Source organism: Rhizobium sp. NZLR10 (assembly GCF_019685125.1).
Lineage (GTDB): Bacteria > Pseudomonadota > Alphaproteobacteria > Rhizobiales > Rhizobiaceae > Rhizobium.
In genome coordinates, this window is record NZ_JABDWE010000011.1 from 113779 (window position 1) to 229017 (window position 115239).

At 60.2% G+C, this 115239-nt stretch carries 95 protein-coding genes and 1 tRNA gene (1 of these 96 only partly in view); 50 read left to right on the top strand and 46 right to left on the bottom strand.

Annotated features, from left to right (window positions below; genetic code table 11):
* The 4 genes in view from HJB82_RS17950 to HJB82_RS17965 are tightly spaced (at most 4 nt apart) and all read right to left on the bottom strand, a layout consistent with a single transcriptional unit that may run on beyond the window.
* Positions 1 to 689, bottom strand: partial view of an ABC transporter ATP-binding protein gene (locus HJB82_RS17950; RefSeq protein WP_221132318.1) — the 5' portion only. The gene continues 55 nt to the left of window position 1, outside the view; only the first 689 of its 744 coding nucleotides appear in the window; its start codon is at positions 687 to 689; the stop codon falls past the left edge of the window.
* Positions 689 to 1564 (bottom strand): ABC transporter ATP-binding protein, encoded by an 876-nt coding sequence (locus HJB82_RS17955; RefSeq protein ID WP_207581536.1) that lies wholly within the window; start codon positions 1562 to 1564, stop codon positions 689 to 691. The genes HJB82_RS17950 and HJB82_RS17955 overlap by 1 nt, the downstream gene beginning before the upstream one ends.
* Positions 1564 to 2955 (bottom strand): high-affinity branched-chain amino acid ABC transporter permease LivM, encoded by a 1392-nt coding sequence (gene livM / locus HJB82_RS17960; protein ID WP_164014065.1) that lies wholly within the window; start codon positions 2953 to 2955, stop codon positions 1564 to 1566. Before livM ends, HJB82_RS17955 begins: the two co-directional genes overlap by 1 nt.
* Before the next feature lie 4 nt (positions 2956 to 2959).
* Positions 2960 to 3862: a branched-chain amino acid ABC transporter permease gene (locus HJB82_RS17965; protein WP_207581537.1), complete on the bottom strand. Its 903-nt coding sequence runs from the start codon at positions 3860 to 3862 to the stop codon at positions 2960 to 2962.
* 535 nt (positions 3863 to 4397) lie between these two features.
* Between HJB82_RS17965 and cysQ the strand changes: the two genes are divergently transcribed.
* On the top strand, positions 4398 to 5195 hold the full coding sequence (gene cysQ, locus HJB82_RS17970) for a 3'(2'),5'-bisphosphate nucleotidase CysQ (RefSeq protein WP_209882495.1): 798 nt from the start codon (positions 4398 to 4400) through the stop codon (positions 5193 to 5195).
* A 734-nt stretch (positions 5196 to 5929) separates the two neighbouring features.
* The gene (locus HJB82_RS17975) at positions 5930 to 6655 is read left to right on the top strand and encodes a sugar transferase (protein ID WP_164014068.1); all 726 of its coding nucleotides are present in this window, start codon (positions 5930 to 5932) and stop codon (positions 6653 to 6655) included.
* A 452-nt stretch (positions 6656 to 7107) separates the two neighbouring features.
* Here HJB82_RS17975 and HJB82_RS31645 read toward each other — a convergent pair whose 3' ends face one another.
* A complete protein-coding gene (locus HJB82_RS31645) occupies positions 7108 to 7380 on the bottom strand; it encodes a hypothetical protein (protein WP_259669530.1) in 273 nt (90 codons plus the stop codon).
* A gap of 414 nt (positions 7381 to 7794) precedes the next feature.
* Here HJB82_RS31645 and HJB82_RS17985 point away from each other — a divergent pair, with 414 nt between their 5' ends.
* Complete coding sequence (locus HJB82_RS17985) at positions 7795 to 8070, top strand: DUF1153 domain-containing protein (protein WP_007533628.1); 276 nt, start codon at positions 7795 to 7797, stop codon at positions 8068 to 8070.
* Between the two features lie 20 nt (positions 8071 to 8090).
* Here HJB82_RS17985 and HJB82_RS17990 read toward each other — a convergent pair whose 3' ends face one another.
* Positions 8091 to 8558, bottom strand: a complete 468-nt coding sequence (locus HJB82_RS17990; protein ID WP_221116553.1) for a paraquat-inducible protein A — start codon at positions 8556 to 8558, stop codon at positions 8091 to 8093.
* A gap of 133 nt (positions 8559 to 8691) precedes the next feature.
* Here HJB82_RS17990 and HJB82_RS17995 point away from each other — a divergent pair, with 133 nt between their 5' ends.
* Entirely contained in the window at positions 8692 to 8970 is a 279-nt protein-coding gene (locus tag HJB82_RS17995) for a GNAT family N-acetyltransferase (RefSeq protein WP_207581540.1), read from the top strand.
* A gap of 259 nt (positions 8971 to 9229) precedes the next feature.
* On the opposite strand, the gene HJB82_RS18000 is transcribed toward HJB82_RS17995, so the two are convergent.
* The gene (locus HJB82_RS18000; protein WP_026188505.1) at positions 9230 to 9580 is read right to left on the bottom strand and encodes a hypothetical protein; all 351 of its coding nucleotides are present in this window, start codon (positions 9578 to 9580) and stop codon (positions 9230 to 9232) included.
* A 435-nt stretch (positions 9581 to 10015) separates the two neighbouring features.
* Between HJB82_RS18000 and ctrA the strand changes: the two genes are divergently transcribed.
* The gene (gene ctrA / locus HJB82_RS18005) at positions 10016 to 10717 is read left to right on the top strand and encodes a response regulator transcription factor CtrA (RefSeq protein ID WP_003542362.1); all 702 of its coding nucleotides are present in this window, start codon (positions 10016 to 10018) and stop codon (positions 10715 to 10717) included.
* A 182-nt stretch (positions 10718 to 10899) separates the two neighbouring features.
* Here ctrA and HJB82_RS18010 read toward each other — a convergent pair whose 3' ends face one another.
* Together HJB82_RS18010 and chpT are read right to left on the bottom strand one after the other, a co-directional pair.
* Positions 10900 to 11262, bottom strand: coding sequence for a response regulator (locus HJB82_RS18010; protein ID WP_010069020.1), 363 nt, complete (start codon positions 11260 to 11262; stop codon positions 10900 to 10902).
* 120 nt (positions 11263 to 11382) lie between these two features.
* Positions 11383 to 12030 carry a histidine phosphotransferase ChpT gene (chpT, locus tag HJB82_RS18015; protein ID WP_207581542.1) on the bottom strand — a complete coding sequence of 216 codons (648 nt, stop codon included), beginning with the start codon at positions 12028 to 12030 and terminating at the stop codon, positions 11383 to 11385.
* Between the two features lie 194 nt (positions 12031 to 12224).
* Between chpT and HJB82_RS18020 the strand changes: the two genes are divergently transcribed.
* Positions 12225 to 12812, top strand: a complete 588-nt coding sequence (locus HJB82_RS18020) for a DUF1134 domain-containing protein (RefSeq protein ID WP_221132316.1) — start codon at positions 12225 to 12227, stop codon at positions 12810 to 12812.
* A gap of 116 nt (positions 12813 to 12928) precedes the next feature.
* Positions 12929 to 14089, top strand: a complete 1161-nt coding sequence (locus HJB82_RS18025) for a hypothetical protein (RefSeq protein ID WP_207581544.1) — start codon at positions 12929 to 12931, stop codon at positions 14087 to 14089.
* A 59-nt stretch (positions 14090 to 14148) separates the two neighbouring features.
* Here the strand turns inward: HJB82_RS18025 and HJB82_RS18030 are convergent, their stop codons facing one another.
* A complete protein-coding gene (locus HJB82_RS18030; RefSeq protein ID WP_221140867.1) occupies positions 14149 to 14973 on the bottom strand; it encodes an RNA methyltransferase in 825 nt (274 codons plus the stop codon).
* A 7-nt stretch (positions 14974 to 14980) separates the two neighbouring features.
* A complete protein-coding gene (locus tag HJB82_RS18035; RefSeq protein WP_221140869.1) occupies positions 14981 to 15367 on the bottom strand; it encodes a hypothetical protein in 387 nt (128 codons plus the stop codon).
* Positions 15368 to 15408: 41 nt separating this feature from the next.
* Between HJB82_RS18035 and HJB82_RS18040 the strand changes: the two genes are divergently transcribed.
* Both HJB82_RS18040 and rpoH read left to right on the top strand, forming a co-directional pair.
* The gene (locus HJB82_RS18040; RefSeq protein ID WP_221140870.1) at positions 15409 to 16434 is read left to right on the top strand and encodes an RluA family pseudouridine synthase; all 1026 of its coding nucleotides are present in this window, start codon (positions 15409 to 15411) and stop codon (positions 16432 to 16434) included.
* 180 nt (positions 16435 to 16614) lie between these two features.
* Positions 16615 to 17523 (top strand): RNA polymerase sigma factor RpoH, encoded by a 909-nt coding sequence (gene rpoH / locus HJB82_RS18045; RefSeq protein ID WP_007630673.1) that lies wholly within the window; start codon positions 16615 to 16617, stop codon positions 17521 to 17523.
* A 208-nt stretch (positions 17524 to 17731) separates the two neighbouring features.
* Here the strand turns inward: rpoH and HJB82_RS18050 are convergent, their stop codons facing one another.
* Together HJB82_RS18050 and HJB82_RS18055 are read right to left on the bottom strand one after the other, a co-directional pair.
* On the bottom strand, positions 17732 to 20236 hold the full coding sequence (locus tag HJB82_RS18050; protein ID WP_221140872.1) for a hypothetical protein: 2505 nt from the start codon (positions 20234 to 20236) through the stop codon (positions 17732 to 17734).
* Positions 20237 to 20296: 60 nt separating this feature from the next.
* Complete coding sequence (locus tag HJB82_RS18055; protein ID WP_207581549.1) at positions 20297 to 21595, bottom strand: adenylosuccinate synthase; 1299 nt, start codon at positions 21593 to 21595, stop codon at positions 20297 to 20299.
* A 191-nt stretch (positions 21596 to 21786) separates the two neighbouring features.
* Here HJB82_RS18055 and HJB82_RS18060 point away from each other — a divergent pair, with 191 nt between their 5' ends.
* Positions 21787 to 22704 carry a DMT family transporter gene (locus HJB82_RS18060; protein WP_207581550.1) on the top strand — a complete coding sequence of 306 codons (918 nt, stop codon included), beginning with the start codon at positions 21787 to 21789 and terminating at the stop codon, positions 22702 to 22704.
* Positions 22705 to 22786: 82 nt separating this feature from the next.
* Here HJB82_RS18060 and HJB82_RS18065 read toward each other — a convergent pair whose 3' ends face one another.
* From HJB82_RS18065 to HJB82_RS18095, 7 genes are all read right to left on the bottom strand, one after another.
* A complete protein-coding gene (locus HJB82_RS18065) occupies positions 22787 to 23635 on the bottom strand; it encodes a GNAT family N-acetyltransferase (protein ID WP_207581551.1) in 849 nt (282 codons plus the stop codon).
* A gap of 372 nt (positions 23636 to 24007) precedes the next feature.
* Positions 24008 to 25834 (bottom strand): bifunctional diguanylate cyclase/phosphodiesterase, encoded by a 1827-nt coding sequence (locus HJB82_RS18070; protein ID WP_221140875.1) that lies wholly within the window; start codon positions 25832 to 25834, stop codon positions 24008 to 24010.
* Positions 25835 to 25966: 132 nt separating this feature from the next.
* A complete protein-coding gene (locus tag HJB82_RS18075; protein ID WP_221116548.1) occupies positions 25967 to 27751 on the bottom strand; it encodes an IlvD/Edd family dehydratase in 1785 nt (594 codons plus the stop codon).
* Positions 27748 to 28659: an NAD(P)-dependent oxidoreductase gene (locus HJB82_RS18080; protein ID WP_207581554.1), complete on the bottom strand. Its 912-nt coding sequence runs from the start codon at positions 28657 to 28659 to the stop codon at positions 27748 to 27750. The genes HJB82_RS18075 and HJB82_RS18080 overlap by 4 nt, the downstream gene beginning before the upstream one ends.
* A gap of 144 nt (positions 28660 to 28803) precedes the next feature.
* A complete protein-coding gene (locus tag HJB82_RS18085; protein ID WP_207581555.1) occupies positions 28804 to 32004 on the bottom strand; it encodes an efflux RND transporter permease subunit in 3201 nt (1066 codons plus the stop codon).
* 141 nt (positions 32005 to 32145) lie between these two features.
* Complete coding sequence (locus HJB82_RS18090) at positions 32146 to 33336, bottom strand: efflux RND transporter periplasmic adaptor subunit (RefSeq protein WP_221116547.1); 1191 nt, start codon at positions 33334 to 33336, stop codon at positions 32146 to 32148.
* A 46-nt stretch (positions 33337 to 33382) separates the two neighbouring features.
* Positions 33383 to 34195, bottom strand: coding sequence for an alpha/beta hydrolase fold domain-containing protein (locus tag HJB82_RS18095; protein WP_221140877.1), 813 nt, complete (start codon positions 34193 to 34195; stop codon positions 33383 to 33385).
* A 164-nt stretch (positions 34196 to 34359) separates the two neighbouring features.
* On the opposite strand from HJB82_RS18095, the gene HJB82_RS18100 reads away from it, so the two are divergent.
* Positions 34360 to 35271, top strand: coding sequence for a LysR family transcriptional regulator (locus HJB82_RS18100; protein ID WP_207581558.1), 912 nt, complete (start codon positions 34360 to 34362; stop codon positions 35269 to 35271).
* Between the two features lie 325 nt (positions 35272 to 35596).
* Here the strand turns inward: HJB82_RS18100 and HJB82_RS18105 are convergent, their stop codons facing one another.
* The gene (locus HJB82_RS18105) at positions 35597 to 36340 is read right to left on the bottom strand and encodes an SDR family oxidoreductase (RefSeq protein ID WP_221140879.1); all 744 of its coding nucleotides are present in this window, start codon (positions 36338 to 36340) and stop codon (positions 35597 to 35599) included.
* 119 nt (positions 36341 to 36459) lie between these two features.
* Here HJB82_RS18105 and HJB82_RS18110 point away from each other — a divergent pair, with 119 nt between their 5' ends.
* The 3 genes from HJB82_RS18110 to HJB82_RS18120 all read left to right on the top strand — a co-directional run bounded on the left by HJB82_RS18110 (position 36460) and on the right by HJB82_RS18120 (position 38492).
* Positions 36460 to 37383, top strand: a complete 924-nt coding sequence (locus tag HJB82_RS18110; RefSeq protein ID WP_207581560.1) for a LysR family transcriptional regulator — start codon at positions 36460 to 36462, stop codon at positions 37381 to 37383.
* 124 nt (positions 37384 to 37507) lie between these two features.
* A complete protein-coding gene (locus HJB82_RS18115) occupies positions 37508 to 37822 on the top strand; it encodes a hypothetical protein (protein WP_207581561.1) in 315 nt (104 codons plus the stop codon).
* 52 nt (positions 37823 to 37874) lie between these two features.
* Entirely contained in the window at positions 37875 to 38492 is a 618-nt protein-coding gene (locus HJB82_RS18120; protein ID WP_207581562.1) for a DNA-3-methyladenine glycosylase, read from the top strand.
* Here HJB82_RS18120 and HJB82_RS18125 read toward each other — a convergent pair whose 3' ends face one another.
* From HJB82_RS18125 to HJB82_RS18135, 3 genes are read right to left on the bottom strand one after another with little or no spacing between them, the layout of a single operon-like run.
* Positions 38493 to 40034 carry a DHA2 family efflux MFS transporter permease subunit gene (locus HJB82_RS18125; RefSeq protein ID WP_221140881.1) on the bottom strand — a complete coding sequence of 514 codons (1542 nt, stop codon included), beginning with the start codon at positions 40032 to 40034 and terminating at the stop codon, positions 38493 to 38495.
* Positions 40027 to 41250, bottom strand: coding sequence for an HlyD family secretion protein (locus tag HJB82_RS18130; protein ID WP_207581564.1), 1224 nt, complete (start codon positions 41248 to 41250; stop codon positions 40027 to 40029). Before HJB82_RS18130 ends, HJB82_RS18125 begins: the two co-directional genes overlap by 8 nt.
* Entirely contained in the window at positions 41243 to 41707 is a 465-nt protein-coding gene (locus HJB82_RS18135) for a MarR family winged helix-turn-helix transcriptional regulator (protein ID WP_207581565.1), read from the bottom strand. Before HJB82_RS18135 ends, HJB82_RS18130 begins: the two co-directional genes overlap by 8 nt.
* A gap of 243 nt (positions 41708 to 41950) precedes the next feature.
* On the opposite strand from HJB82_RS18135, the gene HJB82_RS18140 reads away from it, so the two are divergent.
* The 3 genes from HJB82_RS18140 to HJB82_RS18150 all read left to right on the top strand — a co-directional run bounded on the left by HJB82_RS18140 (position 41951) and on the right by HJB82_RS18150 (position 48116).
* On the top strand, positions 41951 to 43495 hold the full coding sequence (locus HJB82_RS18140; RefSeq protein WP_221140882.1) for a sodium:proton antiporter: 1545 nt from the start codon (positions 41951 to 41953) through the stop codon (positions 43493 to 43495).
* A gap of 260 nt (positions 43496 to 43755) precedes the next feature.
* Complete coding sequence (locus tag HJB82_RS18145) at positions 43756 to 44934, top strand: efflux RND transporter periplasmic adaptor subunit (protein WP_207581567.1); 1179 nt, start codon at positions 43756 to 43758, stop codon at positions 44932 to 44934.
* On the top strand, positions 44931 to 48116 hold the full coding sequence (locus tag HJB82_RS18150; protein ID WP_221140883.1) for an efflux RND transporter permease subunit: 3186 nt from the start codon (positions 44931 to 44933) through the stop codon (positions 48114 to 48116). Before HJB82_RS18145 ends, HJB82_RS18150 begins: the two co-directional genes overlap by 4 nt.
* Before the next feature lie 33 nt (positions 48117 to 48149).
* On the opposite strand, the gene HJB82_RS18155 is transcribed toward HJB82_RS18150, so the two are convergent.
* Positions 48150 to 48926, bottom strand: coding sequence for a metallophosphoesterase family protein (locus HJB82_RS18155; RefSeq protein ID WP_207581569.1), 777 nt, complete (start codon positions 48924 to 48926; stop codon positions 48150 to 48152).
* 262 nt (positions 48927 to 49188) lie between these two features.
* Here HJB82_RS18155 and HJB82_RS18160 point away from each other — a divergent pair, with 262 nt between their 5' ends.
* Positions 49189 to 50313: a monooxygenase gene (locus HJB82_RS18160; RefSeq protein ID WP_221140884.1), complete on the top strand. Its 1125-nt coding sequence runs from the start codon at positions 49189 to 49191 to the stop codon at positions 50311 to 50313.
* 1 nt (position 50314) lies between these two features.
* Here the strand turns inward: HJB82_RS18160 and HJB82_RS18165 are convergent, their stop codons facing one another.
* Positions 50315 to 50779 (bottom strand): Rrf2 family transcriptional regulator, encoded by a 465-nt coding sequence (locus HJB82_RS18165; protein WP_207581571.1) that lies wholly within the window; start codon positions 50777 to 50779, stop codon positions 50315 to 50317.
* A 174-nt stretch (positions 50780 to 50953) separates the two neighbouring features.
* Complete coding sequence (locus HJB82_RS18170; RefSeq protein WP_207581572.1) at positions 50954 to 51742, bottom strand: SDR family NAD(P)-dependent oxidoreductase; 789 nt, start codon at positions 51740 to 51742, stop codon at positions 50954 to 50956.
* Positions 51743 to 51885: 143 nt separating this feature from the next.
* Here HJB82_RS18170 and HJB82_RS18175 point away from each other — a divergent pair, with 143 nt between their 5' ends.
* Positions 51886 to 52656, top strand: coding sequence for a TIM barrel protein (locus HJB82_RS18175; RefSeq protein ID WP_207581573.1), 771 nt, complete (start codon positions 51886 to 51888; stop codon positions 52654 to 52656).
* Here HJB82_RS18175 and HJB82_RS18180 read toward each other — a convergent pair.
* A complete protein-coding gene (locus HJB82_RS18180) occupies positions 52653 to 53672 on the bottom strand; it encodes a LacI family DNA-binding transcriptional regulator (RefSeq protein ID WP_207581574.1) in 1020 nt (339 codons plus the stop codon). The genes HJB82_RS18175 and HJB82_RS18180 overlap by 4 nt on opposite strands.
* Before the next feature lie 167 nt (positions 53673 to 53839).
* Between HJB82_RS18180 and HJB82_RS18185 the strand changes: the two genes are divergently transcribed.
* From HJB82_RS18185 to HJB82_RS18220, 8 genes are all read left to right on the top strand, one after another.
* Complete coding sequence (locus tag HJB82_RS18185) at positions 53840 to 55765, top strand: ABC transporter substrate-binding protein (protein WP_207581575.1); 1926 nt, start codon at positions 53840 to 53842, stop codon at positions 55763 to 55765.
* 188 nt (positions 55766 to 55953) lie between these two features.
* A complete protein-coding gene (locus HJB82_RS18190; protein ID WP_207581576.1) occupies positions 55954 to 58062 on the top strand; it encodes a family 10 glycosylhydrolase in 2109 nt (702 codons plus the stop codon).
* Between the two features lie 101 nt (positions 58063 to 58163).
* Positions 58164 to 59150: an ABC transporter permease gene (locus tag HJB82_RS18195; protein ID WP_170278817.1), complete on the top strand. Its 987-nt coding sequence runs from the start codon at positions 58164 to 58166 to the stop codon at positions 59148 to 59150.
* A 10-nt stretch (positions 59151 to 59160) separates the two neighbouring features.
* Entirely contained in the window at positions 59161 to 60351 is a 1191-nt protein-coding gene (locus tag HJB82_RS18200) for an ABC transporter permease (RefSeq protein ID WP_221116538.1), read from the top strand.
* Positions 60352 to 60361: 10 nt separating this feature from the next.
* Positions 60362 to 62086: an ABC transporter ATP-binding protein gene (locus tag HJB82_RS18205; RefSeq protein WP_207581578.1), complete on the top strand. Its 1725-nt coding sequence runs from the start codon at positions 60362 to 60364 to the stop codon at positions 62084 to 62086.
* A 10-nt stretch (positions 62087 to 62096) separates the two neighbouring features.
* On the top strand, positions 62097 to 62891 hold the full coding sequence (otnI, locus tag HJB82_RS18210) for a 2-oxo-tetronate isomerase (RefSeq protein ID WP_207581579.1): 795 nt from the start codon (positions 62097 to 62099) through the stop codon (positions 62889 to 62891).
* Positions 62888 to 63763, top strand: coding sequence for a 2-hydroxy-3-oxopropionate reductase (locus tag HJB82_RS18215; RefSeq protein ID WP_207581580.1), 876 nt, complete (start codon positions 62888 to 62890; stop codon positions 63761 to 63763). Before otnI ends, HJB82_RS18215 begins: the two co-directional genes overlap by 4 nt.
* A 109-nt stretch (positions 63764 to 63872) precedes the next feature.
* Entirely contained in the window at positions 63873 to 65975 is a 2103-nt protein-coding gene (locus HJB82_RS18220; protein ID WP_221140885.1) for a beta-galactosidase, read from the top strand.
* Between the two features lie 3 nt (positions 65976 to 65978).
* Here the strand turns inward: HJB82_RS18220 and HJB82_RS18225 are convergent, their stop codons facing one another.
* Positions 65979 to 66521: a hypothetical protein gene (locus tag HJB82_RS18225; RefSeq protein WP_207581582.1), complete on the bottom strand. Its 543-nt coding sequence runs from the start codon at positions 66519 to 66521 to the stop codon at positions 65979 to 65981.
* 174 nt (positions 66522 to 66695) lie between these two features.
* On the opposite strand from HJB82_RS18225, the gene HJB82_RS18230 reads away from it, so the two are divergent.
* Positions 66696 to 67169, top strand: a complete 474-nt coding sequence (locus HJB82_RS18230) for a cupin domain-containing protein (protein ID WP_207581583.1) — start codon at positions 66696 to 66698, stop codon at positions 67167 to 67169.
* Positions 67170 to 67217: 48 nt separating this feature from the next.
* Here HJB82_RS18230 and HJB82_RS18235 read toward each other — a convergent pair whose 3' ends face one another.
* From HJB82_RS18235 to HJB82_RS18255, 5 genes are all read right to left on the bottom strand, one after another.
* A complete protein-coding gene (locus HJB82_RS18235) occupies positions 67218 to 68327 on the bottom strand; it encodes a sn-glycerol-3-phosphate import ATP-binding protein UgpC (protein ID WP_207581584.1) in 1110 nt (369 codons plus the stop codon).
* Between the two features lie 12 nt (positions 68328 to 68339).
* Positions 68340 to 69254: an ABC transporter permease subunit gene (locus tag HJB82_RS18240; protein WP_164016154.1), complete on the bottom strand. Its 915-nt coding sequence runs from the start codon at positions 69252 to 69254 to the stop codon at positions 68340 to 68342.
* A gap of 11 nt (positions 69255 to 69265) precedes the next feature.
* Positions 69266 to 70150 carry a carbohydrate ABC transporter permease gene (locus tag HJB82_RS18245; RefSeq protein ID WP_207581585.1) on the bottom strand — a complete coding sequence of 295 codons (885 nt, stop codon included), beginning with the start codon at positions 70148 to 70150 and terminating at the stop codon, positions 69266 to 69268.
* 227 nt (positions 70151 to 70377) lie between these two features.
* Positions 70378 to 71733 carry an extracellular solute-binding protein gene (locus tag HJB82_RS18250; RefSeq protein WP_221116534.1) on the bottom strand — a complete coding sequence of 452 codons (1356 nt, stop codon included), beginning with the start codon at positions 71731 to 71733 and terminating at the stop codon, positions 70378 to 70380.
* 362 nt (positions 71734 to 72095) lie between these two features.
* Complete coding sequence (locus tag HJB82_RS18255; RefSeq protein ID WP_221116533.1) at positions 72096 to 73301, bottom strand: ROK family transcriptional regulator; 1206 nt, start codon at positions 73299 to 73301, stop codon at positions 72096 to 72098.
* A 193-nt stretch (positions 73302 to 73494) separates the two neighbouring features.
* Here HJB82_RS18255 and HJB82_RS18260 point away from each other — a divergent pair, with 193 nt between their 5' ends.
* From HJB82_RS18260 to HJB82_RS18285, 6 genes are all read left to right on the top strand, one after another.
* On the top strand, positions 73495 to 74733 hold the full coding sequence (locus tag HJB82_RS18260) for an extracellular solute-binding protein (protein ID WP_207581588.1): 1239 nt from the start codon (positions 73495 to 73497) through the stop codon (positions 74731 to 74733).
* A 75-nt stretch (positions 74734 to 74808) separates the two neighbouring features.
* Positions 74809 to 75693, top strand: a complete 885-nt coding sequence (locus HJB82_RS18265) for a carbohydrate ABC transporter permease (RefSeq protein ID WP_207581589.1) — start codon at positions 74809 to 74811, stop codon at positions 75691 to 75693.
* Positions 75693 to 76538, top strand: coding sequence for a carbohydrate ABC transporter permease (locus HJB82_RS18270; protein ID WP_207581590.1), 846 nt, complete (start codon positions 75693 to 75695; stop codon positions 76536 to 76538). Before HJB82_RS18265 ends, HJB82_RS18270 begins: the two co-directional genes overlap by 1 nt.
* Positions 76535 to 77557, top strand: a complete 1023-nt coding sequence (locus tag HJB82_RS18275; protein WP_221140886.1) for an SIS domain-containing protein — start codon at positions 76535 to 76537, stop codon at positions 77555 to 77557. Before HJB82_RS18270 ends, HJB82_RS18275 begins: the two co-directional genes overlap by 4 nt.
* On the top strand, positions 77558 to 78487 hold the full coding sequence (locus HJB82_RS18280; protein WP_221140887.1) for a PfkB family carbohydrate kinase: 930 nt from the start codon (positions 77558 to 77560) through the stop codon (positions 78485 to 78487).
* Complete coding sequence (locus tag HJB82_RS18285; protein ID WP_207581593.1) at positions 78484 to 79563, top strand: ABC transporter ATP-binding protein; 1080 nt, start codon at positions 78484 to 78486, stop codon at positions 79561 to 79563. The genes HJB82_RS18280 and HJB82_RS18285 overlap by 4 nt, the downstream gene beginning before the upstream one ends.
* 27 nt (positions 79564 to 79590) lie before the next feature.
* Here HJB82_RS18285 and HJB82_RS18290 read toward each other — a convergent pair whose 3' ends face one another.
* The 5 genes from HJB82_RS18290 to HJB82_RS18310 all read right to left on the bottom strand — a co-directional run bounded on the left by HJB82_RS18290 (position 79591) and on the right by HJB82_RS18310 (position 85360).
* Positions 79591 to 80418 carry a glycoside hydrolase family 16 protein gene (locus HJB82_RS18290; RefSeq protein ID WP_221140888.1) on the bottom strand — a complete coding sequence of 276 codons (828 nt, stop codon included), beginning with the start codon at positions 80416 to 80418 and terminating at the stop codon, positions 79591 to 79593.
* Between the two features lie 51 nt (positions 80419 to 80469).
* Entirely contained in the window at positions 80470 to 81951 is a 1482-nt protein-coding gene (locus tag HJB82_RS18295) for a lipopolysaccharide biosynthesis protein (protein ID WP_221116528.1), read from the bottom strand.
* Positions 81952 to 82035: 84 nt separating this feature from the next.
* Positions 82036 to 83280 carry a glycosyltransferase family 4 protein gene (locus tag HJB82_RS18300; RefSeq protein WP_207581596.1) on the bottom strand — a complete coding sequence of 415 codons (1245 nt, stop codon included), beginning with the start codon at positions 83278 to 83280 and terminating at the stop codon, positions 82036 to 82038.
* On the bottom strand, positions 83277 to 84623 hold the full coding sequence (locus HJB82_RS18305) for a glycosyltransferase family 4 protein (protein WP_221116527.1): 1347 nt from the start codon (positions 84621 to 84623) through the stop codon (positions 83277 to 83279). The genes HJB82_RS18300 and HJB82_RS18305 overlap by 4 nt, the downstream gene beginning before the upstream one ends.
* Positions 84623 to 85360, bottom strand: coding sequence for a Crp/Fnr family transcriptional regulator (locus HJB82_RS18310; RefSeq protein ID WP_207581598.1), 738 nt, complete (start codon positions 85358 to 85360; stop codon positions 84623 to 84625). Before HJB82_RS18310 ends, HJB82_RS18305 begins: the two co-directional genes overlap by 1 nt.
* 471 nt (positions 85361 to 85831) lie before the next feature.
* On the opposite strand from HJB82_RS18310, the gene HJB82_RS18315 reads away from it, so the two are divergent.
* From HJB82_RS18315 to HJB82_RS18335, 5 genes are all read left to right on the top strand, one after another.
* Positions 85832 to 86533 (top strand): sugar transferase, encoded by a 702-nt coding sequence (locus tag HJB82_RS18315; RefSeq protein ID WP_207581599.1) that lies wholly within the window; start codon positions 85832 to 85834, stop codon positions 86531 to 86533.
* Between the two features lie 133 nt (positions 86534 to 86666).
* Entirely contained in the window at positions 86667 to 88421 is a 1755-nt protein-coding gene (locus HJB82_RS18320) for a GNVR domain-containing protein (RefSeq protein WP_221132292.1), read from the top strand.
* Positions 88418 to 89440, top strand: a complete 1023-nt coding sequence (locus tag HJB82_RS18325; protein WP_221140889.1) for a glycosyltransferase family 2 protein — start codon at positions 88418 to 88420, stop codon at positions 89438 to 89440. Before HJB82_RS18320 ends, HJB82_RS18325 begins: the two co-directional genes overlap by 4 nt.
* 4 nt (positions 89441 to 89444) lie before the next feature.
* A complete protein-coding gene (locus tag HJB82_RS18330) occupies positions 89445 to 90824 on the top strand; it encodes a polysaccharide biosynthesis/export family protein (RefSeq protein ID WP_207581602.1) in 1380 nt (459 codons plus the stop codon).
* A 125-nt stretch (positions 90825 to 90949) separates the two neighbouring features.
* Positions 90950 to 92419: a hypothetical protein gene (locus HJB82_RS18335; protein ID WP_221140890.1), complete on the top strand. Its 1470-nt coding sequence runs from the start codon at positions 90950 to 90952 to the stop codon at positions 92417 to 92419.
* A gap of 104 nt (positions 92420 to 92523) precedes the next feature.
* On the opposite strand, the gene HJB82_RS18340 is transcribed toward HJB82_RS18335, so the two are convergent.
* The gene (locus HJB82_RS18340) at positions 92524 to 92823 is read right to left on the bottom strand and encodes a hypothetical protein (RefSeq protein ID WP_246762687.1); all 300 of its coding nucleotides are present in this window, start codon (positions 92821 to 92823) and stop codon (positions 92524 to 92526) included.
* Between the two features lie 305 nt (positions 92824 to 93128).
* Between HJB82_RS18340 and HJB82_RS18345 the strand changes: the two genes are divergently transcribed.
* Together HJB82_RS18345 and HJB82_RS18350 are read left to right on the top strand one after the other, a co-directional pair.
* Positions 93129 to 94040 carry a glycosyltransferase gene (locus tag HJB82_RS18345; RefSeq protein WP_207581605.1) on the top strand — a complete coding sequence of 304 codons (912 nt, stop codon included), beginning with the start codon at positions 93129 to 93131 and terminating at the stop codon, positions 94038 to 94040.
* Positions 94041 to 94175: 135 nt separating this feature from the next.
* Positions 94176 to 95198 (top strand): glycosyltransferase family 2 protein, encoded by a 1023-nt coding sequence (locus HJB82_RS18350; protein ID WP_207581606.1) that lies wholly within the window; start codon positions 94176 to 94178, stop codon positions 95196 to 95198.
* Positions 95199 to 95246: 48 nt separating this feature from the next.
* Here the strand turns inward: HJB82_RS18350 and HJB82_RS18355 are convergent, their stop codons facing one another.
* The gene (locus HJB82_RS18355; RefSeq protein ID WP_221140892.1) at positions 95247 to 95999 is read right to left on the bottom strand and encodes a Crp/Fnr family transcriptional regulator; all 753 of its coding nucleotides are present in this window, start codon (positions 95997 to 95999) and stop codon (positions 95247 to 95249) included.
* Positions 96000 to 96449: 450 nt separating this feature from the next.
* Here HJB82_RS18355 and HJB82_RS18360 point away from each other — a divergent pair, with 450 nt between their 5' ends.
* Positions 96450 to 97100, top strand: a complete 651-nt coding sequence (locus tag HJB82_RS18360; RefSeq protein WP_221140894.1) for a sugar transferase — start codon at positions 96450 to 96452, stop codon at positions 97098 to 97100.
* 214 nt (positions 97101 to 97314) lie between these two features.
* Here the strand turns inward: HJB82_RS18360 and HJB82_RS18365 are convergent, their stop codons facing one another.
* Positions 97315 to 97614: a hypothetical protein gene (locus tag HJB82_RS18365; protein ID WP_221116520.1), complete on the bottom strand. Its 300-nt coding sequence runs from the start codon at positions 97612 to 97614 to the stop codon at positions 97315 to 97317.
* 592 nt (positions 97615 to 98206) lie between these two features.
* Positions 98207 to 99316, bottom strand: a complete 1110-nt coding sequence (locus tag HJB82_RS18370; RefSeq protein ID WP_221140918.1) for an acyltransferase — start codon at positions 99314 to 99316, stop codon at positions 98207 to 98209.
* Positions 99317 to 99570: 254 nt separating this feature from the next.
* Between HJB82_RS18370 and HJB82_RS18375 the strand changes: the two genes are divergently transcribed.
* From HJB82_RS18375 to HJB82_RS18385, 3 genes are all read left to right on the top strand, one after another.
* Positions 99571 to 101889, top strand: coding sequence for a membrane-bound PQQ-dependent dehydrogenase, glucose/quinate/shikimate family (locus tag HJB82_RS18375; protein WP_221140895.1), 2319 nt, complete (start codon positions 99571 to 99573; stop codon positions 101887 to 101889).
* Between the two features lie 143 nt (positions 101890 to 102032).
* The gene (locus HJB82_RS18380) at positions 102033 to 103826 is read left to right on the top strand and encodes an adenylate/guanylate cyclase domain-containing protein (protein WP_221140897.1); all 1794 of its coding nucleotides are present in this window, start codon (positions 102033 to 102035) and stop codon (positions 103824 to 103826) included.
* 70 nt (positions 103827 to 103896) lie between these two features.
* Positions 103897 to 105585, top strand: coding sequence for an ABC transporter ATP-binding protein/permease (locus HJB82_RS18385; protein ID WP_221140899.1), 1689 nt, complete (start codon positions 103897 to 103899; stop codon positions 105583 to 105585).
* A 68-nt stretch (positions 105586 to 105653) separates the two neighbouring features.
* Here HJB82_RS18385 and HJB82_RS18390 read toward each other — a convergent pair whose 3' ends face one another.
* Together HJB82_RS18390 and HJB82_RS18395 are read right to left on the bottom strand one after the other, a co-directional pair.
* Positions 105654 to 106826, bottom strand: coding sequence for an acetate/propionate family kinase (locus HJB82_RS18390; protein ID WP_221140900.1), 1173 nt, complete (start codon positions 106824 to 106826; stop codon positions 105654 to 105656).
* 4 nt (positions 106827 to 106830) lie between these two features.
* Complete coding sequence (locus tag HJB82_RS18395) at positions 106831 to 107796, bottom strand: phosphate acetyltransferase (protein ID WP_221116515.1); 966 nt, start codon at positions 107794 to 107796, stop codon at positions 106831 to 106833.
* A gap of 465 nt (positions 107797 to 108261) precedes the next feature.
* On the opposite strand from HJB82_RS18395, the gene HJB82_RS18400 reads away from it, so the two are divergent.
* The 5 genes from HJB82_RS18400 (at position 108262) to HJB82_RS18420 (ending at position 114701) form a co-directional block, all read left to right on the top strand.
* Positions 108262 to 108930 carry a CBS domain-containing protein gene (locus tag HJB82_RS18400; protein WP_221140902.1) on the top strand — a complete coding sequence of 223 codons (669 nt, stop codon included), beginning with the start codon at positions 108262 to 108264 and terminating at the stop codon, positions 108928 to 108930.
* Between the two features lie 78 nt (positions 108931 to 109008).
* Positions 109009 to 110037 (top strand): alcohol dehydrogenase AdhP, encoded by a 1029-nt coding sequence (gene adhP / locus HJB82_RS18405; RefSeq protein WP_207581616.1) that lies wholly within the window; start codon positions 109009 to 109011, stop codon positions 110035 to 110037.
* Between the two features lie 69 nt (positions 110038 to 110106).
* On the top strand, positions 110107 to 112569 hold the full coding sequence (locus HJB82_RS18410; RefSeq protein WP_221140904.1) for a phosphoketolase family protein: 2463 nt from the start codon (positions 110107 to 110109) through the stop codon (positions 112567 to 112569).
* Positions 112570 to 112632: 63 nt separating this feature from the next.
* Complete coding sequence (locus tag HJB82_RS32015; protein ID WP_246762688.1) at positions 112633 to 113385, top strand: hypothetical protein; 753 nt, start codon at positions 112633 to 112635, stop codon at positions 113383 to 113385.
* Positions 113382 to 114701, top strand: a complete 1320-nt coding sequence (locus tag HJB82_RS18420) for a glucoamylase family protein (RefSeq protein WP_221116511.1) — start codon at positions 113382 to 113384, stop codon at positions 114699 to 114701. The genes HJB82_RS32015 and HJB82_RS18420 overlap by 4 nt, the downstream gene beginning before the upstream one ends.
* A gap of 430 nt (positions 114702 to 115131) precedes the next feature.
* Here HJB82_RS18420 and HJB82_RS18425 read toward each other — a convergent pair.
* Positions 115132 to 115208: transfer RNA gene (locus HJB82_RS18425), tRNA-Met, on the bottom strand.
* Between the last annotated feature and the right edge of the window lie 31 nt (positions 115209 to 115239).

Below are 115239 nucleotides of genomic sequence, written 5' to 3' on the forward strand. Positions count from 1 at the left end.
TCCTTGCCGGAGCCGCTCATCGTTACCTTGCCGTTCACCATCACGTAAGCGCGGTGCGAAAGCCTGAGGGCGGCAAATGCGTTCTGTTCGACAAGAAACACCGTCAACCCTTCCTGTTCATTAAGCTTCCGAATCGCCTCGAAGATGCCCTTGACGATCAGCGGCGCCAGACCAAGCGAGGGTTCGTCGAGAAGCAGCAGCTTCGGGCGCGCCATCAGCGCGCGGCCGATCGACAGCATCTGCTGCTCGCCCCCCGAAAGGGTGCCGCCGCGCTGGGCATGGCGTTCCTTGAGACGTGGGAAGAGCGTGAATATCTTCTCGACGTCCTCGGCGAAGTATTTGAGATTGTCGAGGCCGGCGCCCATCTGAAGGTTCTCCAGAACCGTCATGCGTGGAAAGATGCGGCGACCTTCCGGCGACTGCGCGATGCGCAGGCGGGCGATTTCATGGGTCGGAAGCTTGGTGATGTCGCGGCCCTCGAAGACGACCGAACCGACACGGGCCTGCGGGCTGCCGCAGACTGTCATCATCAGCGTCGACTTGCCGGCGCCGTTGGCGCCGATCAGGCTGACGATCTCGCCCTTGTTGACCTGGACATCGACGCCGGCCAGCGCACGGATATTGCCATAATAGGTTTCGACGCCATTCACCTGAAGGAGCGGTTGACCCGTCATTACTTCATCGCCCATCAGTTTGCGCCTCCTTCGAGCTGCTCGACGGTTGCGATCACCTCTTCCACTTCTTCATCCTCGACACCGAGATAGGCCGCGATGACCTTCGGATCGTTCTTCACGTGATCCGGCGTGCCATCTGAAATCTTCTGGCCGTATTCGAGGACGACGACGTGGTCGGAGATTTCCATGACCACCGACATGTCGTGCTCGATGAGCAGGATAGATGTTCCGGTTTCAGCGCGGATGCTCTGCAGCAGCGCGTTGAGCGTAGCCGATTCCCGCGGGTTCAGGCCGGCGGCCGGTTCGTCTAGGCATAGCAGCTCCGGGCCGGTGCACATGGCACGGGCGATCTCTAGACGCCGCTGGGCGCCGTAGGGCAGATCGCCTGCCGGATCGTCGGCGCGGTCGATCAGATCGGCCTTCTCCAGCCAATAGCGCGCAAGCTCGATTGATGCGGCCGCCTCCCGTTTGTAGGGACCGATGCCGATGAGGCCGAGGATCGTATAACCCGACGCCTTCATCAGCTTGTTGTGCTGGGCGACGAGCAGATTCTCGAGAACCGTCAGGCCGGAGAATAGCCGGATGTTCTGGAAGGTGCGCGCCACCTTGGCTTCTTTAGTGATGCGAAAGTCCGGCAAACGCTCCAGCAGGTGCTGCTTGCCGCTCTTCTGGTTGAGCGTGATCATCCCCATCGTCGGCTTGTAGAAGCCGGTGATGCAGTTGAAGACGGTGGTCTTGCCGGCACCGTTCGGCCCGATCAGCGCGGTGATATCGCCGCGCTTGGCTTCGAAGGAGAAGTCGTTGATGGCCATAAGACCGCCGAACTTCATCGACAGGTGTTCGACCTTGAGAAGCGTATCGCTGGACATGGTGTTGGTGACGGGGCTCATCAACCATGGCCCTCCTTGATGAAGCTTCCGGATATTGCCTTGCGCGCCTTGAGGAAGGCGGTCGGTTCACGCGAACCGACGAAACCGCGCGGCTTGAACAGCATGACCACGACCATGGCGAGGCCGAAGATCAGCATACGATACAATTCTGGCGTGAAAGTCGGCCCGAAGATCACTTTCAGGAAGTCCATTTCGCGCAGCAACTCGGTGCCGCCGACCATGACGATTGCGGCGATCGCAATGCCGGTCAGAGAACCCATGCCGCCGAGGACGACGATGGCGAGGATGACGGCCGATTCCAAGAAGACGAAGGATTCCGGCGAAACGAAGCCCTGACGGGCAGCAAAGAAGGACCCGGCGAAACCGGCAAACATCGCTCCCGTCGCAAAGGCCGTGAGTTTGGTCGTCACCGTATTGATGCCGAGCGAACGGCAGGCGATCTCGTCTTCGCGCAACGCTTCCCAGGCGCGCCCGATCGGCATGCGGCGCAGTCGGATGGTCACGTAGGCGGTCAGCATGCAGAGCGCCAGGATAAGGTAAAAAAGGAAGATCTTGTAGTAAGCTGAGGACATCGGCAGGTGAAAGAGCTTGGCGAAGCCGCCGGCCGTCGCATCGAAGGGAATGCCGAAGAGCGTCACCTTGGGAATGCTCGAGATACCGAAAGTCCCCTTGGTGACATCCGTCCAGTTGATGATGACGAGGCGGATGATTTCGCCGAAGGCGAGCGTCACGATGGCGAGGTAGTCGCCGCGCAGGCGCAGCACCGGGAAGCCGAGGATGACGCCCCAGAGTGCGGCGAAAATGCCGGAAAGCGGCAGGAGAACCCAGAAGGACAGGCCGAAATGGCTCGAAAGCAGCGCATAAGAATAGGCGCCGACTGCGTAGAAGGCGACATAGCCGAGATCGAGAAGACCGGCGAGGCCGACGACGATGTTCAGCCCCCAGGCAAGCATCACATAGATCAGGATCTGGATGCCGAAATTGTCGACATATGTCAGCGAGCCCTGAGGCCCTTTGATCGCCACCACCACCATGGGATAAAGCAGCAGCGCGATCAGCGCGATCTTTAGGAAATGCCGGTGGAAGAAGCTCTTCTCGGTTGAGATGGCGAGTTCACCCTGTCTCGCCTTTGCCAGCTTGCGGCTGTCGAGATGCGGCCGCAGGAAAACCACCGTGGCGAAGCGGCCGATCGCGGCGACAGCGACGAAGATCGCAAGCAGCCCCCAGCGCTGGACGATGATCAACTCGTTGTTGATGTTCTGGTCGGTCTTGAGGCCGACATACAAAACGAACATGCCGAACGACAGGATGGCGGCGAAAAGAGCTTCGGTAAGGCCTTTACGGACAAGTCCTGCATCGGGCTTGCCTGCGGAATTATCAATGTTTGCCATGACGTTACACCTTCTCGACTTCCGGCCGTCCAAGAATACCCGTCGGCTTGAAGATCAGCACGAAAGCGAGGATGGCGAACGTCGCGACATCCTTGTACGCGATGGTGAAATAGGCCGACCACAGCGATTCGATCAGGCCTATCATCAATCCGCCGAGAACCGCGCCCGGCAATGAGCCGATGCCGCCGAGAACGGCTGCCGTAAATGCCTTGACACCCGGCGTGAAGCCGTCGGCGAACGAGGCGACACCATAATACATCAGGTACATCGTGCCGGCGACGGCGGCCAGTGCCGCACCCATGACGAAGGTGATCGAAATCGTCTGGTCGACATTGACGCCCAGCAGCGCCGCCATCTTGCGGTCCTGCTCCGTGGCGCGCTGGGCACGGCCGAGTGCGGTACGATTGACGATGTACCAAAAGACGGCGAGCAGCACGACCGTGATCACGATGATGACGATCTGTTTCAGCGACACCGAGACGTTGCCGAACTGATAGACCGAGCTGATCATCGGCGGGATCGGCTTGTTGCGCGGACCCTGCGTCACCTGGATGAAATTGGACAGCACGATCGACATGCCGATGGCGGTGATCAGCGGCGCCAGGCGGAAGGAACCGCGCAACGGACGGTATGCGACTCGCTCGATCGTCCAATTCCACAAACTCGTCATCAGCATCGCGACGACAAGCATCGCCAGCAGCAGAACCGCCACCGGAAGACCTGCGAAGATGGATGTGAGGACGAGAAAGACGATAAGAGCGGCGAAGCCACCGAGCATGAAAATGTCGCCATGGGCGAAATTGATCATGCCGATAATGCCGTAAACCATCGTATAGCCAATAGCCACAAGGCCATAGATGGATCCGAGCGTCAGCCCATTGAAGAGCTGCTGGACGAAATACTCCATATGTCGTTTTCCCCTGGATACGAGCCCAACAGGCTGCATCTCTTTTTGGTTCTTTGGTTCCCCGTTTCAGAGAACCTCATAGGCCGAATGCATACCGGTTTCGTTGGAAATGTGAAGACAAAAAGGATTTACTCCGACAAATTCTTGTCCGAACAGGCCTAACTGGCGCATTTTGAACCAAAGTCCACAGAAAATCGGCAAGGAAGGACCTATTTTTGGTCATAAACTGCCAGCGAGTTAACGATCCGAAGATGTCGCCGTCGATTTTCTACGCCGTTCGTCGCACAAGCTATTCCATAGAATTGGAAGATGGCGCAAATTCAAACCCCAACCCAGGTTCTTTTACGAATATCATTTCACCAGCAGACGCCCGATCTTCGTCTGACATCACTGAAAACTTATGGTAGCATCGTGGAACTGCGGTATCGGGGATGCAGCGCGCGACGGGAAGCACCATATCAAGCATGTGGTGAAAGGGATGGTTTGCGGATGAGCGACCGTGGGTGCTCGCCGCATGGCGAACGGCAAAAGGACAATGCTGAGGACATTTGAACGGGCGGCGCTCGAAGCCGGCAAGGCCATTATCACGGTCTTGCGCAATGGCTTCCCGGTCGCCATGAAAGCGGATGCAAGTCCAGTGACGGTCGCCGACGAGGAGGCCGAACGCATCATCCTCGCTCATCTCGCCAGAGATTATCCCGAAATACCCGTCGTGGCGGAAGAATCCGTCGCCGCCGGAAAGGTGCCCGACATCGCCGGCCGAGGCTTCTTCCTGGTCGACCCTCTCGACGGCACGCGCGAATTCGTCGATGGGCGGCAGGAATTCACCGTCAACATCGCCTATATCGAGAACGGCGCCCCGGTGGCCGGCATCGTCTATGCGCCGGCGCTCGGCCTTGCCTTCTCGGGAGAACGGGGGCGGGCGCAAAGGCTCGTCGTGACCGATGATTTCGCGGTTGGCGCACGCGCCGCAATCGCCGTGCGCGAACAGCCGGACGACAGGCTGGCGCTTGCAAGCCTTCGTCACAACAGCCCGGAGACCGGAAACTTCCTCGCCCACCACGCGATCTCCAAATGCACGAATATCGGCTCCTCGCTGAAATTCTGCCTGCTGGCCGAAGGCAAGGCCGACGTCTATCCGCGCTTCACGCGTACTATGGAATGGGACACAGCGGCTGGCGATGCGGTGCTGCGCGCCGCTGGCGGTTCGACGGTGACGCTGGACGGCGCACCGCTGACCTACGGCAAGACCGGAACTGCCGCCGATTTCGACTTTGCCAACCCGAACTTCATCTCCTGGGGCGGCACCAAACGCGTCCTCGAACCGGTGTAGCCACCCGCAGCAATCCCTGAACGTCGGGCAGCGGCGCGATTTCTCGCACCGTGACGATTTCTGCACCTGCCGCGGCAGTCGCAACCGGCCTCAGCTTGGAGCCCGTCCCTTCTCTCCTAATGTCTGCCGGAAGTGTGCAGCGGTTCCGGGACAACAACACGCGCTTGGGAAGCGGGCGCCACGTGATCCAGGTCATATCGTCTTGTCATGATCGAGCGGCTGTCCACGGGACCGGACCGCTGGCAGCGGTCTGAGAGTGATTCGCAAACGGCGTGCGCGGATCAGGTGATTCTGGGGTGCGACGCCGTTTTTCCATCGTTCCGACGCCAGATCGTGACCCGTTCCGCCTTGATTTTGTCATATTCCGACACAGTTTGAGAATGATCGAGCAGCCTCGCTAAAAAGTTTTCGCGTCGGCAATCGTTAAAATTACCGTCTGACGACCGTCGGTCGCGTGCCGAAACAGCACGTCGGAACACCCCTGGAAGCCCTCGCCAAAGGCCTAGAAACCTTGACGAAATTCCAATTATTAACGAAATATCATGAGCTTGCCTCAACTTAACGCAAATGCGAAAGATTTGCTGCGATGCGATATTTCTCTGGACACCATTACACAATTGTCGCATTTTTCCGTTTTAGTAGGGTTACCAAGACCTGAGTGCAGCCCTGGTGACAGGGTAAACCATTGATCGCCTATTGCCGCCGCACCCCTCGAAGACAACAGAGTACGATCCTTGAGCATCACGGAACTAAACAACAGCATTTCGACAGAGTCCTTTAGGCCAAGCCGCCGCCAGCAGCCCAGCCCTAAGATCCAGACCCCTGTCATCCATAGCGATGCGCCGCAGGCGCCGTGGATGGATCTCGTCTTGAAGCGGGCGTTCGACATCGTTTCGTCGTTGAGCGCCCTCCTCGTCCTCGCCCCTTTCCTTCTGTTCGTCGCCTTGCTGATCAAGCTCGACAGCCCAGGACCGGTGCTCTTCAAGCAGACCCGCTGGGGCAAGAACTGCAAGACCATCAAGGTCTACAAGTTCCGCTCGATGCGCACCGATCTTTGCGATGTCTCGGGTATTGCCCAGACAGTGAAGAACGATCCGCGCATCACCCGCGTCGGCGCCATTCTTCGCCGCACGAACGTTGATGAGCTGCCGCAGTTGCTGAACGTGCTGATGGGTCACATGTCCGTCGTCGGTCCGCGCTGCCATGCAATCGGCATGCGTGCCGGCGGCATGCTCTACGAAGAGCTGGTTCCGGAATACCATCAACGCCATGCCATGCGTCCCGGCATGACGGGTCTTGCCCAGATGCGCGGCCTGCGCGGCCCGACCGACCGTCCGGCCAAGGCGCGCGCGCGCATCGTCAGCGATCTCTATTACGTCGGGAATTTTTCGATTGTGATGGACATCCGCATCATTGCCGGAACCGTCGTGTCGGAGCTGACCCGCGGAAAAGGTTTCTAAGCTTTATGAAAGGGACCGGCTGCCTCGGCAGCCGGTCCCGCAATGCTCTGGCGCCCGCCTGCATGCGGCTGACCAAGAGCTTGCGCATTGCGCTCCTCAGATAAGTCCCAGCGTGTGTGACGAGAGACCGAAATGATCGTGACTCATCGCTGCCTTTGCCGGCCGCCGACCAGCGCGCGCATTCGATTTCGCGCCGAGTAAGCCTCGCCGACCGGCTGTCGTCCGAACTGCATCGTCGCAAAACCTTGGCCAGAAGTTCCATGCACCTGTGACGCAGCGCCATCGCGTGCTTGGACATGGGCAAGCGCCTGAAAAGGCGTAGATGTATTATTTCAGGTCATCGCCGTGCGAGCGCGAAGGCGAAGGCACTCTTCAGCGCATGCATCTGAAAGAGCGGGTTGAGGCGGCGTCTTTTGGCAACGCCGCCCGCAATCGCCCCTCCTTACAGAAGATTAGGCACGATCGTCCGCTTCGCCACGGTCACCAATCTGATGCAATAGAAGAAATCGGTCGCCCAGCAAAAGCCGGTCAGGCTTCCCTCCGAGTTGCCGGTCAGCCGGACTTCGATGAAAGCCGTGCGGTCGCTTCTCGGGAAAGCCGAGGGCAAGATAAAAATCGAAGTCCGCAAGCTTTGTCATCTCGCCGAGCCGCTCCTTGCCGCCGTTCGGCGCGACCGGTCCGTGAAGGCGAAAATCCAGCATCCTCAATGCAATCGCCGCGCGCACGCTCACTTCTTTTCATCTTCGTACCACGTATGGCCTGCTTCAACCGAACCCCGCCGCTGGCAGCAAAAGGCTCCGAGCCGGGGCGTTGGCAAAGACGACTTTTGCACTGCATCCGACGAACCAGATCACCAAAAGCGCGAGCTGGACTGATACACCAAAAGGAACGGAGACGATGTCTTGCGCTCAGCCCTATACCCAGCGCCACAAAGATCATCCCGGCAAATCAGTCCTATTTCTTCGGCTCGCCCCCTTTTTGCAGCGCTACAAATTGACGGCCTGCAGAAGGCCGTCCCAGGCCACCGGCCGCGCCAGGGCATCTAAATTTGTTATCAAAGTCTTACGATGAGTTTAGGCAATTTTTAAATGTGGCAAGCTAGAGTGGCGTCCGTGGTCTTGCGTTGTGTAGAGAGTCCAATGACCGAAATGATACGTCCCCGAGTTAAATATGTCATCGGCCCCGATGGCAGCCCCCTGACGATCGCGGATCTTCCGCCGCCCAATACGCGGCGCTGGGTGATCCGTCGGAAGGCAGAGGTTGTCGCGGCTGTTCGCGGTGGCCTGTTGAGCTTGGAAGAGGCCTGCGAGCGTTATACGCTCACGGTCGAAGAATTCCTCTCCTGGCAGTCATCGATCAACAGCCATGGCCTTGCCGGCCTGCGCACCACGCGCATCCAGCAATATCGCCACTGATCGCACGCCATCATCGACATCTATTTCGGGCCGGACGCATCTCCCGTCAGGGAATGAAGAAGGCCCGAAATCATTGACGAGGCGGCGTAACACCAGAGGCCGGGCTGGGTGAAGGCGTTTGCCACCCCCGTTGTCTTCGCCGCCGCAATGACGATCGCGACCAGCAGCACGTCCATCATTGACCACTTGGACAGATGCGGCACGACGCGACGATAGAACAGGCTGCCGGCCCCACCGCCGGCGGTCGTCACTTCCGCGGCAATGCCGATCATCTTCAGAAGCGGGAGCAGAATCGAAACCAATGCGACGATCGCCGCCAACAGCCCATCCCCGCCTTGCCACAGCGACATGACGATCTCGATGAGCGAAGGCGTTCTGTCGAAGAAATACAGCGTCTCGAAATGGACCAGCGGCAGGACCAGGCCGAGCGCCAGGAAGAACGGCGCGGCCACCAGAAGAACGGGGCGGATCATCAAAAGCGCTCTCATTGCGCTGAACCCCGCATCGATCCGACATTTTTCATGAACACTTCGTCTCCCAAAGAATCGCCGCACAGGCTTGGCACGGCTGTGTGGCCGTGTCACCGTCGGCTACCACCATATCTGGTTGCAAGGAATGACAATGGACATTCGAAATGAAGATGGCGCCTCCGGGGGCCGCTATGCAGCCGAGGTCGAAGGGCATGCGGCGGAGATGACCTATTCGCGCGCATCGGCGAAGCTTATCATCATCGACCATACGGCTGTACCCGATGCGCTGCGCGGCAAGGGTGTAGGCCAGGCATTGGCGCTTCATGCCGTGGAGGCAGCCCGAACCGGCGGCTGGAAGATCATACCGCTGTGCCCCTTTTTCAAGGCGCAGGCACAGCGCCATCCGGAATGGCAGGATGTGGTGAACTGATTCTGGCCCGAAGGGGCGGTTTTAAGCCGACGACCCTTCAGACGGCGAAAACACCAAAAGCCATGTATGACGGACAGTGCGCCCGTCATACATGGCTTCTCAGTGGCGATCGCCAGGGCGCCGAAGTCGGCGCCCGCGGTTTTCCTTTACGCCCTAGAACAGGATGATTTTAGGCCAGATCGGCCTAAGATCTGAATCCTGTTCTAAATTGAAGAGTAAGAGCATGATGTCGTCCGAAAACCGCTCACACTTTTCGGCATCATGCTCTGGCGCGGGCGCCGCTGTCACGCTCTTCCAGCGCCGTCGCTCTTGCATATTCGGCCTGCATCTCCTCGAGCGCCATTTCCAGCGTCTCTTCCTGCATCTTCAGTTCCTTGATCGAAACCTGCAGGTTATCGGCCCGCTGACGCGCGGCCTTGGCGAAGGTCGGATAGGCAAAGTGATTCGGATCTGAGATACCGGACTTCTTTTCCTCGACGACGATCTGGCTTTCCAGATCCTTCGTCATTCGTTCGAATTCGGACATCATCATCTGCAACTGCTGCAATTGACGTCGTTTTTCGTTCACCTGAAACTCTTTCAGACGAACGAGGCTCTCTCGCGACTTCATACGCATTACTCCCGTGATGCGAGACCCCGGCTCAACTTGAAACCGCCCTGCGCGCCGCTTTGACACGGTTTGCTAAAAAATTTCCTGCGATATTAACAAATACCTACCGCTGGTAACCTTTCGTTTACGGGCATCGTTAATGATAGGCCAGATGATTTAAGGGTCGGTAAATGCCGCGGCATGAAGTTCGAACCTTTTCATTGGCGAGTCGGATGAATCACTTAGCGCCTTTTCCTAATGTCAAAGTTTAGGAACGCCATTTGAGATTCCTATTGGAAAACAGAGAAATGGAAAAAATATTTAATAAATTCGATACTCCTTGCCAGAGTGAATTAGAATTTGTTAACCATTTCGTGGCAGCTTCCAAATCACGTAGCGTGTTCGGTATCGTGTAGGGGGCCAGACCACCTTTCGGCGGCGGTAAAGGGGATAATTATGCGGGTACTTCTCATCGAGGATGATAGCGCGACGGCGCAGAGCATCGAGTTGATGCTGAAATCAGAAAGTTTTAATGTTTATACCACCGATCTCGGTGAAGAAGGCGTCGATCTGGGCAAGCTGTATGATTATGACATCATCCTTCTCGATCTGAACCTGCCCGACATGTCCGGATATGAAGTGCTTCGCACGCTCCGGCTGTCCAAGGTCAAGACACCGATCCTCATTCTGTCGGGCATGGCCGGCATCGAAGACAAGGTTCGCGGCCTCGGCTTCGGCGCCGACGACTACATGACCAAGCCCTTCCACAAGGACGAGCTCGTCGCCCGCATCCATGCCATCGTCCGCCGCTCCAAGGGCCACGCCCAGTCGGTCATCATGACTGGCGAACTGATCGTCAATCTCGACGCCAAGACTGTCGAAGTCGGCGGCCAGCGTGTCCACCTGACGGGCAAGGAATACCAGATGCTGGAGCTGCTTTCGCTCCGTAAAGGCACTACCCTCACCAAGGAAATGTTCCTGAACCACCTTTATGGTGGCATGGACGAGCCGGAACTGAAGATCATCGACGTCTTCATCTGCAAGCTCCGCAAGAAGCTCGCCAACGCCGCCGGCGGCGCCAACTACATCGAGACCGTCTGGGGCCGTGGCTACGTTCTGCGCGAGCCGGATGGTGCCGAATACGCAGAAACCGCCTGATTTTCCGATCCCCCTTATCGGATAACGAAAATCCCGCCCTTTCGGCGGGATTTTTCGTTTCTGCCTGGCAATAAGAAACCGTCCTGAGAGGATCGGGGCTGGATCGGTACAAAGGGAAACAGTGGCTGCGGCCGAACGTGCGTACACCTTCGGCATCATGCTGCATGGAGAGAGGCATGCCATCAGGCAGCGATTGCGCGGTTTCCAAAAACAGCGGTCAAGATCTTGCGATCGAACGGCTTCAGCAGGAAGTCGGTGGCACCGGCCCGTTTGCCCGCCATCAGTTTCTTCAGATCCGCCTCGACGACACAGTAGTAGATCTTGACCTCTTTGCCGCCGTCCATGGCGCGGATGGCGGCGATGAGGTCGAGAGCGCCTTCCATGCCGGAATCGACGATCAGATATTCCGGCAGCTCCGCCTGGCAGCGCTGCAGTGCCTCGCCGGCGTTGGAGGCCTCGCTGACAAGAAAGTCGAGTTCAGAGAGAATGCGCTTGCCGACCTTGCGGACGATATCCGAATTATCGGTGATCATGAACCTTTGCATGGGCGCTCCTTTGCCCCCGCATTCGTCGCAGCAAGAGGCCTCTTACAACCCTGGAGGATAGGTCCATCAGGCTAAGGAATCGTTACCGGACGGGCGCGTACACCCGCCCCTGCTCCGAAATCAGGCAGCGGCGGCTACCGCAGTGAACACCAGCTCTTCTGGGCTGGCGCTGTGATCAAGCGTCATTCCGCACTCCTGCGCCAGAAGCACGGTGTAATAGGGCTGGATCGAATGAGCGTCGATCGCCTCCTCGATGGTGCCGGTCGATATCTCGACGAATTTCGGCGGCAAGCGCATCAGTTTGCCTTTGGCCGTGAGCTTGAACCTTGCATCGAATTCGGGGTTCTCAAGCGTTACTTCGAGGACGCCGCCGCGCGGGATAGCGGAATAAGCAACCAGAAAGAGGTTGAGCAGCAGCTTGACGCGATTCTTGGCGACGATGGCGCGCGGCCCGTTCCAGATCACTTCGGTCTTCTTCTCGGCGACGGCGAAATCTTTGGCTGCTCGCTCGGCCTCGCCGGTGTCGATCGAGGCACCGACAGAACCCGAAGCGCCAAAGGCGAGACGTGCGAATTTCAGGCGGACGGAGGCGTTGAGCGCGCTGGTGCGGATCAGGTCCATCGCATCGGCATCGGCACCACCCTCATCCAGGAGTTCTAGGCCGTTATTGATCGCACCGACCGGTGAGATGACATCGTGGCAAACGCGGCTGCAAAGAAGCGCGGCCAGATCCGGGCCGGCCAAGGTGAGATTAAGGTTCTTGGACATCATCGTCTCCTGAGGGGCAGCAATTTCATTGCGCCCGGGAATATGCTTCATCAAAATTGCGCGAAGTTTGCGATCGTATTCGGTGCCATAATGACACCATATTTGGTAAACCGATTGTTAAGATCATCGGCGCAAAATGCACCAATCGCCGCGAGCGCTTGCCCGCTCCAGCCAAACGACGAACGGATGATACCATGCGCCCTCGATTTCCGCACCGATTCATCGACTTCTACAGGTTGCTTTCGGCCCTCGTCTTCTCCTCGCTGATGGTTGCCGGACCTGCCTCTGCCCAGGACAACGGCCAGTACACGATGCAGGAAATCGTCGACGCCGGCCACTCCTTCTTCGGTTCCGCCAGCGGCGGACTTGCCAAAGTCGTCGAGAGTGCCTTCCAGAAATACGGCCTGCCAAATGGCTACATTCTTGGACAAGAGGGCGGCGGCGCCTTCATCGCCGGTCTCACCTATGGCGAAGGCCAGTTGAACACCAAGAACGCCGGCGAACATAATCTCTACTGGCAAGGTCCCTCGCTCGGCCTCGATTACGGCGGCCAAGGCTCGCGCGTAATGATGCTGGTCTACGACCTGCCCTCCGTCAACGGTATCTATGCCCGGTTCGGCGGCGTCAGCGGCTCTGCCTATGTGATCGCCGGATTCGGCATGACGCTGCTCAAGAACAATGACGTCCTGGTCGTGCCGATCCGCACCGGCGTCGGCGCCCGCCTGGGTATCAATGTCGGCTATCTGAAGATCACCCAGGCACCGACCTGGAACCCCTTCTGAGGCCGCAAGGCCGCTGGAATCCATCCCCGCCGGCATCAGCGGCCTTGCCATGCGTGTCCTGCGTGCTTAATCATCGCGGCTGACCCCGTATCAACCTTCGAATCGATGGCCGCGCCGTGATCGAATATGCTCTCTTGTTCGGATTGGGCTTCCTGACCGCGGCCTTCCTCGTTTTTCTGGTCTCACCCGCCGTTCACCGCCGCATTGTCTGGTATACCGAGAACCGCTTGAAGGCGACCATGCCGCTAAGCCCGCAGGAGGTTCGCGCCCAGAAGGATATGGTGCGCGCGCTCTATGCCGCTGAAAATGCCCGGACCGCCCAGGACCTTCTGCGTGAGCGGGAAAAATCCCTTTCGCTCCAGCTTCGCCACGACGCGCTTGCCGTCGATGCAGGCAGGCTTGCCGCCGATATCGGCGAATTGCAGGCCCAGATCGGCGAGATGCATGTCGAGGCCGCCGAGCAGCGCTCGCATCTGCGCAAGGACGAGAATTATATCAGTCAGTTGAAGACCAATCTGCATATTGCCGAACAGTCCGTTGCCAACAAGGAGAGCGAACTGGCGACGATGAGGACGCGGCTGAGCAAGCTCGGCGAACAGACCGATGGACTGAGGATCGACCTGGCTGCACGCGAAACCGAGGCGGAGAGCCTGAAATTTCGCGCCAACGCCTTGCGCGACGAACGAGACACGTTGCGCCAGGACGTCACCCTGCTGCAGAAGCGTGCCAAGGATGCCGAACAGAAATTGACGCAGCAGCAGCACATGGTGATCCGCCTGGAGGATAAGGCCGCGCGCGACAGCGCGTCGGCCGCCGAAAAAGAAACCCTGGTCACTCGCCGCCAGCAGGAGATCGTCAAGTTGAAGGAACAGTTGAAGGCCGCCAATGCCGAGATCCGCAAGGTCAACCGCGTGCTGCGCGACGCCGGTCTTGCCGGGATGGCCGCGGAGTTGCCGGCGGAGATGGCGGCCGAAGATACGACGACAGTCACGCTCGACGCCGCCGTTGGCACGGCTGAGATAGGCCAGGATGTCCGCAAACGCAGCGCCGCCCTTGCCGAGCGCTTGCAAAACGCAAAGGCCGTACCCGGGCGCGATGGCACGATCCGCGAGGAGATCGCCTCGATCGCCGCCAACATGGTGGCGCTGACCGCACTCAATGAAGGTCCCTCATCGCCGATCCGCACGCTTCTCGCGGAGGCTGCGGAAAAGAGCCCGAACGATCGCGTCAGCCTTGCCGACCGGGCAACGGCGATCATCGCCGATCCCCAGCGCTGAGACCTGCAGCAATTCAATATGCTACGGCGTCCTTCGTGTGTCTAAAAAGACGCTATAATTTAGATCCGACCCATCGCGGAAGCCATGGAAAATAGAGCGATCCCCGTCGCCGTCGCGGCGTTAAGGCTGTCGAGTTCCTCCGACTGTGGAATGCGCGCGCTCTGAAAGCGCGCAAGCAGCGCCTCCGGTAACCCCTCCCCCTCCGTGCCGACGACGAGCGCCATACGCATTGAAGCCGGAATAGCGCGGATATCGGTCTTGCCGTGCGGCGAAAGCGTCCAGATGGCAAAGCCCCGGTCGGCAAGTGCCAGAAGCATATCCAGTGCCTTGCCACCGCGCCGGTGCGGAACGCTCAGCACCGAACCAACCGAGACACGCAGCGCCTTGCGGTAGAGCGGATCACAGCTGGTTTCATCGAGGAGCACTGCATCGGCCCGGAAGGCGGCTGCATTGCGGAACATCGAGCCGGCATTGTCATGATTGGAGATGCCGCAGCCGACGAGAACCAGCGCCCGTTCCGGCAGCGCGTCGAGAAGTGCCGCCTCCCCGCGATCCTCCCGCCGGCCGAGTGCGAGTACGCCGCGATGCAGATGGAAACCGACGACGCCGTTAAGCACATCAGCCTCGGCGACAAAGACCGGCACGTCGGCCGGCAGTCGTTCCAGGATCGGCAGAACGCCGTCGACGCGGTTGCGCAGCAGCAGGATCTTCTCGGCGATAAAGCCGCGGTCTCCCAGGTGCGCCTCGGCGAGCATGCGCAGCACGACAGTGCCTTCGGCGATGAAGCGGTTCTCTCGGCCTGTCAGGTCACGCTCGCGGATGTTGCGGAATTCCGCGACGCGCGGATCGTCGGCGCTGTCGATGGCGATCGGGACGGCGGCCATGCCGACCTCAATTGCCCGAGACAGTGAGATCGGCGACGGAGCGGCCAGTCCTGAGATCGAAGACCAGCGCCTTACTCTTACCCTCGGCCGTCTCGCCGTAAAACAGGATCTGCCCTGCAGAAAACGAAGTGGACTGCACCTTGAAGCCGAGCGGCAGGGAAACCGTCGCCGAAAGCGGCGCATCCGAGGGCACGCCGGAGGCGGAAACCGTCGCCGCCGTGTCCTTCGGTTCGCTGTGCATCGTCTTGTAGACAACCGCCCCGAAGACCGCCATAAGGCTCACGAACATGATGGCGCCGGAAACGATCTGCAGGCGGACCATCTTGCGCCGGACACTTTCCATCGCCGGATCAAGGGGCTTCTCTTCCTGATCGTCTGGCTCGATAGCTGTCATCTGTGCGTCCCATTCTAAAAATACGTCGGAGAAGAAGCGTCTTGAGCGACCCCTTTAAACAAGCAGCCGGCAATAGAAAAGTCCTGACCGCCGACGAAACCGCAGAAGGCCGGCTCGACACCTGGCTGACGGCACAGGTCGCCGAGGAATTTTCGCGCAGCCGCATCAAGGCGCTGATCAAGGACGGCCAGGTTCTTCTGCGCGGCGAACCCGTCACCGACCCCCAGCGCAAGGTGCGCAATGGCGACAGTTTCGAGATCACGCTTCCCGAGCCGGAAGACCCGACGCCGCAAGGCGAGGATATTCCTCTCGATATCCTCCATGAGGACGAAGACGTCATCGTCATCTCCAAGCCTTCCGGTCTCGTCGTCCATCCCGGGCCTGGCAACTGGACGGGGACGCTGGTCAACGCGCTGATCTATCATTGCGGCGATACGCTCTCCGGCATCGGTGGCGTGCGCCGGCCTGGAATCGTCCACCGTCTAGACAAAGACACGACAGGGGTTATGGTCGTCGCCAAGAACGACATTGCCCATCGCCACCTCTCGCTCCAATTTGCCGACCATGGCCGCAGCATGCCGCTCGAGCGCGCCTATCAGGCCGTCGTCTGGGGCCGGCCCCGCACGCTGACGGGCACGGTCGACGCGCCGCTTGGCCGCGCCACCGGCGATCGCACGCGCCGCGCCGTCAAGCGCCCCGACAGTCATGACGCAGACGAGGCGATCACCCATTACGAGGTGGTCGAGCGCTTCCAAGAAAAACCCGACGCGACCGCGCTTGCCTCACTGGTCGAGTGCCACCTCGAAACCGGCCGCACCCATCAGATCCGTGTCCATATGGCCCATATCGGCCATCCGCTGCTTGGTGACACGGTTTACGGCGCTGGCTTCAAGACCAAGGCCAATATCCTGCCCGAAGAAATCCGCAAGGTCGTCAACGGTTTCGGCCGCCAGGCGCTGCATGCCTTCATGTTGCAGTTCGAGCATCCCCGCACCGGCGAAATCATGCGTTTCGAAGTGCCGCTACCGGATGATATGGTAGAACTGGTCGAGTCATTGCGAGGATAGAGGCGTCTTCGACCCCATCTCACACCTGCGTGAGCGGCACCTTGAACCGCCGTTTCGCCACACTTATCTGTATGTTGACTTAGTGCGGGCTTGCAGTAGAGCCGCATGTCCCGGTTTGCCTTTTTTAACGCGAGAACGCGTTGCCAACGGGAGCCGGAACCCATTTTAGGAGGGTGCACTATGGCCCGAAATACCTTGCCGTCCATTACCGCCGGCGAAGCCGGTCTCAATCGTTACCTCGATGAAATCCGCAAGTTTCCGATGCTTGAGCCGCAGCAAGAATATATGCTCGCCAAGCGTTATGCCGAGCACGGTGATCGCGACGCCGCCCACCAACTCGTTACCAGCCATCTTCGCCTCGTCGCAAAGATCGCGATGGGTTATCGCGGCTACGGCCTGCCGATCGGCGAAGTCGTCTCCGAGGGCAATGTCGGTCTGATGCAAGCCGTCAAGAAATTCGATGCCGAACGCGGCTTCCGCCTTGCCACCTATGCTATGTGGTGGATCAAGGCCTCGATCCAGGAATATATTCTGCGTTCATGGTCGCTCGTGAAGATGGGCACGACCGCCAACCAGAAGCGCTTGTTTTTCAACCTGCGCCGGCTGAAAGGCCGTATCCAGGCAATTGATGACGGCGACTTGAAGCCGGAGCACGTCTCCGAAATCGCCACCAAGCTGAAAGTCTCGGAGGAGGAGGTCATTTCGATGAACCGCCGGCTGTCCGGCGACGCTTCGCTGAACGCGCCGATCAAGGCGGCCGAAGGTGACGGCGGCCAATGGCAGGATTGGCTGGTGGACGACCATGACAGCCAGGAAGACGTGCTGATCGAACAGGATGAGCTCGATACCCGTCGGCGTATGCTGGCGAAAGCGATGAGCGTGCTGAACGAGCGCGAACGCCGTATCTTCGAGGCTCGTCGCCTCGCCGAGGATCCGGTGACCCTGGAAGACCTTTCGACCGAATTCGACATCAGCCGCGAACGCGTCCGTCAGATCGAGGTCCGCGCCTTCGAAAAGGTGCAGGATGCTGTCCGCAAGGAAGCCCAGGAACGCGCCAAGGCCGTCCGCGTCGTCGAAGCAACGGCATAGACCTGCCGCGTGAGAATGCATGTCGCCCGGAAGTGCGTAGTGGTTCCGGAATAACGACATTAGAATGCGCCCGATAAATCGCGTTTTGATGCGACGCGCTTTAGAATTGAAGAAGGCGGGTCCTTGCGGCCCGCCTTTCTGTTTCATTCTCTTTTCGCAGCCTCGGCACCCTGTCAAAGGCCGGGAAAGCTGGCATTGCGGACGACCATCACTGACTCGTCGACACATCCCCGAGCGCAGTCCATTCCTTGATCGCGGTATTGAAGGCGTCCGTTCCCGTGCCCCCCTTTTCCATCGTCAGTAGCGCGCGGCGACCGTTGCGGTAGGTGACTGGGATATCGATCCAGCTACGGGTCGCCATCAGATCGAGATTGGCCTTGCGCGCATCGGGATAGTCGTTGAGCGCGATCATGTGGAAATCGTCGGTGATCTTGGCCGGAACCGCGATCAGCGCGTCGCCGCGGTCCTGCTCTGTGCGCTTCATCGAGATGCGCTGGACGCTGTCGATGCTGCCGCCTTCGAAATTCGGCGGCACCGAGAAAACGATCTCGACCAGATGACTTGCCGGCAGCGACGGATCGGAATTGCGTTTGAAAGTGACGAGTGCCGAGAGATTGCGTTCCGGCACGGTGACGTTGCCTTGTACCGTCGCCTCCTGGCGGCCGTCCTGACCGGCCTCGTGCTGCACACTCCAGACGACGGATCCCTCGATCGCGGTTGGCGAGCTTTGGCCGATACGTTCCTCATAGAGGAACATCTTTTGCGACGAACCGACGGGGGCGGTCTGCTGCGGAGATGCCGCCGGGCCGTTCGGCGTCAGCGTTTCGGCTGGTGCGACATCGCCCTGGGCGCTGGCAGGCGGCGTATCGGCTGCAGCGACATTCTGTTCGGCGACCGATTTTCCTTCCGCGGTCGGCGTTCCCGGCACCGTCGCCGGTCCGCTGTCGACCTCGGTTCCATCCATCAGCAGCCGCTGAGTGAATTTCGAATTGGCCACGGCGCCGTCATTGTTCAATGACGCCACCTGCGGGTTCGGCTGGGCCGGCGCCACTGGGGTATTCTGTGCTCCTGGCGTGGTCGGCTGAGCTGGCGCCACCGCGCCCGGCTGGGCAGGCGTCGCGGAGTTAGCCGGCGGCGGCGTCTCGTTCTTGGTCGCCTGCGACGGTGCCGAACTGACGAGCCCGTCGACCATCGCCACCAGCGCCTCTCTGTTCATCCAGCCGGCATAGGCGCCGCCACCGATCAAGATGAGTGCGAAGATGAGTGTGATCACGGTGCCGATGCCGAAGCGGCGGCGCTTCGGCTCCATCCGGAAATTCTTGCCCTGCAGCTTGGAAGCGACGATCCGATCGATATCCATCGCCGGATTGGCGTCATCATCGTCAGTGGCGACCGAGCCGCGGCGGTCGTAGCCGCGCAGCGCCTTCGCCTCGCGCCATTCCTCGCTCGGCGCGCCGCTTGCAGGCGCCGGCTTGCCGTTGTGCACTTCCGCGAAGATATCGACATCGTCGAAATGCGAGGCCACCGGCGTCTTCTTGCTGCTGCCGGCGTCGATCGGCGGCAGATCGTCGAAGGCTGCGGTCTCCCAGGAGAAACTTTCCTTGGCCGTCGGCATGACGGCCGCAGGCGCGACTTTTTCGAGGCTCGAAATCACCTCTTCGAAGGCGCGTGCCGAGACGTCGGCGGTGACTGGCGCCGTTTCCGAATATTGCCGGAGTTCCTCTTGCGCCCATTCGGTCTCGGCATCCTTCGGCGCCGGAGCCGGCGTTTCGGCGGCGGGCTCGCTCCAGACGGGATCGAAATGCGCTGCGGCATCGGCCTGCAGCGGCTCCTCGCGGCTGTGCTCCACGAATTCCTGCGGACGATCGAACTCTGCAACCGGCTCCACCAGCCGATGGGCAGCATGGTCTAGGCCGCGCGCGACGCGTTGGGAGGCGTCGATAGGCTCGTACGCCTTCTCGGCAGCCGGCTCCTCGCTTTCCACCGTCGCCGGTTCGGCCGCGAGTTCTTCGGCCTCTGCGGGATGCTGCTCGTCGGGATGATATTCGCCGGATTCCTCGTTGCGATTCTCGGCAGGCGGCTCCCAGCGCTCATCATCTGCAGGCCAAGCCTCGGCAGCGATGTCGCGCCCCTCGCTGGAATGCCATTCCTCGGCCGGCGCTTCCTCTTCATGCGAGGGATGCCAGTATGTTTCGGTAGGAACGGGTGTCTCTGCCTGCGCGGGAGCGGTGGCCTCGGCCGCAACAGACGTCTCCGGGAGGCTGCGCGCTTGCTCGGAGAGAGGTTCCTCGTCCGCCAGCTTTTCCTGGGGCTCCTGCGGCGCGGCTGCCTCCAGGTGATCCGGCTCGTCGGCGGGCTCAACCGCCTGCGGTTCCGCAGAGGCTTCGTAGGTCGGCTCTTCGACGACAGGCGCAGGTGTTGGTTCGCTTTCGTCGTGAACCGTTTGTTCTTCCGAAGATTCCGGCGCGGGGACCGCGGCAACCGCCGCCTCGAGCGGCAGCGCTTCGGAGTGTTCGCCTTCCACTTCGCGGATGGCGGCCTCGAGCTTTTCGAGCTGGCGTTGCAGCATGGCTTCCGGCGGACGCGGCTTCATGTTCTCGAGCTGCCGCTGCACTGCGCCGCGGGCACGTTCGTAGACTTTCACCCGCATCTCGGGGGTATTTTCAGCCAGGCCGTCGACGGCCCGCCGAATAACTGCAATAAAATCCGCCATCAGTACTTTCTCAAGAAGTCCGGCACCCTACCGAACTATCCTCCACAGTGACCCGTGAGCTTAATCCTCAAACGGATCGGTCACAAGTATCGTGTCATCCCGCTCCGGGCTCGTGGAAAGGAGCGCGACGGGCGCCCCGATCAGTTCCTCGACCTGGCGAACATATTTGATCGCCTGCGCCGGCAGATCCGCCCAACTGCGGGCGCCGACGGTCGATTCTTTCCACCCCTCCAGCGTGATGTAGATCGGTTCGACCCTAGCTTGCGCTCCCTGGCTTGCCGGAAGATGATCAATCTGTTCGCCGTCGAGCATGTAGCCGACGCAGATCTTCAATTCCTCGAGGCCGTCGAGCACGTCGAGCTTAGTCAGCGCGATACCCGTGATGCCGTTGGTGGCGATCGATTGGCGCACGAGTGCGGCATCGAACCAGCCGCAGCGCCGCTTGCGCCCGGTCACCACGCCGAACTCATGACCTTTTTCGCCAAGGAACTCACCGATGGCGTCCTTCAGCTCGGTCGGAAACGGACCTTCGCCGACGCGCGTCGTATAGGCCTTGGTGATGCCAAGAATATAGCCGAGCGAGCCCGGTCCCATGCCGGAACCGGCCGCGGCCTGGCCGGCCACGGTGTTAGACGAGGTCACGAAAGGATAGGTGCCGTGATCGATATCGAGCAGGGTGCCCTGCGCGCCCTCGAAGAGGATACGGGAGCCCTTGCGGCGCTCCTTGTCGAGGAAGAGCCAGACGGTATCACGGAACGGCAGCACCCGATCGGCGACCGAGGTCAGTTCATCCATGATCGTCTGGTGGCTGACTTCGGCGACGCCGAGGCCGCGGCGAAGCGCATTGTGATGCGTCAGAATACGGTCGACCTTGCCGGCAAGACTGTCGAGATCGGCAAGATCCATCACCCGGATGGCGCGGCGGCCGACCTTGTCTTCATAGGCCGGACCGATGCCGCGGCGTGTCGTGCCGATCTTGGTGCCGCTGTTAGATGCCGCATCCTCGCGCATCGCATCGAGCTCGCGGTGCAGCGACAAGATGAGCGTCGCATTGTCGGCAATGCGCAGATTATCAGGCGTCACCGTCACGCCCTGGGCCTCCAGTCGACCGATCTCGGCGATCAGCGCATGCGGGTCGACGACGACGCCGTTGCCGATCACCGCCATCTTGCCCGGGCGCACGACACCGGACGGCAGCAGCGACAGCTTGTAGCTCGTGCCGTCGATGACGAGCGTGTGGCCGGCATTGTGTCCGCCCTGATAGCGCACGACAATATCCGCACGCTCCGAAAGCCAGTCGACAATTTTGCCCTTGCCCTCGTCACCCCATTGCGAACCGACCACGACTACGTTCGTCATCCAACTCTTCCTGTTACCGGCGGAAAACCGCACACCTGCTCAAACCCGCGCATCTATAAAGCTTTGTTTTTGGGAAAGCGACCCTGTTGTCACAGGTGATTGGGCTTTTTACGTGACAAATCAGCAGCCGGCAGGTTATTGCCCGTCACAAAACGCCGCGCGGCGATCGCGGAAAGATGGGAAGAACGCTTTTGCAAGCCAGGGCCTACATCTGCCTCGTTATCGCCACCCTCTGCTGGGGCGGCAACTCCGTCGCCGGCAAGCTCGCACTCGGGCATATCAGCCCGATGATGCTGACCTTCCTGCGCTGGTTTATCGCCGTGGCGCTGATCGCCCTGATCTCGGTGCCCCAGCTCAAGAGGGACTGGCCGGTGGTCAGGAAGAACCTGCCGTTGCTCTTTTTCTACGGCGTCATCGGCTACACGCTTTTCAACGCCATGCTTTATTCGGCCGTGCAATATACGACGGCAATCAATGTCGCCATCGAGCAGGCCGGCATCCCGATGCTGATCTTCCTGCTGAATTTCATGTTCTTCCGCACTGGCATTTCGCTGGCCCAATGTCTCGGCTTCGGCTTGACGCTGATCGGCGTCGCTCTGACCGCCGCTCATGGCGACCTGACAACGCTGCTGCAATTAAGCCTCAACCGCGGTGATGGGCTGATGCTGATCGCCATTGCCGCCTATTCGGTCTACACGATCTTCCTGCGCTGGAAACCGCCGCTCGACTGGCGCACGCTGATGGCGATCCCGGCATTTGCAGCCATGCTGACCTCGGTGCCGCTGCTCCTTTGGGAAGCCGGCCGCGATGCCGCGCAATGGCCGGACCATGCTGGCTGGATCATCACGCTCTACACGGCGATCTTTCCCTCGCTGGTGGCGCAGATCCTCTATATCAAGGGTGTCGTGGCTATCGGCGCCAACAGGGCCGGCCTGTTCATCAATCTCGTGCCGGTGTTCGGAACGCTGCTCTCCGTCGTCCTGATCGGCGAGACGCTGCAGTCCTTCCATGTGATCGCGCTGGTGTTGACCTTGGGCGGCATCGCGATCGCCGAAAAAGGCCGGCCGAAAGCTTCGGCCGCGACTGTTCCCGCCTCACCGGTGGATTGATGCATGTCAGGAAGTGCGCGGCGGTTCAACAAAAGAACCAAAGCGCCTCGGATGAATCAAGTTTGACGCGACGCGCTTTGGTCTATCCAAGCTCCAGAGTCGTCACGCCGAAGACATGCTTTAGTGGGATGGCCGGCGCCGGCCCGCGATACATGCGTGTCGTCTCGAACACCGGTTGAAGGCCGAGGCTTTCGGCAAGCGCGACCGCCTCGTGGTTCTCCGCGGGGATATCGATGAAGATCGAAGCCCCCTTCGCCTCGGGGATCAATTCGGCAAGCAGTGCTGCGGCGCTGTCGGCATCATTGGCAAAAAGCGGGCCGATCTTGTAGCCCTCGTAGCAGCGGCGGATCGTGCCGTAACCGCGGATCTTGCCGCTTTTGCGTACCACTACTGAGCGGCGACCCTTGCGACCGGTGCACCAGGCCGCGAGGAAGGCATCGCGCGGCTGCGGAAAGATCGCCGAATCATAACGCTGCAGGCCTTCCAGGCGCGAATCCAGCACCGGCTGCGCGGCAAGCGTCGAGACCGGCAAGGAGGTGACGACGCCGCCGTAGCGAAGGGTGGAGTAGGCGGGTTCGAAGCCGGCCTTGCGGTAGTTATCCTGCTGTGCGGCGACGCCGTCAAGGCCGATCGTGCGATCGTGTGCGCTGGCGATGCCCGCCTCCCAGATCGTCCTGCCATAACCCTTGCCGCGGAAATCGGGATGAACGATGTAGAGGCCGAGGAAGGCGAAACTCTCGCCATATTTGACGACCGAGATCGAACCGACGGGGACTTCACCGATGGCGCCGACGAAGAATCCGGACGAATCGGCCTCCATGAATGCAAGCGAATCATCGAGGCCTGGGTTCCAGCCCTCCTGACGCGCCCATTCGAGCACGAGTTCCAGTTCGCCGGGCCGCATCGAACGAACGGCAAATTCCGAATTCATGCGACTTTCCCAGATTGCATGTCCCGCAAGTCCATCCCGGCAATGTCAAAGTAATTGTCAGGTCCCCGACTCCCCGATTGCACCTGCGAATGATGGAGAGCCGCGTTGATGGACGTGACGACGCGTATAATCATTTTTCGAGGCAATGCAGAAAGCTTGGTTTCCGCATTACCATGAAACAATGCCGATGCAAGCTCAAGAAAATTACTTGCGCGCCAATTATCCTCCTGCGAGCGCGAATAAAACGCCGCGCCGAAAAGATATCGCCTGGCCGTTCCGAAAAAGAGGAAAGCATTTCGGCCGAAATCACTTCCGCAAGCCGGGAAAACCGCTGTTGAAACCGGGCGCGGCGGCGGTCGCCGCGCCGACGGATCACCGGGCCGTTCCGCTCATCACGGTCTTCTGCTTTTCGATCCCGCTCGCCATCGGCGAGAAAAGACGCGCTGTCTCGGCCGCCGGTGCGGGATAACCAAACGCGTAACCCTGCAGGCCATCACAGCCGAGTTGCGCCAACACGACGGCATGCGCCTCGGTCTCGATGCCCTCGGCGATCACCTCGACGTCGAGCGCCTTGGCGATTTCCACGATCGAACCCACCACGCGCCGCTGCTCGGCGGAGCTGACAACCTCGGCGATGAGCTGCCGGTCGATCTTCAACCGTTTCGGCCGCAGCTTAACGAGACCGATGAGCGAGGCATGGCCCGATCCGAAATCATCGATCTCGATGTCGATACCCATCTGTTTGATATCGCCGATATGATCGAGCAGTCTTTCGTCGCTGTCGTCGAGGAAAATCGTCTCGACCAGTTCGAAGACGATCGCGGCGGGCGGAATATCGAGCTTCCTCAGCTTGCCGAGCAATGTCGGATCGGCAAGGCGCGACCCCGAGATGTTGACGGCGATGCGTGGAACCGCAAGGCCGCGAGACAGCCAGGACAGCCGGTCTTCGAGAACGCTCTTGAGGATCGCCGCATCGATCTCCGCCGCAAGCCCGTGCTCGTCGGCGATCTTCAGGAAAATCCCTGGGGCGAGCACGCCCTTGCCGGGATGTTTCCAGCGCGCCAGCGCCTCAAAGCCGATGACTTCCCGGGTCCGGGCGTCAAGCTGCACCTGATAGTAGGGAACGATCTCGCCGCGCTCCAGCCCCAGCTTGAGCTCTTCGGCGAGGCGGCGCTTGGCGCGCAGATCCTCCTGTAGTTGCCGCGTGAAGAATTCGACGCGGTTGCGCCCGAGCTTCTTCGCCTGGTAGAGCGCCAGATCGGATTCGGCAAGCAGGTTGCGCGCCCGCCGATCGCCGCTCCAGGAAACACCGATCGAGGCGCCGGATTGCAGCATCTCGTGGCCGAAGCGGATCTTCTTGCGCAGCCGACGCTGAAGATCCTCGGTGATCAGCTTCAGCTCAGTGAGATCGCTGAAATTGACCAGTACGATGACGAATTCATCACCGCCAACGCGGGCGACCATGCCATTTGCGGGAATGGCGGCGGTGATGCGAAGCGCTGCGGCCCTGAGCACGGCGTCGCCTGCCGCATGGCCGTGACTGTCATTGATCTGCTTGAACTGGTCGAGGTCGAGATGCAGGACGCCAAGCGTCGTGATGCTCTTGTCAACCGGCAGTTCGGTGAGCCGCTTGTCGAGAAGCCGCCGGTTCGGCAAGCCAGTGAGATAATCGTGATCGGCGACGTGCTCGATGCGCGCATTGCTTTCCTCGAGCGCCACCGCCTTCGCCTCGGCCACCATTTTCTGTCGCGCGAGCTCGGCATTGAGCACTATGTCGGCAGTCACATCCCATTCGGCGCCGATGAACGAGGGAAGCCCCTCTGCATCCACATAGAAATGCGCGCGTGAACGCAGATAGCGGATTTCGCCGCTCGGCAGTACGATCCGGAATTGCGAATTATAGGCGCCGCGTGTTGCAATCGCCTGGTCGAAGTCGCGTTCGGCCTGCTCACGATCGTCGGGATGGATCGCATTCGACCATAACCATGCCGGCACGTCCCGACATGTCTCGCCGGTCTCGTAGAGACGGTGCATCTGCGCATCCCACAGGATCCCGCCCTTTGCGATGCTGTGTTCCCAGACACCGATCCGGGATGCATCGAGAGCGAGTTCGAGCCGGCGCAGAAGATCCTGGAACTCTTGTTCGGATCGTGTGGGTCTATTTTCTGGCAACGCGGTCTCAGCCTTAGGAGCTTCCATAATTGCAATATGGTCTCAAGCCGGCATTAATGAAGCCTTGTGCCGATGATCGAACTAGTCACTAGGTGAACCGTCCGTTACGACTTTCCCCTTTTGGATCAGAGAACTTGCAGTCCACGGCGCCCTTCAGGATCAGTGGTTGTGCCGCGGCGGTCTTTTGGCGATCTGACGAAATTCCGCCGCTCCCTCCAGAACTGCGCCGTCGGACAACTGCGTGACCGAGCGGCGGTAGATCTGCTGCCATGGCGTCGCGTCCGCCGGCACCGGCGGAATTCCCTCTGCCTTGCGCCGTTCGATTTCAGTCTCGTCGACCAGCATGTTGCAGCGCCCCTGATTGAAGTCGATGCAGATGACATCGCCGGTGCGAAGCCAGGCGAGGCCGCCGCCGGCAGCACTTTCCGGCGAAGCATTGAGGATCGAGGGGCTGTCGGCCGTGCCCGATTGGCGGCCATCGCCGATCGTCGGCAGGCTGCTTATGCCGCGTTTCAGCAGGTGATCCGGCGGCTGCATGTTGACGACCTCAGCCGAACCCGGCCAGCCGAGCGGCCCGGCGCCGCGGATGACAAGGATGGTATTTTCGTCAATGTCGAGTTCAGGATCGTTGATGCGCTTGTGATAGTCCTCCGACCCGTCAAAAACCACCGCCCGGCCCTCGAAGACGCCCTCGCGCCCCGGCTCCTGAAGGTAGCGCCGGCGGAAATCCTCCGAGACGACACTCATCTTCATGATCGCGAAATCGAAGAGATTGCCCTTGAGAACAAGGAAGCCGGCTCGCTCCTTCAGCGGTTCAGCGAATGGCCGGATAACCTCGCGGTCGCGCGCCTCCTTGCCCTGCAGGTTTTCGGCCATCGTCCTGCCCGTCACCGTGCGACAGTCGCCATCGAGCTTTCCGGCCTGCAGCAATTCCCACATGATCGCCGGCGTGCCGCCGGCGCGATGAAAACGCTCGCCGAGATAGGCGCCCGCCGGTTGGACATTGGCCAGCAGCGGGATATCGAAGCCGTGCACCTGCCAGTCGTCGGGATGAAGTTCGACGCCGGCGTGTTTCGCCATTGCCGCCAGATGCGGCTGTGCGTTGGTGGAACCGCCGATCGCCGAATTGGTGCGGATGGCATTGAGGAAAGCCTCGCGGGTCAGGATATCCGACGGCTTCAGATCCTCGAAGACGATTTCGACGGCGCGCCGCCCGGTACGATAGGCCATCTGGCCGCGTTCGCGATATGCGGCCGGAATGGCGCCGCAACCGGTCAGCGAAAGGCCGAGTGCCTCGGCAAGGGCGTTCATCGTCGAAGCCGTGCCCATCGTATTGCAGTGGCCGACTGATGGCGCTGAATCGAGCGCCGCCTGCAGGAATTCTTCCCGATCGATCTCGCCTGCCGCATATTTTCGCCGCATCCGCCAGATCACCGTGCCGGAACCCGCCAGTTCCCCCTCGTGCCAGCCGTCGAGCATCGGACCGCCGGAAAGCACGATCGCCGGAATATCGACCGTCGACGCAGCCATGATCGCCGAAGGCGTGGTCTTGTCGCAGCCGGTCGTCAGCACGACGCCGTCGAGCGGATAGCCGTAGAGGATTTCAACGAGGCCGAGATAGGCGAGATTGCGGTCGAGCGCAGCCGTCGGGCGCTTGCAGTTCTCGAAGATCGGATGCGTCGGAAACTCGATCGGAATGCCGCCGGCATCGCGAATGCCGTCGCGCACGCGCGTGGCAAGCTCGACATGAACCCTGTTGCAGGGCGTGAGATCGCTGCCGCTCTGGGCAATCCCGATGATCGGCTTGCCGGATCGCAATTCTTCCGGCGTGATGCCGTAGTTCATGAAACGCTCAAGATAGAGCGCTGCCATGTCGATGTGGTCGGGATTGTCGAACCAATCCTGGGAACGCAGGCGCCGCTTCGGAGAATGGCTGTCAGTCACCTCTTTCCTCCCGGCAGGGCATTCTTCTCTTCGAGATGGAGGAGCAGGGCGCTATGATCTTTTTCGCCATTGCCGTTTGCGACGAATTCGCTGAATTCGGCGTGCACCGTCGCAGTCAGGGGCAGCGTCAGCGACAAGGTGTCGGCCGTCTCCATGGCGGCGTTCAGATCTTTCAACTGGTTGCTCGACGAACCGCCTGGAGTAAACTGCCTTTCGACCATGCGCTTGCCGTGCAGTTCAAGGATACGGCTCTCGGCAAAGCCGCCGCGAATGGCGTCGCGAAAGGCTGCCGGCGAGCCGCCGCCGGCTGTAATCAACATCATCGCTTCGGCAACGGCGCCGATCGTTACCGCGACGATCTGCTGGTTGGCAAGCTTGGCAAGCTGGCCTGCTCCGCTTGGGCCGACGCGGGTCACGCGCCCCATCGGCGCAAAGACATCTGTAAGCGCATCGACGACGTCCTTGTCGCCGCCGGCCATGATGGCCAGCGTACCGGCATCCGCCCCGACGACGCCGCCGGACACCGGCGCATCGACATGAGCGATACCGCGTTCGGAAAGCCTGGCAGAATGGTCGCGGGCGAAATGCGGGGCGATCGAACTCATATCGATAACGACGGCGCCTGATGTCATCGCATCGACCGCTCCGCGGTTAAACAGCACGTCCTTCACCGCCTCGGCGTTGGTCAGCATGGTGATGACGACATCAGCGCCTGAAACGGCATCTGCGGGTGTTTCCGCGCAGATCGCGCCGTCTCCTGCGAGGGCCTCGGCCTTGCTGGGATCACGATTCCAGACGGCGACGGCAAAACCCGCGCCAAGCAGCCGACGCGCCATCGGCGCTCCCATCAGGCCGGTGCCGAGAAAGGCGATCCGCCTCCCGTCATGACCTTTGCTCGAACCTGTCATTCAGTCCTCCCAACTGTTGTTCGTCTTTGATAACCCGCTCACCCGCCGTTGCAACTATTTTGGTGATGCATCGGCCTGAAAACGATACGGGCGGGAACCGAAGTTCCCGCCCGATTTACTCGACAAAGGAAGGTTGAATTCTGTTTATTCCGCCGCGAGCCGGATGACCTCCGCCTCTTCTTCCTTGTGCTCGTCCGGCTTGTGCTGGACGAGCGGACGGTTGCCCGTCAACCGCCGTAGCAGCACGTAGAAGACGGGCGTCATGAAGATGCCGAAGAAGGTCACCCCGATCATGCCCGAGAAAACCGCGACACCCATGGCCGCGCGCATCTCCGCGCCGGCGCCCGTGGAGACGACGAGCGGCACGACACCCATGATGAACGCCAGGGAGGTCATCAGGATCGGGCGAAGACGAAGGCGGCTGGCCTCGATCGCGGCCTCCCGCGGTGTCCTTCCCTCGAACTCCAGTTCGCGGGCGAATTCCACGATCAGGATCGCGTTCTTCGCCGATAGACCGACAAGCACCACAAGGCCGATCTGGGTGAAGATATTGTTGTCTCCACCGGTGAGCCAGACTCCTGTCAGCGCGGCCAGTACACCCATCGGCACGATCATGATGATCGCAAGCGGCAGCGTCAGACTTTCATACTGGGCGGCAAGCACCAGGAAGACGAGCAACAGTGCCAGCGGGAAGACGACGATACTGGAGTTACCGGCAAGGATCTGCTGATAGGTCAGATCCGTCCATTCGAAGTCGATACCCGCAGGCAGGGTCTCGTGAAGGATCTTCTCGATAGCGGCCTGCGCCTGGCCGGACGAGAAGCCCGGCGCCGGACCGCCGTTGATATCGGCAGCGAGGAAGCCGTTGTAGCGGTTCGCGCGCTCCGGACCGGTGCTCGGCTCAACCTTCAGCAGGGCTGAAAGCGGGATCATCTCACCCGATGCCGAACGGACCTTCAACTGGCCGATATCTTCCGGCTGAGCGCGGAATTTGGCATCGGCCTGCACACGGACGCTGTAGGTGCGGCCGAAGGCATTGAAGTCGTTCACATAGAGCGAACCGAGATAGATCTGCAGTGTCTGGAAGACGTCGGTGACGGAAACCCCGAGCTGCTCGGCCTTGGCGCGGTCGAGATCGGCATAGAGCTGCGGCACGTTGATCTGGAAGCTGGAGAACAGCCCGGCGAGCTCAGGCGTCTGATAGGCTTTCGCAAGAACTGCCTTGGTGGCCTCGTCGAGCGCCTGGTTGCCAAGGCCTGCACGATCCTCGATCTGCAGCTTGAAGCCGCCCGTCGTGCCGAGACCGTTGACCGGCGGCGGCGGGAACATGGCGATGAAGGCATCCTGAATGGAGCCGAACTTCTGGTTCAGCGCCATAGCGATGGCGCCCCCGGAGAGATCAGGCGTCTTGCGCTCCTCGAAATCCTTCAGCGTCACGAAGACGATGCCGGCATTCGAAGAGTTGGTGAAGCCGTTGATCGACAGGCCCGGGAAGGCGATCGCATTGGCAACGCCCGGCTGCGCCAGCGCGATGTCGGTCATGCGCTTGATGACATTTTCCGTGCGGTCGAGGCTTGCGGCGTCCGGCAACTGGGCGAAACCGATCAGATACTGCTTATCCTGAGACGGCACGAAGCCGCCGGGGACCGTACTGAATAGGCTATAGGTCGCACCGACCAGCGCCAGATAGATCACCATGACGATGCTCTTGCGCGACAGCAATCCGCCCACGCCCTTGCCGTAGGCATTCGAGCCCGCGCCGAAGACACGGTTGAAGCCACGGAAGAACCAGCCGAAGATGGCGTCCATGAAGCGCGTCAGCCAGTCCTTCGGCTCATGATGGCCCTTCAGCAGAAGGGCTGCCAGCGCTGGCGAGAGGGTGAGCGAGTTGAAGGCCGAGATGACGGTCGAGATGGCGATCGTCAGTGCGAACTGACGATAGAACTGACCCGAAAGGCCGGAGATGAAGGCCAGCGGAACGAAGACCGCGACGAGGACCAGCGCGATCGCGACGATCGGACCGGAGACTTCCTTCATCGCCTTGTAGGTGGCGGCCCGTGGCGACAGCCCCTGTTCGATATTGCGCTCGACGTTTTCGACCACCACGATCGCGTCGTCGACGACGATACCGATCGCGAGCACCAGCCCGAACAGACTGAGCGCGTTGATCGAGAAGCCGAAGACATACATCACCGCAAAGGTGCCGATGATCGATACCGGAACCGCGATCAGCGGAATGATCGAGGCGCGCCATGTCTGCAAGAACAGGATGACGACGAGAACAACAAGCGCAATGGCTTCGAGCAGCGTGTCGATGACCTTCTCGATCGAGGCACGCACGAATTTCGTCGTATCGTAGACGATCTCGTATTTAACGCCCTCGGGCATGGCGAGCTGCAGCTGATCCATGGTGGCGTGCACATTGTCGGCGATTTCGATCGCATTCGAACCGGGCGCCTGAAGCACGGCAACGGCAACGGCCGGCTTGCCGTCGAGCAGCGAACGCAGCGTATAGTCCGCGGCACCGAGTTCGATGCGGGCGACATCGCGCAGGCGGGTGATCTCGCCACTGGCGCCCGTCTTAACGATGATGCTGCCGAACTCCTCGGGTGTGCGTAGGCGGCCCTGAGCATTCACGTTGAGCTGCAGATCCACACCCGGCTGGCTCGGCGATGCGCCGATGATGCCGGCGGCGGCCTGGACGTTCTGGGAACTGATGGCGTTGCTGATGTCGCTCGCGGCGAGATTATGCTCGGCAGCCTTCTGTGGGTCGATCCAGACCCGCATGGAATAATCGCCAGCGCCGAAGACCTGCACCTGACCGACGCCGGCGATGCGGGCAAGCCGATCCTTGATATTCAGAGTCGCGTAATTGCGAAGATAGGTGATGTCGTGATTGTCACCGTCGGAGACGAGGTTGACGACCATGATGAAGTTGGGCGAACTCTTGACCGTCGTGATGCCGAGCGAACGGACTTCCGCCGGCAGCCGCGGTTCGGCCTGCGAAACGCGGTTCTGCACCAACTGCTGCGCCTTGTCGGCGTCGGTGCCGAGCTTGAAGGTGACGGTCACGTTGAGCACGCCGTCGGATGTCGCCTGGCTGGACATGTAGAGCATGCCCTCGACGCCGTTGATCTGCTCTTCGAGCGGCGTCGCCACGGTTTCGGCGATGACCGACGGGTTGGCGCCGGGATAGGTGGCGCGCACGACAATCGACGGCGGCACCACCTCCGGATATTCGGAAATCGGCAGCGAGCGCAGGCCGATCAGGCCGGCAACCACGATGAGGACCGAAAGAACGCCGGCAAAGACCGGGCGGTCGACAAAGAATCTGGAGATGTTCATATCAAAGCCCTCTCCGGGGTGAACATGGATGCAAAGTCCCTCTCCGGCGGTTTGGAAGCCGCCGGCGGGTCATATCATTTCGGGTATTGGCCTTCCCAGAAGCGAAGGCATCGCCCTCCCCCGGGAGGGGCAGGCGATGTGTTATTGAGCGGTCGCGACCTTCTCTTCCATCTGGGGTGCTACGACTGCCCCTGGACGGATGCGCTGCAAACCGTTGACGACAATCGTCTCGCCGGCGTTCAGGCCGCTTTCGACCACCCGCTGGCCATCGGAAAGTGTGCCGAGCTGGACCTGCCGGTAGGCGACCTTGTTTTCGGCATCGACGACGAAGACGAATTTCTTGTCCTGGTCGGTGCCGACGGCGCGGTCGCTGATGACGATCTTGTTCTCGGCCTTCGGCTGGCCCATACGCACCCGCACGAACTGGCCGGGGATGAGACGCCCGCCCGGATTGTCAAACACGGCGCGCACGCCGATCGTGCCGCTTGAGGCATCGACCTCATTGTCGATCAGCTGCAGCTTGCCCTTGATCGGCGTACCGCTGTCGGTCAGCGTGCCGACCTCGACCGGGATCTGCTCGACCGGAGGCAGGGCGCTGTCGGTCTGCGGAAGCTGGGCAAGCGCCCGCGTCACCATCTCTTCGCTGGCGTTGAAACTCGCATAGATCGGATCGACCGAAACAAGCGTCGTCAGCGCCGGCGAGGTCGAGCCGGCTGCGACAAGGTTACCGGCGGTAACCTCGATCTTGCCGATGCGGCCGGAAACCGGAGCCCGCACCTGCGTATAATCGAGATCCAGCTGGGCCGACTGCAGCGCAGCCTGTGCCGACCGCAGCCCCGCCTGAGCCTCGGTCAGTGCGCTCTGGCGCTGATCGAGATCGCTCTGGGAGATGGTGCGATTATCGGAAAGCCTGTGGCCACGATCGAGTTCGGTTTGCGCCAGGCTGACCCTGGCCTCGGCCGAAGCGACCTGGCCTTGCGCCTGGGCTACGGTTGCCTGGTAGGGAGCCGGGTCGATGGTGAAGAGCAGGTCGCCCTGCTTCACCAGCGCCCCTTCGCGGAAAGCCACCGCCAGGATGGCGCCGGCGACGCGGGAACGCACCTGCACCCGGTCGACGGCTTCTAGACGGCCGGAGAAACTCTCCCAGGCCGTCACGTCGCGCGCCGCAACGACGGCGACCGTCACCGGCACAGCGGGAGCCTGTGCGGGGGCGGAAGCAGCCGTGGCGGTCGTGCTCATCGGCAGCTCGAAAAACAATGCAGCGCCGGAAACGGACGCAATAAGGCCTAAGCCGGCGCCCACCAGGGCCCAGCGCTTCTTTCTGGACGTCATCAGTGCTCTCCTTGCGGCTACGAGCCGCCGAAATATCAGATCTTCTTCAATGCAATTGCGTTTGGACGCTTACGTCCCGAAGGAAGCTTCCGAAATGGCGGCTGACGTTTTCCTGCCAGTCGGGCGCTCCGTCGGATTTCCCACCATAAATCGAAGGCCAGCCCGTCCCGGCGGGAAGGACATGCTGGCGCACACCGACGCCGGCCGTTTTCAGGCGGGCACCGTAACCAATTGTCTCGTCGTGCAGAGGATCGTCCTCCGCAGTGAGTATCAGCGCCGGCGCGACGCCTGAAATACGCGAACAGAGACAAGGCGCTGCATAAGGGTGACAACCGCCACCGCTTAGATAGTGGCTCCAGCCTTCCGTCCAGCGCCGGCGCATGCCGATGGCATCGGCCTTGCGGATCGAGGACGTGCCCATGAACGGATCGAGCAGCGGCGAAATCAGCACCTGACCGTCGAGCGCATCCGGCATCTGGTCGCGCGCCTTCAGCGCCACGCCGGCGGCAATATTGCCACCCGCCTCTTCGCCGGCGACGAAGAGCAGCGATTTGCGGTCACCGAGGCCAGCGCGTTTGTTGGCGAGATAGCTGAAGACGGAGAAGGAGACTTCCAACACCCTCGGAAAAATATTATCGGAAAGGCTGCTGTAATCAGCGGCGACAACAATGGCGCCCGCCTTGGCGAGACTCATTGCCACCGGCCGGTCGACGTTCTTGTCGCTGTCGAGAAACGCGCCGCCATGCAGGTAAAGCACGATTGGCGGACCCTTGCCGTAATCGGCGCCCTGGTAGATACGTGCGGAAACGGGGCCGATGGCCACCTTATCCAGCATCATATCTTTCCATTCCACCGTCATGCGTCCGGTCTCTTTTGCGTCAGCCAGAAGCAGACAACGCCTGCCGCTTGCATTTTGTACAAAAAAGATATTGTTATTCCAACCGAGGAATAAGAAGCTATATCGCGATAACACTGTTCCAGATCTCGAACAATGGTGCAACGCAAACCGCGGATTTCAAACCGATGGATCAGCTTTCGGCAATGCGCGTCTTCATTCGCGTGGTGGAGACGGGCAATTTCACCCGTGCCGCCGACATGCTCGCCATGCCCAAGGCGACGGTAACCAATCTCATCCAGGGCCTGGAGGCGCATTTGCGCACCAAGCTTTTGAATCGTACCACGCGCCGGGTGATGGTGACCACGGACGGCGCGCTTTATTACGAACGCGCCGCCCAGATTATTTCGGAGCTGGAGGAACTCGATGGCAGCCTCTCCAATTCGCAGAGCCTGCCGAGCGGGCGGCTGCGTGTCGAGATGGCCGGCGCTTTCGCCGATTGGATCGTCGTTCCCGCGCTCTACGATTTCTATCAGCGTTATCCCGATATCCGCATCGATCTCGGGGTCGGCGACCGCACGGTCGATTATCTTGCAGAAAATGTCGACTGCGCGCTACGGGCCGGCACGCCGGCCGATCAGTCGCTGATTGCGCGGCGTGTCTCCGAAGTCGAGATGATCACCTGTGCTTCGCCGAACTATATCCAAAAATTCGGCATGCCCGAGCGGCCGGAGGATCTGGAGGCCGATCATTACTCCGTCAATTATTTCCGCGCTCAGAACAACCGAACGCTGCCCTTTGAATTTCGCCGGCACAACGAGGTGATCGAAACCAGTCCACGTTACATCGCCTCGGTTAACGATAGCCGCACCTATCTGACAGCTGCGTTGACGGGGCTCGGCGTCGCGCAGGTGCCGATTTTCATGGCGCGTGAGCCGATGGCAAGGGGTGAACTCGTCCGCGTGCTCCCGGACTGGCGCCGCGATCCGCTGCCGCTCTACGTCGTCTACCCCCCGAACCGCCACCTCAGCAACAAGGTCCGTGTCTTTGTCGACTGGCTGGTAAAGCTTCTGGTAGAGGCGAGACTGAACGACGGCTGAGCGCCAAAACAAGTACGGCCCGGAAGGCAGGGGAAACCTTCGACGGGCCGCACTGTGCAACTTTGAACATCAAGCCTGTCGCACCGCAGGAAGAGAGCGGCAGGCTCTGGAGTTTCGGAAAAGAACGGTAGGGAATTCCACTCTCTCCCGATAGAACAAACATAGGTACTCCCCGCAGGATTGTAAGGGGAAATTCCGCAAGCCCGTTCACATAATCGCGATGACGGCTTGGCTCATGTACCCCCGTCGGCGGGCCGGGTTTCAGTTCTCGACGGCCGGCTTCAGCAAATCGTCGATGCCATAGGGCATCGGCCGCTTGCCTTCGTCAGATCATTCCGCCATTGGCGCGCAGCGTCTGGCCGTTGATCCAGCCGCCGTCGGGGCCGGCGAGGAAGGCCACCGCGGCGGCGATGTCTTCAGGTGTGCCCAGGCGCTCCAGCGGGTTCATCTTGGCCATCCGGGCAATCAGCTCGTCCGACTTGCCGTTGAGGAAAAGGTCCGTGGCAACAGGACCAGGTGCGATGGCGTTGACGGTGATGTTGCGGCCGCGCATCTCCTTGGCCATGATCGCTGTCAGCGTTTCGACCGCAGCCTTGGTGGCGGCATAGACTCCGTAGGTTTCGAGCTTCAGCCCGACGACCGAGGTCGAGAAATTGATGATCCGGCCGCCGTCGCGCATCTGCTTGGCCGCTTCGCGTAGCGTATTGAAGGTGCCCTTGAGATTGACGCTGACTTGGCGGTCGAAATGGGCATCATCGGCCTCAGCCAGCGAGGACAGCATCATGATGCCGGCATTATTGACGAGGACGTCGACACCGCCGAAGGCAGTTTCCGCAGCATCGAACATGCGACGGACGGCTTGCGCATCGCTGACATCGGCTTTCTCAGTCAGCGCCTTGCCGCCGGCCTGCTCGATCTCCCGGGCGAGTTCCTCGGCCGGGGTGGCGTTGCCGGAGTAATTGATGACGACGGTGAAACCGTCCTTGGCGAGGCGTCGGGCGACTGCCGCGCCGATGCCGCGGGAAGCGCCGGTGACCAGCGCCACCTTGCCGTTTTCTTGGGAAGCCATGGTCCGTCTCCTTCATCCTGCGCCGCAGCGCGTTTTCGATGAGGAGAAGATGCGCCTTTTCCTTCCGCGGATAATCAGGCATTCTTCGGCATCACTATCCGGGAATGGCGAACAAAAAGATGGACAGATTCGATGCCATGCGGGTGCTTTGCCGCGTCGTGGAACGCCGCAGCTTCACGCTTGCCGCCGAAGACACCGGCCTGCCGCGCTCGACCGTCACCGATGCGGTGAAGCAGCTCGAGGCCCGCCTCGGCGTGCGCCTGCTCCAGCGCACCACACGCCATGTCAGCCCAACGCTCGACGGCGAAGCGTATTACCAGCGCTGCCTGTCGATCCTTGCCGATATCGAAGATGCCGAAGGCGGCTTTGCCGGCGCCAAGCCGAAGGGTCTGCTGCGCGTCGATGTGCATGGCACACTCGCCCGCCATTTCGTGCTGCCGAGCCTGCCGTCTTTTCTCCAGACCTATCCTGAGATCGAATTTTACATGAGCGAAGGCGACCGGCTGGTCGATCTGGTGCGCGAGGGCATCGACTGCGTGCTGCGCGTTGGCACGCCTGGGGATAGCGACATGATCGCCCGGCGCGTTGCCATGCTGGATGAGATCACGCTCGCCTCACCTGGCTATGTCGCCACCCATGGCCTGCCGCAGCATCCAGACGGGCTTGCCGGCCACCGCATGGTCGGCTTCCGCTCCAGCAGTACAGGCAGCCTGTTACCGCTCGAATTCATCGTCGACAGCGCGGTGCGTCACATCACCATTCCCGCTACCGTCGCCGTCAACGCCGCCGAAAGCTACATTTCAGCGGCGAGGATGGGCCTCGGCATGATCCAGATCCCACGCTATCACGCCGAAAAAGACTTGGCCGAAGGAACGCTTATTCATGTCCTCAAGGATTTTCCGCTGACCCCGACACCGGTTTCCCTGCTCTATCCGCGCAACCGCCAGCTTACGCCGCGCGTGCGCGTCTTCATCGACTGGCTGGTGAAGGTCTTCGCACGACAAAATTCGGAAAACGCGTTTATTACAGCACCGCGCGTCTGAAAAGACGCGCAAAGGATGCTGTAACACTCTGAATCGCTGCATAATTCCCTAAATCGATTCCGATTTAGGGAATTATGCAGTAAAACGCACCTTGCTAATATGAGCGTTCTTTGGGGAAACGGCCATGGCACTCAATGATATCACCGTCTACCAGACGGAAGACGGCTTTGTCGTCGAATTCGGCGGCGAAGGCGAAGACAGGATTGCCGCGACACTGCGGAGTACGCCCGAGCTGACCCTGGAAACCGCCGTCTTGCGGGCCAAGACCCTGCTTGCGGCAGCGATCGAACCTGCCCATAACGACGGCGCGCGCAGCAAGGACCCAGCTTTGCTCGAAGAAGAGCTGGAGGAAGGTCTGGAAGGCTCCTTCCCGGCGAGCGACCCGGTCTCGGTCACCGTCTCCTCAATCCCGATGCGCGATCCGAATGCCGGCCGCTGATGCCGGTGGCTGAAAGCATGAAGCGGTTTTGGGATGACGGCGGGTGCGATGAATGTTATCTGCGTCGGCCATGACCGATGGTGGAACGATAACTGGCGCGATCGGCGCTGGCGCGCTCACCGGCGAAAACCTCAGGGCGTTTTTCGAGCGCGACGCGATCACCGTCTCTCGCGACCTGCTCGGCTGCCATCTCACTGTCGATGGCGTCGGCGGCCGGATCACCGAGACCGAAGCCTATTTCCCCGATGACGAGGCCTCGCACAGTTTCCGCGGCCCGACCAAGCGGAACGGCGCCATGTACGGCCGCCCCGGCAATGTCTACATTTACCGCATTTACGGCATGTACTGGTGCCTGAACTTCGTTTGCCATCCGGGCTCGGCCGCGCTCATTCGCGCGCTGGAGCCGGAAACGGGAATCCCTCTGATGATCGAGCGGCGCGGCACCGAGAGACTGACCGCGCTCTGCAGCGGTCCCGGCAAACTCTGCCAGGGGCTCGGCATCGATATTCAGATCAACGACCGTCTGCTCGACCGCCCGCCCTATGCGATCGCGCCGTCAGCACCGGTGCCGATCATCTCGGGAAAACGCATCGGCATCACCAAAAATGCCGAAGCACCGTGGCGCTTCGGCATTCAGGGCTCGCGTTATCTCAGCAAACCTTTCCGCTGATTATTCCATGACCGCACTATGGTCGACGGCGGGCGCTGCTTTCGGCTTGCGCAGCAGCAGCACCAGCGGAATGACCGCGAGCGACATCACCATCAGCAGCTTGAAATCGTCCATGTAGGCGATGATCGTCGATTGCAGGGTGATGATCTCGTTGAGCGAAGCGCGCCCCGCCGCCGTCAGCGGACTGAGCCCCTGCGCCGCCACGGCATTGAAGGCGTGGTTGAATGGCGTCACATAGGCCGCGATCGATTCATGATTGCTCTGCGTGTTCTCGACGATCAGCGCCGCGACGATCGAAATGCCGACCGAGGAGCCGATGTTGCGCGACAGGTTGTAGAGCCCGGTGCCGTCGCCGCGCATATGGGCGGGCAGCGTGGCGAAAGCGATGGTTGTCAGTGGCACGAACAGGAAACCGAGGCCGGCGCCCTGTATGAAGCCGACCGAGACGATCGTCCATTGCGAGACGTCGGGCGTCCAACCGGTCATGTCGTGCATCGCCCAGGCAGTCAGGCCGAGGCCGAGCACCAGCAGCCAACGCGTATCGACCTTGCCGATCAGACGCCCGACGATGAACATGCAGAGCATGGTGCCGAGCCCGCGCGGCCCCATGACGATGCCGGCGGTGATGACGGGATAGCCCATCAGCGTCTGCAGGTATGGTGTCATCAGCGCCAGCGAGGCGAGATAAGTGATACCGATCACGAAGATGAAGATCATGCTGATGGTAAAATTCTGGTCGAGAAACAGCTTCGGATTGACGAAGGATTTCTCCGCCGTCAGCGTATGCACGATCAGCAGATAGAAAGCGGAAGCGCAGATCAGCGCCTCGAGGATTATCTCGCCGGAGGAGAACCAGTCGAGCTGCTCGCCGCGGTCGAGGAAGAGCTGCAGCGAGGCGATGCCGAGACTCATCATCCCGAACCCGAACCAATCCAGTTTGGCGAGGAAATCTCTCTTGGTCTCGGTGACGAAGATGACGATGCCGGCGAAGGCAAGCGCGCCGATCGGAATGTTGATGTAGAACACCCAGCGCCAGCTGATGTTATCAGTCAGCCAGCCGCCGATGACGGGACCGAGCACCGGCCCGACCATGACCGAGACGCCGAAGAGGGCCATGGCCGACCCGCGCTCCTCGACGGTATAGATGTCGAGAAGGATCCCCTGCGAAAGCGGCACCAGCGATGCGCCGAACAGACCCTGCAGCAGGCGGAAGGCGACGATCTGATTCAGCGATTGCGCCAGGCCGCATAGGATCGAGGCGGCCACGAAGCCGGCGATAGCGACGAGCAGCACGCGCTTGCGGCCGAACTTGGCGGCAAGGAAGCCTGACGGCGGCGTCATGATCGCCGCCGCGACGATGTAAGAGGTCAGGACCCAGTTGATCTGGTCGGCAGAAGCCGACACGCTGCCCTGAATATAGGGCAGCGCCACGTTGGCGATCGTCGTGTCCAGCGCCTGCATGATGACGGCGAGGATGACGCAGGCCGTGATTGCGCCGCGATTGGCAACCGGGGTCGCCGGGGAAGCGGAAGCGCTACTCATGATCCTTGCCCTGAGGCCGACCCAGAAGCTTGTTGACGAAATCGGGCAGGCCGCGGGCATGACCGGTCTCGACATCGACCACCGTGCTCATGCCGACGCGAAGCGGCGGCTTGCCTTCGGTGTCTTCGATGCTGACGCGCATCGGAATGCGCTGGACGACCTTCACCCAGTTGCCCGTGGTGTTCTGCGCCGGCAGCAGCGAGAAGCTGGAGCCTGAGGCCGGGCTAATGCTCTCGACCTTGCCCTTCCACGTCACGCCAGGATAGGTGTCGACGTAGATCTCGGCCGTCTGGCCTGGCTTGACGTAGGTAAGCTCGGTTTCCTTCGGGCTGGCGGCGATCCACAGATGATCGGTGGCAACGAGCGAGAAGGCCTGTTGCGAAGCCTGCAGGTAGGAGCCGACCTGCAGCGCGTTGACATTGGTGACGATGCCGTCGAACGGCGCCTTGACGACGCTGTGGTCGAGTTCGCGCTGGGCATTGTCGACATTCGACTTTGCCTGCAGGTAGAGCGGGTTCAGCTCGATCGGCTGATCGGCCGAACCGCCGAGCTGGGCAAGCGTGGTTGCGGCTTCCGCCTTGGCGACGGTCACCTTCTGCTCAGCAGCCTCGAGATTATGCTTGGCTTCGTCATAGGCCGATTGCGTCGCGCTGCCGTTGTTGACCAGGTTCTGCTGCCGGTCGAATTGATCCTGGTAATAAGGCAGATCGGCTTGCGCCTGGGTAATCTCGGCCAGCGACTGCTGGTAGCTCGCCTTGAGATTCATGATCTGGTTGCGCTGCACGCCGAGCTGCGCCTTGGCGCCGTCGAGCGCGATCTTGAAGGAATCGGCTCTGAGGCTGAAGAGCACCTGCCCCGCCTTGACCGCCTCGTTCTCGTGCACTTTGATCTGCTCGACGATACCCGAGACATCGGTGGTAAGCCCGACCATGTCGGCCTGGAGATAAGCGTTGTCGGTCGACATCACCTGGCCGCCATTGACGTAATAATAACCGCCGACAACGAGTGCCACCGGCAGCAGGGCGAACAGGATCGGCCGAGTGAGACTGCGCCGGCGGCGGACCTTGATGCCGCCGGGCGCAGCCACGGCGGCAGCCGGCGCTGAATTGGATGAAGGCGCTTCGGCTACCGTTTCCTGCTGTTTCGTTTGGTTGTCTTCGACAGATGTCTTGGTATTGGCGTCAGCAACGACGCGGAGGGGGGATTGATCAGCCATCGTTCGTCTCGTTCTCGTCAACCGGGGTCCGGCATGCCTGAACCAGGTTCGTCTTCATTACGGATAGGGTGTGGAAAAGCTGCTCGCGCTGCTCGGCTGAAACGCTTTGCAGCGCTTCCGCGCGGGTGGTGTCGCCAATCTCGCGCATTTCGGCGAGCAGCGGATGCGCCTCTTCGCGCATGTAGAGCAACCAGATGCGCCGGTCGGTCGGGTGCTGACGGCGCTCGATCAACCCGCGTTCGGCGAGTTTGTCGAGGATGCGCACCAGCGTAATTGGCTCGACCTCGAGGATTTCGGCAAGCCCGCTTTGATGGATGCCTTCATTGTTCGAGAGATAGGCAAGCGTCTGCCATTGCGATCGGGTCAGCCCAAGGCACTTCGCACGCTGCTCGAACCGCTTGCGCAGCAGCCGCGCGACGTCGTGGAGAAGGAAACCGAGGGTAGGAGTGGCGTTCATGAAAACCTGTGACTGTTATTTATAAGCATACTTATAATATGGGTAGATATATTGAGCTTGTGCGCTGCACAAGGGTATGGAAGACAGATTCGGCCGCCGCGGTGAAAATGCCGCAGCCGGCCGAGCCTATCCTGGGTTCCCCTCTATCGCCCTTTCGAGACGCCAGACGGTAGCCGCGGCCCGGCTCCGCCCTAGTTCCGAGACAGGAGCAGCCTCCGTCGGAGGCGCGCATTGGGGAGCTCGATGGCGTTCTTCGAAAGCATGTTGACGCTGCTGCTGGTGGCAATCGTCTTTCTGCAATTCTCCAGGAAGTTCAAAATTCCATATCCGACCATGCTGGCGATCGCCGGCGTCATTGTCGCCGCCGTGCCCTGGGCGCCCGAGGTCGCGATCGATCCCGAACTTGCACTTGCGCTGCTGGTGGCACCCGTGCTCTTCGACGCCGCCTATGATCTGCCGCCGAGAACGTTGCGACGAAACTGGCTGCCGCTCTTCTCGCTCGCCGCCATCGCCGTGATCCTAACGGCCGCCGCGGTCGCCACCGTCAGCGTGACGATGGCCGGCCTGCCGCTTGCCGCTGCCGTCGCACTCGGCGCCATCGTCGCGCCGCCGGATGCCGCGGCGGCGACCGCCATGCTCGACCGTTTCACCCTCCCGCGCCAAACCTATGTGATCCTGAAGGGCGAAAGCCTGCTCAACGACGCCGTCGCGCTGCTGATCTTCAGCGCCGCGGTTGCCGCGGCGGCGAGCCCCACCTTCTTCGCCGGCGTTCTGGCGCAACTGGCGCTCGCCGTGCCTGGCGGCCTCATCCTCGGTTACCTCATGGGCCGCCTGTACATGATCGTCGGTCTGAGGCTGGCCGGCACGCTTGGCGGCACCTTGCTCGAATTCGTCGCCACCTTTGGCACGTGGATCATCGCCGAGCGGCTGCACCTTTCGGCCATTCTGGCGATCGTCGTCTATGCCATGGTGATCGCCCGATACATGCCCGAGCGGCAGACCGCCCGCCACCGCATTCATTCGTATTCGGTCTGGGAAGCAGCAGTTTTCCTGCTCAACGTGCTCGCCTTCCTGCTGATGGGCCTGCAGGTCCGGCAGATCGTTCTCGACCTCGATCTCGGTCGCCTGAGTTTCGCCATCACCTTAGCCGCCGCGGTCTTCATCACCGTTATCGTCGTCCGCCTGGCCTGGGTACTCTTCTATAATCGCGTGGTGAACTTTCTCGCCGCGCGCGGACAAACGACACAAGCGGCTCCGACATTCGCGACCAGCCTGCTTGCCGGCTGGTGCGGCATGCGCGGTCTCGTCACGCTGGCGACAGCACTTGCTCTGCCAATCGACTTTCCGGATCGCGATATCATCCTGCTCAGCGCGCTGGCCGTCGTTCTCGGCACGCTCATCATCCAAGGCCTGACGCTCGGACCGCTGATCCGTTTCCTGAAATTCGACCCCGACACCTCGCTGGACCGCGACCTCGTCAGAGCTCGCGTCGCGTTGATCGATGCAGCGCTTGCCGAGCTTGCCGACGACGAGGATAAATCCGCGCGCATCCTGCGCGAGGTCTATACCTCCGAACGCGAGATCGCCGCCGACGGAAAACACCCACGCGAGGTCAGCAAGTTGGACAAGCAGCGCCGCAACGTCATCGCCGCCAAACGCCGCAGACTGGCGGCGATGCGTCGTGCCGACGAGATCGACGACGATGTTTTTCACATGCTGGAACAGGAGCTCGATTGGGCCGAACTCGCCGTCCTGCCGCCCGGCCGCGACGAGATCGTCGAGAGCTGACGCCATCCATGACGTTTTGATGGATTTCGAAACCGCAGCCAATTGGCATTTGCTATTTTTCGCCGCTGCCGTTTATATCCGGTTCCATAGGTTACGATTTTTCCGATTTGCATTGTATGCCGGCCTTCCCTCCCATGGATTGAACGCCGGGGGAAATCACGAGGGCCGAGGCCTTCGTTCAAAGCAGCAAGACGTGAATAGCATCACCTAATCTTAGGTTCGGCGGCAGTCTATCAGCCGTCGCGATTGGAGGGACCGGTATGAGTTACGTGCTTCGACGGATATTGATGCTCGGCTGCATCACCACGTTCATGCCTCTGGCGGCGATGGCGCAGGGCGCACCGTCTGCCCCTCCTCCGGTCACCGTCGCCAAGCCGGTCGTTCGTGATGTCATCGACAGTGACGAATTCATCGGCCGCTTCGAGCCGGTCGACGAAGTCTCCGTTCGCTCGCGCGTTGGTGGATACCTGCAGGAAATCCATTTCCAGGACGGTGCATTGGTCAAGCAGGGCGACCTGCTCTTCGTCATCGACCAGAGGCCCTTCGTCACCGCGCTCAGCCAGGCAAAGGCGACGCTCGAAGCGTCGCAATCGGCTCTGGTCTTTGCCGATGCGCAGTATAAGCGCGCGCAATCGCTTGCCGCGAGCGGCAGCCAGTCGGCGCAGACACTGGATGATCGCCGCCGCGAATTCGATTCGGCCGAGGCCAATGTCCGCGGCGCGCAGGCCGCAGCCGATCGCGCTTCTCTCGACATGGAATATACCGAAATCAAGGCGCCGCTCAGCGGCCGCATCGACCGCCGACTGATCTCGGCCGGCAACCTTGTGCAGACCGACCAGACCGTCCTAACGACCATCGTTTCGCTCGACCCGATCGATTTCTATTTCGACGTCGATGAGCGCCGCCTGCTGAATTTCGCCGACACGGCGCGCAAAGTGGGCAAGGAACTCCAGTTGGGCGGTGGCGGGCTGGATGTATCCGTCACGATCTCGGATCCCTCTGCCAAACCATTTAAGGGAAAGCTCGATTTCGCTGAGAACCGGGTCGACAATCAGAGCGGCACCATTCGTCTCCGCGCCCGCTTTCCCAACCCCGATCTCGTCCTTCAGCCCGGCCTATTCGGCCGCATTCAGGTTGAAGCCTCCAACACCTACCAGGCCATTCTCGTCCCCGACGAGGCAATCGGTTCGGATCAGAATGAGCGTGTCGTTTATGTCGTCGCAACGGACGGCACGGTTTCGACCAAGCCGGTGCGAGCCGGACCGCGGCTTTACGGTTACCGCGTGATACGCGAGGGCCTCGACGGCACCGAGACGATCATCGTCAACGGCCTGATGCGCGCCCGACCGGGTTCAAAGATCACGCCTCAGATGACCGAATTGCCGCAGGAGCGGCAGGATACTGCGCCCGAAACTGCCGGCGCGGAGAACGGACAATGAGATTTGCTCATTTTTTCGTCGACCGGCCGATCTTTGCGGCGGTCATCTCGATCCTTTTTCTCGTCGTCGGCGGCATTGCCTACACGCAATTGCCGGTATCCCAGTATCCGGAGATAGCGCCGCCGACCATCGTCGTGCGCACCTCCTATCCCGGCGCCGACCCGCAGACGATCGCCGATACCGTTTCGACGCCGCTTGAACAACAGATCAACGGCGTCGAAGACATGCTTTACATGTCCTCGTACTCCAGCGCCGATGGCGCCATGTCGTTGACCATCACCTTCAAGCTCGGCACCGATCTCGACAAGGTCCAGGTGCTTGTCCAGAACCGGGTTTCCATCGCCCTCCCCCGTCTTCCCGAGGAAGTTCAGCGGCTTGGGGTGACCACCGACAAAAGCTCACCTGATCTGATGATGGTGGTGCACCTGCTGTCGCCGTCGCACCGCTATGACCAGCTTTACGTCTCGAACTACGCCCGCAACCGCATTCGCGACGTTCTCGTGCGCCTCGACGGTGTCGGCGACGTGCAGATCTTCGGCGAACGCCAATATTCGATGCGAATCTGGCTGGATCCGGAAAAGCTCTCCGCCTATGGCATGACGTCAGACGATGTCGTCTCCGCCCTGAGAGACCAAAACGTCCAGGTATCGGGCGGCAAGATCGGTGCCCCGCCGGTAACCGGCAAGAATGCATTCGAATATACGGTACGAACGGAAGGCCGCTTCTCCGATGCGCGAGAGTTCCGTTATGTCATCGTGAAATCGACGACAGCGGGGCGACTTGTTCAGTTGCAGGACGTCGCCCGTATCGAACTCGGCGCGCAGGACTACGTCACCAACAGTTATCTCAACAACGACCCCGCAGTTGCTCTCGGCATCTTCGCCCGGCCGGGAAGCAACGCGCTCGACACGGCCCATCAGATCCAGACGCTCATGAAGGACGTCTCGCAGAATTTCCCGCCGGGCCTGGAATATCGCATTGTATATGACACGACCGAATTCATCTCGGATTCGATCACCGAGGTATACAGGACCATCGCCGAGGCGGCCATCCTTGTGGCGATCGTCGTTCTTGTCTTCCTGCAATCCTGGCGAACCGCAATCATTCCGATCATCGCCATCCCTGTATCGCTGATTGGCACCTTCGCCGTCCTGCTGGCATTCGGCTTCTCGCTCAACATGCTCACCTTGTTCGGTCTGGTGCTGGCGATCGGCATCGTCGTCGACGACGCGATCGTGGTGGTGGAAAACGTCGAGCGCAATCTGGCCCGCGGCATGACGCCGAAGCAGGCTTCCCATGTCACGATGGACGAAGTCGGAACCGCCGTCGTCGCCATCTCGCTGGTGCTGATCGCCGTGTTCGTGCCGACAGCCTTCATCCCGGGCATATCCGGCCAGTTTTACAGGCAGTTCGCCGTGACGATCTCGGTCACCACCGCGATATCGGCGTTGAATTCACTGACACTGTCGCCCGCCCTTGCGGGGATATTGCTGAAAACCCATGACCATGAAACCAAGCCCACGAATGTTGCATCACGCCTGGGAAGAGGTCTTGCAAATGGCTTCAATCATGGGTTCGATCGGCTGAGCTCCGGCTATTCATGGACCATTCGGCATCTGGTCGGCAGTTGGGTCGGCCTGACCGCGGCGATGGTCGCCTTCGTCTGCCTGCTCGGAGCAACCTGGTACATGAGCACCCGCGTTCCCGCGGGCTTCATCCCGACCATGGACCAGGGCTACGCGATCATCGTCATACAGCTTCCCGATGGTGCCTCGCTTGCGCGTACCGACGCCGTGGTCAAACAGGTGGGCGATATCGCCCGTACTGTGCCCGGTGTCGGCAACGCCGTACAGTTTGCCGGCTTCAGCGGCGCGACATTCACCAATGCCTCGAATGCCGGCGTCGTCTTCGTGCCCTTCAAATCCTTTGCTGAACGTGAAGAAGGCGGAGAGAACGCCAACAAGATCATCGGCGAGCTTTACGGCAAACTGCAAAGCATCCAGGAAGCCTTCATCATCGCCATCCCGCCGCCATCCGTGCGTGGCGTCGGCAATTCCGGTGGTTTCAAGATGCAGATTTCCGATCTTGAAAACGCCGACATGACGCGCGTGCTCGGTCTCGCCCGCCAGATGATGGGTGCGGCAGCCACGACCGAGGGACTGACCGGCGTCTTTACGACATTCTCCGATGCAAGCCCGCAATACTTCCTGGCGATCGACCGTGACAAGGCGCGGTTCTTGAACGTGCCGATCCCCAATATCTTCAACGCGCTTTCCATCAATCTCGGCGTCGCCTACGTTAACGATTTCAATGCGTTCGGCCGCGTCTACCAGGTCCGTGCCCAGGCCGACCGGCAATATCGCATGGACAGGGAAGACATCCTCGCCCTGAAGGTTCGATCGGCGACCGGCGCGCTGGTTCCGCTTGGAACGTTGATGGATATCCAAGATGCCAGCGGCCCGGCGCTTGTCCAGCGCTACAACATGTATGTCTCGGTGCCGCTTCAGGGCAATCCGACGCCGGGGACATCGACGGGCGATGCCATCGCGAAGATGGAAGCGCTGGCGGCGAAGATCCTGCCGCAAGGGACAACCTTCGAATGGACCGAACTCGCTTACCAGGAGACCCATACCGGCAACACGGCCGTTTACATCTTCGCCCTGTCTGTCGTCTTCGTCTTCCTGGCGCTGGCGGCACAATATGAGAGCTGGGTTCTGCCCTTGGCGATCATTCTCATCGTTCCGCTTGCGGTGCTCGCGGCGTTGATCGGGGTCTCGCTGAGAGGAATGGACAACAACGTCCTGACGCAGATCGGCCTGATCGTGCTGATCGGCCTTGCGGCCAAGAACGCCATTCTGATCGTCGAGTTTGCCAGGCAAGCGGAAGATGAGGGCAAGTCGCCGGTGGAGGCGGCCATCGGGGCCAGCCATCTCCGCCTGCGCCCGATCCTGATGACGGCATTCGCCTTCATCTTCGGCGTTCTGCCGCTTGCCATCGCCACCGGCCCCGGCGCCGAAATGCGCCAGTCGCTCGGCACCGCCGTCTTTTCGGGCATGCTTGGTGTGACGATCTTCGGCCTGTTCCTGACGCCGGTCTTCTACGTCGTGCTGCGCGGTTGGCGCCGCAACCGTCCGGCTGAGAAGGCGGTCGAGACCGTCCCGGTTGAGAGCGAGACGGCTTGATCCGCTTCGACAGGCGGCTGATAAGGCGAGAAATCAGGTTGAAAACAGATGCACCTCGCCCTGCCACAGGCGGGCGACGGTGAGCTTGCCGCTGCGATAGGCGCGCGTATCGAGATTGAGCCGTTTCGACCGTATGTCGGGCTCGTCATTCGGCGTATGGCCGTGAACGACGAGCTTCGGCAACGGCACCCGGCTTTCGAGAAAACGCTGACGGATGATGACCAGATCCTCATCCGTCTGCTCGCCCAGCGACAGCTTCGGATTGATGCCGGCATGCACGAAAATTACGCTTGGAGTCTCCAGCATGACAGGCATCGCCCGCATGAAATCGATATGCGTGTGTGGCAGCGACTGGCGGATAAAGGCATCGAGCTTTGCGCCGGAGGGAAAGACTAGCGGCAGATGCTCCGGATCGAGTCCATAAGATTTGAGCGACTCTGCCGAACCCATCCCCATCCACTCGTCATAGGAGATCCAGCCATCGATGTAGTCGAGCATGGCAATTTCGTGATTGCCGGTAAGGCAGATGCGATCGAAATCATCAGGCGGCGGCTCCATGAGATGCGTGATGACCCGGGCCGAATCCGGCCCACGGTCGATATAGTCGCCAAGCGTGACGATCAGCTTGCGACCCGGCAATCGAGCGGCATCGCGCAGGATCGCCTCTTCTGCTTTCACAAGCAGATCGTACCGCCCATGGATGTCGCCGATCGCATAGGTTGGGATAGCGGCAATATCCAGCCTCAGACGCGGTCTCGGCTGGCGTGCCATTTTCGAAACCTCGCCGTTGCGAGCAAGAGTGTCGCCCATCATGTTTCTCGATCAAGGAAGCCCCACTTCACCGTAAATAGAGTGGAGCACAAGGCAATCAAGCTGGTAAGAAAATTCAAAGCCTTCGGGTTTTGTAGAAAAACCGGCCTTATCATTCGTGGGCCAATCCTTCACTCCTGTATCTCTCGCATCGGCCCGAAAATCGGAGCGATTTTCGGAAGACACGATACGCGGAGTCAACGTGTTGCAGCGTCCGTTGCGCGTCTGAAAAGACGCGCGGCGCTGTAGGAAAGAGTGACCGATGGGAACGGTATCGCAGTTTCAGGATAAAGTGAGGCCTCCCGCACATCGCATCGAAAGTGAAGAGGAGGCGATATCCACGGCCCGCAGCCTCGCCGCCGCATTCCGGCATCGGGCGAGCGAACGCGATATCAACCGCGTGCTGCCCTTTGCTGAACTCGATGCGCTGTCGGTCTCGGGACTGACGGCGATCACCGTTCCGCCCGACTATCAGGGGCTCGACGTGTCGAACGCGCTGCTCGCCGAAATCGTTGCAATCATTGCCGAGGCCGATGCCTCGATCGGCGAGGCGCTGCAAAACCATTATTGCGTCCTGGAAACACTCCGCACCCATGCCGGCGAGGATTTGAAGGTATCGCTGTTTACCCGTGCGCTGCTCGGCGACCGCTTTGCGGGCGCCGGCCTCTCCGAAGGGGCCGAGCTTACCGCCGAAGGTCCAGGCTACCGCCTGAGCGGGCGAACTCGGCAGACGCCCGGCATTCTATTCGCCGACTGGATCGCGGCTGCCGCCACCGCGCCGCCCAGCCGCCCAGTGACACTCTACCTCGCATGCGATGCGGTAGGCCTGCAGGTGATCGACGATTGGGACGGTTTTGGCCAACGCACCAATGGCTCGGGAACGGCGATCATAGGCAGGCTACACGTCAATGCCGATGCGATAGCGCCTTCCCCCTCCTCCGGAAATCCGACCGGCATCTCGCTCGGCCTGCTGCTCAAGGCCAGCGTCAGCCTCGGCATCGCGCGGGCCGCATGGACCGACCTCACGACCGCGATTGACGATTGCACCGCCGTCCTTGCGCAGCTCGGCGAACGCGCCGTCCGCATCGAAGCGACGGCGGCAGCCTTGGAACGGGCTGGCCGCAAACTCGATATTGCCCAGGTCAACCCTGTGGAGGCCGCGATGGCGGACGCGCATTTCTCTGCCTCGGCGGCCGCGATCCTTGCAGGGGAAACGGCAATCGACACCGCAAACGCGCTGTTCGAACTTGTAGGGGAAACATCCGCCGGCATCGGGCTCAATCTCGACCGGCATTGGCGCAATGCCCGCATTCACGCTCTATCGCTGCCACGGGACAAGCTGGTGCGTTCCGCAGGCGAATATAGGTCGAAGCCCGGCGACGCCTAATTCAGCTGGCAGCGGAGACCGGGAATTGTTCCTCGGGGCCTTCGATGCCGCCGCCATCGGCGACGAATTGCTCGAGGCTCATATTGTCGAGAATGGCGGCGATCGCGTCACGAACATCGGTCATCGAGCGCCGCACCTGACAGGTTTCCGGATCGGCGCAGTCGTCGCAGGCCTCGTAAGCCGTACGGCTGGCACAGCGAATCGGCGCCAGCGGCCCATCGAGCGTGCGGATGACATGGCCGATGCGGATTTCGGAAGCCGGCCGCGACAGGGAATAGCCGCCGCCCGGCCCCTTCTTCGACCGCAGGATGCCGACATTGCGCAGTTCGAGCAGGATCGTATCGAGGAATTTCTTCGGGATATTATTGCGGCTTGCGATGTCATTGATGAAGGCGGTCTCACCCGGCGCCAGCCGCGCCAGATCCACCAGCGCCTTAAGCCCGTATTTGCCCTTTTTCGTCAGCATCGTCTTTGCCCTGTAGAAAACGCAGTATTTATCCTGCCAATAGCAGGCAAATAGCGTCAAAAGCGTGAACATACAACAAAATAGCTATTATTTATAGCTTATATCGGCAACGTCCACAGGCCCGCCCGGCAGTCTTGAGAAGAACCGACTTGCCGAGCCATTGACAGCCTTTGGTCAGATCGTCTTCAGCATGCCGCCATCGACGAAATAGGTGGAGCCGATGCAATAGCTCGCGCGTTCCGAACTCAGGAAGACGAAGACGTTTGCCAGTTCCTCGGGAGTGCCGAACCGTTTGGAGGCGGCGTGTTCGTTGGCGACACCCTGCAGATAGCCCTCCCAGTTCCCGCCGGTTTCGGCCGTCAACTGCTTGGCGGTCTTGATCCAGTCGGGCGTCAGGATCAGGCCGGCATTGACGCAGTTGACGCGGATATTGTCCTTGATGAGCTCAGTCGAAAGCGTCTTCGAAAACATCATCAGTGCCGACTTGCTGACATTGTAGATCGGCTCGTACCAGAGCGGCTGGACAGCGCAGATCGAGGCATTGTGCAGGATCACACCGCCACCGCGTTCCTTCATCTGCGGCGCAATTCCGCGCGCCAGCCGCACGGCGGCCATCACATGCAGGTCCCAATAGGTCTGCCACTTTTCGTCGGGCGCCTCCATCACCGTCTCGTTCGAACCGGTGCCGGCATTGTTGATGAGGATATCGGCGCCGCCTTTTTCGGCCGCCGCTGCAATGATCGCCTCGGTTCCCGCAACCGTCGCGACATCGGCGACAATAGCGGCGGCGCTGACGCCATACTTCTCGGCGATCCGGGCGGCTTCCGCCTCGAGCCGTTCGCCGCCACGGGCCGCCAGCACCAGATTGGAGCCCTCAGCCGCCAGCCCCTCGGCGATCGCCAACCCAATCCCGACAGAGGCGCCGGTTATGACGGCGGTCTTTCCCTTAAGTCCGAGATCCATATTTTCCTCCGCGCAAGCGGCCGGCGGTTCCGGCCTGATGTGCCGAGTGTTCCGTCAATGAAACCGGGCGTCAAGCACCCAAACGCCTCTTGCGGCAGTCACCGATCTGTCGCAGCCTGCATCCACACATAAGAGGAGTTTTCATGCGACGTTATTCAGCCTGTATAGAGTGGCTGTTTGCCGAAGAAGGCGACCGCTTTCCCGATCGCATCGGCCGCGCTCGTGCCAGCGGCCTGACGGCGATCGAATTCTGGCGCTGGACCGACAAGGATCTGGATGCGATCGAGGCGGCGCTGAAGGAAAGCGGCCTTGCCGTCACCAGCCTCGTTGCCGAACCGATGATCGCGCTGACCGATGCCGCCAACCGGCAGGCCTGGCTGAAAGGTCTTGCCGAATCCGTCGCCGTGGCAAAACGTCTCGGCGCGCCGGTCCTGATTGCCCAGGCGGGCAACGATCTTCCAAACGTGCCCCGCGAGGAGCAGCGCCGGGCGCTCACCGAAACGCTGAAAGCCGGCGCCGATATTCTTGCCGGCAGCGGTGTGCGCCTCGGCGTCGAGCCGCTCAACATCCGCATCGATCATGTCGGCTATTTCCTCCATTCGACCCGCGAGGGCCTCGACATCATCGATGACGTCGCCCGCCCGGAGATCGGCATCGTCTACGACATCTACCATTCCGCCGTGATGGACGAGCGCACAGAAGAGGTGCTGAAGGGCCGTCTCGACCGCGTCATCCACGTCCATGTCGCCGATCATCCCGGCCGCAACGAACCGGGCTCCGGCGGCATCGACCTTGCCCACCGCCTCGGCTGGATTTTCGCCAACGGCTACGACGGTTCGGTCGGCCTGGAGTACCGACCGACCAGGCCCGGTGCGGACGCAGTCAGAGCTGCGATCGCCTCGCTCGGCGGTTAAGCTTGAGCGACGTCAGCGCTCGGCGCCACCTTGCATGGGCCGGCCGAGCGGCGCTCGACGATGCGGGAGGCAATCATGACACGCCGCGCCGGCATACCGGGCAGGCGTGGATTCTCGATGCGTTCGAGCAGGAGCCGCAGGCCGACCGCCCCGCATTCCTGCCCTTCCATCCTCACCGTCGTTAGCGCAGGCGAAATCTGCGTCGCCGGCGAAAAATCGCCGAAACCGACGACCGAAATATCATCGGGAATGCGATATCCTTGGCCGAGAAGCTCGGAAACCACGGTCAGCGCCAAGCCGTCATGTGCGCAGAAAAAGGCCGTCGGCCGGATATCTTTTTCTGCCAACGCCCGGAAGGCTGCGCCGAAGCCGGCTTGTTCGTCGAAATGCATAACATGCAGCGCAACATTGCCATAACGTTCTGCGATCTCCCGGGCGCCGTAGTAACGCTCCTGGCGCCCCCTGAACCCCGGCGTGCCATAGACATAGACGATGGAACGGTGTCCAAGATCTACCAGATATTGGATCACCGCCTGCCCCGCCTCGTGGTCCGTTCCGGTCACTTGGTCGGCCTGTTCCAGCGGATCGACCCAGCCGAAACGCACGATCGGAACGCCCGTCGCACTCACCGCCACCATTGCCTCGCGGTCGTGAGGCCCAACGATGATCAGCCCGTCGCAAGCGCGCGCAAGTTCCTCCAACTGTCCGGCATTGTGCGTCCAACGCACGCGCAACGTCATGCCGAGCCGGTGCGCCTCGCGCTGCACCCCGTTCTGCACCTGCATATAGAGCTCGCTATTGACCGCATCGAGATCATGAAAGACGACTGCGACTTCACCAGCGCCCCCCTGTCCCGCGGGCCTGGTATAACCGAGACGCTGTGCCGTCTCGCGAATCAGCGTGCGCGTTTCCTCGCTGACACCACTCTTGCCGGCAAGCGAGCGTGACACGGCATATTTCGAGAGGCCGACCTCCCGCGCGATCGTCTGCAACGTAACCCGGCCCCTACTTCCCACCTGACACCTCGCTCTTCGACTGATCGGCGCTATCGCGCTCGCAAGCCAAAATATTGCACTAACAGAACATAACGCTTTACCTAACAATATCCAAATGTAATCTTTCCTACATCCCAAGCCCGACGGCAAAATTAAGAACAAGGGCGCGGTTTTCGGAGGAGACCCCTATGATCAAGCTGAAACGTCGTGCGTTTCTGGCCGGGACGTCGGCCGCACTCATATTGCCGGCGCTGCCGGTTTTCGCCGCCGACTTCAAGGAAGCGGATATTCTGAAAGCGAAAGTTTCAAGCGGCGCCCTGCCGGCCCTCAAGGACCGGCTTCCAGAAAATCCGCTCGTCGTCAAGCCGGTCGAGAGCGTCGGCAAACACGGCGGCGACTGGAACATGGCGCTGGTCGGCGGCGGCTCGCTGTCGATGCTGTTCCGCTACCAGGCCTATGAGCCGCTGCTGCGCTATACGCCCGATTGGTCCGGCGTGACGCTGAATGTTGCAGAGTCCTTCGAGGGCGACGCCGACTCCAAGGTCTACACGATCCGCCTGCGCAAGGGCATGAAATGGTCTGACGGCCATCCCTACACCACTGAGGACATCAAGTTCTGGTACGACACTGTCTTCACCGACAAGCGTGTCGCCTTCGTCGGCCAGGATCACTGGAAGTCTGGCGGCAAGCCGGCCAAGCTCGAAATCGTCGACGAACAGACCTTCAAGGTCACTTTCGACAGGCCGAACGGCCTGTTCCCGCTGCAGGTCGCCTGGGCCAACAGCGACCAGACGACGCGCACGCCGAAGCACTATCTCGAGCAATTCCACATCGACTACAATCCGAAGGCCGATGAGCTCGCCAAGCAGCGCGGCTTCGAAAGCTGGATCGCCTCCTTCCAGGCGGCCGCCGGTTTCCAGGACGACAATGCCTTCTTCCTGAACTCCTCGAAGAAGCCCTGCGTCCACGCCTGGATGTTCACCGTAGCACCCGGCGAAAACACCGAGCGCGCCGTCGCCGAACGCAATCCCTACTATTGGAAGGTCGATACCGAAGGCAACCAGCTGCCCTACATGGACCGCATCGTCTACCAGATGGTCGCCGACCCGCAGGTTCTGCTGCTGAAGGCCATGCAGGGCGAAGTCGACCTAATGGATCAGTATATCGCCACTCCGAACAACAAGTCGGTGCTCTACGATGCGCGTGAGCAGGGCGGCTATGATTTCTACACGTTGACCTCGACCGAAGCCAATGTGATGAATTTCATCTTCAACCTGAACCACAATGACGAGACCAAGCGGAAACTCTTCCAGAACAAGGATTTCCGTGCGGCACTCTCCACCGCACTCGACCGGCAGGCGCTGATCGATGCCGTGCTCGTCGGCCAGGGTACGCCCGCCCAGCCCTCGATCAAGAAGGAAGATCCGCTCTACAACGAGCAGCTCGCCACGCAATTCACGGCCTATGACGTCGACAAGGCGAATGCCATGCTCGACCAGCTCGTGCCGAAGCGCGACGACCAGAACTTCCGCCTCGATGAGAAGGGTCGCCGCCTCACGATCATCTTCGAGATCGACCAGGCCCGAGCCGTCTTCCTCGATCTCTTCCAACTGGTCATCCCGATGTTCCAGGCGGTCGGCATCGATGCGCAGATGCGCTCGATGGACCGGTCGCTCTGGGAAACCCGCGTCCGCCAGGGCCGCGATTTCGATGCGACGGCGCACCAGTTCGGCGCCAATGGCGGCGTCGCCGCCATGCTGGACCCGCGCTACTACGTGCCGACCGATGCCAATGCCATGTACGCACCGGCCTGGCAGCTCTGGTACCGCGACCGCGGCAACGCCAATGCCGAGGAGCCGCCGGAAGGCACGAAGAGCCAGCTTGCTCTTTATGACAAGCTGAAAGCGACCTCCGACGCTGCCGGCCAGCACGAGATCATGAAGCAGCTCCTTCAGGGTGCCGCCGACAACTTCTATGTCTTCGGCATCTCGCTGCCGCCGGATGGCTACGGCATCGTCAAGAACAACATGAAGAACATCACGAAGACCATGCCGAACTCCTTCGGCTGGCCGACGCCCGCTCCGACGATGCCGGAGCAGTTCTACAAGGTCTGATGGCCTTTTCCAATGATGCATGTCAGGCGCCGGCTTCACCGGCCGGCGCCAGCGCATAGCCCCGAAAATCGGAATCGATTTTCGGAAAGGATTATACGCAAATTCAAAGTGTTAGAGCGTCACTAACGCGTCCTTTTCGACGCGCGCCGCTCTAAGCCCCTTCTTTTGCCAATGATTGGATGAAGACGATGCTCGACGCCAGGAAACAGAACACCGATACGTTGAGGACGCCGGAGTGGTTCAAGACCGCGACCCGCTGGACCCAGCTGACCTTCGTGGAGGATGACCCGGAAAAATATGACCCGGCCTTCTGGATCGATGTCTTCAAGCGCACCAAATCGAATGCGGTCTGTCTCAGCGCCGGCGGCTATATCGCCTATTATCCGAGCGATGTGCCCTACCACTATGTGAGCAAATATCTCGGCGACAAGGATATCTTCGGCGCGCTCGTCGACGCCGCCCGCAAGCTCGACATGCATGTCATGGCCCGCGTCGACCCGCATGCGATCCACGACGACGCAGCCAAGGCCCATCCGGAATGGGTGATGATCAATGCCGACGGCACGCCGCGCCGCCACTGGGCCTATCCCGATGTCTGGGTGACCAATGCCTATGGCGATTATAACACCGTTTTCATGCCGGAAGTGGTCAAGGAGATCGTCCGCAAATACGATATCGACGCGATCTTCGCCAATCGCTGGCAGGGCCACGGCGTCGATTACAGCGAAGACAGCGCTCGCCGCTTCAAGGACATGTCTGGCCATCACCTGCCGAAGAAGCCCGATGCCGAGGATCCGGCCTGGCAGGCCTGGGTGCAGTGGCGCCGCCGTGTGCTGACGGACATGATCGCCCAGTGGGACGATGCCGTGAAGGCGATCCGCCCGCATGCGAGCTTCATCCCGAACATGGGCGGCGCTTCGCTGATGGAGTTCGACCTCTCGGTCATCGCCAGGCATTGCCCCTTCCTCGTCGTCGACCATCAGGGCCGCAAGGGCCTTGAACTCGGCTGGTCGGCCGGGCGCAACGGCAAGCGCATCCGCGCCACCTTCCCCGACCGCCCGGTCGTGCTGATCACCTCGATCGGCCCGGAGGAGGAATATCGCTGGAAGGACGCCGTCACCTCGGGTGAGGAGATGCAGCTCTGGATCAATGACGGCACGGCCCACGGCCTCTACGCCTGGTTCACCAAGTTCAACGGCGTCGTGCCCGACAAGCGCTGGGTCGAGCCTGTGGCCGACGCCTTCGGTCTGCAGGCAGCCGTCGAGCCGGTACTGGAAAGCATGAAGCCGACCGCAGAAATCGCCGTCGTCGATCCCTCGACGACGCTGCGTCACTGGGCGCCGGAAGAGCGGCACTTTGCCGAGAAGCACGATCTCGGTCTCTATCACGCCCTCGTCGAAGCCCGTCTGCCCTTCGAACTGCTTTCGGATCAGGTGCTGACCGAGGACAACCTCGACCGTTTCAAGCTGATCATTCTCGCCAATGCCTCCTGCCTCTCGGATGTGCAAAACGCGGCGATCCGCGCCTATGTCGATCGCGGCGGCAGCGTCATCGCTTCCTATGAGACATCGCTGCGGGACGAGTTCGGCAAGAAACGTCCGGACTTCGGCCTTGCCGACGTGCTCGGTGCAAAATTCATCGCCGGCCCGCGCGGCATCGTCAAGAATACCTATATCGCCCTTTCCGGCGATCATCCGATCAACCAGGGTTATGAAGACGCCGAGCGCATCATGGGCGGCACCCGCCTCATCCACGCCGAGCCGTATGCCGATGCGAAGACACCCTTCCTCTACGTTCCCGATTTCCCGGATCTGCCGATGGAAGAGGTCTATCCGCGTGAGGACCCGAAAGGAGCGGCCGTCATCGCCCGCGAAACCGGCAAGGGCGGACGCACAGTCTATATCCCCTGGAATATCGGCGAGATCTTCTGGGAAGTCTTTGCTGTCGACCACGCCCGCCTGCTTGCCAATGCCGTCCACTGGGCGCTCGGCAAGACGCCGCGCATCACCGTCAAGGGCAAGGGCGTCGTCGATCTGGCGCTTCGAGAAAACGATCATGGCCTAGCACTTAGCCTCTTCAACCTCACCAACCCGATGATGATGAAAGGTCCGATCCGCGAGAATTACCCTCTGGCTACACAGACCGTTTCGGTGGAGATTCCAGAGGGCCGATCGATGGCGAAGGCGTGGCTTGTCGTTGCCGACCGCGCCGCAAGCTTCACCCTCGGGAATGGCCGCGCACAGGTGGAGGTGCCGAGCATTGATCGGCTGGAGGTGCTGCACCTCACCTGGAAATGAGGTGATACGCGAGGAGCGCTTTTGGCCTGGAGGGGCCGAAAGCGGATGGAGATCCGGGGGAAGCACCTCACGGTGTTCCCGACGGGAGGAGAAACATTCCGATGCTTGGCTATATCTTCAAGCGCGTGCTCTACATGATCCCGACCTTGTTCGGCATGTCGCTGATCTCGTTCCTGATCATCCAGCTGCCGCCGGGTGACTACCTGACCTCGATGATCGCCACCATGAGCGACAGCGGCCAGACCGTCGATCCCGCGCAGATCGAGCGCCTCAAGGAAATTTATGGCTTCGACGACCCCTTCTATGTCCAATACCTGAAATGGATCTGGGGCATCGTCAGCCGCGGCGACTTCGGCTACTCCTTCGAATGGGGCCAGCCGGTCTCCGGCCTGATCTGGGCCCGCATGGGCTCGACGCTGGTGATCTCGCTCTTGAGCTTGCTCTTCGTCTGGATCGTCGCTTTGCCGATCGGCATCTATTCCGCCGTCCGCCGCCACTCCGTCGGCGATCACGTCTTCACGTTCCTCGGCTTCATCGGCCTGGCGGTGCCGAACTTCATCCTCGCGCTGACGCTGATGTACATCGCCTATAAATATCTCGGCCAGAGCGTCGGCGGGCTGATCTCGCCGGAATATGCCGAAGCGCCGTGGAGCCTTGCCAAGGTCGGCGACTTCCTCGCCCATCTCTGGATCCCGATTATCATCATCGGCGCATCGGGAACGGCGGCGATGATCCGCATCCTGCGCGCCAACCTGACGGATGAACTGCACAAGCCTTATGTGGTCACCGCCCGCGCCAAGGGCTTGCCGGAGTACAAGGTCATCCTCAAATATCCTGTCAGAATCGCGCTCAATCCCTTCGTCTCGGCAATTGGCTGGGTATTGCCGCACCTCGTCTCCGGCGTCACCATCACCGCCATCGTGCTGAACCTGCCGACCGCCGGCCCGCTGCTTTTTCGCGCGCTGATCTCACAGGATATGTATCTCGCCGGCAGCTTCATCCTGCTTTTGAGCGCCCTCACCCTCGTCGGCATGCTGCTGTCGGATCTGCTGCTGGCGCTGCTCGATCCGCGCATCCGGTTCAATTGAGGGGAATGCGATGAGCACGCACGAAACCTTCGGAACCCATGCAGGCCCGCTCCATGCCGTCGCCGACGGTCCCTCGATCAGCCCGCTGAAACAGGGCAAGACCGTCTCGACCGCCGCGATTGGCCCCTGGCGGCTGGTCGCGGGCAAGCTGGTCCGCCAAAAGGTGGCGATGGTAGCCGGCGCAATCATTCTCTTCCTCTATCTGGTCGGCCTCTTCGCCGAATTTCTGGCGCCCGCCTTACCGACGACCTCGCGGCCGCAATACACCTATGCCCCACCGCAGGGCTTCAGCTTCTTCGTCGAAAAACCGGACGGCAGCTCGGAATTCAATTTCCACGTGAAGGGCTACAAGGTCGAGATCGACAAGGTGGCGCTGCGCCGCACCTTCGTCGTCGACGACACCAAGGTGGTGCCGATCGGCTTCTTCGTCAAAGGCGCCGCCTATGATCTCTGGGGCTTGATCCCGATGAACAGGCACCTGATCGGCCCTCTCAACCAGAACGACCCGATGTATCTGCTCGGCGCCGACCGTCTCGGCCGCGACGTCTTCTCGCGCCTCGTCTACGGCACCCGAGTCTCTATGTCGATCGGCCTCGTCGGCGTCGCCATGTCGCTGATCCTGGGTGTCGTACTCGGTTCGATCTCGGGCTTCTACGGCGGCTGGGTGGATACCCTGATGCAGCGGCTCATCGAGGTCGTCAGCGCCATGCCGACCATCCCGCTCTGGCTGGGTCTGGCGGCGGCGATCCCGCTGACATGGTCGCCGGTCAACGTCTATTTCGTCATAACGATCATCGTCTCCTTGCTCGGCTGGACCAGCCTCGCCCGCGAGGTGCGCGGCCGGTTTCTTGCGCTACGCAGCGAGGATTTCGTCGTTGCCGCCAGACTCGACGGATCGAGCGAAGCGCGGCTGATCTTCCGCCACATCCTGCCGTCGCTGACGAGCCACATCCTCGCGGTCGTCACCCTTGCCGTGCCGACCATGATCGTCGCCGAGACGTCGCTCTCCTTCCTCGGCATCGGCTTGAAGCCGCCGGTCGTCAGCTGGGGCGTGCTGTTGCAGGACGCGCAGAACATTCGCACGGTCGCCACCGCGCCATGGCTGCTGATCTGGCCGTCGCTCGCGGTCGTCGTCGCCGTGCTGTCCTTCAATTTCTTCGGCGACGGCCTTCGCGATGCCGCCGACCCCTATGAGAGCTGAGGAGGAAATCGTGACCGATCTTTCCGAAGACGTTGTTCTCTCCGTCGAAAACCTCTCGATCGATTTCAGGCTGCGCACCCACATCCTGCACGCGGTCGAAAATGTCAGTTTCGAGCTGAAACGCGGCCAAACGCTCTGCCTCGTCGGCGAAAGCGGCTCCGGCAAGAGCGTCACCGCCCGCTCGCTGCTGCAGATCGTCGACAGCCCCGGCAGCATCGTTTCCGGCCGCATCCTGCTGCGCAACGGCGACGAGGTCACCGGGGGTAACGGGGTCACCGATATCGCCGCCCTGAAGCCGTCGGATCGGGCGATGCGCGCCATCCGCGGCCGCCGCATCGGCCTGATCTTCCAGGAGCCGATGAGCTCGCTGTCGCCGGTCCATACCATCGGTTCGCAGATCATCGAGGCCGTGCGCCTGCACAGCGATCTCGACAAGCGCGCCGCCCGCGAAAGAACCGTCGAACTGCTGCGCCAGGTCGAAATCCCCGATCCCGACAGGATGGCGGACCGCTACACCTTCGAATTTTCCGGCGGCATGCGCCAGCGCGCTATGATCGCCATGGCGCTTGCCGGCAATCCCGATATTCTCATCGCCGACGAACCGACCACGGCGCTCGATGTCACCACCCAGGCCGAAATCCTCGACCTGATCAAGCGCCTGCAGGTCGAACGCGGCATGGCCATGCTGCTCATCACCCACGATATGGGCATCGTCGCCGAAGTGGCCGACGACGTCGCCGTCATGCGCTTCGGCCGCATCGTCGAACGGGGTCCGGTCGACGCGATCTATCACGCCGCCGAGCATCCCTATACCCGCCAGCTGCTCGCCTCAACGGTGAAACTGACCCACCATGTCGAAGACAAGCTGCCATCCGTGGCGCCGTCGCCGCAGGCGCCGAAGCCGATCCTTTCCGTCCGCAACCTCGGCAAGATTTACGGCTGGCAGGGCCAGGCCAACACGCTACGCGCGGTCGACGACGCCAGTTTCGATCTTTATCCGGGCGAAAACCTCGGCATCGTCGGCGAAAGCGGCTCCGGCAAAACGACGTTGGGCCGGCTCATCCTGCGCACCATCGAGCCAACATCGGGCAGCATCAGCTATCGCAACCGGGAGGGCCGTGAGATCGACGTCACCAAGCTGACGAAACGCGAGCTGCGCACCTTCCACCGCGAAGTCCGCCTCGTCTTCCAGGATCCGTTCGCCTCGCTCAATCCGCGCATGACCGTCAAGGAGGTGATCGGCGATCCCCTCATCGTCAACGGCCTCGCCAAGGGCAAGGCGCTGGAGGACCGCGTCGCCGAGCTGATGCGGCTCGTCGGCCTCGATCCGATGGGCATGGAGCGTTACCCCCATGCCTTCTCCGGCGGCCAGCGCCAGCGTATCGGCATCGGCCGCGCGCTTGCGCTCGATCCGCGCATCATCATCGCCGACGAGGCGACCTCTGCGCTCGACGTCTCGATCCGCAGCCAGATTCTCGATCTGCTGCTCGATATCCGCCAGCGGCTGAACCTTAGCTTCATCTTCATCTCGCACGACATTTCAGTCGTGCGTTATTTCTGCGATCGGGTCGCCGTCATGCATCGCGGCAAAATCGTCGAACTCGGCGAGGCCGAGCAGATCTGCACCGCTCCCAAGGAGGCCTATACCAAGAGCCTCATATCAGCCGTTCCCAATCCTGACCCCCGCGACAAGCGCATGCTGCATCGGCATCGTTTCGTCGCGCCCGCCATCTAAGGACTGTCCAGTGCCGAAATTCTCCGCCAACCTTTCCTTCCTCTATCAGGACCTACCGTTCCTCGATCGTTTCGCCGCTGCCGCACGGGACGGTTTCGGCGCGCTCGAATATCTCGGCCCCTATGCCGAGCCGAAGGAGAAGGTCGCCGAGACGCTGAAGGCAAGTGGCCTGAAACAGGCGCTCTTCAACGTGCCATCAGGAGACTGGGCCGGCGGTGAGCGCGGCATTGCCTGCCTGCCGGATCGCGTGCAGGAATTCCGCGATGGTGTGACCCAGGCGCTCGATTATGCCAAGGCGCTCAATTGCCGGCAGGTCAACGTCATCTCCGGCCTGGTGCCGAAGGGTGCGGACCTCGAAACGCTGGAAACGGTGCTGGTCGACAATCTGAAATATGCAGCAAAGCGCGCCGCCGATGCCGGCGTCAGGCTGCTGATCGAGCCGATCAACCTGCGCGATATTCCGGGTTTCTTCCTGTCGAGCACCGCCCATGTCGAACGCATCCTCGACAGGGTCGGCTCCGACAATCTCTATATCCAGTATGATTTCTATCACATGCAGATCATGCAGGGCGATCTGATGCCGACCTTCACAAGGCTGCAGGAGAAGATCGCCCATGTGCAGATCGCCGACAATCCCGGCCGCAACGAACCCGGCACCGGCGAGATCAATTACCGCTTCATCCTCTCTGAACTCGACCGCCTTGGCTACGACGGCTGGGTCGGCTGTGAATACAAGCCGAAATCAGGCACCAGCGAGGGCCTCGGCTGGATGAAACCCTACCGGAAGCAAGCGAGAACAGCATGAATATAGGATTCATCGGACTGGGCGTCATGGGTCGCCCGATGGCGGAACACCTCATCGATTCCGGCCACACGCTGCATCTCCACCGTGTCAAGGAGGTCTCGCAGCATCTCGTCGACAAGGGCGGCAAGGCGGCGTTAGGCGCCAAGGCTGTGGCCGAAGCCTCGGACATCATCGTGCTGATGCTGCCGGATACGCCTGACGTCGAGACGGTTCTCTTCAGCGAGAACGGCGTCGCCTCGGGCTTGTCCGAGGGCAAGCTTGTCATCGATATGAGCTCGATCTCGCCGGTGGCGACGAAGAGCTTCGCCAAGCGCGTCGAGGCCCTCGGCTGCGATTATCTCGATGCTCCGGTTTCCGGCGGCGAAGTTGGCGCCAAGGCCGCCTCGCTGACGATCATGGTCGGTGGCAAGGAGCAGGCTTTCGAGCGCGCCAGACCGCTCTTCGAAAAGATGGGCAAGAACATCACCCATGTCGGCGGCAGTGGCGACGGCCAGACCGCCAAGGTCGCCAACCAGATCATCGTCGGGCTGACGATCGAAGCGGTTGCCGAAGCGCTGCTGTTTGCCAGGAAGGCCGGCGCCGACCCGGCCAAGGTGCGCGCCGCACTGATGGGCGGCTTTGCCGCCTCGCGCATCCTCGAGGTGCATGGAGAGCGCATGGTCAAGGAGACCTTCGAGCCCGGCTTCCGCATCCGCCTGCATCGCAAGGACATGACACTTGCCGTCGATGCAGCCCGCGCGCTCGATCTGTCGCTGCCGAACACCGCCGCGACGCAGCAACTGATGAATGCCGCCATCGCCATTGGCGACGGCGAACGCGACCATTCCGCCCTCATCCGCACGCTCGAACTCCTCGCCGGAGGGCCGCGCTAGAAGAAACGCTTTTTAAAATAGCCGGACGACATCCTCGATTGCCTATTGCCGGAGCCTCTTCTCCGGACGGCGAAGCCATGTCCGGACATCGATAGAAAAGGACAAGACAATGCTCAATAAAGATATCCAACTGCCCTACGGCGCCGTCTATTTTCGCAAATCAAATCCGCCCCGCGACGATTGGGAGCGCGACTACGCGACCGCTGGGCAAGACGGCCTCAACATCTTCCGCCACTGGTTCATGTGGGGCGCGATCGAGACAGCACCCGGCGTTTACGACTGGGAAGAATATGACCGCCAGTTGGACCTTGCCGCCGCAAACGGCATCAAGACAGTCATCGCCGAACTGATCCATGCCGTGCCCGACTGGGCCGTTCGCAAATACGCCCATGCGCTGCAGGTCAATGCCGACGGCAACAAGCTCGGTTCCTATATGGGCGTCTCGGCGGCGACCGGCGGCTTCTCCAATAATGGCGGCGGTGCCGGCGCCCTGACGCTGAACTGCCCGGAGGTCAAGGAAGCTGCCGGCAAGTTCCTGACCGCGCTCGCCACCCGCTACAAGGATCACCCGGCAATCTATGGCTACGACGTCTGGAACGAGTGCAACTATTCCGCCGATGTCGATTACAGCAGCTACGCCAAATCAGCCTTCCGCAAGTGGCTGGAGAAGAAATACGGGAGCCTGAAGGCCCTGGCGACAGCCTGGCACCGCTACAGCTACGCCGAATGGGAGGATATCGAGCCGCCGGTCCACATGGCGCCCTATCCCGAATGCATCGACTGGCTGCAGTTCAAGCGCGACAACTTCTACGACCAGATGCAGTGGCGCATCGACACACTCCGCGCCGTCGATCTGAAGAACACCATCGTTGCCCACGGCATATCGGGCGCAATTCCCAACATGGCGGCCAACGGCTGCGACGACTGGCTCGCCGCTTCCAAGGTCGAAGTCTACGGCTTCACCTGGATCCAAGCGCGCAAGGGCTCGGAAGCCTGGAAGAACTGGTACGGCGTCGATATCAACCGCGCCGCCGCCCGCGGCAAGCCTTTCTGGCATGCCGAGCGCCAGGGCGGCCCCCTTTGGCTGCAGCCGCAGGTGATCGGCCGCGACAAGGAGGATGGCCGTGTCGCCGAGCCCGAGGATATCCGCCTCTGGAGCATGACCTCGCTTGCCGGCGGCGCCCGCGGCGTCCTAAACCTTCGCTGGCGCCCACTGCTTGACGGCCCCCTTTTCGGCGCCTTCGGCTCCTACGGCATGGACGGCTCGCGCACGCCGCGCTCCGACATGGCGAGCGCCATGGCAAAGTGGGCAAACGACACGGCGCAAGGTCCCCTCTGGGAGGCAAAGCCGGTGCGCGGCGAGGTCGGCATCCTGGTTATCCGCGAAACACAGGAGTTCGATTACCTCCTGAACCACGATCGTAAGGAAAAGCCCTATCCCGAAGCAATGTGGGGCGCCTATCGCGCCTTCCTCGAACAGGGCGCGCAGCCGGACTGGGTGCATATCGACGATATCGACCCCTATGATTTCCTCTATTTCCCCTACCCGATCATGTTCACATCAGAACAGGCAAAACGCCTGAAAGCCTGGGTCGAAAACGGCGGCACGCTGATTGCCGAAGCATGCCCCGGCTATTTCGGCGATCGTGGCCATGTCGGCACCGTGCAGCCGAACATGGGCCTCGACGAGGTCTTCGGTGCGCGCGAGGAAGAAGTCGAATTCATGCCCGATATCGGCGACCGCATCCATTTCGATCTCGACGGCGCAGCTGTCGACGGCGGCGGTTTCCTGCAGTCCTACCGGCTGGCGGGCGGCGCGGCACGTGGGCATTTCACCGACGGCCGTCTTGCCGTCGTCGAAAATACCTTTGGCAACGGCCGCACGCTGCTAATTGGCACCAATCCCTCCGTCGCCTATTACCGCACGCAGGGAAAGGCGAACGGGGCTTTCTTCGCCGAACTAATAACATGGAGCGGCAAGAAGCGGCATGCGACGCTTTCGAATGGCGCGCTCTTCCCGCGCATTCACGTCGGGGAGAAAGGCAGCTTTCTCTGGCTCGTCAACCCGACGAGAACTGCACAGAAAACAGAGGTGACGCTTGCCCGCGGAATGTTGGCGCGAGGCCAACCCGTCTGGCCGATCGACCATATGGACAATGGCGGCATCGAGGTGCCGGCGCGCGATGTGCTGATCCTGCCGCTCGATCGTTGAGTTTCAGGATGCCGGTGAATCGGCGCTTTCGGCAAAGGCTTCAAGCTCGGGGTCGAAATCGACCTCGACGACATTGTTGAAGACGGCGGTAGCCAGCATGATGCCGGCGAAAGCGACGAGATCGACCAGCACCCGCGTCTCGTAGCGCTCTTTCAGCTTCGCCCAGAGTTCGGCGGGAACGGCATTGGAATCGGCGACGGTCGCCTTGCCGAAGGCCTCGAGCAGCGCTTCCTCCTCGGAAAGTTCGAGCGCGTCGGGATTGAAACCTTTGTTGATCAAAGCCCGGCGAAAGAAGGTGACGGCGATCTTCGATTTCGCCGCCTTCGAGATTGCATGCGAGAAGATCCAGATCGCCCGGTCGCCGATAGCAGGATCGAGTTCTGCCCGCAGCGTGAACCATTCGGCATAGATGCGATGGGCGGCCGGCGAATGCAGCAGCGTGCGCTTCATGTTGGTCATGCGTCCGCGCAGCCTGACTTCCTCGTCATGCGCCGCACGAACCTCTTGCGAAGCAGTGTCGTAGTCGATCTGTGGGAGGTGGCTCATCGGGTCCGCTCTTTCGTTTTGCGCAGACGTTATCGATGCACCGGCATAGTGTGCAACCCAACTTCGTTCAGCTTTTCGTTTCGATCAGATATTCCGGCCCGCGTGACCGGCAAATCCACTTGGCCCTCGCGCCGCCTCCGCCTAGATTGATCTCATCGAAGGTGGAGGCAAGGCATGAGCGACGATCACGAGCATCATCACGTCGACTGGCGGGAACATGGCGTCAAGGTCATTCCCGGCAATTCGCTCGATCCGAACACCGCGCAGACGCCGGGCATGAACCGCGCCGCCGCGATCAACAATGCGCGTGCCGGGGCCGAGAAAATCTGGGCCGGCACGGTGACGATCCATGCCAACGCCAAGACCGGCGCCCATCATCACGGTGACCTCGAAAGCATCATCTACGTGGTCAAGGGCAAAGCCCGCATGCGCTGGGGCGAGCATCTGGAATATACCGCCGAGGCCGGTCCCGGCGACTTCATCTATGTTCCCCCCTATGTGCCGCACCAGGAGATCAACGCCAGCCGCGACGAGACGCTGGAATGCGTGCTCGTCCGTTCAGGCCAGGAGCCGGTCGTCGTCAATCTCGACATCGAGCCGATCGAGAAACCGGAAGACGTGCCCTGGATCGACCCGATCCATCGCTGATGCATGCCGCCACGCCCGCTGGAAAGAAAGCAACCTCGGCGCGTCCCCTCACGCGTGAACGGCGCCAGCGCTGCTCATCACAGGGTTCTCGATGATCCGGCCGGTATCGGCGGCATAGAGATGGATCGCGTTATAGTCGATCGCGATGCCGATCGGATCGCCGGACTTCACCTTCACGGCTTCGGTCAGCGCCACGGCAAAGGGCAGCCCGTCGAAATCGGCGTGAACGACACGGCTCGCGCCGAGTTCTTCGATGAAATCGGCCGTTGCAGTGAGAGCACCGGGCGCATCCGGGGCCACCAGCCGGGCCGCTTCGGCGCGCATGCCGAGCACGACGCGTTTGCCTTTCAGCGGTGCTGCGCGCTCGCGCGGCAGCGCGATCTTGCGGCTCTGGTCGTAGACGAAGACACCCTCGTCATTGATTGTGCCTTCAAGCAGGTTCATCGCCGGCGTGCCGACGAAGCCGGCAACGAAACGCGACACCGGATGATGATAGACTTCTTCCGGGGTGCCGACCTGCTCGACCCTGCCGCCGTTCATCACCACCAGCCGGTCAGCCAGCGTCATGGCCTCGGTCTGGTCATGCGTGACGAAGATCGAAGTGGCGCCAAGGCGGCGATGCAGCCGGCGGATTTCGGCGCGCATGGCGATGCGCAGCTTGGCGTCGAGGTTCGAAAGCGGCTCGTCGAAGAGGAACACTTTCGGTTCGCGGATCATCGCACGGCCCATGGCGACGCGCTGGCGCTGCCCGCCGGAAAGGGCGGCGGGCCGGCGGTCGAGGAAGGGTTCCAGGCTGAGCGCCTTGGCGACTTCGGCGATGCGGCGCTCACGCTCCACCTTGGAGACGCCGGCCACTTTAAGGGCATAACCGATATTCTCGGCGACGCTCATATGCGGATAGAGCGCATAGTTCTGAAACACCATGGCGCAGCCGCGCTCGCGCGGCTCAAGCCGGTTGACGACGCGCCCATCGATTGCGATTTCGCCGCCGCTGATTTCCTCCAGGCCGGCGATCATGCGCAACAGTGTGGACTTGCCGCAGCCGGACGGGCCGAGGATGACGATGAACTCACCGGACTGGATTTCGAGATCGACGCCGTGAACGACGGGATTCTTGCCGTAGCTCTTCTTCACATCACGGATTGAGATAGGTGCCACAGGACTATTCCTTCATTTCTCGGTAGAGATAAGGCCGCGCACGAACCAACGCTGCATCAGGATGACGAGCACCAGCGGCGGCGACATGATGATAAGTGTACCTGCCATGGCGACGTTCCAGTCTGGCAGGCCGAATTCGGAGGGAATGAGGGTCTTGAGCTGCGTCACAGCAATGCCGAAATTCGGATCGGTAGTAATCAGCAGCGGCCAGAGATACTGGTTCCATGCCCAGACGAACATGATCGTGAACAGTGCGATCATGTTTGGCCGCGAAAGCGGCACCAGAATGTCCCAGAAAAACCGGACAGGACCCGATCCGTCCATCTTCGAGGCCTCGGCAAGTTCGTCCGGAACCGTCAGGTAAAACTGCCGGTAAAGGAAAGTGCCGGTCGCCGTTGCGACCAACGGCAGAACGAGACCGGGATAGGAATTCAGCAGGCCCCATTCGAGCTTGATCTGGATGCCGGTGATCTGCGCCACGAGCCAGCTTATGCCGAGGACATCAAGGATCGTCTGGAACGGCTGCAGCGCATTGGCCGCGATCGAATAGGTCGGCACGATGCGGACCTCCAGCGGCAGCATCAGCGTGATGAAGATGATCCAGAAAATCACATACCGGCCGCGGAAGCGGAAGTAGACGATCGAGAAGGCTGCCATGGCAGAAAGGATCACTTTGCCGGCGCCGACCGCCGCGGCGAAGATGATACTGTGAAACAGCTTGTTGCCGAGATCGGCACGGACCCAGGCGGTCTGGACGTTTTCCCAGAAATGCGAGCCCGGCGTGAGCGGCAGCGGCACACGATTGACCGTCTCCAGATCGAGGGTCGACGCGATGATGACAATGGCGAAAGGCAGGAGCGCGATGACCATGCCGAGCGCGAGAAGCGTATAGCAGATGAAATTGAATATTGGGGTGCGTTCGATCATGTGCAGGGGCCTTACTTGTAGTGCACGCGCCGCTCGATAAAGCGGAACTGAAAGATGGTAAGAAGAACAACGAGCACCATCAGAATGATCGACTGGGCTGCGGCGCCCGAATAATCGAGGCCCCTAAAGCCGTCGAAATAGATCTTGTAAACCATGAGGTCCGTCGCGCGCGCCGGCCCCCCCTGCGTCATGACGTCGACGATGCCGAAGGAATCCTGGAAGCTCTCGGTGATGTTGATGACGAGCAGGAAGAACAGCGTCGGCGTCAGCAAGGGCAGCTGAATATCCCAGATACGGCGCATCGGCCCCGAACCGTCCATTGCGGCGGCCTCGATCAGCGAACGCGGAATGCCTTGCAGCGCCGAGAGGAAGAAGATGAAATTGTAGCCGATATATTTCCAGGAGAATGCAACGATGACGGCGATCATCGCATCCTTGCCGTCGAGCGCCGGATTCCAGAGACCGGGCCAGACGTGATTGATGACCGACAGAAGGCCTGCCTCCGGCGCCAGGATGAAGCGGAAGGCGAGACCGAGAGCGGGCGCGGCAATCGCGTAGGGCCAGATGAAGACCGACCGGTAGATCTTATGGCCGCGCAGTTCACGATCTGTCAAAAGCGCTAGGATGAGCGCCAGACCCATGGCAATGGCCGTCGAACTGAAGCCGAAGATCATGCTGCGGGAAATCGAGTCCCAATAGACCGGGTCGGTAAGCAGCTGTTTGAAATTGTCGAAACCGACCCAGGCATTGCCGCCGCCCCATGGCTGCTCGAGCGTGAACGCCCAATAGAGCGCCTGGGCGCTAGGCCAATAGAAGAATACGAAGATCAGCAGCAGCATCGGAAATGCAAAGAGCAGTCCGATCGTCGTCGAGGAGAAAGTGACGCGCTTTTCCATGAGTGGTCGTTTTCGCCCTGGTTTGACCCACAGCGCCGCGCCTCTTTCAGACGCGCAAAGGACGCTGCAGCTTTTGAATTGCTGCATAATTTATCCCTAAATCGATTCCGATTTAAGGGATTATGCAGTAGGCGCGGGCGGCGAGTTCGCATCCGCGTCCGATTGAAGAACCTGCAAAACGCACCCAGCGCGCCAAACGCGGGCTGGGTGCGGCTCATATCGGATGATCAGGGAAGCTGAACGTTCTTGTAGGTCTGCTGGAAGCGACGCAGGAGCTGGTTGCCGCGTTCGGCCGCGCCGTCGAGCGAAGCCTGGACGTCAGCGTTGTTGACAAAGATTGCCTGCAGGCTGTTTGCGATTTCGGTGCGAACCTGCAGCAGGCCGCCGAGGCGGATGCCGTGCGCAGCCGTGTCGTCAGCAGGCGATGCGGTCAGGCTCTGAATGGCGAGTTCGCGGCCGGCATAGGGAGCCTTGTCGTAGAAGCCCTGCTTCTTCAGGTATTCGAAACCGGAGTTGCGAACCGGGATATAGCCGGTAACAGTCGACCAGGTGAGAGCTTCTTCCGGCTTTGCGATGAAGTTGAAGAAGGCAGCAGCAGCCTTGTATTCGGCGTCGGAGTGACCCTTCAGAACCCAGAGCGAAGCGCCGCCGACGTAGGAGCTGTGGCGGGTTGCGTTGCCGTAGGTGGGGAGCATGGCAACGCCCCAGTTCATGCCCTGCTTGGCGGTGCGGCCAACATTGCCATGGTCGCCGACCGAGGTCAGGATGACCTGGCAATCGCCGGCGGCGAAAGCCTCGACGAAAGTCTGGCCGACGGCCTTGTTCTTGATGAAGGCAAGCTTGTTGTCGTACCAGGACTTGAGGTCCTTGACATAGCTGACGAGCAGCGGGTTCTTGTTGAACGCCAGCTCGGCGTCGAGGCCTTCAAAGCCGTTCTTCTTCGTCGCGATCGCTTCGCCGTTGACGGCTTCGAACTGCTCGATGTACTGCCAGACTTCGTTGTTGGAGATGTCGAAGGCGAGCGGGCAAGCATAGCCGGCGTTCTTCAGAGCCTTGAAGTCTTCGCCGGCTTCCTGCCAGGTGGCGGGAGCATGGTCTTTGCCGATCTTGGCGAAGGCATCCTTGTTCCAATAGAGCAGAGCGGTCGAGGAATTGAAGGGGAACGAATACATCTCGCCCTTCGACGTCGCATAATAGTTTGCGATGCCGGAGAAGTAATCTTTCCAGTCGACATTGTAGCCCATGTCGGTCATCAGCTTGTTGGCCGGGTAGTAGGCGCCGGAAAGCATGATGTCGAGCGTGCCGGCGTCGGAGACCTGGGCGATGGTCGGCTGCTTGCCGGCGCGGAAGGCGGCGATGGTGTTCTGCAGGGAAGCGTCGTAGCTGCCCTGGCTGGTGCAGACGACTTCATAATCGGCCTGCGACTGGTTGAACCGATCGCACTGTTCCTGGACCCGCTTTGCGATGTCACCGGAATTGCCGAACCAGAAGTCAATCTTGGTCTTATCGGCGGCGGCAGCGGGACCAGCAAGAAACGCTGTAGCGAGAAGGGCGCCTACGGCGCCGAGAAGCTTGGCTTGCATGAGAACCTCGAACGTAAAAGAGACGCGCACTTTCAGCGCACGCCCTATTAGCTGGTTCAAATTGCTGCGGCTAATGAATATTACATGACATGAAACGATCGAAATCGTGCCGTCACAAAACCTTCATTCGGATGTTATTTGCCGCAGCCGAGGCTATATTTAGAGAAGCCTCGCCAGCCTCCCCAGCGCACTGCCGAACAGTTATATTCATATTCGAATAATTATAATTATCAAGGGTTTTCAATATTTGCCTATATTGCGACAGAGCATCCTTATTCGGGGATACCGTCACATGAAACTGGCAGAAACGGCTATCTTTCTGCCACTGCACTCGTGTGCAACGTCTGGTTTTAGCCTTGAAATCAAAGGGAATCCTTCAAAATTGCAGCAAAACGCGGATCGAACGCGTGGCTGATCGGCCCGGCGGCAGCACCGAGTGCGACCGACCAGGGATCGGCCATACCGGGCTGCAGGCGCGGCAGTATGCGACCGCGACGTTCGGCGATCGAGGGCAGCAACCGGCCGATTGCCGCAATCAACTTGTTCACCAGCGCTTCCGGCGCGCTGCCGCAAAGGATAACGGTTTGCGGATCGAACAGGGTCTCGATGAGATGGATGCTCCAGCGCAGGTCGACCGCCGCCGCCTCGACCCAGGCGTCGATGCTTTGATCGCCGCTCAAGGTAAGGTCGTTGATGCGTGCGTGGAGGTCGGGATCGGCGGGATCGGCCGAGAGATGCTGATAGAGCGAGGCGAGGGAGGCACGATGTTCGAGCGGCGTCGATTTGCCGTCGGCAAACAGCAGCGCCATGCCGATCTCGCCGGCATTGCCGTTCGCGCCGCGGTAGAGCTCGCCATTCAGGATGAGCCCGGCACCGATGCCATAGCCGACGAAGAGGCAGATGGCATGGTCGAGCCCATGGGCCGCCCCCACCATGCGCTCGGCGGTCGCCGCCGCCGCCGCATCGTTCTGCAGGTCGACATCGAGCCCGGTGCCGGCAGTCAGCGTTTCCAACAGCGGAAACTTCTGCCAAGCCTCCATCATCCACGGATCGTCGCCGCTACCGGCGACGCCGAAGGGCCCAGGCATGGCCGCGCCGAGGCCGACAAGCCGCTTTTCCGACTGCCGGACGACGCCGGCAAGCTTCGAACGCACGCTGGCGACAAGATTGAGGATCACCTTCGCCCCCTGCGACGGACCTCCAGGTGGGAGCCCGGCCTCGTCGCGCACGAGAACGCTACCGACAAGATCGACCGCAACCGCACGCGTCACATGCCGGTCGATCTGCAGGCCGATCGCAAAGGCGCCTTCCGGCACGAGCCGATAGGGCGTCGAGGGCTGGCCCCTGCCCTTCCTCACCGCCTCCTGCGAACTGACGAGACCGTCGCGTTCGAGTTCCTCAATGATATTGGACACCGTCTGCTTGGTCAGCCGCGTCGCCCGCGCCAGATCGGCGCGGGAAAGCGCACCGTTGATTCTCAGGGCATCGATCATCACGCGCCGGTTATGGGCACTGGTGCCCCCGTGGTTGGTGCCGCTCTTGGCCCGGATCGGACGGCTGTCATTCATGTGCAATTGCCTCTTGACTCCAATAGAATGTTGAAGAAGTAATAAGTCAAGACACTTGACTTAATAAGGGACCGGAGAGTTCCAGGGAACGCAGGACGCCGACAAGGGCTCCGACGACGCTCCGAGACGACTTCTCGAACACCGATGGCGGAAGCCCTCGGCAATGCGTAAATGTCAAAAACTGGAGGCTGCAATGCTGAAATCCTTTAACAAGACGCTTCTCGGTGCGGCCTTGATCGGCGCATCTCTTGCACCGCACGCTTTCGCCGAGACGACGCTGAACGCGCTTTTCATGGCGCAGGCCGCCTATAGCGAGGCCGACGTGCGGGCCATGACCGATGCCTTCGCCAAGGCGAACCCCGATATCAAGGTCAATCTCGAATTCGTTCCCTATGAAGGCCTGCACGACAAGACGGTGCTGGCGCAGGGTTCCGGCGGCGGCTATGACGTCGTCCTCTTCGATGTTATCTGGCCGGCGGAATACGCCACCAACAAGGTGCTGGTCGACGTCTCCTCGCACATCACCGACGAGATGAAGAAAGGCGTGCTGCCGGGCGCCTGGACCACCGTGCAGTATGACGGCAAATATTTCGGCATGCCGTGGATCCTCGATACCAAATACCTGTTCTACAACAAGGAGATCCTTGAAAAGGCCGGCATCAAGGCTCCACCGAAAACCTGGGACGAGCTGACCGAGCAGGCAAAGACGATCAAGGACAAGGGCCTGCTCGCTACGCCGATCGCCTGGAGCTGGTCGCAGGCCGAAGCGGCAATCTGCGACTATACAACGCTCGTCAGCGCCTATGGCGGCGATTTCCTCAAGGAGGGCAAGCCCGCCTTCCAGACCGGCGGCGGTCTTGATGCGCTGAAATATATGGTCTCCAGCTATTCCTCCGGCCTGACCAATCCGAACTCCAAGGAATTCCTGGAAGAGGACGTCCGCAAGGTCTTCGAAAACGGCGATGCCGCCTTCGCGCTGAACTGGACCTATATGTACAATATGGCCAACGATCCGAAGGACAGCAAGGTCGCGGGCAAGGTCGGCGTTGTCCCGGCACCGGGTGTGGCCGGCAAGAGCGCGGCTTCGGCCGTCAACGGTTCGATGGGCCTCGGCATCACCTCGGCCAGCCAGCATCCGGATGAGGCCTGGAAATACATCACCTTCATGACCTCGCAGGCGACGCAGAATGCCTATGCCAAGCTCAGCCTGCCGATCTGGGCCTCCTCCTATGAGGACCCGGCCGTCACCAAGGGTCAGGAAGAGCTGATCTCCGCTGCCAAGGTCGGCCTCGCCGCCATGTATCCGCGTCCGACGACACCGAAATATCAGGAGCTTTCGACCGCCCTGCAGCAGGCGATACAGGAATCGTTGCTTGGCCAGTCCTCTCCCGAGAACGCGCTGAAATCGGCGGCCGATAATAGCGGTCTCTGATCCAGCTCAGAACCCCGGGCGGCGCCTGCCGTCGCCCGGTTTCCAAAAACTTAAGAATGAAGAAGGGTCGCCTTGATGTCGGGCACTTGGCTGACAACCCGCGCGTGGCTTTTGATGCTGCCGCTTCTCGTGGTCATGATATCGGTCATCGGCTGGCCCCTGATCGATACTGTCGGCCTCTCCTTCACCGATGCCAAGCTCGTCGGCACCGAAGGAAGTTTCGTCGGTATCGGCAATTACGCGAAGATGATCTCCGGCTCGAATTTTCAACGCACCCTCATCACCACCGCATGGTTCGCGATCGTCTCGGTTGCCGCCGAAATGGTGATCGGCGTTCTCGCCGCCCTATTACTGAACCAGCAATTCCGCGGCCGCGCCGCGCTTCGCGCCCTGATGATCCTGCCCTGGGCGCTGCCGACCGTCGTCAATGCCACGCTCTGGCGGCTGATCTACAACCCGGAATATGGCGCGCTGAACGCGGCGCTGACCCAGCTCGGCCTGCTTGATGCCTACCGCTCCTGGCTCGGCGAACCGGGCACGGCGTTGGCAGCCCTCATCGTCGCCGATTGCTGGAAGAATTTCCCGCTGGTGGCGCTGATCGCGCTGGCCGCACTCCAGGCCGTGCCGCGCGACATCACCGCCGCCTCGCTCGTCGACGGCGCCGGCGCTTTCGCCCGCTTCCGCTTCGTCATACTGCCCTATCTCGCCGGCCCGCTGATGGTGGCCCTGGTGCTGCGCACGATCGAAGCCTTCAAGGTGTTCGACATCATCTGGGTCATGACCCGCGGTGGCCCGGCCAATAGCACGCGCACGCTGTCGATCCTCGTCTATCAGGAAGCCTTCTCCTTCCAGCGAGCCGGCTCCGGCGCATCGCTGGCGTTGATAGTGACGCTGCTGGTGACGCTGCTTGCCGCCGGCTACGCCGCCCTGGTGCGCAAGACCGCCGGGAGTGCGGCCTGATGGAACGCCAAAGCCCAATCTTTACCGCCTTCATCTATGTCTGCGCGCTGCTTCTTGCCGCCGTCATCCTGGCGCCGATCCTGTGGCTGTTCATCATGAGCATCTCGCCCGCCGCCGACCTTGCGGCGAAGCCATTGCGCTGGTGGCCGCAAACGGCGGATTTCTCTCGCTACGCCGTGCTGCTCTCGACGATCGAAAACAGCGCCGGCGCCGCCTTCACCTCGTCGCTGCGCAACAGCATCGAGGTGGCTGGCATGGCGACGATCGCGTCGATCGCGCTCGCCATTCCGGCCGGCTGGGCGGTGTCGCGCACGCCTTCTGTGGGATGGTCGCTGTCGATGGTGATCGGCACCTATATGCTGCCGCCGGTGGCGCTTGCGGTGCCGCTCTATATGGGTCTCTCCCATCTCGGCATGCTGAACAACGTCTTCGGCCTGGCCCTCGTCTATCTCAGCATCCTGGCGCCCTTCACCACCTGGCTGATGAAATCGGGCTTCGATTCCATCCCACGCGAAATCGAATCCGCCGCAATGATCGACGGCGCCGGCCTGTTCCAGACGCTGAGGATCATTACGCTGCCGCTCGCCGGCCCCGTGGTCGCGACGTCAAGCCTGTTTGCATTCCTGCTTGCCTGGGACGAATTCTTCTATGCGCTGCTTTTCACCTCCGACCAGCGCGCCAAAACGCTGACCGTCGCCATCGCGGATCTCGCCGGTGGCCGCGTTTCCGATTACGGACTGATCGCCACGGCAGGCGTGCTCGCCGCCCTGCCTCCGGTGCTGATTGGTCTCATCATGCAACGTGCCCTGGTTTCAGGGCTCACCAGCGGCGGCGTCAAGGGATGAACATGACAACAGAAACAATCCGGCCGGCCGGACTTGCCGCGATCGATCGCGAGATGGCGCGCCAGCATGCCGATGCGATCGCCTCCTATGAAGTTGCCGGGCCGAGCGCGACAAGAGCCGCCGTCTCGCTGAAGAAAACCGGCCGGCTGCTCCTGCTCGGCATGGGCGGCTCGCATGCCGTCAACCGCGCCGTCGAGCCGCTCTATCGGGCCCTCGGCATCGATGCCGTCGCCTTGCCACTGTCTGAGCAGCTTGGCCAGCCGCTACCGGTTGCTGGCAGGACGATCTTCGTCACCTCGCAATCAGGTGAGAGCGCCGAGGTGGTGCGTTGGTTCGATGAGACCGGTGGCACAGAGGAGACCTTCGGCCTGACGCTGGAAGCAAGTTCCTTCCTCGCAAGAACCGCCCCGTCGCTGGTCGGCGTTGGCGGCACCGAGCTGGCCTTTGCCGCGACCCGCAGCCTGACGGTAACCTTCGCCCTGCATCTGGCAATCCTCGCCGCCCTCGGCGAAGATCCCGAGGCCGCACTTGCCATCCTCAACGCGCCTGAAGTCCATGACGTCGCCGCCGCCCTCACCGCGCTCGAAGACGTCGCAACGGTCGTCACCTCAGGCCGCCGGCTGCAGGGCATCGCCGAGGCATTGGCGCTCGGATTGACCGAATTGTCGCGCCGCCCCTGCTTCTCGCTTGAAGGCGGCCAGTTGCGCCATGGGCCGATGGAGATGCTGGGGCCGGAAATCGGCGTCGTGCTGTTCCGCGGCTTGGACGAGACATCCGGCTTGGTGACCGCAATGGCGATCTCCGCCGTCGAGACCGGCGCCCCCGTCATCCTGTTCGACGCATCCGGGCAAGCGCCGGTCGCCGGCGCGGTGACAATCCGCTTTACCCCGGTAACGGGCCTTGCCGCGATCTTCGCCATGCTGCCGGTTGCCCAGCGGCTGATGATCGCCTTTGCCGACGCCCGTGTGGAGAATGCCGGAACGCCGGTTCGATCCACCAAGATCACCCGGAGTGAATGAATGCGGCCGCTTGCAGTCATCGGCAACGTCAACGTCGACCTGATCCTTGGGCCGGCAGCCGCCTGGCCGAAGGCCGGGACGGAAATCATCGTCGATCACGACGAACTACGGGTCGGCGGAGCCGCCGGCAACAGCGCACTCACCTGGCAGGCGCTTGGCGTCGAATTCGAGATCGCCGCCAATATCGGCAGTGACCAATTCGGCCGCTGGCTGAGCGAAGCCTTCGGCCACCGTTCCGAGAAGTGGCCCATACGTCCTGAGAAAACGACGCTCTCCGTCGGCATCATCCATCCGGACGGCGAGCGCACCTTCTTCACGACCAAAGGCCATCTGCCGCGTTTCAGTCTGGCCGATGTCTTCGCGGTCCTCGACGCAGCGCGCCTTAGCAGCGGTTACGCCCTCCTTTGCGGCTCGTTCCTGACCGACGATCTGACCGAGCAATACGACCCCTTTTTCGACTGGGCCGACAGCCATGACGTTACCGTCGCACTCGACACCGGCTGGCCGCTCGACGGTTGGACGCAGCGGAATTGCGCGGCGACACGCGCCTGGCTGTCTCGCAGCGGCATCGCGCTGTTGAACGAAATCGAGGCGACGACGCTTGCCGGCATCGTCGATCCGATCGAGGCCGCACGTCACATCAGGCTGCATATGCCGCAGGATGCGATCGTCGTTGTTAAGCGTGGCCCGGACGGCGCGATCGCGATCGGGCCGGAGGGCGTGTTGGTTTCGGTGGGCGCACCCGTTGTCGAAGTTGTCGATACGATCGGTGCCGGTGATGTCTTCAACGCCGCTTTCCTCGCGGCTCTCGCTGGCGATGCGCCGCTGCTTTCCTGCCTGATAGCCGGAACGGAGGTTGCCTCGCGCGCCATCTCAACCCTTCCCCGCAATTATGGCGGCCCGACAACTCTTCAGGAGCCGTTGCGATGAGTGCGCTCGAAATCCAGACCATCCGCAAGTCCTATGGTGATGTCGAGACCCTGAAAGGCATCGACATCTCGCTGGAAAGCGGTGAATTTCTCGTTTTGCTCGGCTCGTCCGGCTGCGGCAAGTCTACGCTCTTGAACATCATCGCCGGACTTGCCGAGGCAACGAGCGGCGATGTCAGGATCGGTGGGCGCTCGGTGCTCGGCGTGCATCCGAAGGACCGTGACATCGCCATGGTCTTTCAATCCTACGCGCTCTATCCTAATCTGACGGTGCACAGGAACATCGGCTTCGGGCTGGAAATGCGCAAAGTGCCGGCGGACGACCGCGACAAGGCCGTTCGCGATGCGGCAAAGCTCCTGCAGATCGAAAACCTCCTCGACCGCAAGCCGAGTCAGCTTTCCGGCGGCCAGCGTCAGCGCGTCGCGATCGGCCGTGCGCTGGTGCGCAAACCTGAGGTGTTTCTGTTCGACGAGCCGCTCTCCAACCTTGACGCCAAGCTGCGAATGGAGATGCGCACCGAGATCAAGCGGCTGCACCAGATGCTGAAGACGACGGTCGTCTATGTCACCCATGACCAGATCGAGGCGATGACGCTGGCAAGCCGCATCGCCGTTATGCGCGACGGCCGTATCGAGCAGCTCGGCACGCCGGAGGAGATCTACAACCACCCGGCAACGCTTTACGTCGCCACTTTTGTCGGCGCGCCGCCGATGAACCTTTTGAAGGCCACCGTTCGGGACAACCGGCTGGTGCTTTCAGGCTCCGACACTGGCCTACCCCTGCCCGCCCGTTTCCGCGATACGGCCGGCAATGGCCGCGACCTCGTCCTCGGCATCCGCCCCGAGGCGCTTCGCACAGACGGCCCCGGCCCGTCGATCGAGGCCACCGCTGAGGTCGCAGAGCTGACCGGCCCGGAACTCGTCGTCACCGCCCTTGCCGGAAATCAGCGTCTGATGGCCTGCCTGCCGCCGCGCACGCCGATCCGCGACAACGAAAAGCTGACCCTCTTCTTCGACGAGGAGGCAATGCATCTCTTCGACCCTGAAACCGGTCTCAGCTGCCTCCGCGAGCAATAGGCCGGTCACGCACCACGAGCCACTCGTTCAATTCGCTGCGTCGGCAGGCTTCCTCTTGTAAACATGGATATAGTCGACGAGCAGAATGGAAGGGTTCGGCGTTTCATCGATCGGCCAACCCGAGCCAAGCGCCAAGTTTACCAACGGATAAAATGGCATGTGGAACTCTTTCGGCGTGTCGAAGCTCCAAATGAACTGACGATCGAAGTAAAAACTCGTCTTGTCAGCTTGGATATCGACGCCGTAGGTGTGATATTCGCTGTTCAAAATTCCGTGCTGGACGCTTTGCCAATGGCCACCGGTGCTGTTCTGGCCGCCCTGGCTCTGACGCCAGACATGAAAGCCCATGCTGAATTCGTAGGGCGCGCGTCCATAATATTCCAGCACGTCGATTTCGGAGGTGTATTTCGACCGATCGAGCCCGATGAGCCAGAATGCCGGCCAGACTCCCTTGCCCGGCGGCAGCTTCATTCGTGCTTCGAAATAGCCGAACTGCTGCGAGAAACCTTCACCCTTCGGGTTCACCGACGAAAGCAAGCCCGAGCGCCAGGTGCCGTCGGCCTCCTTGCGCGCCTCGATCTTCAGAATTCCCTGATCGGTGGTGAATGGAAAGCCGGGGGCCGGATCGGTGAAACGGGCATCACCGAAATCACCGTTCCAGGGCGTATGGGCGATCCAGCGGGAGCTTTTCTCTCCCCAGGCCGAAACGTCAAGGCTGTCAAAACTCTCCTCGAACGTCAGCTGGTATGCATCGATATTGAGTGGTTCCTGGGCCACGCTGGGCTGGCCCCGCAACGCGCCCAGACCGAGGACGAGGAGCAAACCGAGCCCCTTAGCAGATATCCCGTAACGCATTGCTACTCCTCTGGAAACGCCGAACCAATCATTGGGATGCACTCTTCTCGATCATGAGGTGAAGACCTCGTTTCGTCGTGGCATGAGCCTTTGGACGATGATGGTCTCGATGCCGTCGGGCCTTCCGATCATCTGCCACAACAGCAACGCGACAGCCCAGAAAATCCCCGCTGCCGCCCCGCCGAAAAGCGCGACGCCGACGATAAGATTGAGACCGACAGGCATGGCGACAAGCATCGGCTCTGCCCAGAGCAGGAAAGCGATCATCGGCAAGCTCGCGAGAAGAGGCCGGAAAAAGGACATCAATTGCGCGGCAAAACTCGCGCCGATCAGACGCCTTGTGATGACCAGCGATGCGCCATAGGCGACGAGGACTGCCACGAACCGCGCCCCCAGCGCGCCCGCCACCTGGAAATAGGCGATAGCCAGAATGGTAACCGGAGCCCTGACGGCGAACTCGACAAACATCCTGAGAGCGACATAGCGGGTATTGTTCATGACCATGGCCAATGGCGGCATCATGTTCGTGGGAAGACCGAGCAGGCTGACAAGGCACAGCCATTGCAGGATCGGTGCGGACGATGCCCATTTTTCGCCGACGAGGATGCGCACGGTCGGCTCTGCGAGGAGGGCAAGCGCGATGAGAATGGGTGCCGCGACGAAGGTGATCGCATTCGTCGCCTTTAGATAGGCGGCGACCAGGTTGCGGCGGTCTTCGACGGTGGAGAATGCCGCCATCAGCGGGCGTAGCAACGGTCCGACGAAGGTCTGGTACGGAATGCCCGCGATATTGTCGGCGACGCTGAAGGCGCCGAACGTCGACAAGCCCGTAAAACGCGGCAGAAGCAGCCGGTCCAGCTGCCAATTGATCGAATTCAGCACCTGCGACACGGTATTCCAGCTGATCATGTCCTGAAAATGCTTCCATTCGGAAAGGCTGAACGTCGGTCGCATCGGCGCAAAGACATAGGACGTGATCATCGCCGCCGTCGGGCCGGCGACCGCTCCGATCGCCAGCCCCCAGTAGCTGCCTGTTGCCACAGCCACACCCACCCCGAACAACAATGTCGATCCCTTGGCAATAAGATCGAGCGCGAACTCACGCTTGAAATCGAACCGCTGCATGAAAAGAACCATACGCGGGCTGATCATGCTGCGCATGGCAGGCGCGATCGATAGAACGGCGACAAGGGCGAAAAGCCGCGGATCGGCGTAGACCAGCGCCATTGGCCAGGAGATGATCATCATCAGCAGGCTGATAGCCAGCCCTCTCAGCAGGCTGAGGGTGAAGGCCGTGGCGAACATCTCGTCCGAAGGCGACGATTGGCGCATCAGGGCCTGCGTCAACGGCAGGTCCAGGATCGCCTCGACGATGACCAAGACCGACGTTGCGATGGCGACCAGGCCGAAATCCTCAGGGCTCAGCAGCCTTGCCAGGACAAGGAGGCTGACGAAATCGAGCATCCGCGCGAGGAATTTTCCGCTGATGGTCCAGATGCTCGCCGTCGCCGTCCTCTGAGATACGCTTGACATGATCTGTTTATCTATTCCTCGTCGGGGGCTTGAGGCGGATTCGGGCGGGGCGCGGCAAGGCAGGCAGCTCCGTTCCTTCCCCCCTCAACCGTGCCGTCTTCTGAAGACGTCGGCAGATCCGTCTCCATGGCTGGACAACTGTCGCTCGATCAGGCTGGACAGACGATCGCGGAATACGGCGGCGGAGAATTTCAGCGAGTGCGCGCGGATTGCATGCGGATCGATATCGTCCTCGACCGCTTCGAATGCTGCCATCGTTTCCAAAAGGGCTTCCGTCGTCTGTTGCGCGAAGCGAAAGCCGACCTGTGGCGCGGATACGGTTTCCCGGGCGCCGCCCGCGTCGAAAGCCAGAACCGGCCGCCCCGATGCCATGGCTTCCACCGGCAGGATGCCGAAATCCTCCGTGCCCGGAAACAACAGCGCGCGGCATCGCGACAGATGGTCGCGCAGCACGTTGAAAGGCTGATGGCCGAGAAACTCAACGGTCGGGCCGGCGATCGACTTCAGATAAGATAATTGTTCTCCCTCGCCGATGACGACCAGCTTCCGGCCGGCCTCGGTGCAGGCGCGCACCGCGATATCCGGCCGCTTGTAGGTGGTCAGCTGTCCCGCATAAAGGTAAAATTCGCCTTTCCCCTTCCCCACCGCAAAATCGTCGGTCGCAACGGGCGGATGAATGACGACGGAGTCCCGGTCGTAGAAGCGGCGGATGCGGCTTGCGACATAATCGGAGTTGGCGACGAACACATCGACGCGCGAGGACGTCGTCACGTCCCAGGCGCGCAGCATCGGCGCGGTAATCGACATTAAGGCGCGTCCCAGCCAGGGAAGGCCATGGCGATAGACATGGAACTGATCCCAGATATAGCGCATCGGCGAATGGCAGTAACAGACATGGAGAGCGTCGGCGCGCGTGATGATGCCTTTGGCGGGGCCGGATTCGCTCGACAGGACCAGGTCATAATCCTGCAGATCGAACTGCTCGAGCGCGAAGGGCATCAGCGGCAGCATCTTGGTATAATGCCGCTGCGCGCCAGGGATCTTCTGCAGGAAAGAGGTGCGGATGTTCCGCGTCTTCAGAAAATCGCTGATGCGATCCCGGTTACAGACGAGGGTGAAGATATCGGCCTGCGGAAACATGCGGCACAGCTCTTCAAGGACCTTTTCGCCGCCGCGCATCGAAACGAGCCAGTAATGCACGATGGCGACCCGAAGTTGCCCGGTTTCGCTTGTGCTTCCGCCCTCGGTGACGCGCCTTTTCGCCATGACAGGTGCATCGGTAAGAAAAGCCCTCGCGTCGGGAAGAGAGGTTGTTGCTTTAAGGGTCAACTCAATACTCCTTGTATCGCCACACCGTCTGTCAGCTCGGAAACCGTATTCGTCGAAATCAGGCTATGGTATTCGGCAAGAAGCGCATCGCGCCATTCCTCGTGTGTCGAGGCGAGATCCGGCGACAGCCGGAAAGCCCGCTCGCTCATGGCGCGGACCTCTTGCTTGGGCATTTGGCTAAATCTCGCCAGAGTGTCGGCAAAGGCACTTTGATCGGCCGTATCGCAGGCAAGTGCCATGCCGGCTCTTTCCATTTCCTCGGCGAGAAAGGCGCTGCGCGACATGATCACGGGCAGACCGCTCCTGGCCGCTTCGATAGCGACGAGACCGAACGGCTCGGGATAACGCGAGGGCATCAACAGCGCACGCGCCTTGCGGATGGTCGGGCCGATCTCCGCATGCGACTGCCAGCCGACGGCCCTGACGTGATTTCCTGACGCGGCGACCAGCGGCATCAGCGGCCCGTCCCCGATCACGCAGAGCCGGACGCCGGCTCTGCGCGTGGCGGCTAGGGCGTCCTCCACGCCTTTCTCCTCGTCCAACCGTCCGATGAACACGAACTCGTCGTTGGCCTCTGCCACGATCCGTTTGATGGAAAGTGGAGCGACGGGATTGCGGATCGTCGTCAGCCTTTCGGGCCGATAGCCGGCGCCGACGAGAAAGCTCGCCATCTTCTCGTGCAGCAGAATTATCCGGCCGAAATTGGCCTGATCCTTCAAGAGCCGGAGGATATTCGAGCCTCGGGCGACACGCCACAATTTGTGCGAATAACTTCTCTTGTCGCAAGCCGTCGCAATGCAGCCTCCGCCGAGCGGGCGTCGCAGGCAGATCTCCTGCGCCTGATAGTCGAAGAAGGCGCCGTTCGGGCAAGCCGTGAAGAAATCATGCGCGTGAACCACGCATCGTCTGGCGACCGGCACCAACGCCCTGAAAATCGCGGGGGACAGGATCTGGTGCCAGCCATGCACATGGTAGATGGTGTTGGCGGTATCGTTTGCAGCAATCCAGTTCGCGACCATGCGGACGGCGGCGCCATTGTGAATGCCGGTCACGAACGCCTTCGCACGCTCGGCACTGAGCAGGTCGCGGCTTTTCAGTCCGACCATCGAGACTCCGAGCGCGGCAAGCTCCGCATTGGCGGCGTTATCTCCGCAAATATAGGTCACCGGAATGCCGAGCCCGCGAAAAAGCTTGGCAGACAGCACCGCCAGGCCTGTCGCCCCGCCTCTGGCCACCGAGTAGTCGTCGATAATGACCACGCGATCGATCTTTGTCGTGCCAGGGCCGAGAAACCGGCCGACGCGTGCGGTGGATCGGCTGGCCTCGCAAGGCGACAGGCGCATCATTTCACCGAAACCGCACCGTTGGCACAGGCTTCCAGCGCCTTTCGGTTAAGAATACGGATCTTGCCCTGCCCCCCGTCGATGATCTTGCCTTCACGCAGGCGCCGCAGGCATTGATTGACCTTCTCGCGGGACGCCGGCAGCGTCGCGGCCAGATCATTTTGCGAAATGATCAGTTCGTCCCCGCTGTTTGCCGCATCTTTTCCATAAACGGCGGAGAGCCGCAGCAGTGTGCTGGCCAGCCTCGACTGCAGGCTCGACGCCGCATTCGCAATGATCCGGAGTTCGAGCTCCGAAATACGCGCCAGCGCCCTGGAGAAGACCTTTTCGCGAAAGCTAGGATCGCTGGCATACATGTCGCGCAGCAGGCGGCCTTCGAAGAAGTGCAACTCGCAGTTGGAACCGGCTCGGTATTCTAGGCTCAACGTCTGTCTGCGCAAAACCTCGAGTTCGCCGATCAGGCCCGATTTTGGGATGATCTCAACGATAAATTCTCTGCCGTCGGGCAACATCGTGCTTGCGCTGACCACTCCCGAATGTACGCGAGCGAACATATCGATCAGGACGCCGGCCCCGGCGATGACCTCGCCGCGCCGGAAACGCCGAACGCTCGACCGGCACGAAAGGAATTCGTCGTCGAGCACTATGCGGCTGCCGAGATGAATGCCGCCACTAGCCGATATCGCCGCCTTGCCGACCCCGGCCCTGCGATCTGATGCGTGAGTCACCCCGTCCATGCGCATACTCCAGTACTCGAATAACGATAGGCAATGCTGCACCGCATCATTTATATTACCTTAATACCCAAGTCAAATAACATCCCCGATAGACAGCGTAAAGATTAAGACTACATTTGGGTGAAAAACAAAAATACACCATCATCGACAATCGAAAACTCGGCGTAACCGAAGAACGATTGTATGATTGGAAAGAGGTGCTCATTAAAAAGTCTTTCTAGTTAAAAAAAAGTCATAATCGAAAAGGTGATATCAAAAATATAATTGAATTTCAGTGAATTAATCACCTTTAAGTATGTTAGATTGCTCTTTAGAATGAAAATAATTCGCCCAAAGGTACAATCGGAGTTCTCTTCTGCCGTCTAGTAGCATAAAGAATTTATTAAGGATTATGACCTTGGTAACAGACAACAAGAGTGCGGCGCAGCAAACTTTGAACGGTTCTTAATCGGAAAGTTTTGGAGACCCCCTATGGCATGGGATGCACATAGTTTCGAAGCATGGTCGCGTGTCGGAAGGTCTGCGAAAGGCGGCGATCTGAATGCGTCCCGGCCTCGTGCAGCAGGCAGATCGTCCAAGCGCGCACTCGACCTTCTGATGGCGATCACCGCCCTGTTCCTGCTTTCCCCGCTTCTTTTGGTCGTCGCCTTGATCGTAAAGGTCTCCGACCGCGGCCCGGTCTTCTACTCCCATACGCGCATCGGCTTCAGCGGCGCGCCGTTCGGATGCCTCAAATTTCGCACGATGAAGACCGATGCGAGTGCTCAGCTTGCCGAATTGCTCGAAAACAACCCAGTTGCACGAACCGAGTGGGAGGCGACCCACAAGCTGAAGGACGATCCGAGGATTACGGCCGTCGGCGACATCCTGAGGCGGTCGAGCATCGACGAGCTTCCCCAGCTGTTCAATGTCCTGCGTGGCGAAATGAGCCTCGTCGGCCCTCGGCCAATCACCGTCGAGGAATTGCCGCGCTACGGCGAGCATATCTGGGCGTACATGGCAGTCCGCCCCGGCCTGACAGGCCACTGGCAAACCAGCGGGCGCAACGATGTCAGCTATGAGCACCGGGTTTCCCTCGACGTTCACTATCTCGATAACTGGTCGCTAGGCCGGGACTTAATCATCATTGCCAAGACCATTCCCGCACTGTTTTCGCAGCGGGGCTCGTACTGAGCAATTAGGAGAGAGCTGCCGATCATGCCTGAAATCGGAAGACATACACCTCCTCCGTCCCCTCCAAGCTGCAGGCACCTGGTCACCCGATACCTGGTTACTCCTTGATATCGCCATTTTGGATTAGGACGACATGACCTCGAGCACGATCTTCAGCGGCGTTTCTTCGATACCTCTGCCTGCCGCAACGACTGGGGCGAATTCACCGCTGACTTTGCGGGATATGCTTTTCTTTCTTAGAATGCGCTGGCTGTGGATTGCGGCGACGACGATAGCCTTCCTCGTAATGGCGGGGAGCTATGTACTGACCGCCGAGCCGACATTCGTTGCCAGCACGCAACTTTTGATCTTTCCCCAGGTGAGCGGCTCCGAAACACAGAGGGCCTTTGCGGAAGACGCATTCATAGAGGGACAGCTGGAAATCGCCAGATCCAGCGACGTCGTCGGCGGAACGGTAACGGCGCTGGATCTCGACACCGATCCGGAATTCGTCGATCAGGCGCCTTCGCTGCAGGACAGGGCAAAGAATTGGCTGACGGGCTTTTCTTCGCAACTGGATACGCCATCGCAGGAAGCGACGGGCAAGGGAACGAGAGAAGCGCAGCCGGAGGGGGAGCGGCTCCATGACTGGGCGACCGCCACCCTGCTGAACATGATGGAAATACGCCGGATCGGAAGTTCGACGGTCATCGAGATATCGGCCGCGGCAACGACCCCTCAGAAAGCCGTCGATATCGCCGACACGCTCGCCAGGCAGTATATCCAGAAGAATATCTCCATGAAGGCCAGCGCCGCCCGCCAATACAGCGACTGGCTGGCGAAGTTCATAACCGAGCAACAGCGAGGACTTGCCGAAGCTGCTAGCGCTTTGGCTGGCTTTACGAGCAATCCGCGCGATCAGTTCAAGCTTGCGGAGCTGCAAAGCGCGACGGACGCCCGCCGCACCCTTTATGAAAGCACCTTGAACCAGCTTACCGAAGCCAAGCAGCGCATCACCTACCCGGTGTCCGATGCCACGATCGTTTCGCGGGCCACGCTGCCTCTTTCGAAGGCCAGGCCACGCAGCACGCTTATCCTCGCCTTTGCGGCGGCGGTCGGTCTTGGTCTCGGCCTGGCACTTGCCATGATAAGGCACGCCGGTGATCGCCGGATCATCCGTCCCCATCAGATCGCGGAGGCCGCTGGACTGCCCTTCGTCACTCTGCTGGCGACATCGAAGAGGGCCAGCAATCGACACCCTGCGCGTTTCCTTGCGGCCGGCACTGATAGCAGCACTGCAGCCGCCTATCCTGATATCCCAGGCATGGCGGAACTGAGCGCGACGGTCGTCGGTCTTCGGCGCAAACGCCGGGTTGTGATTGGAATCGTCGCTATCGATCCCGGCAGCGGGGCATCGACCATTGCGTGTGAACTTGCCGTGCTGTCGTCGATATCAGGAGCTCGGACGCTGTTGATCGATGCGGCTGCACAGAAATCGTCGCTCAGCAAATCGATCGCGCCCTATAGTTCCACCGGCCTCGTCGATGTCCTCGACAATGGAGAACTGATTCAGACGGCGGCATTGCCCCTCACCCCGACGCTGAAGTTCCTTCCCCTCGGCGATGTCGAAGCGGTGACGCCGGCCATTCGCCTGAGCTCCCGTCGCACGCAGTTGAGCTTCGCCGATCTGAAAAAGGAATTCGACGCCATATTCGTCGACATTTCCGCATTCTCCGCTTCTCCGGATGCCAATGCGATCGCGCCGGAACTGGACGGCGTCCTCGTCGTCACCTCGCACGGCCGCACCTCGATCGACGATACCATGCGCATCATCGACACGATGCGGAACGTCGGCGCGGAGATCCTCGGCGCGATCATCAACCATGCACCGAAGAGAATGCAGTCATGACCTCATCTTCGGCAGGAGCAACCAGGCAGGACGGGCCAATCGCGCCGGCGCCTGGTCCTTACGGCACTGAAGCCGCGTCAGGGGCCGCGAGCCGCCCATTGCGGATTGCCATCGGGATTGCTTCGGCAGGCCGCCCCTCGATCCTGCGGGAGACGATCGATTATCTCACCACCATGCCCGGTCAGGCTGAGCGGTTGATCGTCTGCGTGCCTTCGATCGACGATGCCACCGGGCTTGCCGACCGCATCGACGTGGACGTCATCATCGGCAGCCGTGGCCTGACCTCTCAGCGCAACAGGATCATCGAGGCCGCCGCGGCCGATACGGATATTCTGATATTCCTGGACGACGACTTCATTCCCGCAGCAACCTTCCTGTCGCGGATTGCGGCGGTCTTTACGCTAAGGCCCGACGTCGCGATCGCCACTGGCGAAGTCCTGGCTGACGGCATCCTCGATGGCGGCCTTAGCATGTCAAAGGCCCTGCAGGTTCTTGAAACGGCCGGCGAAGCGGCCGAACAGGTGACGGAGGTCTATAACGCCTACGGATGCAACATGGCGGTTCGCCTTTCATCCGTTGTCGAGCATGCGCTGACTTTTGACGAGCAGCTGCCACTCTACGGCTGGCTCGAGGATGTCGATTTCAGCAGGTCCATCGCCCGCTACGGCAGGTCCGTGCATGTCGAAGGCGCCCGCGGCGTGCATCTCGGCGTCAGATCCGGGCGCCAGCCCGGCCGAAGACTCGGCTATTCGCAGGTTGCCAATCCTGTTTATCTGATCCGCAAGGGCACGATGTCGAGGGCCCGCGCAATCGCACAAATCGGCCGCAACATCCTGGCGAACGCCTCGGGCCTATTGTTCAAAGACCGCTTGATTGACCGTTGGGGACGTTTGAATGGCAATTTGCTGGCGCTTTCCGATCTTCTTGTCGGCCGCGCCTCTCCGTCCCGCATTCTCGAACTCGGCAATCCGTCGCCGCGCGAGATGCCTTCGCCGTCGATCGCAACGAAACGGAGATAGATCAATGCAGCCTACATCCTTGTCCGATCGCCTCATCTCCGCGGCACTCTCCTTGCTGGCCTTCTGCTGCCTGACCGGCTGGAGCGTCGCCCATGCGCAGACATTCACCCTCGTACCGGAAGACAAGGTAAGACTGCGCGTCGTCGAATGGCGCTCGTCGGATTCGCGCTATGCCAGCTGGGAGGCTCTCGACGGCGTCTATACCGTCGATGATACCGGCGACCTGTCGATCCCGATCGCCGGTCACGTGCAGGCGACCGGAAAGACGACTGAAGAGCTCGCCGATGCTATCGCCGGCGCGCTGGCCGAAAAGGCGGAACTCCCGGGCAAGCCGTACATCGCCTTGGAGATTGCCGAGCATGCGCCGATCTTCGTCACCGGAACCGTGCAAACTCCCGGGCGCTATCCTTTTGAACCCAACATGACCGTCATGAAGGTGGTCAGCATCGCTGGTGGTTTCCTGCGGGAACGCGAGGATAATACCTACTTCGAACGCGACCGGATCCAGGCTGCCGGCGCCTACCGAACGGCCGTTCTCAACCGGCGCGATCTCTTGATGCGGCAGGCGCGGCTGCGCGCGGAGATCGCTGGCGAGCAGAGTTTTGAAATTCCTGACGAACTTGTGGGAACGCCCGATATAGACAAGCTGAAGGCACAGGAATTGAACCTGATGCGGCTGCGGCGCGTCGATATCGACAGCCAGATCGAAGCGGCGAATGATCTCACCCGCCTCTATGGCCAGCAGGTCGAGTCGCTTGCGGCCAAGATCAATTCGCAAAAACGGCAGATCGATCTTGCCCAAAAAGAATTGGACAATGTCAACAGCCTGGTCAGCAAAGGCCTGGTCAGCAATTCCCGTCAGGTCTCGGTCGATCGCGGGGTCGCGGATGCACAGGGCACCCTGATCGATCTCGAAGTTGCCCTGACCACGGCTCGTCAGGGCCTCAGCGAAGCTGACCGTTCCAAGATCAACATCGTCAACAGGCAGAACAGCGAAAACCAGGACCTGCTCAATCAGGTCAATCTTGCGATCGGCAGGGCGGCGATCGATATCCAGGTGGCCCAGCTTCTTGGCGAACAGGCCGGCTACGACGCTCAACTCGCCCAGATCAGCACGGACGCACCGGGTCTCGGCAGAGCGCAGAAGAACTACAGGATCGTGCGCCGCAATGACGACGGAACCTATCACAACATCGTGGCGGATGAGCAAACCGCATTGCTGCCGCACGATCTGGTCGAGGTCGGTTTAGACACGGCTCTTCAGGGCTCATCCCAGTCGCCGCAGACCGCGCCGCAGAAACAGAGCTCGACGGTCTCGTCGTCCGATGTGGCCGGGGACAGTCGGCCGGCCCCCGGCTGGGTATCTCAGGCGGGATCGAATTAGGTGGCGGTTGTGATCCTCGACGACAGCGGGCAGCTTTCGCCTCGAGCATCATGCCGAGAGACGGATGCCGGTTGTCGGCAAAAGCGGGGTCTTGGCCGCTTACCCTCCGGATCAGGATCTGAAGCATGTCGATAGAACCGATCGGTTTCATCGTTCTGCTGCTTGGTGTGCTCGGCATGATCAACGGCGCGCGCTTTGCTCTTACGACCCTCTGCCTGTCGACGCTGCTAGGAGCCGCAGCGGCTCTCCAATTGCCCGCGCTCGGCGGCAGCAGCATCCAGCCAAGCCATCTTTTGGTGCTCTTTCTCGTTCTGGCCGCCCTGCTGCGCCCGGCTCAAACGCAGACGGTACTGGCCAGCATCGCCTATCCAGGCCCTGGCTTCTGGTTTGCCAGCTACATCCTGTTTTCCGTGGCATCGTCGTTCTTCTTGCCCCGCATCTTTGCCGGCGCGACCCTCGTCTACTCCTCTGCACGAGACGTTTCGGGGATGATGTCGACAGTGGCTGCTCCGCTGGCTCCAGGCTCGTCCAATCTCAGCCAGTCCGTCTATCTGCTTGGCGACCTCGCCTGCTTTGCCGTCGTCTCGGGGCTTACCAGGCTCGGATATGCCCGTTTCATTGCACAACAACTGATCGTGGCGTCGCTAGTATGTTTTGCATTGGCGCTTATCGATATCGGAACCTTCCTGACCGGCCAGTCCTACCTGCTCGATGTCATCAGGAATGCGAATTATACGATGCATACGGCCGAGACGATCAGCGGGTTCAAGCGCATCGTCGGTTCCTTTCCCGAAGCGAGCACCTATGGCGCGGTCGCGCTGGCCTATTTTTCCTTCACGCTGATGCTCTGGCTGGAGCGTGTTCAAAGCCGCATGGCGGGACTTGCAACGCTTTTCATCGGCCCGACGATCGTGCTTTGCACGTCAACAACCGCCTACATCGCCGGCATCTTCGTTGTCAGCTTGTTCGTGCTGTTCTGCCTGAAACGACTGATCGGCGGCCCGGCAACGACCCCGCACGTGACACTCCTGGTGATCACGCTGTTCTTGATTCCCTGTGCCATCGTTGCACTCAGCCTCGTCCCCGATGCGTGGGATTCCATTGCCGGCCTGGTGAACACCACCTTGTCGGACAAGCTCCAATCGCAATCCGGCGAAGAACGGACCGCCTGGAACACGCTGGCATTGATCGCATTCGTTGATACCGCCACCTTCGGCGCCGGGCTCGGCACGGTTCGAGCCTCGAGTTTTATCGCTGCATTGCTTTCCAATGTCGGATTAACCGGCACTCTTCTCTTCGCCACTTTCCTGTGCAGCCTTTTAAGGGCTTCCGGCCGGCGCACATCAGGCGATCGGGAAACCCACGCGATCGGAAATGCCGCGATTATGGCATGCATCGCCCAGGTCGCCTCGGCGGCGATATCAGGAAGCGGCACCGATCTCGGCCTGCTGTTCAGCACCACGGCGGGTCTGGCTGCCGGGTGCCTGGCACCAACCAATATCTCACCGCGACGCGCAGCCCTGTCGCTTGCCAACCGAACCCCACGGGAGACATCGACATCTCTGATGAGAGCGCCGATGTTTTCAGCACGATGATGCCCGCGCTCGAACTCCGCCGCAGCACGAGAAGGAGCCCGTCGGCCAAAGGCGCTCCTACAAAGCGCGCCGCAGACGGATATGCTGAGAGGTCTGTATCAACATCAGCCTTGCGGGCGCTCGCGGCTGGTCGCGACGTTGTCTGCGACCGAATTATTTTCCCGCAACCTGGCACTACGCCGCAAAAGCCCCGACACGAATACGCCTGCCACATAGCCAATTTCCATCAGTATGAGGATAGCAATACCGGAGAGGACCGCCGCAATCACGGAAGACCCATCGGCGAAAGCCACGCTGCCGAATCCGATTGCCACGAGGAATGCAAAAATTGCGAAGCCCCAGGCACGGATGGAAGCCCCGGCAACGATCGAAATCACAGCTGCCACGAGTGTGGTGATCAGCATCGCAATCCCCATTCCTTCTGCATGCCGACACGGCTCCCAGCACCAATCGTTGGTCCGCGAAACAAGATGTCGAAACACAGCCTTGTGACAGGCAAGGCACTCTTCATGGTGAATATCTCAACAATGATCACACAAAAGCCGCCGGCGGACAGATCCGATTCGGTCACCACCGGACTGGACGCGGGCTATATATACCGAACGGGGCCTTCATATGACAGACCCGTCGGCTCAATTCACAACTGTTCTCTCGACTGGAAAGACAATGCCGGTTCATTTGTATCGCGCACAATCGGAAGGGTGATGGCATGAACAATCAGTGCGTCGTCTACGTCACGGATGTCGAGTATTCATTTCCGACTATTCTCTCGGCGCTTCAGGCTCGCAAATTCGCAAGCCCCGCGACTGATGTCTGCGTTCTCATGTCGGAACATCTCGATAATTTCGTAGAATTGAAAGCCCTGCTCGCCACGAGCGGGGTCGACTTGATGGATGTGACCGGAGCGCTGCACGATTCGCTCGGCAAGCTCGACGGGGCGCATTTCCGGGGACGCATCAGCGTCAGCACGATGGCCAAGTTGGTGCTTTGCGAGATTCTGCCTGCCAACTATACCCAGATCATCTACCTTGATGGGGATACGCAGATCGTCAGCGATCTCGGCAGGCTCGAAAACGCCGCTGTGCCCGAAGGCAGGTTTTTCGCGGCGCGCGATTACACGGCGATCCATGATTTCCTCGACACTGGAAAGAGCAGCCACTATTTCAACGCGGGAGTCCTGAAATTCCATCGCAATGGCTGGATCGGGCAGGAGGCGCTTGAGCTTTTTGCTAAAAATCCTGAGGCCTGCGAGGGCAAACACGATCAGGGCGCATTGAATTATGTCTGTGGCGCATCGCTGATCCTCGTATCGAACCGCTGGAACTTTCCCAAGCAGTTCCTTCATCTCGTCAATATGTCCTCCTTGGCGATCGTGCATTACATGGCGCATCCGAAGCCGTGGCACGGAACCTTCTTTCCATGGACCGACAAGGAAAGCCAAGTTTACGTCGACCTTCGCAAAGCCCATCCGATTTACAACTCGTTGTATCGCGGAATAAGCTTCGATCGTAAGATCCTGTATAAGTACCGGTCGATACGAGCGCGCATCGAACATGCAATTGAGAAAGACGGATCTGATCCGCGGGTCCAAAAGCTGCTGGTTGGCGACTACGCTGTATGAGGACCCATCGTTGGTTCGTCCTGAGGTGAATGTCGGCGTGACCGATCTCAGCATCGCCGGTCGAGCTTTGGATTGCAGGCGCGCGCGCAAGTATTCATCTATTCATACCAGGATAGATAATGTTCAGGACAGAATATGAGTTATAGGGCTTCCGTCGCCAGTATCTCGCATTACGCAAAAGCCCGCCTGCGCCGGTCGCTCAAGGCCCGGCAGGTTCGCTATGACCTGCTGCGCGATGGGCTCACGCAGGCACGTCACGTCGTCATCTGCGTCATCCGCGACGAGGTGCACCGGCTGGCATTCTTCCTGCAATATTATCGTGATCTCGGCTTCGAGCATTTTATCTGCATCGACAACGGCTCGACCGATGGCACGGTCGAGCTGCTGTCCAGCTTCGACGATGTCTCACTTCTTTCTGCCCACGGGTCCTACAAGGCTGCGAGATTCGGAAACGACTGGATCAACGAAGTCATCAATCGTCACTGTCGGGAGAAATGGGTTCTCTATGTCGATGCAGACGAGTTCCTGGTCTATCCCCATTGCGACACACGGCCGATCGATCAATTGACCGCCTATATCGATTCCATGGGCGGCCATTCCCTCCGCTCGGTGATGATCGACATGTACAGCCCCCATCCCGTTCTCGAAAACATATGTGAACCCGGTCGAAATCCGCTCGAAGTCTGCAATCTCTTCGACCGGTCCGGTTATGTCGCGCATTTCGACAAACGCAACTGGACGATTTGGATCAAGGGCGGCGTTCGCGGGCGGGTCTATTTCAACAACCGGCTCTGGGATGGCCCTGCGCTCAACAAGATACCCCTTGTCTATGTCGGGGGTGAACGTCTTTTTCTGAAATCATCCCACCAGGTCTGGCCGCTCTCCCTGAATTTGGGCGACATGAGCGGCGCACTCGGCGTATCTGGCGCGCTTCTGCATTTTAAGTTCCTGTCGACCTTCGTGCACAAGGTTGCCGATGCGGCGCACCGGTCCCAACATACGGAGGAATATGCCGTATATTCCTCGAGCAATAATGTGGATGCCTTCGTCTGTGCCGATACCGGGACCTACAGAAGCTGGAAGGACCTCTCCGATCACGGGCTCATCCAGGGTGAAGGCTGGAAATACTGGAGAAATGCCTCCGAGAGCGAAGTCTGATGCAGGTCACCTAGATGCATATCCCCCGGAAGTGCTCGCGGCGCCGTCTCAAGCGAGGTGCGCCGCACCCTCGGCATAAGCCTCCAACGCCTTCCGATTGAGAATGCGGATTTTGCCATGCGTGCCGTCGACCACTTTGCTCTCGCGCAAACGCCGCAGACACTGGTTGACCTTTTCGCGCGACGCCGGCAGCGTCGCCGCCAGCTCATGTTGGGAGATAATCAGCTCATCTCCGCTATTTTGCGCATCCACTTTGTACACGGCAGAAAGGCGCAGCAGCGTCCCGGCCAGTCTCTGCCTTAGGCTCGATCCCGCATTGGAAATGATCCGCAGTTCGAGTTCGGAAACACGTGCCAGCGCCTTCGACAGAAGCTTCACCTGGAATTGCGGATCGTTTGCACATAAGTCCCGCAGCAACCGACCGTCGAAATAATGCAGTTCGCAGTCGGACGAGGCCCGATATTCCAGGCTGAGGGACTGCTTGCGCAGTACCGCCAGTTCGCCGATCAGGCCGCCTTTTGGAACGATTTCCACGATGAACTCTCGTCCATCTGCAAGCGGGGTGCTTGCACTCACCATTCCGTGCTGAACGCGGGCGAATATGTCGACGACGACACCGGCGCTGGCAATCACCTCACCGCGGCGAAACTTTCGGACACTCGAACGGCAAAACGGGAATTCATGATCCAGATCCCCCCGCCCACCGTATACAATACCTACAGGCCCTGAAGTAACCGCCTCCTCTATTCGCGACGCGCCTCCTTTAGTCTTGTTATCTCTGATGCTAATCGCCCCGTCCATACACACAACTCCACGCAGATTAATTCGTTATTATCGTCGGCGACATTGGAAATACGTTAACTTAGAAAGTCGAATAACGATAGTATAAAGATATCCTGTCGAAATTATACATAAACTATGACGAATGCTCACATTTATATACATAAAGATCTATACTGAATTCCATAAACTGCCATGATCGTAAGCTATGGTTGGATTTTGTACGATCCATGACAATTTCTCAATTACACGACAAATCGGCGCGACAGACGATTAATCCCATTACCACCAATTAATACTAATAACATTTTGTTTACTTAACCGGATGTGCAAACAGTATTTTAAATATGCACAAATACACCTTCGGAGATAAAGAATTTTTTCACCATTATGACCTCGGTCACAGACATCAAGCCTATATTAGAACAAGCTTTCGCTGTAATTTCTGGGCTTCGCCCAACGGAGACGCGGATGGCGGGAAAAAATCAGGGTATCAACCGAAACGATCCTTGGCGGGACTACACCAGGGGACGACAGGAAGGGTATCCATTCAACTCGTCCAAATCCGATACGATCAGCAGGATTCTGAAGCGCGCATTGGACATCGCTATTGCGGCGTCTCTCTTATTTCTTCTGTCGCCGCTCCTTCTGTCGGTAGCACTCATCATAACGCTAAGCGATAGGGGCCCCATTCTCAATTCCCATCGGCGGATTGGCTATAGGGGAAAAGAGTTCGGTTGCCTCAAGTTTCGGACGACGAGAGCTGACGCAGCGGCCAGCCCGCATGTGACTGTTCTCGGCGACATCCTGACGCGATCGAGCCTCGACAAGCTTCCTAAAGTGATCAACGTGCTGCTTGGGCAAATGAGCCTTGTCGGACCCCGCGCCGTTAGCAAAGAAGAGCTGCCGCGATACGGCGAACATGCCTATGCTTACATCGCGGTCCGTCCTGGTCTGATCGGTCAGTGGCAGACCGGCGAGCGCGCCAACTATCAGAATAGCGTTTGCCTCGACGTCGAGTATCTGAGCAAATGGACGCTCACATTGGATTTCATGATCATGGCAAAAACTCTGTCGGCACTGCTTTCCCGGCACGCCTTGCTGCCGAAAGTGGACTGGTAGAGTATTTCCGTTTTCCCCGCCGAAAAGCGTAAGCGGTTTTCGGACGAAATAATGTGCAAAATATCTGATTAAAAACAGGATTTTAGGCAGACAGGCAGCCTTAAACCATCCTGTTCTGGTGGGCGCAAACCGTCATTTTTTTTGTGGACGTTGCCTTCGTTCCGGACGGCTGAGATACCACACAGAGGCGCATCCTGCCTGCTCAGCCATTGCATTATCCGTGGGGAGGCTTGCCGGTCACTTGTGAGCGCTCGGTGATAGAGTCCTTTTTCCGCCGCTTTTGGATATGCACCCACAATGAGTAGGCGAATAGACCCGCCAGATAACATATTTCCATCAATACAAGCGCTTCGAGCGAGTAGGCGATCGCTTCGGAAAAAGAGGAGCCTTTCAGCAGGATCACAGCACCCAGGGCAGCGACCAGCAGAAATGCAAAGATTGCAAAAGCCCAGGCGCGAATGGTCGCTCCGGCGGCGATGGAGATGGAAACCACGATGAGCGTGCTCTTCAGCATTTATACTGCTCCTCTCTTCACGCCTCCTTCAAGCCGCCGTCTGCCCTCAATGACATGACAAAACTCAAAGTCGAAACGAAGTCCGATCAAAGTATTTTATCTATTACCGTTAAAATATTGCTAAGAACCGCCTAGCAACCCGATCAACTACGCGAAGAATATTTGGCTATTCCTCAGACAGGGCATCCATCGTCCAAAATCAAAAGATGCTTGGAGCACGCAGGAAGGTTTAGGTATCGGATTAGTAACGAGGCGCCGCGGTGCTGCCGCGACGTTCCAGCGCCTAACTGAACATTCGTTCGATTGTTCCAAAAAGATAAATCTGAACATAAGCTTGCGTATGGGCACTTATGCGCCCGCGATGATCCAAACAGCGCCTGTCAACCCAGCATGAGATGACGACGACGTCAGTGATCTGCAGCAAGCCTGCTCCAAGCTCGGCTTTCACGACGGGATCGGACGCTCCCCCCGTGGCGGTCGACCACGTTACAACGAAACAGGGCCCGCCGGTGATTGGTGAGCCCTGCTGATGTCTTTTGCAGGTTAAGCACCGGCGATAAAGTTGCCAGTCTCGCGACCGGCATCGATAAGTCTATTTCGAGACTGCAGCCGCCAATTGCCGTTTTGCGCCGCGTTGGAGACTGAGGTTTTCAAGCCAAGTGACTTGTTTCCTCAATTTCAACGCCGGCTTTTCGATGAATATCCAGGAGAAGGCAGCAAAGCAAGTCGCAACGATGCTGCAGACAATGCCATTCAACAACCAGTTATGCGCCCAAGGCCCGAGCGCTACGAACGCTTGTTGGATGGGATATCCATAGAGGAAGACGCCGTAGGAGTAGTCGGCCCCGCGCAAAACGCCAAGCTTGCGGGGCGAGGTCAGGCCGAGGAAAACCGTGACATATCCCATGGCCGGAATGGCTATGAAATCCCCAAAGGAGGTGAACCAGTAGGCCCAGAATATCATTGCCATGGAGGCAAGGAAAATTCTCACATCCCAAAGAACCTTGTCCTTGTAGAGATAGAAAGTCACGCCCACGAGAAAAGCACAAATAAGCAGATTACCTGACGCGGTCGTGGGCATCGCCGCCCAGTCACTTTCATGTTTCCAATACCTTGCGATACCGAAGCTTACGATCAAAGCCGGCGTTGCGATAAGGGCGATCACGCGCCGCCTGACCACGCCAAGCAGAAACAGGGCGGCGATCACAGCATAACACTCGAGCTCGAAGGGTACAGTCCAGAGCTGCCCGTTCACCATCGCGGCGTCGGGATTATCCAGGAATACCCCTGGAAGATTGAAGTGAATGTGCCCTGTGACATTCAGCAGATAGGTAAAGAACTGTGGGTCGGTGAAATAGTCACGCAGGTCATACTCTGTATAGATCGCTCCGAGTATAAAGGCAGCCAGCAATACCTCCACCGCAAGAGCAGGGTAGATCCGGATAAATCGGTTACCGAGAAATGAGATTAATGTCTTCGACCGTTCAAGACTGCCGGCCACCAGGAATCCACTCAAGACAAAGAACATCGGGAGCACTGATTTGATGACAGGACGGAAGGGCGACTCCCAGAGGAAGAGGTCATCGCCGTAGGTGACGCGGGCCGTATGTATCCAAAGCACTGAAAAGGCTAACAGTAATCGCATATAATCGAATCCTGCCGGTCGCCCGTTCGCTAGATCAAGCTTTTCGCCGAGAAACATCTGTGCCCCTTTCAGAAATATTACTCGATTTGGAATGGCAAGCTGTTGCCGCAGTGCGGCGGCGGCATCATTGCCAGATCGGAGCCGCGTGTCAGTGACCAGAGGTACACCAGGAAAAATTGAACGAGAGAGCTCCCCTCTCCTGAAGACGAGATAGCTGACCATCAACCCAATGGCCCTGTGCTTCCCGAGGTGCCATGCGACGGTCAGAGTTTAAATCCAGGCGATCGGGCGGCGGATTGGATGAGGAAACGATGAAATTTCTGGCCACCCTATTCTGTATTGTTCTCGCCTTTATCGGGTTGGGCTTGATGGGAGGCGGCGCCGTGCTGCTCAGCCTCGGCGGCTCGCCCTATTACGCGATCGTCGGGCTTGCCTATCTGATTGCAGCGCTCCTGCTATGGCGCCGGAAAGCGTCAGGCGCATTCATCGTCTTTCTTGTTGCCGTTTTCACCCTTCCCTGGGCACTTTGGGAGTCGGGTCTCAATTTTTGGGCACTTTTTGCACGTTTGATGTCTCCCATTGCACTGGCGGGCTTTGCACTTCTTTTTGCGCCCTCGCTTTTGCCAGCCGCCAACCGGAAACTTTTCTATGGCGGCACCCTGCTTGCCGTCGTCCTGTTCGTTGCGGGCTTTAGCCTTGCTTTCACGCCGCATGGGCTGATCCGCCCCTCCGCCGACATCCCCGCCTACAAAATCGCCAAAGGCGACAATGCTCCCTCCGACTGGACATCCTATGGCCGCAGCACGGCAGGAGATCGCTACTCGCCGTTCGATCAGATCAATCGCGGCAATGTTGCCAAGCTAGACCTTGCCTGGACATATCGCACCGGAAAAGGAGAAGGCGCCGATCAGAACACGCCTCTGCAGATCGGCGATACGATCTATAGCTGCACGCCGACGGATGTGATCGCAGCGCTCGATGCAGATACCGGCAAACCCCGCTGGACCTTCGACCCCAAGGCAACGGCGCCTTACTGGCAGCGCTGCCGCGGCCTCGGTTACTATAAGATGCCCCAGGAGGCCCCATCTGCCGACGGTCTTTGCAATGAGCGTCTGGTGCAGACAACGATTGATGCCCGCCTCCTCGAGATCGACAGCAGGACCGGCGCGCCCTGTAAAGGCTTCGGAGACAATGGCACCGTGCAGCTCTCCCAGGGCATGGGCGAAGTCAAGACAGGTTATTATTTCCAAACATCAGCGCCGCTGATTGCCCGCAATCTGATCGTCGTCGGAGGCTGGGTCATGGACAATCAGGAGGTCGGCGAACCCTCGGGCGTCATCCGCGCCTTCAATGTCGTCACCGGCGAGCTCGAATGGGCGTGGGATCTCGGCAATCCTGAGATCACCAAACTCCCGCCGAAGGGCCAGACTTATACGCGGGCCACGCCCAACATGTGGACGACGGCCGCATTCGACGACAAGCTTGGGCTCATCTATGCACCGCTCGGCAATACCACCCCGGATTACTACGGCGTCAATCGCCCGGCCTTCGCCGATCGATACAATGCCACACTGGTAGCGCTCGATGTCACGACGGGACGAGAGAAATGGAAGTTCCAGACCGTGCATCACGACATCTGGGACTATGACCTCCCGGCCCAACCGGTTTTGATCGACCTGCCTGATGGCAATGGCGCCACAATGCCTGCTCTCCTGCAGACCACCAAACGCGGGCAGCTTTTCCTGCTCAACCGGCAGACCGGCGCACCGCTTGCCGAGGTTCAGGAGAACCCGGTGCCGCAGGACGGCGGCGCGCCGGGGGAGAAGCTGTCTCCGACACAGCCCTATTCCGTTGGCATGCCGACAATCGGTGCGGAGCGGGTGACGGAGCAGACGGCCTGGGGCCTGACGATGTTCGATCAACTGGCATGCCGCATCGCCTTCCGAAAGATGCGCTACGATGGCGATTTCACCCCGATCGGCCCGCACTATGCAATCCAGCAGCCGGGAAATCTGGGTGGTCTCAACTGGGGAAGCGTATCGGTCGATCTGCCGAACAACCGGGTCTTCATGAACGATATCCGCGTGCCCAGTCTCTTCGCACTCATCCCACGCGGCGAGTATGTCGATTTTGCCCTCACCACGACCGCGCATGGCCCCTCCGCCCCGCAGCGCGGTACACCATATGGTATGGCTACCGAAATGTGGACCTCGAGGCTCCGGGTTCCCTGCACGCAGCCGCCTTTCGGCACCGTCACGGCAGTGGATCTGAACACCCGTAAGATCGCATGGCAGGTTCCGGCCGGGACCGCCGAAGAACTAGGGCCGTTTAAGATCAAAACCAATCTGCCGATGCCGATGGGCCTGCCGAGTTATGCCGGCACGTCGGCGACTGCCGGCGGTGTGGTCTTCTTCGCCGGCTTTCAGGACTATTATATCCGCGCCTATGACGCCGAGAACGGCTCGGAACTCTGGAAATATCCCCTGCCGGTCGGCTCGAGCGCCACGCCCATGACCTATGTCTCACCTAAAACCGGAAAGCAGTATGTCCTGATATCCGTTGGTGGAGCGCCATATTCGACGGACGTCGGCGACTACGTGCTCGCCTTCACTCTCAAAGACGAACATTAGCCGCTGTCAGCGCACAAGCTTACCCGACCATCTCCACCTCAAACGAACTCATCACGGGACCCGCAGCAAAGGCAATCAGGATTTGGCGACGTTGCCGGCCGCATTGTGTTATTTTGGTCCGATAGGGAACTGAGGCTACGAGCGTGACGCGAAAACTGGCGGCGATCCTGGTCGCGGATGTGGTCGGCTACAGCCGCCTCGCCGGTGCGGACGAGGATCGCATCCTGGCGCGGCTGCGAACGTTGCGCAGCGATCTGGTCGATCCTACCATTGCCGTGCACAATGGCCGTGTGGTCAAGCGTACCGGAGATGGAAGCCTCATCGAGTTTCGCAGCGTCGTCGACGCCGTGCGCTGCGCGATCGAAGTGCAGACTGCCATGGTCGAGCGAAATATCGGCGTGTCCCCCGAGAATCGCATCGAGTTCCGGGTCGGTATCCATCTGGGGGATGTCGTCGAGGAGAGCGACGGCGATTTGATGGGCGACGGCGTCAATATCGCCGCGCGGTTGGAGGGAATTGCCCAGCCCGGCGCCATCTGCCTCTCCGAAGATGCCTATCGCCAGGTGAAAACGCGGCTTGAATGTGCCGTGACCGATCTCGGCAAAATCCCTCTCAAGAATATCGCGGAGCCGATGCGGGCCTATTTGCTTCAGATCGGAACCGCGTCAAAGCCGCTTCCGGCATGGCAGCCGGGAGAGCCGACCCCGATGAAACCGGCATGGGCCGCAGCCGTTCGTGACAAGCCCTCCATCGCCGTACTGGCGTTCAACAACATGAGCGGCGACGCCGAACAGGAATATTTCTCCGACGGGATCAGCGAGGACATCATCACCGACCTCTCGAAGTTGTCCGAATTGCACGTGATCGCTCGCAACTCATCCTTCATCTACAAGAACGTGACAGCTTCCGTGCCTGAGATGGCCAAGGCGCTTGGTGTCCGCTATGTCCTTGAAGGCAGCGTGCGCAAGGCTGGCAACCGCGTGCGTGTTACCGCCCAATTGATCGACGCCAGCAATGGCGGACATATCTGGGCCAGCCGGTTCGACCGCGACCTTACCGACATTTTTGCGGTTCAGGATGAACTGACCCAGGAGATCGTGACAGCGCTCAAGCTGAACCTCACCCATGGCGACCAGAACCGTTTGGGCCACGGGCGCGCTGCCGATGTCGGCGCTTACGAGTTGCTATTGCGTGGTCGCGAACAGGCATCGGCCCATACCCGAACCGGAAATGGAGCCGCCCGCAGCCTGGCAGCAGACGCTATCACCATCGATCCGGACTATGCAGCGGCATGGGCACTCATTTCCTTCACGCATGTGCTCGACTACGTCAACGCCTGGAGCGACGATCCGGAGGCTTCGCTGCAGATCGGGCTGGATCTCGCGCAGCAGGCAGTGCAAATGGCGGAAGAACAACCCAATAGCCACTTCGCGCTGGGCATGGCCTGCATGTGGAACCGCGAACTGGACCGGGCCCGGGCAGAAGTGCTGCGAGGCCTCGCGCTTTCTCCCAATTCCGCCGAGCTCCTGATGCTGATGGCCCATATCCAGATATTCTCCGGCGATCCCGAAGGCGCCTTGGAAAAACTCGATGCATCGATGCGGCTTGACCCACATCATCCGGAAATTCTTTTCCAATTTCTCGCTGACGCGCGCTTTTCTCTCGGTGAATATGAGCAAGCGATCGTCGCGATCGAGCTGCGGCTCCAACAAAACTCCCAATCGGAAACCGCCTATGCCCTGCTGGCGTCATGCTACGGCCACCTCGGCCGGCCGGAGGAGTGCCGACGCGCGTGGGAAAAGGCACTCCAGATCAATCCCAATTTTTCCGTCGAGCGCCGCCGCCGCGTCCTTCCCTTCCGAAACCCCGAGGACTTTAACCGCCGTGTGGAAGGACTGCGTAAGGCCGGATTGACGATCGCGAATCTCGATCGATGAACCGCCTTCGGCCGTGGTTACGATGCCGATAGCTGCATCCGCCGCAGATATGTAGTTGTGGAGGAAGAGCATGAGCCAGCAATACACTCCGCTCAAGGTAACCGTGGCCAGGTTTTCCTACGCGGTGAAAATCTTCATGACTTCGCATGTCGGCGGAAGAGCAAAACTGCTCCTCCTTGGCTTGGTAACGCTCTTCTGCGGCATCAGCGCACTGAATGTCCTCAACAGCTTTGTTGGGCGACATTTCATGACCGCCATTGCCGAAAAGCAAACTGCCGAATTCGTCCGCCAGGCGTTGCTTTATACTGGGGTATTTGGCGCCTCGACGATTGTCTCGGTGATCGCGCGTTTTGCGGAGGAACGTCTTGCTCTGCTCTGGAGGGAATTCCTGACACATCGCGCCATCGGGCTTTACATGAGCGACGGCACCTTTTATCGGGTCGGCATATCAGGCAAGCTCTCACACCCGGACCAGAGAATCGCAGACGACATCAAGGCGTTTACCATTGCCACGCTTTCCTTCGTGCTGATGCTGTTGAACAGCGGGTTGACCATTTTGACCTTTTCAGGTGTGCTGTGGTTGATCAGTCCGCTGCTGTTCATTGCTGCAGTCGTCTATGCGGCATTTGGCTCCTACATGACGATCGCGCTCGGCCGACCGTTGATGGACCTGAACTACAACCAGCTCGACTCCGAAGCGGCCTTCCGCTCCAGCCTGATCCATATGCGGGAAAACGCGGAATCCGTCATGATCGCAGGCGGAGAGGAGCGCCACGCCAGATTCCTGATCAAACAGTTCGATCAGCTCGCCAGCAATTTCAGGAGAATAATACTCATCAATCGCAATGTCGGCTTCTTCACCACCGGCTATAACTGGATGATACAGATCATTCCGGTCGTCATCATTGCTCCAGTCTTCATGAATGGCGACATGGAATTCGGCGTCATCACGCAGTCGGCTGCAGCGTTTGCGACGCTGGTCGGCGCATTCTCGTTCATCGTCAGCCAGTTCCATTCGATTTCCAATTTCGCCGCCGTGGTGGCCCGCATCAGCTCTCTGCTGGACGCCATAGAGGAGGCGCAAGAACCCGCAGAATCCGGGATTGAGTTCACCGAAAACGGAGAGCAACTTGCCTATGAGGATGTGACCCTGACGGCACCCTCGGATGTGCCTTTGCTGCGAGAGCTGTCAACGTCGATCCCGCTCGGCACGCGATTGCTTGTCGTCGGCGATGAAGACGCCGCAGGCATTGCTTTGTTCCGGGCCACAGCGGGGATCAATATATCAGGCAACGGACGCATCAACCGTCCAAGGCGGGATTTGATCCATTTCATTCCCCAGCGCCCCTATGTTGCTCGCGGCACGTTGCGCCAGATCCTCGTACCGCCGGATCGATCCGGGGACGTCTCGGAAGAGCAAATCCTTCGATTGCTGAAAGAGCTCGGTCTTGGACGCGCCATGGATGCCGGGGAAATCGACAAGGAACAGAACTGGGCGACACTGCTGTCGCCACGCGAGCAGCACCTTCTGGCTATCGCGGGAGCGCTCGTGGCCGAGCCGCACTATGTCCTGATGGAGAAGGGCGAGGTCATGTTCGGGCAGGAACTGCTGAATCAGATCCTCGGGCTTCTGGCGGAAAGATCGGTCGCATGCATCAACTTCGCGGAGCCCGATGCAGCGCGCAGCGGCTATGATGCAGTTCTCGAATATCATGCCGACGGATCCTGGATCTGGATCGATCAACTAGGCAATTCCTAATTGCTCATGGTGGGCGAGTGCTGCCGCACTTCCTCCATGCCGCCATTGCCGCTGTTGGACATTCCATTCTAGGTCCGGGTCGTAGCTAGCGTATGGCGGGCGATCATCAGTTCTTCGTCCGTAGGCACCACATAGACCCGCAGCCTGCTATCCGACGTCGAGATCAGCAGATCTCCCTTGGCGTTCCTTTCCGGATCCAGCTTCGCCCCCAGCCATTCGAGTTTCGCAATGATCCTCTTCCTCATCTCGGGCGAGTTTTCGCCGATGCCGGCAGTGAAGACAAAGGCATCGATGCCGCCAAGGGCTGCTGCCAGCATGCCGGCATGCAAGCCGATGCGATGGACGAAGTGCTCCAGCGCGAAGGCCGCAGACGATTGCCGGCTTTCCAGGAGCGCACGTACATCATTGCTCACGCCGGAAAGGCCCATGAGCCCCGACTCCTTGTAGAGCAGGTCCTGCACTCCGTCGGGCTTCATGCCCTTCTGGTCTAGAAGATAGAGGATGACGCCGGGATCGATCTGACCGCAACGCGTGCCCATCGGCAGCCCGTCGAGAGCAGTGAAGCCAAAAGTGCTTTCCACACTGTGACCACCGAGCAGCGCGCACATTGAGGCGCCGCTGCCGAGATGGGCGACGACAATGCGGCCACCGGCGATCTCCGGTGCAAGTTCGCGCAGGCGATTTGCCACATATTCATAGGAGAGCCCGTGAAAGCCGTAGCGCCTGACGCCTTCGGCATAGAACCGTTCAGGAATGGCATAGTGATCTGCAACCGCACTGTGGCCGCGATGGAAGGATGTATCGAAGCAGGCGACCTGCGGCAAATCCGGACGCCGCTGCCGGATCGCGCGGATCGGCGCCAGATTGTTCGGCTGATGCAGCGGGGCGAGCGGCACATAACGCTCCAGATCCGCGAGCACCGTTTTATCGATGAGCACCGCCCGATCATAATCCGGGCCGCCGTGCACAACCCGGTGACCAACCGCGGCAAGCCGATCTTGATGTCGTTCTCGCAGCCAGTCCCCGACGAGCCGCATGGCGGCCGGCAGGTCGGGAACTTCGCTCGGGCTGTGCTGATGATCCGCAAGCATCTCTGAGCCGGTGCCCTTGATGCGTAAACGCGGGGCGGTACCCACGCCTTCCATCTGCCCTTTCAAAAGTTTTGAAAGGCCACCTTCGACCGAAAAGACCTCGAATTTGAGGCTGGAGGATCCGGCATTTACGACGAGAATGACATCCATGACGCTATGCACCCGATATGGTCGCCATTCGGCGGCGCGCTTCGGCGAGCAGGACTGCCACCGCACAGGAAGCAAGGCGGGTCCGCACGGAATCGGCACGGGACGTGAGGATGATCGGCACCCTGGCGCCGAGCACGATGCCAGCAGCGTCTGCGCGCGCCAGAAATGTAAGGTTCTTCGCCAGCATATTGCCGGCTTCCAGATTGGGCACGACAAGAATCTGCGCCTTGCCTGCCACCGGCGAATGGATAGCTTTTATCCGCGCAGCTTCGGGGTCGATGGCATTGTCGAAGGCGAGCGGCCCATCGAGCAGCCCGCCGGTGATCTGCCCGCGCTCCGCCATCTTGCAAAGCGCGGCCGCCTCGATGGTGGAAGGGATCTTCGAGGTTACCGTTTCGACGGCCGACAGGATCGCCACCCGCGGCTTGCCGAGGCCAACCTGGGTAAACAGGTCGATGGCATTCTGGACGATATCGCGCTTCGCATCGAGGTCCGGTTCGATATTGATAGCTGCATCCGTGATGAACAGCGGCTCCGAATAGGTCGGCACGTCCATGACGAAGACGTGGCTGATCCGGCGGGCAGTCCGCAATCCCGTGGCTGACGCGGTCACGGCACGCATCAACTCGTCGGTGTGCAGGCTGCCCTTCATCAGAAGCTCGCCTTTCGCCTCGCGGATCAGCTCAACTCCGCGAGCTGCGGCGGCATCGCTGTGGGTAACGTCCACGATCTCATAGGCTGCGATATCGAGATGGTGTGCCTCGGCCACCGCCTCAATCTTCTGGGCGGGACCGACGAGTATGGGCGTGATCAGCCCCTCCTCGGCAGCCTCGACGGCGCCGCGCAGAGATGCTTCGTCGCAGGGGTGAACGATGACCGTGTTCATCCGCGGAGCCTGCTTGGCGCGCGCGACGAGCTGTTCATATTTCCGGTGCGCCTCCGGCGGTACAATGCCTGCTGTATCCGTCATGAAAACCCCCATTAGAACAGCTTCTATCGCAGCCGCCGATATCGGGTCGTGATCCTGAGTTCTGGACCTGCCGGTCCGGTGCGATCCTCGCCGTTTTCGGGCAATCGGATGGCGCGCCGGCTAAGCTGCGTGTCTGCAGGCGACATGCCGGGAGCGCCGCGAGCGCACCCACATTGCTTCTTGCCAGCCCCGCTTTGCGGCAGCCGCAATTGAACGGGAAAAACCCGACGGCGTGCAGGACAAGCCGGCGACCGAAGCCATCCTAGTAACCCATTGTGACGGTTTATCGTCTCCTTCCAGCCACTGCACGTATGTTACGGGAACATACACCTTGCCAGATACCCGTAGGGAGTTATCTGATGCCGCCTGTCTGCAACTTTGCCCAGGGGCGATAAACGGTTACCGAGCCTACAGCTAGCTCAATTCGTATCGCCGCCCTGAGGTCCATGCAGGAGTTGGAGCCGAATGCTCGTCAAAGATGTAATGACCGTCAAAATTATCAAGGTGTCGCCTGACAACAGTGTCAGGCAGGCGGCAAAAATCATGCTTGATAACCACGTCAGCGGCGTCCCAGTCGTTGATGACGAAGGGCATTTGCTGGGTGTCCTCAGCGAAGGGGATCTGATCCGCAGAACGGAGTTGGTATCTGGAGCGATAGCCTCGCTTGAGGAAATGGCATTGCCATCGGAAGCTCGAGCCAACGCCTATGTCAGGCGCACCTCGTGGCGGGTCGGTGATGCAATGACCCCGGATCCTCTCACCATTGACGAGGAAGCCTCGCTGGCGCGCGTTGCGAAGCTCATGCACGAGCGGAGCATCAAGCGAATTCCTGTCGTGAGAGGTCGCGAGCTGGTCGGCATAGTTAGTCGCGCAGACCTGCTTCAGGCAATTCTGGTGGCGCGGCAAGACGAAACTGGTGGAGGGGATGAGGGCATCCAACGCAGTATCGTCACACGGTTCGGAGAAAACACCGGACTGGAAGGTTTGGATCTAAGCGTGACGGTTACCAACGGGATCGTGCACATCTGGGGGAACGTCGAGACCACCGAATGCCGAAGAGCGGCGCGGGTTCTCGCAGAAGGTGTTCATGGGGTCAGGGGAGTAGTCGAGCACTTCACCGCCCCGGATAGCTGATCAGCACTGCATTGCCGATATAGAGGCCTACTGCCGCTCCGGACTGTCGGAGCTGGCATATTCCGACGGAGGCATCGCATGGTAAAGCTCATGAACGCGGCCGTCGTTCGACAGTTCCGCGCACCGCTAGTTATCGAAGAGATGGAGATCCCAAGTCCGGGAAGCGGTCAGATTCTCGTGAAATACGAAGCGACTGGTGTATGCCACACCGATCTGCATGCGGCCAATGGCGACTGGCCAGTGAAGCCCTCCCCGCCGTTCATACCTGGACATGAAGGTGCCGGCTTTGTCGCTGCGGTAGGAGCGGGCGTGAAGCGGGTAAAGGAGGGCGACCGAGTCGGCGTGCCTTGGCTCCATGCCGCGTGCGGCTACTGCCCCCATTGCCGAACCGGTTGGGAAACGCTTTGCGCGTCTCAGTCCAACACTGGATATTCGGTGAATGGAACCTTCGCCGAGTTCGGGCTGGCTGATCCTGATTTCGTCGGCAATTTGCCAAACGGGTTGGATTTCGGTCCCGCCGCTCCGGTGCTGTGCGCCGGGGTGACCGTTTACAAAGGCCTCAAGGAATCAGAGGTGCGCCCCGGTGAATGGGTGGCGATTTCGGGCGTGGGAGGCTTGGGCCACATGGCCGTTCAGTATGCTAAGGCGATGGGCATGAACGTTGTTGCTGCCGACATTTTCGAAGACAAGCTGGCGTTGGCAAAGCAACTCGGCGCGGATATCACGATAAACGCCAAGGCTGTAGATGCGGTCGCGCAGATACAAGCTGCCACAAATGGCGGCGTTCATGGAGTACTGGTGACGGCGGTCTCACCGCCGGCAATGGAGCAGGCTTTCGGGTTCATGCGGTCAAAGGGCACGATGGTCCTCGTCGGCTTGCCGCCTGGGAAAATCGCACTACCCGTCTTTGAAACGGTTCTGAAACGCATCACCGTGCGTGGATCAATCGTTGGCACGCGCCAGGATTTGGACGAGTCCCTGCAGTTCGCGGCGGAGGGCAAGGTTACGCCTCATTTTTCCTGGGACAGCTTGGAAAACATCAACGACATATTCCACCGCATGGAAGCGGGCAAAATCGATGGTCGCGTCGTCATTCCCCTTTCATAACCGGAGAGCGTCGGAGCGAGCTGCATAGATCTACGGGTTGGCAAATGTCAGTTTGATCGGGAGGTTGAGATGGGTTCGACTGAGATGGCAGCAATGAACGAAACTGTGTCGGGCGGTCCCCCGCCACCAAGTGCGATTTCAGCACAAGAACTTCGTCTGCTGGATGCCTATTGGCGCGCTTCGAACTACCTTTCGGTCGGCCAGATATACCTCCTGGACAATCCTTTGCTGAAGGAGCCGTTGAAGCGCGAGCACGTAAAGCCGCGGCTGCTCGGCCACTGGGGCACGTCGCCCGGCCTCAACATGCTCTATGTGCACCTGAATAGGGTGATCAAGCGCGATGACCTGAACATGATCTACGTGATCGGTCCTGGTCATGGAGGGCCGTCACTGGTCGCCCATGCCTATCTGGAGGGCACCTACAGCGAGTTCTATCCGAACATTAGCAAGGATACGGAGGGCATGCGGCGGCTGTTCAAGCAGTTCAGCTTCCCAGGCGGCATTCCAAGCCATGTTGCTCCGGAAACGCCGGGCAGCATTCATGAGGGCGGTGAGCTCGGATATGCGCTCAGCCACGCCTATGGCGCCGCCTTCGACAATCCCGACATGATCGTTGCCTGCGTCGTCGGTGACGGCGAAGCCGAGACCGGGCCACTGGCGACCGGCTGGCAAGGCAACAAGTTCCTGAACCCGGCGCGCGACGGCTGCGTTCTGCCGATCCTCCATCTCAACGGATACAAAATCGCCAACCCGTGCTTCCTTGCCAGAATCCCGAAAGAGGAACTGCGGAAGTTCTTCGAGGGCATGGGTTACAAGCCCTATTTCGTCGAGGGGCATGATCCCGACAAGGTCCACCGGGAGCTGGCTTCTGTGCTCGACACGGCCGTTGCCGAGATCCGCAACATCTGGGCAGATGCGCGAGCGAACGGCAACCTGAAGCGCCCCGCCTGGCCGATGATCGTCTTTCGAACGCCAAAGGGGTGGACATGCCCGGCGGAGATAGATGGGAAGAAGTCCGAGGGCTACTGGCGATCGCACCAGGTTCCGATGGGCGACATGGACAAGCCCGAACACATCCGAATCCTCGAGCAATGGATGAAGAGCTATCGTCCCGAGGAGCTGTTCGACGATTCCGGCCGGTTCAAGCCCGAACTGGCGGCACTGGCTCCGACCGGGCAGCGCCGGATGAGCGATAACCCCCATGCCAATGGCGGGCTCGTGATGCGCGATCTCAAGATGCCGGATTTCCGGGACTACGCGATCGATGTTCCGAGTCCCGGCGAAACGACGGCCGAGGCGGCGCGCGTCATGGGAACATTCCTGCGCGACGTAATGAAGCTGAACCTCGAAACCGAAAATTTCCGCCTCTTCAGTCCAGATGAAAACAATTCCAACCGCTGGCAGGACGTGCTCGAGGTCACCAACCGTTGTTACATGGCCGAGATCTATCCGGAGGACGACCATCTCTCGCCTGATGGCCGTGTCATGGAAGTGCTGAGCGAGCACCAGTGCCAGGGCTGGCTGGAAGGCTACCTTCTGACGGGTCGTCACGGCTTCTTCTCCTGCTACGAAGCCTTCATCCACATCATCGACTCGATGTTCAACCAGCACGCCAAATGGCTGAAAGTATGCAATGAAATCCCGTGGCGAAGGCCGATCGCGTCACTGAACTACTTTTTGAGTTCTCATGTCTGGCGCCAGGATCACAACGGCTTCAGCCATCAAGACCCCGGGTTCATCGATCATGTCGTCAACAAGAAGGCGGAGGTGGTGCGGGTCTACCTGCCACCGGATGCCAACACACTGCTGTCGGTCACGGATCATTGCCTGCGCAGTCGCAACTACGTCAACGTGGTGGTTGCAGGAAAGCAACCCGCGCCGCAATGGCTGACGATGTCCGAGGCCGTCAGGCATTGCAGCATGGGTATTGGCATCTGGGAATGGGCCAGCAATGACAAGGGCAGCGAGCCGGACGTGGTGATGGCCTGCTGTGGCGACGTTCCGACCGTCGAGACGCTGGCCGCGGTCCAATTGATCCGTGAGCATCTTCCCGAGATCAAGGTGCGGGTCATCAATGTCGTCAACCTGATGAAGCTGCAGCCGGCCAAGGAACATCCACACGGGCTGTCCGATGCGGATTTCGACGGCCTGTTCACCAAGAACAAGCCCATCATCTTCGCGTTCCACGGCTATCCCTGGCTGATCCACCGGCTGACCTATCGGAGGACGAACCACGGCAACCTGCATGTCCGCGGCTACAAGGAAGAAGGCACCACAACCACGCCCTTCGACATGGTGGTTCTTAATGAACTCGATCGGTTCAGCCTTGTCGCAGACGTCATCGACCGGTTGCCGCAACTGGGTGCCCGCGCCGCCTACTTCAAACAGGCCATCCAGATGAAGCTGCTTGAACACAAGGAGTACATCGAGAAATACGGCGATGACATGCCGTCGATCAGCGGCTGGAAATGGGGAACAAGGGGCACGACGAAGGCACCGAAATCAACCTCCACCGAAGGCGACAACGCCTGAAGACATTGGCGGGCTTTCCAATCAATCGCTCCGCGGGACCGATCTAGTTTGAAGGATCCGTTTATGATGCGATCAAACAAGGATGTTGGCGCTCACGACGCCGAAGGAAGCCATGACCGTATGGGCATGCTTCCAGAGGTAGGCTTGCTCTCCAACGGTCGCACTCTCGTCACCGAGGCAGGCGCGGGCTACGCATCCCGGTTCGACCTCGACGTGACTCGCTGGCGCGAGGATGGAACGCGCGATTGCTGGGGGCAATTCTGCTACGTCAGGGATCTTGCGGACAACAAGATCTGGTCAGTCGGCGGGCAGCCGATCCATCGGACAGACTGCATCTACGAACACTCCTTTCAAAGTGATCGAGCGGAACTCCGCTGCTCTACCGAAGACATTGATATTCGGAGTTCGATATGCGTCGTGACAGATTGCGATGCGGAAGTGCGCCTGCTTCGAATTTCCAATCTTGGCTCAAAGGCAAAAGAGCTCGAACTGACAAGCTATAGCGAAATCTGCCTGAACAACCGTCGTGCCGACAGTGCGCATCCGGCCTTTGCCAAACTTGAGGCTATTCTCGGCATTCGAAGAGAAGGTCAGTTTCTTTCGGTCGATCCCTGCAATCCGGCGGATTGGCCGGGCTACGAGCTCGATTTCGAGCACGGATCAGCAACCCATAAAATCCATGTGGACAACAAGAGCGGGCCGGGGCACAGCCTGCTTTCGCTTGTCGTGGATGGCAAAGGGATCGATGGAAGCACGATAACGCTGTCAGATGACGGCCGCCGTCATGATGTCCGCACTATCCTTGGTTCGCCATGACAGAGCAGCTCTCGACGGATCCCGAACTGAACAGGATGCCGGCCGAGGAGGACCTGGCTCGTCTGCAGTTCACGACCCTGCTCTACTATCTTCACTGCACGAATCCGGACAACGGCCTTGTCCGCGACAAGACGCAGCCGGACGCGCCTGCGAGCATTGCCGCGATAGGCATGGCTCTCGCAACCATTCCCGTTCTCGTGGAGCGTGGCATCATCATTCGAGAGTTCGCGGTGAAGATCGCACGCATGCGATTGAAGTTCTTGCTGGATAGTCCACAAGGACCTGAGCCCGATGCAACGGGATACAAGGGCTTTTTCTACCATTTCCTTGACATCGAAACCGGACGACGCGTTTGGCAATGCGAGCTGTCGACGATCGACTCCGCGTTCCTGTTTGCCGGAGCATTGACCGTTGCCGCCTATTTTGATGGCGATTCCGTGGAAGAGGCTGAAGTTCGCCGCCTGGCCAATGCACTTTACGAGCGCGCTGACTGGGATTGGGCTTGTGATCACGGCCTCACCTTGACCCACGGCTGGCGGCCGGAAATCGGTTTTATCCCCTACCGCTGGCGCGGTTACGACGAGGGATTGCTTCTCTATATTCTGGGCCTCGGGTCACCGACCCATCCGTTGCCCTTTGAATCCTATGCGGCCTACACCGCCAGCTATGAATGGCGTAACATCTACGGACGCGAACTGCTCTACTCCGGACCGCTGTTTACCCATCAGCTTTCGCATATGTGGATCGACTTTCGTGGCATCCGTGACGAATTTATGAGAGAGCACGACAGCGACTATTTCCAGAACAGTCGCCACGCGACATTCGTCCAGCAGGAATATGCGATCCGCAATCCCAAGAATTTCGCCGGATACGGCGAGCATTGCTGGGGTTTCACCGCAAGCGACGGACCGGGCTGGACCAAGCGAAACGTTGGGGGGGTAGAGGTGGAGTTCTTCGACTACATCGCTCGCGGCGCGCCATACGGGCCGGACGATGGAACGGTATCACCATGGGCAGTTGTTGCCTCTCTACCCTTTGCGCCAGAGATAGTCATACCGACACTTTGGAACTTCGCACGCATGGATCTTGGCATGACGCGACTTTATGGCTTCAAGCCGTCTTTCAACCAAACCTATGCCGTGAAAAACAGTGACACCGGACGATGGGTCAGTCCCTATCACTTTGGAATCGATCAAGGTCCCGTCGTTCTGATGATCGAGAACTACAGGAGCGGGTTGCTGTGGAGCATCATGCGTCGCTGCCGGCCAATCGTGGTGGGATTGAGGAAAGCAGGTTTTGCAGGCGGGTGGCTGTGAAAACAACCGAGAGGCAACAGGCCTCGGTTCGAATGTTACAAACAGCGTCAACGATCTCGGGCCTAAAGCGGGTCGCGATCTTTCAGATTTGCTCCTCGCGCTTTAGGTCTTTGTTTTTACGCATGTCATTAGCGCAAAACCGCTGCACACTTTTGCGCGACATGCTTTAATCGTTAGGAGTGAAGTAATTTCGAGCTTTCGCGTATGCGCTCAGGCTGCTCACGAACTTCCTCGGCTGTCTGCCGCGAAGGCAAAATATCTATGGTTCGTGGGGAAGCGTTTCCGTGGAGCACGGTGGCGAATTCCCACGCTTCAGCGGTCCGAACTGAGGGATCCTGGTCGCCTACTGGATCTTCCCGGCCACCCCGTAAACGCAAAAGCCCGCCATGAGGCGGGTTTTTGGGTATTGTGTGTTTGATCATGGAAGGATTGGTTGCGGGGGCAGGATTTGAACCTGCGGCCTTCAGGTTATGAGCCTGACGAGCTACCGGGCTGCTCCACCCCGCGCCATGGCAAATCCATTGGATCTGCTTGAGTA

Coding starts and splice junctions, on each gene's coding strand:
- HJB82_RS17995 (WP_207581540.1), top strand. CDS start 8,692: ATGGACATTCGAAATGAAGATGGCGCCTCCGGGGGCCGCTATGCAGCC.
- HJB82_RS18260 (WP_207581588.1), top strand. CDS start 73,495: ATGCTGAAATCCTTTAACAAGACGCTTCTCGGTGCGGCCTTGATCGGC.
- HJB82_RS18375 (WP_221140895.1), top strand. CDS start 99,571: ATGAAATTTCTGGCCACCCTATTCTGTATTGTTCTCGCCTTTATCGGG.
- HJB82_RS18315 (WP_207581599.1), top strand. CDS start 85,832: ATGGCATGGGATGCACATAGTTTCGAAGCATGGTCGCGTGTCGGAAGG.
- HJB82_RS18335 (WP_221140890.1), top strand. CDS start 90,950: ATGTCGATAGAACCGATCGGTTTCATCGTTCTGCTGCTTGGTGTGCTC.
- ctrA (WP_003542362.1), top strand. CDS start 10,016: ATGCGGGTACTTCTCATCGAGGATGATAGCGCGACGGCGCAGAGCATC.
- HJB82_RS18385 (WP_221140899.1), top strand. CDS start 103,897: ATGAGCCAGCAATACACTCCGCTCAAGGTAACCGTGGCCAGGTTTTCC.
- HJB82_RS18305 (WP_221116527.1), bottom strand. CDS start 84,623: ATGCGCCTGTCGCCTTGCGAGGCCAGCCGATCCACCGCACGCGTCGGC.
- HJB82_RS18105 (WP_221140879.1), bottom strand. CDS start 36,340: ATGGCTTCCCAAGAAAACGGCAAGGTGGCGCTGGTCACCGGCGCTTCC.
- HJB82_RS18120 (WP_207581562.1), top strand. CDS start 37,875: ATGTTATCTGCGTCGGCCATGACCGATGGTGGAACGATAACTGGCGCG.
- HJB82_RS17965 (WP_207581537.1), bottom strand. CDS start 3,862: ATGGAGTATTTCGTCCAGCAGCTCTTCAATGGGCTGACGCTCGGATCC.
- HJB82_RS18295 (WP_221116528.1), bottom strand. CDS start 81,951: ATGTCAAGCGTATCTCAGAGGACGGCGACGGCGAGCATCTGGACCATC.
- HJB82_RS17990 (WP_221116553.1), bottom strand. CDS start 8,558: ATGAGAGCGCTTTTGATGATCCGCCCCGTTCTTCTGGTGGCCGCGCCG.
- HJB82_RS18100 (WP_207581558.1), top strand. CDS start 34,360: ATGGATCAGCTTTCGGCAATGCGCGTCTTCATTCGCGTGGTGGAGACG.
- HJB82_RS18370 (WP_221140918.1), bottom strand. CDS start 99,316: ATGTTTCTCGGCGAAAAGCTTGATCTAGCGAACGGGCGACCGGCAGGA.
- HJB82_RS18140 (WP_221140882.1), top strand. CDS start 41,951: ATGGCGTTCTTCGAAAGCATGTTGACGCTGCTGCTGGTGGCAATCGTC.
- HJB82_RS18175 (WP_207581573.1), top strand. CDS start 51,886: ATGCGACGTTATTCAGCCTGTATAGAGTGGCTGTTTGCCGAAGAAGGC.
- HJB82_RS18420 (WP_221116511.1), top strand. CDS start 113,382: ATGACAGAGCAGCTCTCGACGGATCCCGAACTGAACAGGATGCCGGCC.
- HJB82_RS18185 (WP_207581575.1), top strand. CDS start 53,840: ATGATCAAGCTGAAACGTCGTGCGTTTCTGGCCGGGACGTCGGCCGCA.
- HJB82_RS18310 (WP_207581598.1), bottom strand. CDS start 85,360: ATGGACGGGGTGACTCACGCATCAGATCGCAGGGCCGGGGTCGGCAAG.
- HJB82_RS18265 (WP_207581589.1), top strand. CDS start 74,809: ATGTCGGGCACTTGGCTGACAACCCGCGCGTGGCTTTTGATGCTGCCG.
- HJB82_RS32015 (WP_246762688.1), top strand. CDS start 112,633: ATGATGCGATCAAACAAGGATGTTGGCGCTCACGACGCCGAAGGAAGC.
- HJB82_RS18080 (WP_207581554.1), bottom strand. CDS start 28,659: ATGACAGGTTCGAGCAAAGGTCATGACGGGAGGCGGATCGCCTTTCTC.
- HJB82_RS18085 (WP_207581555.1), bottom strand. CDS start 32,004: ATGAACATCTCCAGATTCTTTGTCGACCGCCCGGTCTTTGCCGGCGTT.
- HJB82_RS18195 (WP_170278817.1), top strand. CDS start 58,164: ATGCTTGGCTATATCTTCAAGCGCGTGCTCTACATGATCCCGACCTTG.
- HJB82_RS18320 (WP_221132292.1), top strand. CDS start 86,667: ATGACCTCGAGCACGATCTTCAGCGGCGTTTCTTCGATACCTCTGCCT.
- HJB82_RS18225 (WP_207581582.1), bottom strand. CDS start 66,521: ATGAGCCACCTCCCACAGATCGACTACGACACTGCTTCGCAAGAGGTT.
- HJB82_RS18275 (WP_221140886.1), top strand. CDS start 76,535: ATGAACATGACAACAGAAACAATCCGGCCGGCCGGACTTGCCGCGATC.
- HJB82_RS18245 (WP_207581585.1), bottom strand. CDS start 70,150: ATGGAAAAGCGCGTCACTTTCTCCTCGACGACGATCGGACTGCTCTTT.
- HJB82_RS18095 (WP_221140877.1), bottom strand. CDS start 34,195: ATGACGGTGGAATGGAAAGATATGATGCTGGATAAGGTGGCCATCGGC.
- HJB82_RS18035 (WP_221140869.1), bottom strand. CDS start 15,367: ATGACAGCTATCGAGCCAGACGATCAGGAAGAGAAGCCCCTTGATCCG.
- livM (WP_164014065.1), bottom strand. CDS start 2,955: ATGGCAAACATTGATAATTCCGCAGGCAAGCCCGATGCAGGACTTGTC.
- HJB82_RS18230 (WP_207581583.1), top strand. CDS start 66,696: ATGAGCGACGATCACGAGCATCATCACGTCGACTGGCGGGAACATGGC.
- HJB82_RS18390 (WP_221140900.1), bottom strand. CDS start 106,826: ATGGATGTCATTCTCGTCGTAAATGCCGGATCCTCCAGCCTCAAATTC.
- HJB82_RS18345 (WP_207581605.1), top strand. CDS start 93,129: ATGAACAATCAGTGCGTCGTCTACGTCACGGATGTCGAGTATTCATTT.
- HJB82_RS18270 (WP_207581590.1), top strand. CDS start 75,693: ATGGAACGCCAAAGCCCAATCTTTACCGCCTTCATCTATGTCTGCGCG.
- HJB82_RS18250 (WP_221116534.1), bottom strand. CDS start 71,733: ATGCAAGCCAAGCTTCTCGGCGCCGTAGGCGCCCTTCTCGCTACAGCG.
- HJB82_RS18130 (WP_207581564.1), bottom strand. CDS start 41,250: ATGGCTGATCAATCCCCCCTCCGCGTCGTTGCTGACGCCAATACCAAG.
- HJB82_RS18145 (WP_207581567.1), top strand. CDS start 43,756: ATGAGTTACGTGCTTCGACGGATATTGATGCTCGGCTGCATCACCACG.
- HJB82_RS18150 (WP_221140883.1), top strand. CDS start 44,931: ATGAGATTTGCTCATTTTTTCGTCGACCGGCCGATCTTTGCGGCGGTC.
- HJB82_RS18010 (WP_010069020.1), bottom strand. CDS start 11,262: ATGCAAAGGTTCATGATCACCGATAATTCGGATATCGTCCGCAAGGTC.
- HJB82_RS18055 (WP_207581549.1), bottom strand. CDS start 21,595: ATGACGAACGTAGTCGTGGTCGGTTCGCAATGGGGTGACGAGGGCAAG.
- HJB82_RS18160 (WP_221140884.1), top strand. CDS start 49,189: ATGGGAACGGTATCGCAGTTTCAGGATAAAGTGAGGCCTCCCGCACAT.
- HJB82_RS18240 (WP_164016154.1), bottom strand. CDS start 69,254: ATGATCGAACGCACCCCAATATTCAATTTCATCTGCTATACGCTTCTC.
- HJB82_RS18285 (WP_207581593.1), top strand. CDS start 78,484: ATGAGTGCGCTCGAAATCCAGACCATCCGCAAGTCCTATGGTGATGTC.
- HJB82_RS18000 (WP_026188505.1), bottom strand. CDS start 9,580: ATGAAGTCGCGAGAGAGCCTCGTTCGTCTGAAAGAGTTTCAGGTGAAC.
- HJB82_RS18215 (WP_207581580.1), top strand. CDS start 62,888: ATGAATATAGGATTCATCGGACTGGGCGTCATGGGTCGCCCGATGGCG.
- HJB82_RS18125 (WP_221140881.1), bottom strand. CDS start 40,034: ATGAGTAGCGCTTCCGCTTCCCCGGCGACCCCGGTTGCCAATCGCGGC.
- HJB82_RS18395 (WP_221116515.1), bottom strand. CDS start 107,796: ATGACGGATACAGCAGGCATTGTACCGCCGGAGGCGCACCGGAAATAT.
- HJB82_RS18050 (WP_221140872.1), bottom strand. CDS start 20,236: ATGGCGGATTTTATTGCAGTTATTCGGCGGGCCGTCGACGGCCTGGCT.
- HJB82_RS18255 (WP_221116533.1), bottom strand. CDS start 73,301: ATGAATGACAGCCGTCCGATCCGGGCCAAGAGCGGCACCAACCACGGG.
- HJB82_RS18020 (WP_221132316.1), top strand. CDS start 12,225: ATGCGCCCTCGATTTCCGCACCGATTCATCGACTTCTACAGGTTGCTT.
- HJB82_RS18070 (WP_221140875.1), bottom strand. CDS start 25,834: ATGGAAGCTCCTAAGGCTGAGACCGCGTTGCCAGAAAATAGACCCACA.
- HJB82_RS18350 (WP_207581606.1), top strand. CDS start 94,176: ATGAGTTATAGGGCTTCCGTCGCCAGTATCTCGCATTACGCAAAAGCC.
- HJB82_RS18325 (WP_221140889.1), top strand. CDS start 88,418: ATGACCTCATCTTCGGCAGGAGCAACCAGGCAGGACGGGCCAATCGCG.
- rpoH (WP_007630673.1), top strand. CDS start 16,615: ATGGCCCGAAATACCTTGCCGTCCATTACCGCCGGCGAAGCCGGTCTC.
- HJB82_RS18190 (WP_207581576.1), top strand. CDS start 55,954: ATGCTCGACGCCAGGAAACAGAACACCGATACGTTGAGGACGCCGGAG.
- HJB82_RS18090 (WP_221116547.1), bottom strand. CDS start 33,336: ATGACGTCCAGAAAGAAGCGCTGGGCCCTGGTGGGCGCCGGCTTAGGC.
- adhP (WP_207581616.1), top strand. CDS start 109,009: ATGGTAAAGCTCATGAACGCGGCCGTCGTTCGACAGTTCCGCGCACCG.
- HJB82_RS18065 (WP_207581551.1), bottom strand. CDS start 23,635: ATGAATTCGGAATTTGCCGTTCGTTCGATGCGGCCCGGCGAACTGGAA.
- cysQ (WP_209882495.1), top strand. CDS start 4,398: ATGCTGAGGACATTTGAACGGGCGGCGCTCGAAGCCGGCAAGGCCATT.
- HJB82_RS18110 (WP_207581560.1), top strand. CDS start 36,460: ATGGACAGATTCGATGCCATGCGGGTGCTTTGCCGCGTCGTGGAACGC.
- HJB82_RS18165 (WP_207581571.1), bottom strand. CDS start 50,779: ATGCTGACGAAAAAGGGCAAATACGGGCTTAAGGCGCTGGTGGATCTG.
- HJB82_RS17955 (WP_207581536.1), bottom strand. CDS start 1,564: ATGAGCCCCGTCACCAACACCATGTCCAGCGATACGCTTCTCAAGGTC.
- HJB82_RS18365 (WP_221116520.1), bottom strand. CDS start 97,614: ATGCTGAAGAGCACGCTCATCGTGGTTTCCATCTCCATCGCCGCCGGA.
- chpT (WP_207581542.1), bottom strand. CDS start 12,030: ATGTCCAAGAACCTTAATCTCACCTTGGCCGGCCCGGATCTGGCCGCG.
- HJB82_RS18355 (WP_221140892.1), bottom strand. CDS start 95,999: ATGGACGGGGCGATTAGCATCAGAGATAACAAGACTAAAGGAGGCGCG.
- HJB82_RS18170 (WP_207581572.1), bottom strand. CDS start 51,742: ATGGATCTCGGACTTAAGGGAAAGACCGCCGTCATAACCGGCGCCTCT.
- HJB82_RS18030 (WP_221140867.1), bottom strand. CDS start 14,973: ATGGCCGCCGTCCCGATCGCCATCGACAGCGCCGACGATCCGCGCGTC.
- HJB82_RS18155 (WP_207581569.1), bottom strand. CDS start 48,926: ATGGGCGACACTCTTGCTCGCAACGGCGAGGTTTCGAAAATGGCACGC.
- HJB82_RS18135 (WP_207581565.1), bottom strand. CDS start 41,707: ATGAACGCCACTCCTACCCTCGGTTTCCTTCTCCACGACGTCGCGCGG.
- HJB82_RS18410 (WP_221140904.1), top strand. CDS start 110,107: ATGGGTTCGACTGAGATGGCAGCAATGAACGAAACTGTGTCGGGCGGT.
- HJB82_RS18340 (WP_246762687.1), bottom strand. CDS start 92,823: ATGCTGATCACCACACTCGTGGCAGCTGTGATTTCGATCGTTGCCGGG.
- HJB82_RS17985 (WP_007533628.1), top strand. CDS start 7,795: ATGACCGAAATGATACGTCCCCGAGTTAAATATGTCATCGGCCCCGAT.
- HJB82_RS18115 (WP_207581561.1), top strand. CDS start 37,508: ATGGCACTCAATGATATCACCGTCTACCAGACGGAAGACGGCTTTGTC.
- HJB82_RS18200 (WP_221116538.1), top strand. CDS start 59,161: ATGAGCACGCACGAAACCTTCGGAACCCATGCAGGCCCGCTCCATGCC.
- HJB82_RS18280 (WP_221140887.1), top strand. CDS start 77,558: ATGCGGCCGCTTGCAGTCATCGGCAACGTCAACGTCGACCTGATCCTT.
- HJB82_RS18360 (WP_221140894.1), top strand. CDS start 96,450: ATGGCGGGAAAAAATCAGGGTATCAACCGAAACGATCCTTGGCGGGAC.
- HJB82_RS18400 (WP_221140902.1), top strand. CDS start 108,262: ATGCTCGTCAAAGATGTAATGACCGTCAAAATTATCAAGGTGTCGCCT.
- HJB82_RS18330 (WP_207581602.1), top strand. CDS start 89,445: ATGCAGCCTACATCCTTGTCCGATCGCCTCATCTCCGCGGCACTCTCC.
- HJB82_RS18220 (WP_221140885.1), top strand. CDS start 63,873: ATGCTCAATAAAGATATCCAACTGCCCTACGGCGCCGTCTATTTTCGC.
- HJB82_RS18290 (WP_221140888.1), bottom strand. CDS start 80,418: ATGCGTTACGGGATATCTGCTAAGGGGCTCGGTTTGCTCCTCGTCCTC.